This window comes from Pseudomonas sp. UBA4617, assembly GCF_002386445.1.
Lineage (GTDB): Bacteria > Pseudomonadota > Gammaproteobacteria > Pseudomonadales > Pseudomonadaceae > Aquipseudomonas.
The window spans coordinates 1-113,765 of record NZ_DGIR01000038.1; the positions used below are offsets into that span (position 1 = coordinate 1).

The 113,765-nt window shown below is 63.5% G+C and carries 105 protein-coding genes and 3 pseudogenes (1 of these 108 running past the window's edge); 45 read left to right on the top strand and 63 right to left on the bottom strand.

The genetic code is table 11. From position 1 onward, the window contains the following. Positions 1-79 (top strand): annotated as a pseudogene (locus tag B4L76_RS16755) (heme utilization protein); the annotation flags it as partial. Positions 80-198: 119 nt separating this feature from the next. Next, positions 199-804: a flavin reductase family protein gene (locus tag B4L76_RS16760; RefSeq protein WP_296234039.1), complete on the top strand. Its 606-nt coding sequence runs from the start codon at positions 199-201 to the stop codon at positions 802-804. On the opposite strand, the gene B4L76_RS16765 is transcribed toward B4L76_RS16760, so the two are convergent. Beyond that, a complete protein-coding gene (locus B4L76_RS16765) occupies positions 805-1,035 on the bottom strand; it encodes a hypothetical protein (RefSeq protein WP_296234041.1) in 231 nt (76 codons plus the stop codon). It lies immediately after the preceding gene. An 82-nt stretch (positions 1,036-1,117) separates the two neighbouring features. After that, positions 1,118-1,411, bottom strand: coding sequence for a putative quinol monooxygenase (locus B4L76_RS16770; RefSeq protein WP_225779084.1), 294 nt, complete (start codon positions 1,409-1,411; stop codon positions 1,118-1,120). Between the two features lie 201 nt (positions 1,412-1,612). Between B4L76_RS16770 and B4L76_RS16775 the strand changes: the two genes are divergently transcribed. Then, positions 1,613-2,533: an AraC family transcriptional regulator gene (locus B4L76_RS16775; RefSeq protein ID WP_296234043.1), complete on the top strand. Its 921-nt coding sequence runs from the start codon at positions 1,613-1,615 to the stop codon at positions 2,531-2,533. Between the two features lie 133 nt (positions 2,534-2,666). Here B4L76_RS16775 and B4L76_RS16780 read toward each other — a convergent pair whose 3' ends face one another. After that, positions 2,667-4,304 (bottom strand): 5-guanidino-2-oxopentanoate decarboxylase, encoded by a 1,638-nt coding sequence (locus B4L76_RS16780; RefSeq protein ID WP_296234044.1) that lies wholly within the window; start codon positions 4,302-4,304, stop codon positions 2,667-2,669. A gap of 114 nt (positions 4,305-4,418) precedes the next feature. Between B4L76_RS16780 and B4L76_RS16785 the strand changes: the two genes are divergently transcribed. Continuing rightward, on the top strand, positions 4,419-5,294 hold the full coding sequence (locus B4L76_RS16785) for a LysR substrate-binding domain-containing protein (RefSeq protein ID WP_296234046.1): 876 nt from the start codon (positions 4,419-4,421) through the stop codon (positions 5,292-5,294). A gap of 100 nt (positions 5,295-5,394) precedes the next feature. Here the strand turns inward: B4L76_RS16785 and B4L76_RS16790 are convergent, their stop codons facing one another. Together B4L76_RS16790 and B4L76_RS16795 are read right to left on the bottom strand one after the other, a co-directional pair. Then, complete coding sequence (locus B4L76_RS16790; protein ID WP_296234048.1) at positions 5,395-6,006, bottom strand: NAD(P)-dependent oxidoreductase; 612 nt, start codon at positions 6,004-6,006, stop codon at positions 5,395-5,397. Between the two features lie 25 nt (positions 6,007-6,031). Then, a complete protein-coding gene (locus tag B4L76_RS16795) occupies positions 6,032-6,907 on the bottom strand; it encodes an MBL fold metallo-hydrolase (RefSeq protein ID WP_296234050.1) in 876 nt (291 codons plus the stop codon). Positions 6,908-7,010: 103 nt separating this feature from the next. Here B4L76_RS16795 and B4L76_RS16800 point away from each other — a divergent pair, with 103 nt between their 5' ends. Continuing rightward, complete coding sequence (locus B4L76_RS16800; RefSeq protein WP_296234052.1) at positions 7,011-7,916, top strand: LysR family transcriptional regulator; 906 nt, start codon at positions 7,011-7,013, stop codon at positions 7,914-7,916. Positions 7,917-7,935: 19 nt separating this feature from the next. On the opposite strand, the gene B4L76_RS16805 is transcribed toward B4L76_RS16800, so the two are convergent. After that, positions 7,936-8,805, bottom strand: coding sequence for an isocitrate lyase/PEP mutase family protein (locus B4L76_RS16805; RefSeq protein ID WP_296234054.1), 870 nt, complete (start codon positions 8,803-8,805; stop codon positions 7,936-7,938). A 375-nt stretch (positions 8,806-9,180) separates the two neighbouring features. On the opposite strand from B4L76_RS16805, the gene B4L76_RS16810 reads away from it, so the two are divergent. Next, positions 9,181-10,632 (top strand): MDR family MFS transporter, encoded by a 1,452-nt coding sequence (locus B4L76_RS16810; RefSeq protein ID WP_296234056.1) that lies wholly within the window; start codon positions 9,181-9,183, stop codon positions 10,630-10,632. 68 nt (positions 10,633-10,700) lie between these two features. Here the strand turns inward: B4L76_RS16810 and ttgR are convergent, their stop codons facing one another. Continuing rightward, positions 10,701-11,333 (bottom strand): efflux transport transcriptional regulator TtgR, encoded by a 633-nt coding sequence (gene ttgR / locus B4L76_RS16815; protein WP_296234057.1) that lies wholly within the window; start codon positions 11,331-11,333, stop codon positions 10,701-10,703. A 257-nt stretch (positions 11,334-11,590) separates the two neighbouring features. Here ttgR and ttgA point away from each other — a divergent pair, with 257 nt between their 5' ends. From ttgA to B4L76_RS16840, 5 genes are all read left to right on the top strand, one after another. Continuing rightward, on the top strand, positions 11,591-12,745 hold the full coding sequence (ttgA, locus tag B4L76_RS16820; RefSeq protein WP_296234058.1) for a toluene efflux RND transporter periplasmic adaptor subunit TtgA: 1,155 nt from the start codon (positions 11,591-11,593) through the stop codon (positions 12,743-12,745). A 3-nt stretch (positions 12,746-12,748) separates the two neighbouring features. Then, positions 12,749-15,901, top strand: coding sequence for a multidrug efflux RND transporter permease subunit TtgB (gene ttgB, locus B4L76_RS16825; protein ID WP_296234059.1), 3,153 nt, complete (start codon positions 12,749-12,751; stop codon positions 15,899-15,901). After that, complete coding sequence (locus B4L76_RS16830) at positions 15,898-17,352, top strand: AdeC/AdeK/OprM family multidrug efflux complex outer membrane factor (protein WP_296234060.1); 1,455 nt, start codon at positions 15,898-15,900, stop codon at positions 17,350-17,352. Before ttgB ends, B4L76_RS16830 begins: the two co-directional genes overlap by 4 nt. Positions 17,353-17,650: 298 nt before the next feature. Next, the gene (locus tag B4L76_RS16835) at positions 17,651-18,904 is read left to right on the top strand and encodes an OprD family porin (protein ID WP_296234061.1); all 1,254 of its coding nucleotides are present in this window, start codon (positions 17,651-17,653) and stop codon (positions 18,902-18,904) included. A gap of 150 nt (positions 18,905-19,054) precedes the next feature. Continuing rightward, positions 19,055-19,567, top strand: a complete 513-nt coding sequence (locus B4L76_RS16840) for a DUF962 domain-containing protein (protein WP_296234062.1) — start codon at positions 19,055-19,057, stop codon at positions 19,565-19,567. Between the two features lie 56 nt (positions 19,568-19,623). Here B4L76_RS16840 and pcaC read toward each other — a convergent pair whose 3' ends face one another. From pcaC to pcaR, 9 genes are all read right to left on the bottom strand, one after another. Then, positions 19,624-20,016 (bottom strand): 4-carboxymuconolactone decarboxylase, encoded by a 393-nt coding sequence (gene pcaC, locus B4L76_RS16845; RefSeq protein WP_047583944.1) that lies wholly within the window; start codon positions 20,014-20,016, stop codon positions 19,624-19,626. A 10-nt stretch (positions 20,017-20,026) separates the two neighbouring features. Then, the gene (gene pcaD / locus B4L76_RS16850; protein ID WP_296234063.1) at positions 20,027-20,818 is read right to left on the bottom strand and encodes a 3-oxoadipate enol-lactonase; all 792 of its coding nucleotides are present in this window, start codon (positions 20,816-20,818) and stop codon (positions 20,027-20,029) included. 11 nt (positions 20,819-20,829) lie between these two features. Further along, a complete protein-coding gene (locus B4L76_RS16855; RefSeq protein ID WP_296234064.1) occupies positions 20,830-22,182 on the bottom strand; it encodes a 3-carboxy-cis,cis-muconate cycloisomerase in 1,353 nt (450 codons plus the stop codon). A gap of 9 nt (positions 22,183-22,191) precedes the next feature. After that, entirely contained in the window at positions 22,192-23,481 is a 1,290-nt protein-coding gene (locus B4L76_RS16860; RefSeq protein ID WP_296234065.1) for an MFS family transporter, read from the bottom strand. Positions 23,482-23,652: 171 nt separating this feature from the next. Further along, complete coding sequence (pcaF, locus tag B4L76_RS16865) at positions 23,653-24,858, bottom strand: 3-oxoadipyl-CoA thiolase (protein WP_296234194.1); 1,206 nt, start codon at positions 24,856-24,858, stop codon at positions 23,653-23,655. Next, positions 24,855-25,634, bottom strand: coding sequence for a CoA-transferase subunit beta (locus B4L76_RS16870; RefSeq protein WP_225779102.1), 780 nt, complete (start codon positions 25,632-25,634; stop codon positions 24,855-24,857). The genes pcaF and B4L76_RS16870 overlap by 4 nt, the downstream gene beginning before the upstream one ends. After that, the gene (locus B4L76_RS16875) at positions 25,631-26,491 is read right to left on the bottom strand and encodes a CoA transferase subunit A (RefSeq protein ID WP_296234066.1); all 861 of its coding nucleotides are present in this window, start codon (positions 26,489-26,491) and stop codon (positions 25,631-25,633) included. Before B4L76_RS16875 ends, B4L76_RS16870 begins: the two co-directional genes overlap by 4 nt. A gap of 158 nt (positions 26,492-26,649) precedes the next feature. Next, positions 26,650-27,996: an MFS transporter gene (locus tag B4L76_RS16880; protein ID WP_296234068.1), complete on the bottom strand. Its 1,347-nt coding sequence runs from the start codon at positions 27,994-27,996 to the stop codon at positions 26,650-26,652. A gap of 325 nt (positions 27,997-28,321) precedes the next feature. Further along, positions 28,322-29,212, bottom strand: a complete 891-nt coding sequence (pcaR, locus tag B4L76_RS16885; protein ID WP_296234071.1) for a pca regulon transcriptional regulator PcaR — start codon at positions 29,210-29,212, stop codon at positions 28,322-28,324. 462 nt (positions 29,213-29,674) lie between these two features. Here pcaR and B4L76_RS16890 point away from each other — a divergent pair, with 462 nt between their 5' ends. Both B4L76_RS16890 and B4L76_RS16895 read left to right on the top strand, forming a co-directional pair. Then, positions 29,675-29,875, top strand: a complete 201-nt coding sequence (locus B4L76_RS16890; RefSeq protein WP_296234072.1) for a hypothetical protein — start codon at positions 29,675-29,677, stop codon at positions 29,873-29,875. Positions 29,876-30,184: 309 nt separating this feature from the next. Further along, on the top strand, positions 30,185-31,657 hold the full coding sequence (locus B4L76_RS16895; RefSeq protein ID WP_296234075.1) for an inorganic phosphate transporter: 1,473 nt from the start codon (positions 30,185-30,187) through the stop codon (positions 31,655-31,657). Positions 31,658-31,748: 91 nt separating this feature from the next. Here the strand turns inward: B4L76_RS16895 and B4L76_RS16900 are convergent, their stop codons facing one another. Then, positions 31,749-33,224 (bottom strand): helicase HerA-like domain-containing protein, encoded by a 1,476-nt coding sequence (locus tag B4L76_RS16900; RefSeq protein WP_296234077.1) that lies wholly within the window; start codon positions 33,222-33,224, stop codon positions 31,749-31,751. Positions 33,225-33,390: 166 nt separating this feature from the next. Between B4L76_RS16900 and B4L76_RS24395 the strand changes: the two are divergent. The 5 genes and pseudogenes from B4L76_RS24395 to B4L76_RS16920 form a co-directional block, all read left to right on the top strand. After that, positions 33,391-34,407: pseudogene (locus B4L76_RS24395) on the top strand (cache domain-containing protein); the annotation flags it as partial. Between the two features lie 93 nt (positions 34,408-34,500). After that, the gene (locus B4L76_RS24400) at positions 34,501-35,265 is read left to right on the top strand and encodes a methyl-accepting chemotaxis protein (RefSeq protein ID WP_406822286.1); all 765 of its coding nucleotides are present in this window, start codon (positions 34,501-34,503) and stop codon (positions 35,263-35,265) included. Between the two features lie 179 nt (positions 35,266-35,444). Beyond that, positions 35,445-36,566 carry a glycosyltransferase family 4 protein gene (locus B4L76_RS16910; RefSeq protein WP_296234080.1) on the top strand — a complete coding sequence of 374 codons (1,122 nt, stop codon included), beginning with the start codon at positions 35,445-35,447 and terminating at the stop codon, positions 36,564-36,566. After that, the gene (locus B4L76_RS16915) at positions 36,559-37,323 is read left to right on the top strand and encodes a polysaccharide deacetylase family protein (protein WP_296234081.1); all 765 of its coding nucleotides are present in this window, start codon (positions 36,559-36,561) and stop codon (positions 37,321-37,323) included. The genes B4L76_RS16910 and B4L76_RS16915 overlap by 8 nt, the downstream gene beginning before the upstream one ends. Next, positions 37,320-38,312, top strand: a complete 993-nt coding sequence (locus tag B4L76_RS16920) for a lysylphosphatidylglycerol synthase transmembrane domain-containing protein (protein WP_296234083.1) — start codon at positions 37,320-37,322, stop codon at positions 38,310-38,312. The genes B4L76_RS16915 and B4L76_RS16920 overlap by 4 nt, the downstream gene beginning before the upstream one ends. Positions 38,313-38,567: 255 nt before the next feature. Here the strand turns inward: B4L76_RS16920 and purU are convergent, their stop codons facing one another. Then, on the bottom strand, positions 38,568-39,419 hold the full coding sequence (gene purU, locus B4L76_RS16930; protein ID WP_023662871.1) for a formyltetrahydrofolate deformylase: 852 nt from the start codon (positions 39,417-39,419) through the stop codon (positions 38,568-38,570). A 283-nt stretch (positions 39,420-39,702) separates the two neighbouring features. On the opposite strand from purU, the gene mvaT reads away from it, so the two are divergent. Continuing rightward, positions 39,703-40,080, top strand: a complete 378-nt coding sequence (gene mvaT / locus B4L76_RS16935) for a histone-like nucleoid-structuring protein MvaT (RefSeq protein WP_296234086.1) — start codon at positions 39,703-39,705, stop codon at positions 40,078-40,080. 84 nt (positions 40,081-40,164) lie between these two features. Here the strand turns inward: mvaT and sbcB are convergent, their stop codons facing one another. The 3 genes from sbcB to B4L76_RS16950 all read right to left on the bottom strand — a co-directional run bounded on the left by sbcB (position 40,165) and on the right by B4L76_RS16950 (position 42,507). Next, positions 40,165-41,598 carry an exodeoxyribonuclease I gene (gene sbcB / locus B4L76_RS16940; protein WP_296234087.1) on the bottom strand — a complete coding sequence of 478 codons (1,434 nt, stop codon included), beginning with the start codon at positions 41,596-41,598 and terminating at the stop codon, positions 40,165-40,167. 41 nt (positions 41,599-41,639) lie between these two features. Next, the gene (locus B4L76_RS16945) at positions 41,640-41,999 is read right to left on the bottom strand and encodes a PilZ domain-containing protein (protein ID WP_296234088.1); all 360 of its coding nucleotides are present in this window, start codon (positions 41,997-41,999) and stop codon (positions 41,640-41,642) included. Positions 42,000-42,123: 124 nt separating this feature from the next. Further along, on the bottom strand, positions 42,124-42,507 hold the full coding sequence (locus B4L76_RS16950; RefSeq protein WP_296234090.1) for a tetratricopeptide repeat protein: 384 nt from the start codon (positions 42,505-42,507) through the stop codon (positions 42,124-42,126). A 201-nt stretch (positions 42,508-42,708) separates the two neighbouring features. Here B4L76_RS16950 and pyk point away from each other — a divergent pair, with 201 nt between their 5' ends. Further along, positions 42,709-44,163 carry a pyruvate kinase gene (gene pyk, locus B4L76_RS16955; protein WP_296234092.1) on the top strand — a complete coding sequence of 485 codons (1,455 nt, stop codon included), beginning with the start codon at positions 42,709-42,711 and terminating at the stop codon, positions 44,161-44,163. A gap of 109 nt (positions 44,164-44,272) precedes the next feature. Here the strand turns inward: pyk and B4L76_RS16960 are convergent, their stop codons facing one another. Then, positions 44,273-45,193, bottom strand: coding sequence for an iron-sulfur-binding ferredoxin reductase (locus tag B4L76_RS16960; RefSeq protein ID WP_296234094.1), 921 nt, complete (start codon positions 45,191-45,193; stop codon positions 44,273-44,275). 173 nt (positions 45,194-45,366) lie between these two features. On the opposite strand from B4L76_RS16960, the gene B4L76_RS16965 reads away from it, so the two are divergent. Together B4L76_RS16965 and B4L76_RS16970 are read left to right on the top strand one after the other, a co-directional pair. Next, entirely contained in the window at positions 45,367-46,587 is a 1,221-nt protein-coding gene (locus tag B4L76_RS16965) for a hypothetical protein (RefSeq protein ID WP_296234096.1), read from the top strand. Positions 46,588-46,898: 311 nt separating this feature from the next. Then, positions 46,899-48,422, top strand: a complete 1,524-nt coding sequence (locus B4L76_RS16970; protein ID WP_225779118.1) for a fumarate hydratase — start codon at positions 46,899-46,901, stop codon at positions 48,420-48,422. A 60-nt stretch (positions 48,423-48,482) separates the two neighbouring features. On the opposite strand, the gene B4L76_RS16975 is transcribed toward B4L76_RS16970, so the two are convergent. After that, complete coding sequence (locus B4L76_RS16975) at positions 48,483-49,355, bottom strand: carbon-nitrogen hydrolase family protein (RefSeq protein WP_296234097.1); 873 nt, start codon at positions 49,353-49,355, stop codon at positions 48,483-48,485. Further along, positions 49,352-49,942, bottom strand: a complete 591-nt coding sequence (locus tag B4L76_RS16980) for a GNAT family N-acetyltransferase (protein WP_186675096.1) — start codon at positions 49,940-49,942, stop codon at positions 49,352-49,354. The genes B4L76_RS16975 and B4L76_RS16980 overlap by 4 nt, the downstream gene beginning before the upstream one ends. 115 nt (positions 49,943-50,057) lie before the next feature. Here B4L76_RS16980 and B4L76_RS16985 point away from each other — a divergent pair, with 115 nt between their 5' ends. Beyond that, positions 50,058-50,456 (top strand): nuclear transport factor 2 family protein, encoded by a 399-nt coding sequence (locus B4L76_RS16985; RefSeq protein ID WP_296234098.1) that lies wholly within the window; start codon positions 50,058-50,060, stop codon positions 50,454-50,456. Positions 50,457-50,498: 42 nt separating this feature from the next. Here B4L76_RS16985 and B4L76_RS16990 read toward each other — a convergent pair whose 3' ends face one another. The 6 genes from B4L76_RS16990 to B4L76_RS17015 form a co-directional block, all read right to left on the bottom strand. Next, positions 50,499-51,077, bottom strand: coding sequence for a DJ-1/PfpI family protein (locus B4L76_RS16990; protein WP_296234099.1), 579 nt, complete (start codon positions 51,075-51,077; stop codon positions 50,499-50,501). A 51-nt stretch (positions 51,078-51,128) separates the two neighbouring features. After that, on the bottom strand, positions 51,129-52,286 hold the full coding sequence (locus B4L76_RS16995) for a phospholipase D-like domain-containing protein (RefSeq protein ID WP_296234101.1): 1,158 nt from the start codon (positions 52,284-52,286) through the stop codon (positions 51,129-51,131). A gap of 1 nt (position 52,287) precedes the next feature. After that, complete coding sequence (locus B4L76_RS17000) at positions 52,288-52,869, bottom strand: YceI family protein (protein ID WP_296234102.1); 582 nt, start codon at positions 52,867-52,869, stop codon at positions 52,288-52,290. A gap of 44 nt (positions 52,870-52,913) precedes the next feature. Next, positions 52,914-53,210: an amidase gene (locus B4L76_RS17005; protein ID WP_296234103.1), complete on the bottom strand. Its 297-nt coding sequence runs from the start codon at positions 53,208-53,210 to the stop codon at positions 52,914-52,916. Further along, positions 53,207-54,286, bottom strand: coding sequence for a serine hydrolase domain-containing protein (locus tag B4L76_RS17010; RefSeq protein ID WP_296234104.1), 1,080 nt, complete (start codon positions 54,284-54,286; stop codon positions 53,207-53,209). The genes B4L76_RS17005 and B4L76_RS17010 overlap by 4 nt, the downstream gene beginning before the upstream one ends. 70 nt (positions 54,287-54,356) lie before the next feature. Then, positions 54,357-55,244, bottom strand: coding sequence for an acyl-CoA dehydrogenase (locus B4L76_RS17015; protein ID WP_296234106.1), 888 nt, complete (start codon positions 55,242-55,244; stop codon positions 54,357-54,359). A gap of 158 nt (positions 55,245-55,402) precedes the next feature. Here B4L76_RS17015 and olsB point away from each other — a divergent pair, with 158 nt between their 5' ends. Both olsB and B4L76_RS17025 read left to right on the top strand, forming a co-directional pair. Continuing rightward, positions 55,403-56,158 carry an L-ornithine N(alpha)-acyltransferase gene (gene olsB / locus B4L76_RS17020; protein ID WP_296234107.1) on the top strand — a complete coding sequence of 252 codons (756 nt, stop codon included), beginning with the start codon at positions 55,403-55,405 and terminating at the stop codon, positions 56,156-56,158. Beyond that, positions 56,158-56,946, top strand: coding sequence for a lysophospholipid acyltransferase family protein (locus B4L76_RS17025; RefSeq protein ID WP_296234196.1), 789 nt, complete (start codon positions 56,158-56,160; stop codon positions 56,944-56,946). The genes olsB and B4L76_RS17025 overlap by 1 nt, the downstream gene beginning before the upstream one ends. Positions 56,947-57,006: 60 nt before the next feature. On the opposite strand, the gene B4L76_RS17030 is transcribed toward B4L76_RS17025, so the two are convergent. Next, entirely contained in the window at positions 57,007-57,591 is a 585-nt protein-coding gene (locus B4L76_RS17030; protein WP_296234109.1) for an ACP phosphodiesterase, read from the bottom strand. 150 nt (positions 57,592-57,741) lie between these two features. On the opposite strand from B4L76_RS17030, the gene B4L76_RS17035 reads away from it, so the two are divergent. Next, entirely contained in the window at positions 57,742-58,044 is a 303-nt protein-coding gene (locus B4L76_RS17035) for an ArsR/SmtB family transcription factor (protein ID WP_296234111.1), read from the top strand. A gap of 17 nt (positions 58,045-58,061) precedes the next feature. Further along, positions 58,062-59,111 (top strand): alkene reductase, encoded by a 1,050-nt coding sequence (locus B4L76_RS17040; protein ID WP_296234113.1) that lies wholly within the window; start codon positions 58,062-58,064, stop codon positions 59,109-59,111. 67 nt (positions 59,112-59,178) lie between these two features. On the opposite strand, the gene B4L76_RS17045 is transcribed toward B4L76_RS17040, so the two are convergent. The 3 genes from B4L76_RS17045 to B4L76_RS17055 all read right to left on the bottom strand — a co-directional run bounded on the left by B4L76_RS17045 (position 59,179) and on the right by B4L76_RS17055 (position 62,068). Further along, positions 59,179-60,045: an ATPase gene (locus B4L76_RS17045; RefSeq protein WP_296234114.1), complete on the bottom strand. Its 867-nt coding sequence runs from the start codon at positions 60,043-60,045 to the stop codon at positions 59,179-59,181. A gap of 87 nt (positions 60,046-60,132) precedes the next feature. Further along, complete coding sequence (locus B4L76_RS17050; RefSeq protein ID WP_296234115.1) at positions 60,133-61,128, bottom strand: NAD-dependent epimerase/dehydratase family protein; 996 nt, start codon at positions 61,126-61,128, stop codon at positions 60,133-60,135. 49 nt (positions 61,129-61,177) lie between these two features. Beyond that, complete coding sequence (locus tag B4L76_RS17055) at positions 61,178-62,068, bottom strand: LysR family transcriptional regulator ArgP (protein WP_296234116.1); 891 nt, start codon at positions 62,066-62,068, stop codon at positions 61,178-61,180. A gap of 100 nt (positions 62,069-62,168) precedes the next feature. On the opposite strand from B4L76_RS17055, the gene B4L76_RS17060 reads away from it, so the two are divergent. After that, positions 62,169-62,768: a LysE/ArgO family amino acid transporter gene (locus tag B4L76_RS17060; RefSeq protein WP_296234117.1), complete on the top strand. Its 600-nt coding sequence runs from the start codon at positions 62,169-62,171 to the stop codon at positions 62,766-62,768. A 300-nt stretch (positions 62,769-63,068) separates the two neighbouring features. Further along, positions 63,069-63,665, top strand: a complete 597-nt coding sequence (locus B4L76_RS17065; RefSeq protein WP_003255187.1) for a superoxide dismutase — start codon at positions 63,069-63,071, stop codon at positions 63,663-63,665. 120 nt (positions 63,666-63,785) lie between these two features. On the opposite strand, the pseudogene B4L76_RS17070 reads toward B4L76_RS17065, so the two are convergent. Continuing rightward, positions 63,786-64,009 (bottom strand): annotated as a pseudogene (locus tag B4L76_RS17070) (TIM barrel protein); the annotation flags it as partial. A 443-nt stretch (positions 64,010-64,452) separates the two neighbouring features. On the opposite strand from B4L76_RS17070, the gene B4L76_RS17075 reads away from it, so the two are divergent. The 9 genes from B4L76_RS17075 (at position 64,453) to B4L76_RS17115 (ending at position 77,182) form a co-directional block, all read left to right on the top strand. Next, positions 64,453-66,507 (top strand): putative bifunctional diguanylate cyclase/phosphodiesterase, encoded by a 2,055-nt coding sequence (locus B4L76_RS17075; RefSeq protein WP_296234118.1) that lies wholly within the window; start codon positions 64,453-64,455, stop codon positions 66,505-66,507. A 156-nt stretch (positions 66,508-66,663) separates the two neighbouring features. After that, positions 66,664-68,001, top strand: coding sequence for an imelysin family protein (locus B4L76_RS17080; protein WP_296234120.1), 1,338 nt, complete (start codon positions 66,664-66,666; stop codon positions 67,999-68,001). A 143-nt stretch (positions 68,002-68,144) separates the two neighbouring features. After that, positions 68,145-68,645 (top strand): hypothetical protein, encoded by a 501-nt coding sequence (locus B4L76_RS17085; RefSeq protein WP_296234121.1) that lies wholly within the window; start codon positions 68,145-68,147, stop codon positions 68,643-68,645. After that, entirely contained in the window at positions 68,638-69,024 is a 387-nt protein-coding gene (locus B4L76_RS17090) for a hypothetical protein (RefSeq protein ID WP_296234122.1), read from the top strand. The genes B4L76_RS17085 and B4L76_RS17090 overlap by 8 nt, the downstream gene beginning before the upstream one ends. 111 nt (positions 69,025-69,135) lie before the next feature. Then, positions 69,136-70,563, top strand: coding sequence for a di-heme oxidoredictase family protein (locus tag B4L76_RS17095; protein WP_296234124.1), 1,428 nt, complete (start codon positions 69,136-69,138; stop codon positions 70,561-70,563). 19 nt (positions 70,564-70,582) lie between these two features. Beyond that, positions 70,583-71,647, top strand: a complete 1,065-nt coding sequence (locus tag B4L76_RS17100; RefSeq protein WP_296234126.1) for an imelysin family protein — start codon at positions 70,583-70,585, stop codon at positions 71,645-71,647. A 2-nt stretch (positions 71,648-71,649) separates the two neighbouring features. Beyond that, on the top strand, positions 71,650-72,747 hold the full coding sequence (locus B4L76_RS17105; RefSeq protein WP_296234128.1) for a DUF1513 domain-containing protein: 1,098 nt from the start codon (positions 71,650-71,652) through the stop codon (positions 72,745-72,747). Between the two features lie 232 nt (positions 72,748-72,979). Next, on the top strand, positions 72,980-74,125 hold the full coding sequence (locus B4L76_RS17110) for an efflux RND transporter periplasmic adaptor subunit (RefSeq protein ID WP_296234129.1): 1,146 nt from the start codon (positions 72,980-72,982) through the stop codon (positions 74,123-74,125). A 12-nt stretch (positions 74,126-74,137) separates the two neighbouring features. Continuing rightward, positions 74,138-77,182: a multidrug efflux RND transporter permease subunit gene (locus B4L76_RS17115; protein WP_296234130.1), complete on the top strand. Its 3,045-nt coding sequence runs from the start codon at positions 74,138-74,140 to the stop codon at positions 77,180-77,182. A 106-nt stretch (positions 77,183-77,288) separates the two neighbouring features. On the opposite strand, the gene B4L76_RS17120 is transcribed toward B4L76_RS17115, so the two are convergent. From B4L76_RS17120 to colR, 5 genes are all read right to left on the bottom strand, one after another. Continuing rightward, positions 77,289-77,522, bottom strand: coding sequence for a hypothetical protein (locus tag B4L76_RS17120; RefSeq protein WP_296234132.1), 234 nt, complete (start codon positions 77,520-77,522; stop codon positions 77,289-77,291). Continuing rightward, positions 77,519-78,220, bottom strand: a complete 702-nt coding sequence (locus tag B4L76_RS17125) for a lipopolysaccharide kinase InaA family protein (RefSeq protein WP_296234133.1) — start codon at positions 78,218-78,220, stop codon at positions 77,519-77,521. Before B4L76_RS17125 ends, B4L76_RS17120 begins: the two co-directional genes overlap by 4 nt. Before the next feature lie 6 nt (positions 78,221-78,226). Next, positions 78,227-78,910 (bottom strand): class I SAM-dependent methyltransferase, encoded by a 684-nt coding sequence (locus B4L76_RS17130; protein WP_296234134.1) that lies wholly within the window; start codon positions 78,908-78,910, stop codon positions 78,227-78,229. Positions 78,911-79,017: 107 nt separating this feature from the next. Further along, entirely contained in the window at positions 79,018-80,322 is a 1,305-nt protein-coding gene (locus B4L76_RS17135; protein WP_296234136.1) for a sensor histidine kinase, read from the bottom strand. Continuing rightward, positions 80,312-80,995 (bottom strand): two-component system response regulator ColR, encoded by a 684-nt coding sequence (colR, locus tag B4L76_RS17140; RefSeq protein ID WP_003255215.1) that lies wholly within the window; start codon positions 80,993-80,995, stop codon positions 80,312-80,314. Before colR ends, B4L76_RS17135 begins: the two co-directional genes overlap by 11 nt. 182 nt (positions 80,996-81,177) lie before the next feature. Here colR and B4L76_RS17145 point away from each other — a divergent pair, with 182 nt between their 5' ends. Beyond that, the gene (locus B4L76_RS17145) at positions 81,178-81,906 is read left to right on the top strand and encodes a phosphatase PAP2 family protein (RefSeq protein WP_296234137.1); all 729 of its coding nucleotides are present in this window, start codon (positions 81,178-81,180) and stop codon (positions 81,904-81,906) included. A gap of 203 nt (positions 81,907-82,109) precedes the next feature. Here the strand turns inward: B4L76_RS17145 and groL are convergent, their stop codons facing one another. The 5 genes from groL to B4L76_RS17170 all read right to left on the bottom strand — a co-directional run bounded on the left by groL (position 82,110) and on the right by B4L76_RS17170 (position 86,779). Continuing rightward, positions 82,110-83,750 carry a chaperonin GroEL gene (groL, locus tag B4L76_RS17150; protein WP_296234138.1) on the bottom strand — a complete coding sequence of 547 codons (1,641 nt, stop codon included), beginning with the start codon at positions 83,748-83,750 and terminating at the stop codon, positions 82,110-82,112. Positions 83,751-83,799: 49 nt separating this feature from the next. Continuing rightward, a complete protein-coding gene (locus tag B4L76_RS17155; RefSeq protein WP_003260750.1) occupies positions 83,800-84,093 on the bottom strand; it encodes a co-chaperone GroES in 294 nt (97 codons plus the stop codon). Between the two features lie 324 nt (positions 84,094-84,417). Then, a complete protein-coding gene (locus B4L76_RS17160) occupies positions 84,418-84,879 on the bottom strand; it encodes an FxsA family protein (protein ID WP_296234146.1) in 462 nt (153 codons plus the stop codon). 67 nt (positions 84,880-84,946) lie between these two features. Continuing rightward, positions 84,947-85,678: a HugZ family protein gene (locus B4L76_RS17165; protein ID WP_296234147.1), complete on the bottom strand. Its 732-nt coding sequence runs from the start codon at positions 85,676-85,678 to the stop codon at positions 84,947-84,949. A gap of 90 nt (positions 85,679-85,768) precedes the next feature. Continuing rightward, the gene (locus tag B4L76_RS17170; RefSeq protein WP_296234148.1) at positions 85,769-86,779 is read right to left on the bottom strand and encodes a DUF481 domain-containing protein; all 1,011 of its coding nucleotides are present in this window, start codon (positions 86,777-86,779) and stop codon (positions 85,769-85,771) included. 151 nt (positions 86,780-86,930) lie between these two features. Here B4L76_RS17170 and B4L76_RS17175 point away from each other — a divergent pair, with 151 nt between their 5' ends. Both B4L76_RS17175 and B4L76_RS17180 read left to right on the top strand, forming a co-directional pair. After that, a complete protein-coding gene (locus B4L76_RS17175; RefSeq protein WP_296234149.1) occupies positions 86,931-87,284 on the top strand; it encodes an MGMT family protein in 354 nt (117 codons plus the stop codon). A gap of 43 nt (positions 87,285-87,327) precedes the next feature. Then, on the top strand, positions 87,328-88,875 hold the full coding sequence (locus B4L76_RS17180) for an AmpG family muropeptide MFS transporter (RefSeq protein WP_296234151.1): 1,548 nt from the start codon (positions 87,328-87,330) through the stop codon (positions 88,873-88,875). A 70-nt stretch (positions 88,876-88,945) separates the two neighbouring features. Here B4L76_RS17180 and B4L76_RS17185 read toward each other — a convergent pair whose 3' ends face one another. From B4L76_RS17185 to B4L76_RS17195, 3 genes are all read right to left on the bottom strand, one after another. Further along, positions 88,946-90,190 carry an MFS transporter gene (locus B4L76_RS17185; protein WP_296234153.1) on the bottom strand — a complete coding sequence of 415 codons (1,245 nt, stop codon included), beginning with the start codon at positions 90,188-90,190 and terminating at the stop codon, positions 88,946-88,948. Positions 90,191-90,306: 116 nt separating this feature from the next. Then, positions 90,307-91,149, bottom strand: coding sequence for a mechanosensitive ion channel family protein (locus tag B4L76_RS17190; RefSeq protein WP_296234155.1), 843 nt, complete (start codon positions 91,147-91,149; stop codon positions 90,307-90,309). A 114-nt stretch (positions 91,150-91,263) separates the two neighbouring features. Further along, positions 91,264-91,749 carry a YajQ family cyclic di-GMP-binding protein gene (locus B4L76_RS17195; RefSeq protein ID WP_054884610.1) on the bottom strand — a complete coding sequence of 162 codons (486 nt, stop codon included), beginning with the start codon at positions 91,747-91,749 and terminating at the stop codon, positions 91,264-91,266. 100 nt (positions 91,750-91,849) lie between these two features. Here B4L76_RS17195 and B4L76_RS17200 point away from each other — a divergent pair, with 100 nt between their 5' ends. Genes B4L76_RS17200 through B4L76_RS17210 form a run of 3 tightly spaced genes read left to right on the top strand, consistent with a single transcriptional unit; the run spans position 91,850 to position 95,404 of the window. Further along, entirely contained in the window at positions 91,850-92,767 is a 918-nt protein-coding gene (locus tag B4L76_RS17200) for a putative 2-dehydropantoate 2-reductase (RefSeq protein ID WP_296234158.1), read from the top strand. A gap of 38 nt (positions 92,768-92,805) precedes the next feature. Beyond that, a complete protein-coding gene (locus tag B4L76_RS17205; protein ID WP_296234159.1) occupies positions 92,806-94,836 on the top strand; it encodes a sensor histidine kinase in 2,031 nt (676 codons plus the stop codon). A gap of 1 nt (position 94,837) precedes the next feature. Next, positions 94,838-95,404 (top strand): cob(I)yrinic acid a,c-diamide adenosyltransferase, encoded by a 567-nt coding sequence (locus B4L76_RS17210; protein ID WP_296234161.1) that lies wholly within the window; start codon positions 94,838-94,840, stop codon positions 95,402-95,404. A 38-nt stretch (positions 95,405-95,442) separates the two neighbouring features. On the opposite strand, the gene B4L76_RS17215 is transcribed toward B4L76_RS17210, so the two are convergent. From B4L76_RS17215 to secA, 4 genes are all read right to left on the bottom strand, one after another. Continuing rightward, positions 95,443-96,387 carry a Nudix family hydrolase gene (locus tag B4L76_RS17215; RefSeq protein WP_296234162.1) on the bottom strand — a complete coding sequence of 315 codons (945 nt, stop codon included), beginning with the start codon at positions 96,385-96,387 and terminating at the stop codon, positions 95,443-95,445. Further along, positions 96,384-97,016, bottom strand: coding sequence for a glutathione S-transferase family protein (locus B4L76_RS17220; RefSeq protein WP_296234164.1), 633 nt, complete (start codon positions 97,014-97,016; stop codon positions 96,384-96,386). Before B4L76_RS17220 ends, B4L76_RS17215 begins: the two co-directional genes overlap by 4 nt. Positions 97,017-97,150: 134 nt before the next feature. Then, on the bottom strand, positions 97,151-98,368 hold the full coding sequence (gene argJ / locus B4L76_RS17225; protein WP_296234166.1) for a bifunctional glutamate N-acetyltransferase/amino-acid acetyltransferase ArgJ: 1,218 nt from the start codon (positions 98,366-98,368) through the stop codon (positions 97,151-97,153). A 194-nt stretch (positions 98,369-98,562) separates the two neighbouring features. Further along, a complete protein-coding gene (gene secA / locus B4L76_RS17230; protein WP_296234168.1) occupies positions 98,563-101,298 on the bottom strand; it encodes a preprotein translocase subunit SecA in 2,736 nt (911 codons plus the stop codon). A gap of 329 nt (positions 101,299-101,627) precedes the next feature. Here secA and B4L76_RS17235 point away from each other — a divergent pair, with 329 nt between their 5' ends. After that, positions 101,628-102,083 (top strand): DUF721 domain-containing protein, encoded by a 456-nt coding sequence (locus tag B4L76_RS17235; RefSeq protein ID WP_225780738.1) that lies wholly within the window; start codon positions 101,628-101,630, stop codon positions 102,081-102,083. 45 nt (positions 102,084-102,128) lie between these two features. Here B4L76_RS17235 and lpxC read toward each other — a convergent pair whose 3' ends face one another. The 11 genes from lpxC to B4L76_RS17290 all read right to left on the bottom strand — a co-directional run. Next, positions 102,129-103,040: a UDP-3-O-acyl-N-acetylglucosamine deacetylase gene (lpxC, locus tag B4L76_RS17240; RefSeq protein WP_112250319.1), complete on the bottom strand. Its 912-nt coding sequence runs from the start codon at positions 103,038-103,040 to the stop codon at positions 102,129-102,131. Positions 103,041-103,152: 112 nt separating this feature from the next. Continuing rightward, the gene (gene ftsZ, locus B4L76_RS17245; RefSeq protein ID WP_003251871.1) at positions 103,153-104,349 is read right to left on the bottom strand and encodes a cell division protein FtsZ; all 1,197 of its coding nucleotides are present in this window, start codon (positions 104,347-104,349) and stop codon (positions 103,153-103,155) included. A 55-nt stretch (positions 104,350-104,404) separates the two neighbouring features. Further along, positions 104,405-105,661 carry a cell division protein FtsA gene (gene ftsA / locus B4L76_RS17250; RefSeq protein ID WP_296234170.1) on the bottom strand — a complete coding sequence of 419 codons (1,257 nt, stop codon included), beginning with the start codon at positions 105,659-105,661 and terminating at the stop codon, positions 104,405-104,407. A 14-nt stretch (positions 105,662-105,675) separates the two neighbouring features. Beyond that, entirely contained in the window at positions 105,676-106,545 is an 870-nt protein-coding gene (locus tag B4L76_RS17255; protein ID WP_186675142.1) for a cell division protein FtsQ/DivIB, read from the bottom strand. A gap of 5 nt (positions 106,546-106,550) precedes the next feature. Beyond that, positions 106,551-107,507, bottom strand: a complete 957-nt coding sequence (locus B4L76_RS17260) for a D-alanine--D-alanine ligase (RefSeq protein ID WP_296234173.1) — start codon at positions 107,505-107,507, stop codon at positions 106,551-106,553. Next, positions 107,504-108,952, bottom strand: coding sequence for a UDP-N-acetylmuramate--L-alanine ligase (gene murC, locus B4L76_RS17265; RefSeq protein WP_225779162.1), 1,449 nt, complete (start codon positions 108,950-108,952; stop codon positions 107,504-107,506). The genes B4L76_RS17260 and murC overlap by 4 nt, the downstream gene beginning before the upstream one ends. Then, the gene (gene murG / locus B4L76_RS17270) at positions 108,945-110,024 is read right to left on the bottom strand and encodes an undecaprenyldiphospho-muramoylpentapeptide beta-N-acetylglucosaminyltransferase (protein ID WP_296234175.1); all 1,080 of its coding nucleotides are present in this window, start codon (positions 110,022-110,024) and stop codon (positions 108,945-108,947) included. The genes murC and murG overlap by 8 nt, the downstream gene beginning before the upstream one ends. Beyond that, entirely contained in the window at positions 110,014-111,228 is a 1,215-nt protein-coding gene (gene ftsW / locus B4L76_RS17275) for a putative lipid II flippase FtsW (protein WP_414707213.1), read from the bottom strand. Before ftsW ends, murG begins: the two co-directional genes overlap by 11 nt. After that, positions 111,225-112,571, bottom strand: coding sequence for a UDP-N-acetylmuramoyl-L-alanine--D-glutamate ligase (murD, locus tag B4L76_RS17280; protein WP_296234178.1), 1,347 nt, complete (start codon positions 112,569-112,571; stop codon positions 111,225-111,227). Before murD ends, ftsW begins: the two co-directional genes overlap by 4 nt. A gap of 6 nt (positions 112,572-112,577) precedes the next feature. Then, complete coding sequence (gene mraY, locus B4L76_RS17285; RefSeq protein WP_015271711.1) at positions 112,578-113,660, bottom strand: phospho-N-acetylmuramoyl-pentapeptide-transferase; 1,083 nt, start codon at positions 113,658-113,660, stop codon at positions 112,578-112,580. Beyond that, a protein-coding gene (locus tag B4L76_RS17290) for a UDP-N-acetylmuramoyl-tripeptide--D-alanyl-D-alanine ligase (RefSeq protein ID WP_296234180.1) crosses the window boundary here: on the bottom strand, positions 113,660-113,765 show its 3' end. Its footprint extends 1,262 nt past the window's final position; the window shows 106 of its 1,368 coding nt (coding positions 1,263-1,368); its start codon lies off the right edge, out of view; it ends in the stop codon at positions 113,660-113,662. Before B4L76_RS17290 ends, mraY begins: the two co-directional genes overlap by 1 nt.

Genomic DNA, 113,765 nt, shown 5'->3' on the forward strand with positions numbered 1-113,765 from the left:
AGATGGTTTCGACCGCACTGGTGGCCAGCGCTTCGCCGAAGATGGTTTCGACCGCACCAACGCCCACCGCATCAGCTGATCCCCTGATACGCGCTACCAGCCCGGCTTCGGCCGGGCTTGATCATTTGCAGGCGAGCGCAGGCTTGGCACACTAGGCGTCTTTTCCACCAGGAGGTAGGGCCAGCAAGCCCAGCACAGATGTACTACTACGAACCCGCCAAAGGCCACGGCCTGCCCCACGACCCGTTCAACGCCATCGTCGGCCCGCGCCCTATCGGCTGGATTTCCTCACAGGACCGCGAAGGCCGCCTGAACCTGGCACCCTACAGCTTTTTCAACGCTTTCAATTACATTCCACCGATCATCGGCTTCTGCAGCGTGGGGCGCAAAGACAGCCTGAACAACATCGAGCAGACCGGCGAATTCGTCTGGAACCTGGCCACCCGTCCGTTGGCCGCACAGATGAACCAGAGCTGTGCGCCGGTGGCCGCCGAAATCAACGAATTCGAATTGAGTGGCCTCACCGCCACGCCGTCGCGCATCGTCAGCGTGCCGCGTGTCGGCGAAACGCCGGTGGCCTTCGAGTGCAAGGTCAGCCAGATCGTCCAGCTCAAGCGGGCCGACCAGGAACTGGTGCCCAGCTGGCTGATCCTCGGTGAAGTGGTGGCGGTGCACATTGCCGAGCACCTGTTGAACAACGGCATCTACGATACCGCTGCCGCCGAACCGATCCTGCGTGGCGGTGGCCCGGCGGACTATTTCGAGCTGGGCAACCTGTTCAAGATGGCCCGGCCACCGGCCTGATCACCAGATCAGTTCACCTTCGTCGCTGACGCCCTGCAGGCGTTGCAGCTCGGCGCTGGCCGCTTCGTCGGCGGCCACGGCGCCCTTGAATACCTGGCCGTCGAGGACCTTGTGAAAACGCGGCGCGCCGCCCATGCGCAGGGCCTTGACCGCAATCGCGGCGTGGTAACCGCCTTCCACCGGGACCATCGCCGAAACCGCTTCGAAATGCGGGAACTCCCTACGTGCCATGTTGCTATCCGCCTGGTTGATCGAGGGCCGGTATTTTACCTTATTCCTCTGTACCGGCCCTATCGCGGGCACAGGCGACACCTCAATCAAAGGTATGCAGGTCCAGGCTGCTGACTACCTGAGCCTGCACCAGCTCACCAAACACTTCCAGCGTCGGCGAAGCAAAGTACCCGCTCATCGCCTGTTGGTTCTGCCAACTACCGCTGAGCAGCCACAGGTCGGCATCGGCCTGCGACCGCTGCACGGTGAAACTCAGGCAACCCGGTGCCCGCAACGAGGGTTCGAGCAAGTCACGCAGGCGCGCGCCCAGCTCTGCCGAGCGCCCGCTGCTGGCACGGATGAAAGCAAGGTGGGTGACCGGTCGTGTCGGGGTCATTGCACAATCTCCTTGGAGCAAGCGGACGGAAAACCAGGCTGCCAAGGTTAGGGCCTGTGCCGCGCGACGCGTTAGGCCATTACTGCCTGCCGATTGCCTGATCCTGCAGCGCGGCAGGATCAGGCAATCGGCAGACAGCTTTCGACTAGCGTCCGCCATTGCCCAAACCTATGCTGCGTCGGTCAGCAGAGGAAAGCCATCATGACCATTGCCACGTCCATCGACCCCACCCTGGAACTGCAACGCCAGGAACTGGCCGAGCTGATCCAACGCCACGCCGGTGAGCCCTACGGCCCGCCCTCGGCCATCGATGACCTGTACCTGGTGCGCTACACCGAGAATGTCCGCTCGGTGCCGACCCTGGCACAACCCGCCCTGTGTATCCTTGCCCAAGGCAGCAAGAGCCTGTTCCTCGGAGACGAACAGTACGCCTACGACCCGCTGCACTACATGGTGGTGTCGGTGACCTTGCCGCTGAGCGGCGTGCGCCTCGACGCCAGCCCCGAGCACCCCAGCCTGGGGCTGCGCCTGGACCTGGACCCGGCCGAGATCAGCCAGTTGATCGCCGAAAGCGGGCCGATGCTGGTGCCCAACCGGCCCTCGGGCCGTGGCCTGTATGTGGAACGAACCGACGCCGCGTTGCTCGACGCCCTGTTGCGGCTGATCCGGCTGCTGGATACACCACGCGACATCGCGATGCTGGCGCCGCTGTTCCGCCGGGAAATTCTCTACCGCCTGTTGCGTGGCCCGCAGGGCTACCGGTTGTATGAAATCGCCCTGGCCAACAGCCAGACCCACCGGGTGTGCCAGGCCATTACCTGGCTCAACCAGAACTACCAGTTACCCCTGCGCATCGAGGATCTGGCGCGGGTAGTGAACCTCAGTACCTCGACCTTGCACCACCGGTTCAAGGCAGTAACCTCGATGAGCCCCTTGCAGTACCAGAAGCAACTGCGCTTGCAGGAAGCCCGACGGTTGATGTTGAACGACGGGCTCGAAGCGGCGGTGGCGGCCTATAGGGTGGGCTATGAAAGCCCGTCGCAGTTCAGCCGGGAATACAGCCGGCTGTATGGCGCGCCGCCGATCCGGGATGTGGCGCGGTTGCGGGCCACTGCCGGCTGAGTTCGCTTTTGTCTGCGCCGGCTTCTTCGTGTGCTTGCCACTCCCACAGGTGCCGCGCTGCCTTCAGCAATAGGGTAAAACCTGGGGGAATGGGTTCAACCGCGAAGAGACCGGGACAGGCAATAGCCCTGCTTCACTCCGCCACGGCTGCCTGCCACTGATTCTGGTCAACCTGGATCAGGGTTGGGCCCTTGCGCGCCACCGCCTGCATCAGCGCCGATTGCAACTGTGTGATATCTGCCACATGTTCCGCCGCGGCCCCAAGTGCCCGCGCCACGCCAAGGAAATCCGGGGTGTGGATATCCACCCCAACCGGCTCGATGGCGCGGTTGACCATGTACTTCCTGATCTCCTCGTACCCCTGGTTATTCCACAGCAGCACGACCAACGGCACCTGTGCTTCCACCGCACTGGCAAGCTCCGGCAAGGTGAACTGCAAACCGCCATCACCGATCAGGCACACCGCTGGTGCCCGCTCGCCCGCCTGCTCCGCGCTACCCAGCCAGGCGCCCATGGCTGCCGGCAAGGCGTAACCCAGGGTGCCGTAGCCGGTCGAGGCATTGAACCAGCGGCGTGGCTGGTCCATGTCCAGGGTCAGGTTGCCGGTGTACACCGGCTGGGTCGAATCACCCACCAGAACGGCATTCGGCAAACATTCGAGAATGGCCAGCAACAGGCGCGTCTGGCTCAAGGTTGGCTGGTCCCAACCGGCCGTCAGTGCCTGGCGCAGTTTGGCCACGCGGGCAGCCCCCCAGCTGCCTTCACGCACAGGCTGCGGCTGCGCCTGCACGGCAACGAGCAACGCCTCGGCTGCCAGTTCGGCATCTGCCACCAGCGCCAGCTCGGGTAGATAGTTGCGCACGGTCTGGTCCGGGTCGATGTCGATGCGCAACAGAGCGCCCGGGATCGCGAACCCGCCTTTGAAGGTCACGTCATAATCGGTTTCGCCCAGCTCGGTGCCGATTGCGAGCACTACATCAGCTTCGGCCACCAGGGCACGTGTGGCCGGCAGTGACTGGGTCGAACCGATCTGCAGCGGATGGCAGGACGGCAGCAAGCCCTTGGCATTGATGGTCAGCGCCACCGGGGCCTGCAAGTGTTCGGCCAGGCGTGCCAGCGCAGTCCCCGCTGCCAGCGCCCCGCCCCCGGCCAGGATCAGCGGCCGCCGTGCGCTGGCCAGGCGTTCGGCCATCAGCGCCACCGCCTGCGGCGCCGCCCCTGCCCGGCTAGCACGCACCGGGCGCCCAGGCAGCAGGTGATCAGCCGGTTCGACCAGCACATCGAGCGGGATCTCGATATGCACCGGGCGTGGCCGCGCGCCCTCGAACACGGCGTACGCCCGCGCCAACACCTGGGGCAGGTCATCGGCACTCATCAGGGTGTGGGAGAACGCCGCCACACCCGACACCAGCGCCGCCTGGTCAGGCAACTCGTGCAGCTTGCCGCGGCCTCCGCCGAGTTGATTGCGGCACTGCACGCTGGAGATGACCAGCATCGGGATCGAGTCGGCATAGGCCTGGCCCATGGCGGTGGTGATGTTGGTCATGCCGGGACCGGTGATGATGAAACACACCCCGGGCTTGCCACGCGTCCGCGCATAGCCGTCAGCCATGAACCCGGCACCCTGTTCATGGCGCGGGGTGATATGGCGGATGGACGATCCCGCCAAGCCGCGGTAGAGCTCCACGGTATGTACGCCAGGAATACCGAAGACATGGTCCACGCCATAGCCTTCAAGGAGTTTGACCAATACTTCGCCGCAAGTTGCCATCGGGTTTCACCGTGAATCTCGTTGGGTTATGGCCTTATTGAACCCAAGCCACGACTACTACGACAATGCAAAAGAACGCATACTAGCCATGTCCTGAGATCATGGCTAAACACAATGAAACGCCTTCCGCCGCTGCCGGCCCTGCACACCTTCCTGGTCACCGCCCAGCACTGCAATTTCACCCGTGCCGGGCAGCAGTTGCACATTACCCAAGGCGCCGTCAGCCGGCAGATCGCAGCCCTTGAGGAGCACCTGGGTTATGCCTTGTTCCAGCGTCAGGCTCGCGGGCTGAGCCTGACGCGTGAAGGCCAGGACTGGCTGCCACGGGTGCAGCAGGTCTTTGCGCTGGTCGAGCAAGGGGTGCGTGAAGTGGGTGAGCGTAGCGCCACCTTGCAACTCAAGGCGCCGACCTGCGTGATGCGCTGGCTGCTTCCGCGCCTGATGGAATGGCAGGCGCTGCGTCCTGATGTGCCGGTGGAACTGACCACCACGGTACAGCATGGTGTGGACTTCCGTCGCGAGGGCTTCGACGCGGCGGTGGTCTATGGTGAAGCGCCGAACCATGGGTTGCGCGTGCGCAAGCTGTTCGACGAGCAGCTGACCCCGGTGTGTGCGCCTTCATTGCGCGAGGGGCCGCTGCCGCTGCAGCAGGTTGAGGACCTGGCCCGGCACATGTTGCTGCACCCGTCGCGGGATGAACATGACTGGCGCCTGTGGTTGCAGGCGGCCGGAGTGGTGCTGGCCAGCCACGGGCCGAAACAGCATTTCGAAACGCTGGACATGGCAATGGCCATGGCTTCGCAGGGCACAGGGGTGGCCATCGGCGACTGGTCGCTGATCGGTGACGATTTGCGCGGGGGGCGATTGTGCATGCCGTTTGCGCTGAAGGTGATGACCGGCAAGGGGTATTACCTGGTGAGCCAGGCCAAGGGTTTGCCACCGGGGCTGGTGCAGTTGCTGAACTGGCTGGAGGGCCAGGCCGGTCTGTGATGCCCCTTTCGCGGATAAACCCGTTTCCACAAGGGTTGCGCAGGCTTCAAGAGCTGCGATGCCCCTGTTGGAGCGGGTTCAACCGCAAACGGGGGGCCGCTCAATAGCCGACTGTGAAGCGTTGCCGCGAATGCTGCGGCTTTTCCAGCTCGTCGAGCATGGCAATCGCGTAATCGGCAAAACTGATCCAGCTCCTGCCGTCCGCGCCGATCAGCAACTGGTCCTTGCCCAGCGTGTAATGCCCGCTGCGCTCACCTTCGACGAATTCGGCCGATGGCGAGAGGAAAGTCCAGTCCAGGTTCTGCTCCTGTTGTAGCGTTTGCAGGAAATGCACCCCGGCCGTGGCCTCGGCCTTGTACGCCTCCGGGAAGTCCGGGCTGTCGATCACCCGTTGCCCCGAAGGCAGCAGCAGGCTGCCGGCCCCGCCCACCACCAGCAGGCGCCCGCCCCCGGCCCGCTTGACTGGTTCGATGATGGCGTGCGGCTCGATGGTCGCAAAGTGGGCCGCGCTCAATACCGCATCGACACCGCCTAGCGCCGTTTGCAGGGCCGCGCTGTCCCTGACGTCAAGCGCCTTGACGGTCAACCCTTCACGCCCCTGCAAGCACGAAGGGTCACGGGCGATGGCCAGCACACTGTGGCCACGGCGCAGGGCTTCTTCCAGCAACTGGCTGCCAGCACGGCCAGTGGCACCAATTATCGCAATCTTCATGGGATACTCTCCATCCAGTACGGAATTACCACTTCATCTCACCCTTGGCGACCTTGGCCCCCAACTCCAGCGAGCTCTCATCGGCCAGGCCTGGGTAACGTCGCTTCATCGCCTCGATCAACGTACCGGCATCTTTCGCCTTGGCGGTCTCGGCATCGAAATCACGAATGTAGTTCGCCGTGAAACGCACGGCCTGCAGCGACCGACTGCTGTCCCCCAGGTAGTGCCCGGGGATGACCGTGCGCGGCGCCAGCGCTTCTATATGCGCCAGGGTGGCGAGCCAGTCAGCGTGCGACTTGGCCGATGCGGTATCGGCCATCCACACATGGATGTGCTCGGACACCACCACGCCACCGACCACCGCCTTGATCGACGGGATCCATACGAAACTGCGATCGGGCTGCGGGCTGTCCAGGCCAACCACCTCGAGGGCCTGCCCCTCCAGCATCAGCCGGTCGCCGTCGAGCACCTGCGGCAGCACCAGCCGCACCGGCTTGTCCGCGCCCATCTGCGGCCCCCAGTAGGCCAGCTTGGCCGCCATGGTCTGGCGGATATGGGCAACCGTGGCGGCCGAGGCCAGTACCTTGGCGTCGGGGAAGGCCCGGGTCAGGGTATCCAGGCCAAAGTAGTAGTCCGGGTCACCATGGCTGATATAGATGCTGGTCAGGTGCTTGCCGCCAGCCCGCAATCGCTGCACCAGCTGCTCGGCCTGGGTCTTGCCGAACTGGGCATCGACCAGCACGGCGTCGTGTTCGCCGCTGATGATCACCGAGCTGACCGGGAAAATCGCTGCATGGCCGGGGTTGTAGACCTCCAGCTGCAACGGCTGGGCAGCCAGCGCCGGGCCGGCCAGGGTAACGCAGGCCAGTAGCAGCCCACGCAAGGTGGTAACAAGAGGCATTGGAAACGCTCGTCAGATGAACAATGCCCAACAGCTTAATTGCCCGATCCATGCCAAAAAATGCGACCCTTGCACATAGTTTGTTTCTGAAATCGGGCAGATCATGGACCGCCTAAACGCCATGCGTGTTTTCGTCACCGTCGTCGACCTCGGCAGTCAGTCAGCAGCGGCGGATCATCTGCAGCTTTCCCGGCCAGTGGTGTCGCGCTACCTGGCAGAGTTGGAGGACTGGGTTGGCGCGCGGTTGATGCAGCGCACCACGCGCAGGCTCAGTCTCACTGCCGCCGGCCAGGAAACCCTGCCCCGTTGCCGGCAACTGCTGGAACTGGCTGACGACCTGCAAGCCGCGGTGCAGCAACCGAATGACGCCCCCAAAGGCGCGCTGCGCATCAGCGTAAGCACCTCATTCGGCCAGGCCCAGCTGGTGGATGCGATCGCTGCCTACGTTCGGCGCTACCCGGGAGTGAAGGTGGAGCTGCAAATGCTCGATCGTACGGTCAACCTGGTGGACGAACGCATCGACCTGGCGATCCGCACCAGCAACGACCTGGACCCCAACCTGATCGCCCGGCGCCTGAGCGTGTGCCGCTCGGCAGTCTGCGCGGCGCCGGCCTACCTGCGCGAACACGGCACGCCAAAACGGGTCGACGACCTGAGCCGGCATAATTGCCTCACTCATGCCTATTTCGGCCACAGCTTGTGGCATTTCGAGGTGGCTGGGCAGCAGGTCGCCGTGCCCGTGGCGGGGAATATCAGCGCCAACGAGGCAATGACCCTGCAGAAGGCCGCGCTGGCTGGCGCCGGCATCGCCATGCTGCCGACCTACCAGGCGGCCGAGGCCCTGCGCCGTGGCGAGCTGGTGCGCCTGCTGCCCGAGGCAAAGCCGCGCGAGCTGAACCTGAATGCGGTGTATACCTCGCGCAAGCACATGCCGGCGACCTTGCGCAGCATGCTGGACTTCCTGGTGCAGCGCTTCAGCGACGAACCGGAATGGGACAGGGACCTGTGACGCCGTTGCAGGAGCGCTGTCACTCCTCGACGCTCATGTACTCCTTGGCCCAGCGGATGTAGTCCTCAGGCTGGGTGTAGGTGTGCGACAGCTCGGTGGCGCTGAGGTTTTCCGACTTGTTCTGCTGGCCGCGCTGCAGGCGCAGGCAGTCGTAGGTGGCCTTGATCGCGGCGAAGTAGGCGGCGTGGCCATCGACCACGATGCGTACCCCGAGGCGCGCCAGGCGTTCGTCATCGCGCAGGTTCGGGTTGCCATAGGTGACCAGCATCAACGGTACCGTCAGGTGCTCGGCAATCTGCTCGAGCTGCTCGAAGTCCTTCACCCCGACCATGCAGATTCCGTCGGCACCGGCCTTCTGGTAGCTCTGGGTACGCACGATGATCTCTTCGGTGGAAAGCACGCCGGCATTGGTCCGGGCGATTATCGACAACGAGGAATCGACCCGTGCCTCCAGTGCCGCGCGGATCTTGCCGACGCCCTCCTCGACCGATATCAGGTCGGTGGACTTGCGCCCGAATTGCGCTGGCAGCAGGGTGTCCTCGATGGTCAACGCGGCCACGCCGGCACGCTCCAGCTCGATGACCGTGCGCATGACATTCAGCGCGTTGCCATAGCCGTGGTCCGCGTCAGCCAGCACCGGCAGTTGCGCCACGCGGCCGATACGGGTGGCCTGCTCGACGAACTCGCTGAGGGTGATCAGGGCGAAGTCCGGTGCGGCCAGCACCTGCAGGGAAGCGACGGAACCGCCGAGGATGCCGACCTCGAAACCCAGGTCTGCGGCAATGCGTGCCGACATCGGGTCGAACACCGATGCGGTGTGGTAACAGGCACCTGAAGCGAGCAGCTCGCGGAAGGCAAAACGCAGATCTTGATGGGAAGCCTTGGGCATGATCACTCCGCAAAATTAGTTGAAATTCGAACGGTAACTACCGACCCCTGTAATCGGGTCTACCTGACCTGTTCCAACCGTCGCCATCTGGGCGGTCATGCTCGACATGCAGGCAGAGGAATAAAAGGTGTGGGAGACAAAGGCGCAAAACAGCTGCGGCAAAATGTTGCACCAAGCTGGTGCAAGCCGCGGTTTTCAGCCTCTGTGGCATACCAACGATATCACGCAGCCATGCAGCACTGGATGAATGCGCCAATGCCGATCTTGCATAGGGGATGCAGATAGTACATAGGAAGCTACCTAACTCAGGTTACAATCCGCTGGCCTTTGCGGTGGAACCCACGCAGGGGCTGTAACAGACACATAGGTATTCCCGTGACCGCCGCCCTGCCCCCCACTACGTTGCGCAATGTGCTCACCGCCCTGATGCTGGCGATCTTCCTTGGTGCGCTGGACCAGACGATTGTCGCTGTCTCGCTGCCGGCGATCTCGGCACAATTCAACGACGTCGGCCTGCTGGCATGGGTCATCTCCGGCTATATGGTGGCGATGACTGTGGCGGTGCCGATCTACGGCAAGCTGGGCGACCTGTACGGACGGCGGCGAATGATCCTCACCGGCATCAGCCTGTTCACCCTGGCCTCGGTCGCCTGCGCCCTGGCCAAGGACATGCCGCAACTGGTACTGGCCCGAGTGCTGCAAGGCATCGGCGCGGGCGGCATGGTCTCGGTGAGCCAGGCGATCATCGGCGACTTCGTACCTCCGCGCGAGCGTGGTCGCTACCAAGGTTATTTCAGCAGCATGTACGCACTGGCGAGCGTCGCCGGGCCGGTGCTGGGCGGCTGGCTGACCACATACCTGTCGTGGCGCTGGGTGTTCTGGATCAACCTGCCACTGGGGCTGGTCGCGCTGTGGACGATCCGCCGCGCCCTCGTCGGCATGCCGACGCAGCGCCGCAAGGCGCAAGTGGATTACCTCGGTGCCGTGATGCTGGTTCTCGGCCTGGGCAGCCTTTTGCTAGGCATCACCCTGGTCGGCCAGGGTCGCGCCTGGCTCGACACCGCCGTGCTGGCCCTGTTCGCCTGCGCTGCGCTGGGCCTGTTGCTGTTCATTGCCCATGAACGCCGCAGCCCCGAGCCGCTGCTGCCGCTCAGCCTGTTCGGCAACCGCGTCGCGGTGCTTTGCTGGGGCGTGATCTTCTTCGCCAGCTTCCAGTCGATTTCCCTGACCATGCTCATGCCGTTGCGCTTTCAGGGCATCACAGGTGCCGCTGCCGACAGCGCCGCCCTGCATCTGCTACCGCTGGTGATGGGCTTGCCCATGGGAGCCTTTACCGGCGGCCGCCTGACCAACCGGACCGGGCGCTACAAGCCACAGATCCTGGCCGGTGCGCTACTGATGCCAGTGGCCATTTTCGCCATGGCGCTGACCCCGCCACAGTCGGGCTGGCTGAGCGCGCTGTTCATGCTGCTGGCCGGCATTGCCTGCGGGCTGCAGTTTCCGACCTCGCTGGTGGGCACGCAAAGCGCGGTGGACAGCAAGGACATCGGTGTCGCTACCAGCACCACCAACCTGTTTCGCTCGTTGGGCGGAGCCCTGGGCGTGGCGTGCATGTCCAGCCTGCTGCTGGCGCTGCTGCAACAAGGCGGGTTCGCCTCGCTGGGCAACCCCTTGCTGGGCAGCCTGAAGGCCGGTGAGGTGGATCTGGTGACGCAGGGGCGCTTGCTGGAAACGTTCCGGCAGCTGTTGATGGTGAGCGCAGGGGTGGCTGTGCTGGGACTGTTTGCCGCCGCGGCATTGCCAGACCGGCAATTACGAGCCCACTGAAAATTGCGCAGCATTAATCCTCTCTTAATACAAAGAGGAAACACTCCCTCACAATCCTTAACAAAGTGTCATTTGCGCAAAGCCGGGCTCAAGCGCAGCATATCCAGCCCGGTGTCAACCCACTTTTCGACATCTTGCGCCAGGTCGACACTGTCAGGCAGCAACAGCCAGCGCCCGATCAGGCCATCGACATAAGCAAACATGGCCACCGCCGCGCGCTCGACATCCAGCTCGCCTGGCAACTGGCCCCGGCGCGCGGCGTTGGCCAACGCCAGGGTGATGCCCTTGTGGCAATCCAGCACCGCGTTCTGGCGCTGCTGGCGAATTTCACACATGTCATCGGTGAACTCGCACTTGTGATGCAGGATTTCATTGATACGCCGGGTTCGGGCGTCGAGCACCAGCTCGTTGAATACTTGCAGCAACAGCTTGCGCATGCAGCCAAGCGGGTCGACCTCGTCCTCGCTTTCGCTGGCCCGCGCCAGGTGATCATGGGTTTCGTGCACGCTGTCAAGCAGCGCCTGCACCAGCTCGGCCTTGTTGTTGAAGTGCCAGTAGATGGCCCCGCGCGTCACACCCGCCTGCTCGGCGATGTCGGCCAGGGTGGTTCGCGCAACCCCGCGCTTGTAGAAGGCCCTTTCTGCCGCCTCGATGATCTGGGCGCGGGTTTCCTGGGCTTCCTCTTTGGTTCGACGGACCATGGCAGTACCAACCTCGTCTGGCCCGAACGCGTGGCGCGTACGGGAAATGCTCCGCAGCACCTCTGCTGGGTGCATCGCGGATGAGCTAATCAGGGGCTGTGGCAGTACCCGAGTACAACCCAGCGGTATTTACAAACAACCATGAATGTAAGTATATTCCTTAGCAAGCTATTTATCCACCGGATAGCAATTTTTCCAGATCAAGATTCTTCCATTACTCTTGAGCGTCTCCCTGCTCCAGCGACCCGAGGATCCTCATGCAATTCAAGCCAGCCGTTACCGCTCTGGTTTCCGCCGTCGCCCTGGCATCCCTGCTCAGTGGCTGCAAGAAAGAAGAAGCAGCGCCCGTGGCGCAGGCTCCTCTGGTCGGCGTCGTGACCATCCAGCCCCAAGCCTTCACCCTGACCTCGGAACTGCCAGGGCGCACCAGTGCGTACCGTGTCGCCGAGGTGCGTCCGCAGGTCAATGGCATCATCCTCAAGCGCCTGTTCAAGGAAGGCAGCGAGGTCAAGGAAGGCCAGCAGCTGTACCAGATCGACCCTGCCGTGTATGAGGCCAACCTGGCCAATGCCCAGGCCAACCTGCAGGCCACCCGTTCGCTGGCCGAACGCTACAAGCAACTGATCGACGAACAGGCGGTGTCCAAGCAGGAATACGACGACGCCAATGCCAAACGATTGCAGGCCGAGGCTTCGCTCAAGAGCGCACAGATCGACCTGCGCTACACCAAGGTGCTGGCACCGATCAGCGGCCGTATCGGCCGTTCGGCGTTCACCGAGGGTGCGCTGGTGAGCAATGGCCAGGCCAACGCCATGGCGACCATCCAGCAACTCGACCCGATCTACGTCGACGTCACCCAGTCCACGGCCGAGCTGCTCAAGCTGCGCCGCGACCTGGAAAGCGGCCAGTTGCAGAAGGCCGGCGACAACGCCGCCTCGGTGCAACTGGTGCTGGAAGACGGCAGCCTGTTCAAGCAGGAAGGTCGCCTGGAATTCTCCGAAGTCGCGGTCGACGAGACCACCGGTTCGGTCACCCTGCGCGCGCTGTTCCCCAACCCTGACCACACCCTGCTGCCGGGCATGTTCGTGCATGCACGGCTCAAGGCCGGGGTCAACGCCAATGCCATCCTGGCGCCGCAACAGGGCGTGACCCGCGATCTGAAAGGCGCGCCGACCGCGCTGGTGGTCAACCAGGAAAACAAGGTCGAGCTGCGCCAGCTCAAGGCCAGCCGTACCCTGGGCAGCGACTGGCTGATCGAAGAAGGCCTGAACCCGGGTGACCGTCTGATCACCGAAGGGCTGCAGTACGTGCGCCCGGGCGTCGAGGTCAAGGTCAGCGAAGCCACCAACGTCAAGAAGCCCGCCGGCCCTGATCAGGCCAACGCGGCGAAAGCAGACGCCAAAGCGGAGTAAACCATGTCGAAGTTCTTTATCGATCGCCCGATCTTCGCCTGGGTGATCGCCTTGGTGATCATGCTGGTCGGCGCCTTGTCGATCCTGAAGCTGCCGATCAACCAGTACCCCAGCATCGCGCCGCCGGCCATCGCCATCGCCGTGACCTACCCGGGCGCCTCGGCGCAAACCGTGCAGGACACCGTGGTGCAGGTGATCGAGCAGCAGCTCAACGGTATCGACCACCTGCGTTATGTGTCGTCGGAAAGCAACTCCGACGGCAGCATGACCATTACCGCCACCTTCGAGCAGGGCACCAACCCCGACACCGCGCAGGTGCAGGTACAGAACAAGCTGAACCTGGCCACCCCGCTGCTGCCGCAGGAAGTGCAACAGCAAGGTATCCGCGTCACCAAGGCAGTGAAGAACTTCCTGCTGGTGATCGGCCTGGTGTCCGAAGACGGCAGCATGTCCAAGGACGACCTGGCCAACTACATCGTCTCCAACATGCAGGACCCGATCTCGCGTACTGCAGGCGTGGGTGACTTCCAGGTGTTCGGTGCCCAGTACGCCATGCGTATCTGGCTCGATCCGGCCAAGCTGAACAAGTTCCAGCTGACCCCGGTCGACGTCAAGACCGCGGTAGCCGCGCAAAACGTACAGGTGTCCTCCGGCCAGCTCGGCGGCCTGCCTGCCATGCCGGGTACCCAGCTGAACGCCACCATCATCGGCAAGACCCGCCTGCAGACCGCCGAGCAGTTCGAGAAGATCCTGCTCAAGGTCAACAGCGATGGCTCGCAGGTGCGCCTGGGTGATGTCGCCCAGGTTGGCCTGGGCGGTGAAAACTACGCAGTCAGCGCCCAGTTCAACGGCAAGCCGGCCTCCGGCCTTGCGGTAAAACTGGCAACCGGCGCCAACGCCCTGGACACCGCCAAGGCTCTGCGCCAGACCATCGCCGACCTGGAACCGTTCTTCCCGCCCGGGGTGAAAGCGGTATTCCCGTACGACACCACCCCGGTGGTCACCGAGTCGATCAGCGGCGTGATCCACACCCTGATCGAAGCCGTGGTCCTGGTGTTCCTGGTGATGTACCTGTTCCTGCAGAACTTCCGCGCCACCATCATCACCACCATGACCGTACCGGTGGTGTTGCTGGGTACCTTCGGCATCCTCGCCGCAGCGGGCTTCAGCATCAACACCCTGACCATGTTCGCCATGGTCCTGGCCATCGGCTTGCTGGTGGACGACGCCATCGTCGTGGTGGAAAACGTCGAGCGGGTGATGTCCGAGGAAGGCTTGCCACCAAAGGAAGCTACCAAGCGCTCGATGGAGCAGATCCAGGGTGCCCTGGTGGGTATCGCCCTGGTGCTGTCGGCAGTGCTGCTGCCCATGGCATTCTTCGGCGGCTCCACCGGTGTGATCTACCGGCAGTTCTCCATCACCATCGTCTCGGCCATGGGTCTGTCGGTGCTGGTCGCGCTGGTCTTCACCCCGGCCCTGTGCGCCACCATGCTCAAGCCGCTGAAAAAAGGCGAGCACCACGTGGCCAAGCGCGGTTTCTTCGGCTGGTTCAACCGCAACTTCGACCGCAGTGTTAACGGCTATGAGCGCAGCGTGGGCACCATCCTGCGCAACAAGGCGCCGTTCCTGCTCGCCTACGCGCTGATCGTGGTCGGCATGATCTGGCTGTTCGCCCGCATCCCCACCGCGTTCCTGCCGGAAGAAGACCAGGGCGTACTGTTCGCCCAGGTGCAGACCCCGGCCGGCTCCAGTGCCGAGCGCACCCAGGTGGTGGTCGATCAGATGCGTGAGTACCTGCTGACGGAAGAGGCCGACACCGTTGCTTCGGTGTTCACCGTCAACGGTTTCAACTTCGCCGGCCGTGGCCAGAGCTCGGGTATGGCATTCATCATGCTCAAGCCATGGGGTGAACGTTCCAAGGAGAACAGCGTGTTCGCCCTGGCCCAACGCGCCCAGCAGCACTTCTTCACCTTCCGCGATGCGATGGTGTTCGCCTTCGCCCCGCCTGCGGTGCTGGAACTGGGTAACGCCACCGGCTTCGACGTGTTCCTGCAGGACCGCGGCGGTGTCGGCCATGCCAAGCTGATGGAAGCACGCAACCAGTTCCTGGCCAAGGCCGCGCAGAGCAAAGTCCTCAGCGCCGTACGCCCGAACGGCCTGAACGACGAGCCGCAATACCAGCTGACCATCGATGATGAACGTGCCAGCGCCCTGGGCGTGACCATCGCCGACATCAACAACACCCTGTCGATTGCCCTGGGTGCCAGCTACGTCAACGACTTCATCGACCGTGGCCGGGTCAAGAAGGTGTACATCCAGGGCCAACCGAACGCTCGTATGAGCCCGGAAGACCTGCAGAAGTGGTACGTGCGCAATGGCGCCGGTGAAATGGTGCCGTTCTCCTCCTTCGCCAAGGGTGAATGGAGCTACGGCTCGCCCAAGCTGTCGCGTTACAACGGTGTCGAAGCCATGGAAATCCTCGGTGCACCGGCACCGGGCTACAGTACCGGTGAAGCCATGGCCGAGGTCGAGCGCATCGCCGGCGAGCTGCCTAGCGGTATCGGCTACTCCTGGACCGGCATGTCCTACGAGGAAAAACTCTCCGGTTCGCAGATGCCGGCACTGTTCGCCCTCTCGGTACTGTTCGTGTTCCTGTGCCTGGCAGCCCTGTATGAAAGCTGGTCGATCCCGATCGCCGTGGTGCTGGTCGTGCCTCTGGGCATCATCGGTGCACTGATTGCCACCAGCCTGCGCGGGTTGTCCAATGACGTGTACTTCCTGGTCGGCCTGCTGACCACCATCGGCCTGGCGGCGAAAAACGCCATTCTGATCGTCGAATTCGCCAAGGAATTGCACGAACAAGGTCGCAGCCTGTACGACGCGGCGATCGAGGCGTGTCGCATGCGTCTGCGTCCGATCATCATGACCTCGCTGGCATTCATCCTCGGCGTGGTACCGTTGACCATCGCCAATGGCGCTGGCGCCGGCAGCCAGCACGCCATCGGTACTGGTGTGATCGGCGGCATGATCAGTGCGACCATTCTGGCAATCTTCTGGGTACCGCTGTTCTTCGTCGCAGTGTCGTCGCTGTTCGGCAGCAAGCAGCCGGAAAAGGACGTCACCCCTGAAACTCCACGTTATGAGGCTGGGCAATGACCAAGTCTTTGTTGTCCCTGGCGGTAACCGCTTTCATTCTTGGCGGCTGCTCGCTGATTCCTGACTACCAGGCCCCGGAGTCGCCGGTGGCTGCGCAGTGGCCGCAAGGCCCGGCATACTCGCCAACGCAGTCGGCAGACGTTGCTGCCGCCGAGCAGGGCTGGCGCCAGTTCTTCCACGACCCGGCGCTACAGCAACTGATCCAGACCGCGCTGGTGAACAACCGCGACCTGCGCGTAGCGGCGCTGAACATCGACGCCTACCGCGCGCAATACCGTATCCAGCGGGCCGACCTGTTCCCGGCGGTCTCGGCCAATGGCAGCGGCAGCCGCCAGCGGGTACCGGCGAACATGTCGCAAACCGGCGAGGCCGGCATCACCAGCCAGTATTCCGCCACCTTGGGGGTCAGTGCCTACGAGCTGGACCTGTTCGGCCGCGTACGCAGCCTGACCGAACAGGCCCTGGAAACCTACCTGTCCAGCGAGCAGGCACGCCGCTCCACGCAGATCAGCCTGGTTGCCAGCGTGGCCAACGCCTATTACACCTGGCAGGCCGACCAGGCGCTGTTCAAGCTGACCGAAGAAACGCTGAAGACCTACGAGGAAAGCTACAACCTCACCCGTCGCAGCAACGAAGTCGGTGTAGCCTCGGCACTCGACGTCAGCCAGGCGCGCACCGCCGTGGAAGGCGCCCGGGTCAAATACTCGCAGTACCAGCGCCTGGTCGCCCAGGACGTCAACAGCCTGACCGTGCTGCTGGGTACCGGCATTCCCGCCGACCTGCCCAAGCCGCTGGAGCTCAATGCCGACCAACTGGCCGAAGTACCAGCCGGCCTGCCGTCGGACATCCTCCAGCGTCGTCCGGACATCCAGGAAGCCGAGCACCTGCTCAAGGCCGCCAATGCCAACATCGGTGCAGCCCGGGCGGCGTTCTTCCCGAGCATCAGCCTGACCGCCAACGCCGGCAGCCTGAGCCCGGACATGGGCCACCTGTTCTCGGGCGGCCAAGGCACCTGGCTGTTCCAGCCGCAGATCAACCTGCCGATCTTCAACGCCGGCAGCCTGAAGGCCAGCCTGGACTACTCGAAGATCCAGAAGGACATCAACGTCGCCAAGTACGAAAAGACCATTCAGACGGCTTTCCAGGAAGTCTCCGATGGCCTGGCGGCGCGCAAGACCTTCGAGGAGCAGCTACAGGCGCAACGCGACCTGGTGCAAGCGAACCAGGACTACTACCGCTTGGCAGAACGCCGCTACCGTATCGGTATCGACAGCAACCTGACCTTCCTCGATGCCCAGCGCAACCTGTTCAGCGCCCAGCAGGCCCTGATCGGCGACCGCCTGTCGCAGCTGACCAGCGAGGTCAATCTGTACAAGGCGCTTGGCGGTGGCTGGTACGAGCAGACCGGGCAGGCCAATCAGCAGGCCTCGGTGGAAACGCCGAAAGGCTGATTGAGACAGCAACAGCAGCAAGCCCACCCTCGCGGTGGGCTTCTTGTTTCCGTTGCCTGCTCTGGGCTCTTCGCGGTAAACCCGCTGATACCGGTGCGGCGCAGAAAATAAATTAACCAACCGGAACATACCGTTCGATTATCGCCCGCTTCCGTTTGCGGCGAATTGCCTCACCCACGCCCCACCCCGCACCATCCTTTCCACGCAACGTTGCCCCGGTTCATCCCGAAGACCCGCACCTGCAGGCCGCATCCTGCAGCACACCGGCTCGCCCATAAAAACAAGAGATCCACGACAGATGAGCACTTTGCAACCCGCACGCCAGCTGCTGCCCGGCCTGTTGGCCATGTCCTGCGCCTTTCCGCTGTACGCCGCCGAGCGTGGCTTCATGGAGGACGCCAAGGCCACCCTCAACCTGCGCAATTTCTATATCAACCGCAACTTCGTCGACCCGGCCCACCCGCAGGCCAAGGCCGAGGAATGGACGCAGAGCTTCATCCTCGACGCCCGCTCCGGTTTCACCCAGGGTACCGTCGGTTTCGGCGTGGACGTACTGGGCCTGTACTCGGTCAAGCTCGACGGCGGCAAAGGCACCACCAACACCCACCTGTTGCCGCTGCACGACGATGGCCGCCCCGCCGATGACTTCGGCCGCCTGGGCGTGGCGCTGAAAGCCAGGCTGTCCGAAACCGAACTGAAAGTGGGTGAATGGATGCCGGTATTGCCTATCCTGCGTTCGGACGACGGCCGCTCGTTGCCCCAGACCTTCCGTGGCGGCCAGCTGACCTCGAAGGAAATCGCCGGCCTGACCTTGTACGCCGGCCAGTTCCGCGGCAACAGCCCGCGCAACGATGCCAGCATGGAAGACATGTCGTTGAACGGCAAGGCGGCGTTCACTTCCGACCGCTTCAACTTTGCCGGCGGCGAGTACACCTTCAACGACAAGCGCACCATGATCGGCCTGTGGGACGCGCAGCTCAAGGACATCTACCGTCAGCAGTACCTCAACCTGGTGCACAGCCAGCCGCTGGGCGACTGGACCCTCGGCGCCAACCTGGGCTACTTCACCGGCAAGGAAGACGGCGCCGAACGCGCCGGCGAACTGGACAACCGCACCGCCTCGGCGCTGCTTTCGGCACGCTACCAGGGCCACACCTTCTATGTCGGCCTGCAGAAGGTCAGCGGCGACGACGCCTGGATGCGAGTCAACGGCACCAGCGGTGGCACCTTGGCCAACGACAGCTACAACTCCAGCTTCGACAATGCCCAGGAACGCTCCTGGCAGGTGCGCTATGACTTCAACTTCGCCACCATCGGCATACCCGGCCTGACCCTGATGAACCGTTACATCAAGGGTGACAACGTTACCGCGGGCGCCGTGGACGACGGCAAGGAATGGGCGCGGGAGACCGAACTGGCCTACGTGGTGCAATCGGGCAGCTTCAAGGACCTGTCGCTGAAGTGGCGCAACTCCACCATGCGCCGGGACTTCAGTACCAACGCGTTCGATGAGAACCGGTTGATCGTGAGCTACCCGCTGAACCTGCTTTGAGCCGCTGGATATGGCAGTGCAGGCCGCTGCCATTCGCCTGGCTGATGATGGTAGTGGCGACGGTCTATCCTGAGCTATATCGATTGCAGCACCGGCTTCCTTGCCGGTGCCAGCAAAACACCTCGATCCGGCAAACCAGGGAGGCACAACATGAAGAACCTCGTCGACCACCTGAGCCAATACGCCAGTTACCATCGCGACCCACGCAACATCGCCACCCACTTCGTGGGCATTCCCTTGATCGTACTGGCGGTCACCATCCTGCTGTCACGCCCAGGCTGGGACGTGGCCGGCATGTGGTGCTCCCCGGCATTGCTGGCAGCCGCGGCCTCGGTATGGTTCTACTTGCGCCTGGACGTACGCTTCGGGCTGGTGATGGGCCTGTTGCTGGGGCTTTGCCTGTGGGTCGGCCAGGTGCTGGCAGTACAGTCAACGGCACTGTGGCTTGGCAGTGGTCTGGCGGCGTTCGTGGTGGGCTGGATCATCCAGTTCGTCGGTCACTACTATGAAGGCCGCAAACCGGCATTCGTCGACGACGTCAGCGGCTTGATCATCGGGCCGCTGTTCGTGGTGGCAGAAGCAGCGTTCATGCTGGGCCTGTGCCCGGCCCTGAAGCAGGCCGTCGAGCGCAACGCCGGCCCGGTTGTGGCGCGCTCGTTGTAGGAGCGGCCTTGCGCCCTATCGCGACGCAAGGCGGCTCCTGAACAGACCGTGCAGGGTCAGCTACGTGATTCCACACCCAGTTCATCCCACACCGATTCCGCCAGGTGGAAGGTGGCATTGGCCGCCGGAATGCCGCAATAGATCGCGCTCTGCATCAGCACTTCCTTGATTTCATCACGGGTCACGCCGTTGTTGGCAGCCGCGCGCAAGTGCAGCTTCAGTTCATCATTGCGGTTCATGCCGATCAGCATGGCGATGGTGATCAGGCTGCGTGTGTGCCGCGGTAGCCCCGGCCGGGTCCAGATGTCACCCCAGGCGTGGCGGGTGATCATTTCCTGGAACTCGCCGTTGAAATCGTTGAGTTTTTCCAGGCTGCGGTCCACATGGGCATCGCCAAGCACTGCGCGGCGTACTTGCATGCCGGCGTCGTAACGTTGTTTCTCGTCCATGGCAATAGCCTCAGTGAGCCAGCAGGAAGTCGAGCAAGCGGCGACTGAACGGCTCGCCGACCTCGACGTTGGACAGGTGCGCAGCCGGGAACTCGATGTACTCGGCTCCGTTGATCGCGGCTTGCATGAAGCGGCCATGTTCCGGCGTGGTCACCACGTCCTCGGTACCAGCCACTATCAGCGTCGGTACCTGGATCCGGCCCAGCTGCTCGCGGTAGTCGGCATCGCGCACCGCCGCGCAATTGCTGGCATAGCCTTGCGGGCTGGTCTGCGCCAGCATCTGGCAGATGCGCTGGGCCTGGGCTGGCTGGGCCTTGGCGAACGTCGGGGTAAACCAGCGGGCGATGGAGGCATCGCGCAGGTCGACCATGGCCTGCTGGCCGCCCTTGAGCACGGTGTCGATGCGGCTGTTCCATACTTCGTCGTTGGCTATCTTGGCAGCAGTGTTGCACAGCGTCAGGCTGTGCAGGCGCTGGCCGGCATTGATGCCCAGCCACTGGCCGATCAGGCCGCCCATCGACAGGCCGACGAAGTGCGCCTTGGCGATGTCCAGAGCGTCGAGCAGGGCCAAGACGTCACGACCCAGCTGCTCGATGGTGTATGGGCCTCCAGTGACCAGTGAGGCGCCGTGGCCACGGGTGTCGTAGCGCAGCACCCGCAGGTGCTGGCTCCACAAGGGGACCTGCGTGTCCCACATGCCCAGGTCGGTGCCCAACGAGTTGGACAGGACCAGCACCGGGGCGTTTTCCGGACCATCGATCTGGTAATTCAAAACGCCATCGGCCAGTTGCAAATGCGCCACAGCGGTCTCCTTCAGGCAGTAAAACGTTGATGTTCGGATACGGCGCGTGCCACCCAGACACGCGCCTGGCCCAGGTAATGGGCAGGGTCGAGCAAGCGGTCGAGCTCTTCGCCAGACAGTTCGGCACTGACCTGCGGTTCTTCTCCCAGCACCGCACGCAAGTGCCGCCGCTCGGCCACGGCGCGCTGGCAGCATTGCTCCAGCAGGTGGTGGGCGCGGTCGCGGCCCAACCGCTGGGCGAGAACGATGCTCACCGCCTCGGCCAGTACCAGCCCCTGGGTCAGGTCGAGGTTGGTGCGCATGCGCGCGGCATCCACCTCCATGCCCTCGGCAATCACCTGGGCCTGGCGCAACGCACCGGAAACCAGGCAGCAGATATCCGGCAGGGTTTCCCATTCGGCATGCCACAGGCCGAGGCTGCGTTCGTGCTCCTGGGGCATGGCGGCAAACAGCGTCGAGACCAGGCCCGGCACGCGGGTCGCCGCACCGATCAGCACAGCGGCTCCCACCGGGTTGCGTTTGTGCGGCATGGTCGAGGAGCCGCCCTTGCCTGGCGCGGAAGGCTCGAACAGCTCCCCGGCCTCGGTCTGCATCAGCAGGCTGACATCTCGGCCAAACTTGCCCAGGCTGCCAGCGATCAGGCCCAGCACTGCAGCGAACTCCACCAGGCGGTCACGCTGGGTGTGCCAGGGCTGCTCGGGCAGGCTCAACTGAAGCTGAGCGGCCAGGGCTTCGGCCACCGGCATTGCCTTGCTGCCGAGGGCGGCCAGGCTACCCGAGGCACCACCGAACTGCAGCACCAGCAGGCGTGGGCGCAGTTCCTGCAGGCGGTGCCGGTGACGGGTCACGGCCCCCAGCACACCGGCCAGTTTCATGCCCAGGGTCACCGGCGTGGCGTGTTGCAGCCAGGTGCGTCCCACCAGCGGCGTGTCGGCGTGCTGCAAGGCCTGGCGGGACAGGGTATCGGCCAGCCCGGCAAGGTCGGCCTCGATCAGGTCGAGGGCTGCGCGCAACTGCAGGACCAGGCCGGTATCCATCGCATCCTGGCTGGTGGCACCAAGGTGCACGTAGCGCTCGGCCTCGGGCACGCCACTGGCAATCACCTTGCCCAACGCCTTCACCAGGGGGATGGCCGAGTTGCCAGCGCTGGCAATCGCGTCGGCCAGCGCGCGCACGTCGTAGCGCTCGGCGTGGCAGGCCGCCTCGATGGCCGCGACGGCGCTGTGCGGAACCAGCCCGGCCGCAGCTTCGGCGCGTGCCAGCGCCGCTTCGAAATCGAGCATGCCTTGCAGCCGGCCGCGGTCGGAAAATATCTCGCGCATGGCCGGCGCGGTGAAGTAGGCGTCGAACAGTTGGTTGGTCATGCCACGTCCTTAATCATCGTGGTGCAGGTACGCCGCCTGCTTCGGCAGGCGCAGGCTGAACAGGAAAGCAATCGCCATCATCGCCGTCACGTACCAGTAGAAAGTGTTTTCCATGCCCAGGGACTTCAGGCCCAGGGCCACGTATTCGGCCGAACCGCCGAACGCCGCGTTGGCCACCGCATAGGCCAGGCCCACACCCAACGCGCGCACCTGCGGCGGGAACATCTCGGCCTTCACCAGGCCGCTGATCGAGGTGTAGAAACTGACGATACACAGCGCCAGGGTAATCAGCACGAAGGCCATGAACGGGCTGGTCACGGTTTTCAACGCCATCAGCAACGGCACCGTGAACAGCGTCCCCAGGGCGCCGAACAGCAGCATCGAATTGCGCCGGCCGATACGGTCGGAGAGCATGCCGAAGAACGGCTGCAGCACCATGAACAGGAACAGCGCACCGGTCATCACGTAGCTGGCGTTTTTCGCCGTCATGCCAGCCGTGTTGACCAGGTATTTCTGCATGTAGGTGGTGAAGGTGTAGAAGATCAGCGAGCCACCGGCGGTATAGCCGAGCACAGTGATGAAAGCTGCCGCGTGGTTACTGAACAGCCCCTTGATAGTGCCGGCCTCCTTGCTCTGGCGGACTTCGGCGCTACTGGTCTCGTGCAGCGAGCGGCGCAGCATCAGCGAAATCAGCGCGGCGATGGCGCCGACCACGAACGGAATGCGCCAGCCCCAGGCGCGCAGCTCGTCCTCGGTGAGCAACTGCTGCAGGATCACCACCACCAGCACCGCCAGCAACTGGCCACCGATCAGGGTGACGTACTGGAACGAAGCAAAGAAACCGCGCTGGCCACGCAGGGCCACTTCACTCATGTAGGTGGCGGTGGTGCCGTACTCGCCGCCAACCGACAGGCCCTGGATCAGGCGGGCCAGCAATAGCAGTGCCGGGGCCCAGGTGCCGATGCTGGCATAGGTGGGCAGGCAGGCGATCATCAGTGAGCCAAAGCACATCATCAGCACCGAGATCATCAGGGAGTTCTTGCGTCCATGGCGGTCCGCGAGGCGGCCGAAGATCCAGCCCCCGATGGGGCGCATCAGAAAGCCTGCGGCGAACACGCCCGCCGTGTTCAGCAACTGCACGGTCGGGTCGTCGGAGGGAAAGAAAGCCGGGGCAAAGTAAATGGCACAGAAGGCGTAGACATAGAAGTCGAACCATTCCACCAGGTTGCCCGAGGAGGCACCGACGATAGCGAAGATGCGTTTGCTGCGTTCTTCGCCGGTGTAATAGATTGAGGTCATGGTGAGTTCACTCCTGGAGGGTCGCAGGTAATTCTAGACACACCTGGTAACACGCTCGTTCCGCCTTGGCCTTGCGTCCAAGGTTCGGCCTCTTCGCCAACAGGCCCCCACAGCAGGAGGCGTGGTCCCTCCTGTGGTAAAGGACGTGCCCAGCGAGGAGGCCGGTACAGGTCAAACCCGCTCGATGGCCAATGCCAGACCTTGACCAACGCCTACGCACATGGTCGCCAGGCCTTTACGCCCACCGCTCTTCTCCAGCTGGTGCAGCGCAGTCAGTACCAGGCGCGCACCACTCATGCCCAGCGGGTGGCCCAGGGCGATCGCACCGCCGTTGGGGTTCACCTGCGGCGCATCGTCGGCTATGCCAAGCTCGCGCAGCACGGCCAAACCTTGGCTGGCAAAGGCTTCGTTGAGCTCGATCACATCGAAGTCGTTCACTGCGATACCCAGGCGCTCGGTCAGCTTGCGCACCGCCGGCACCGGGCCGATGCCCATCACCCGCGGCGCGACACCGGCGCTGGCCATGCCCAGCACCCGTGCGCGTGGGGTCAGGCCGTGCTTCTGCACCGCTTCGGCCGAGGCCAGGATCAGCGCCGCAGCGCCGTCATTCACGCCCGAAGCGTTGCCCGCGGTGACGGTCTTGTCGGGGCCGTTGACCGGCTTGAGCCGGGCCAGCGCCTCCAGGGTCGTCTCCGGGCGCAGGTGCTCATCATGCTCGACGACAGTTTCGCCTTTCTTGTGGGCGATACGCACCGGCACGATCTCTTCGGCAAAGAAACCGGCGGCCTGGGCCGCGGCGGCCTTCTGCTGGCTGCGCAGGGCGAAGGCGTCCTGGTCGGCGCGCGCAACCTGGTAATCATCAGCCACGTTGTCGGCGGTTTCCGGCATCGAATCCACACCGTACTGGCTCTTCATCAGCGGGTTGATGAAACGCCAGCCAATGGTGGTGTCTTCGAGTTTCATGTTGCGCGAGTAGCCGCTCTCGGCCTTGCCCATGACGAACGGGGCACGCGACATCGACTCGACGCCGCCGGCGACCGCCAGCTCCATTTCGCCGCTGGCGATGGCGCGGAACGCGGTGCCGATGGCATCCATGCCCGAAGCACACAGGCGGTTCAGGGTGACGCCGGGGATGCTCTGCGGCAGGCCGGCCAGCAACAGGGCCATGCGTGCCACGTTGCGGTTGTCTTCACCGGCCTGGTTGGCGCAGCCGAAGAACACTTCGTCCAGCTGCTCCCATTGCACGCTGGGGTTGCGCTCGATCAGCGCCTTCAGCGGAACGGCGGCCAGGTCGTCGGCACGCACGCCGGCCAGCGCGCCGCCGAAGCGGCCGATCGGGGTACGGATGGCGTCACAGATGAATACGTCGCGCATCAGGCTTCTCCTGCCACCTGGCCATGGGCCGCGGCGGTGCGGGCTTCGAGGTCGCGCAAGGCGGACAGCTCGACTGCGGTGGGTTCGGCAGTGGTCTGCACGTCGTCGGCAAAGCGGATCGCCCAGCCGGTGGCAGCGATGATCTGTTCACGGGTCACCCCCGGGTGGATGGCGGTGACGACGAACTCGTTGGTGCCGGCTTCCGGCTCCATGATGCACAGGTCGGTGATGATGCCGACCGGGCCGTCGCCTGGCAGGCCAAGGCGCTTGCGCGAATCGCCGCCTTCGCCGTGGCCGACCGAGGTGATGAAATCCAGCTTGTCGACGAAGGCACGCGGCGACTGCTTGAGGATGATCAACACCTGTTTGGCGGAACCGGCGATCTCCGGTGCGCCACCGGCGCCTGGCAGGCGGGTTTTCGGGGCGTGGTAGTCACCGACCACGGTGGTGTTGATGTTGCCGAAGCGGTCGACCTGCGCGGCGCCAAGGAAGCCGACATCAATCCGGCCACCCTGCAGCCAGTAGCGGAATATCTCGCCGGTCGGCACCACGGTGTCGGCGGTCTCGGCCAGCTCGCCGTCGCCGATCGACAGCGGCAGCACGCTTGGCTTGGCGCCAATCGGGCCGGACTCGTAGATCAGCACCACGTCAGGCGACGAGGTCAGGCGCGCCAGGTTGGCGGCCTTGGACGGTAGGCCGATGCCGACGAAGCATACAGCACCATTGCGCAGGCGACGGGCTGCGGCGACGGTCATCATTTCGGAAGTGGAGTAGCTCATTGTGCGGCCTCCGCAGTGCTGGCCAGCCTGGCCTTGAATTCGTTGAAATCGGCAGTGCCGCGGATGTAGGTGTCGATCCAGGCGGTGAACGTTTCGCGGTTACGCGCGATCGGGTCCCAGGCCTGGTAGAAGCGGTTGTCACGCTCGTAGTAGCCGTGGGCGTAGGACGGGTGCGCGCCACCCGGCACCAGGCATACTGCGCTCAGAGCCCAGGTCGGTAGCACGCAGGCGTTCATCGGTGCCTGCAAATCGTCGACGATTTCCTCGACGGTGACGATGCAACGCTTGGCGGCCAGGGCAGCCTCCTTCTGTACACCGAGAATGCCCCACAGCAGCACGTTTCCCTTGCGGTCAGCCTTCTGCGCATGGATCACGGTCACGTCCGGGCGCACCGACGGCACCGCAGCCAGCACTTCACCGGTGAACGGGCAGGTCACGCTCTTGATCAGTGGGTTGACTTTCGGCAGGTCGGAACCGGCATAGGCACGCAGCACGGCGAATGGCAGGCCCGAGGCACCCGCGACGTATGCGTTGGCCAGGTCGGCGTGGCTATGCTCTTCGATCTCGATAGCGTGCGGCCATTGCTTTTCGACGGCATCACGCAGGCGGTGCAGCGAGCCGACACCCGGGTTGCCGCCCCAGGAGAAGATCAGCTTGCTGGCGCAACCAGCGCCGATCAGCTGGTCATAGATCAGGTCCGGGGTCATGCGCACCAGGGTCAGGTCGCGCTTGCCCTGGCGGATGATTTCGTGGCCGGCGGCAGTCGGGATCAGGTGGGTGAAACCTTCCAGGGCGACGGTATCGCCATCCTGGATGAACTGCTTCACGGCTTCGTGAAGCGAGAGAATTGCGGCCATTTGGAGACTCCTGGTCAGGATGCTTCGGTAAGCTCAGATTAAGGAGACTGGAGGGGGCCTTACAATCCGATAATCGACTATTTGTGCGATTATCGAACCAATTATTGCATCCCTACCAATCTCTTTTCGTTACCTTTACCGGCGTCCTCGCCTGCACATCAGGTCGCGTCAGCGTGGCTCACCAGCCCTTTCACGATCACCCCCACGGTCGCCAGCCCTGCCGGTACCAGCAGCGCCGTCAGCACCTGCTCGAAACTCCAGCCCAGGCCCAGCAGTGTCGCGCCACTCCAGGCACCGAGAATCGCTCCGAAGCGGCCAATACCCAGCATCCACGATACCCCCGTGGCCCTGCCCTGGGTCGGGTAGAAGCGTGCCGCCAGCGACGGCATGGCCGACTGCGCCCCGTTCACGCACATGCCGGCAACCAGCACCAGCGTGGCCAACAGCGTGATGTTGCCCAGGCTCTGCCCCACGGCGTAGGCGAATACCCCGGCCAGCAGGTAGAAAAGGCCGATCACCTTGTGCGGGTTGAAGCGGTCCATGGCCCAGCCCACGCCAACGGCACTCAGGACGCCACCGAACTGGAACAGCGCGCCGATGAAAGCAGCCTGCTCCATGCTCGCGCCACTGTCGCGCATCAGCGTAGGCAGCCAGCTGGTCAGCAGATAGACGATGACCAGCCCCATGAAATAGGTCAGCCACAACAGCACGGTGCCCAGGCCATAAGTACCGGAGAAGATCACCGCGAACACGTTGCGTGCGGCCACGGCCTTCTGTTCCGGCACACTGAAGCTGCCGGCCTCGGCCACCAACCGCGGCGCGATGGGCGACAGGGCCTTGCGCACCTTGTCGCTGCCACGGTTGCGCACCACCAGGAACCGCGCCGACTCCGGCAGCCAGGCGATCAGTACCAGCGCCAGCAGCAACGGCAGCACGCCACCGATGACCAACAGACTATGCCAGCCGTAGGCCGGGATCATCTTTGCAGAAATGAAGCCGCCGCCAGCCATGCCAAGGTTGAAACCGCAGAACATGCTGGTCACCAGCAGCGACTTGAGCCGCTCGGGGGTGTATTCGGACAGCAGCGTAGTGGCGTTTGGCATGCCTGCACCAAGGCCCAGGCCGGTCAGGAAACGCAGCACCAGCAACTGGTCGACATTGGTGGCATAGGCCGATGCCAGGCTGAAGCCGCCGAACACCAGCACCGCCCCAACCAACACACCCTTGCGGCCAAACCGATCAGCCAGCGGGCCGGAGCCCAGGGCACCGAACACCATGCCGATCAGTGCGGCACTCATGACCGGGCCGAGGCTGGCGCGGTCGATCCCCCACTCCTGCGACAGGGCCGGGGCGATGAAGCCCATGGCGGCGGTGTCGAGGCCATCGAGGAAGACGATCAGGAAGCACAGCAGCACCACGCGCCATTGATAGCGGGACAGCGGCTGCTGATTGATGAACGACTGGACGTCGAGGCTTTTGCCGACGTTGGTTTGCGCTTGGTTCATTATTGTTATCCAGAATGAGGGCACAGCCAGGCCACTGCACGCGGTCAACCGGCACAGGGGGCATCAGTGGGGTGAGAACGGCTCGTGTCAGCCTGGATACAACGGGACTGCGCGCGAGTGCGGCCGCGCCAGCGCAGGGACAGTAGTCATGGTAAGTGCCTCTTGTATTTTTCTTGTTCGGTCAGCGCAGCCGACCGCTGCGAGAGACATTAATCAGCAGGCCGAAGTGAAGCAATTCGCCGCGAACGACACTGTGCGTTTATCGCACAGGAAACGGTTTTGCCTGTTCTCAATTTGAAAGGGGCGGCATGCGCCCCATGACTGCTCAGCCAAACAGCTGATGGCAAAGGTCCCGGCTGGCGGTCAGCAGAATCGGCAGGAAGCGCTGCTCCAACTCGCTGCGCGTCACCCGCCCGACATGCGTACTCACGTTCAACGCCGCCAGCACCTGACCCGAAGCGTCATACACCGGCACAGCAATCGAGCGCAGCCCCTGCTCCAGTTCCTGGTCCACCACGCACCAGCCCTGGGCACGCACCTGCTGGATACAGGCGAACAGCGACTCGGGGTCGTGCAAGGTACGGCTGGTGCGGGCCTTCAGGTCTGCACGCTCCAGGTACTCGCGCAGGCTGGTGTCGTCCATCGCCGCCAGCAGGATACGCCCCATCGACGTGCAATAGGCCGGCAGGCGCCCGCCCACCGACAGGTCGACCGAGATCAGCCGCTCCACCGTGGCTGAACGGGCTATATAAAGAATATCGTCACCCTCGAGGGTGGCCATGTTGGCGGCCTCGTGCAACTGGTCGCTGATACGGTCCAGGTAAGGCTGGGCGGATATCGCCAACGGCGTTGATGACAGGTACGCATGGCCCAGCGTCAAGACTTTGGGCAATAACGAATAGGTGCGCCCGTCGGTAGTGGCATAGCCCAGCTTGATCAGCGTGTGCAGGCAACGGCGCACAGCTGCCCGGGGAATTTCGGTGCGGTGGCTGATCTGGGCGATGGTCAGGTGACGCTTGCGTTCCTGGAAGGCCTGTATCACGGCCAGGCCACGCGCCAGGGAGGTCATGAAGTCCGGATCGCCGGTAAAGGCCTGGATACGCTTGGCCGGCGACGCCACGATCGGCGGTGCCAGCGCTGTCGAGGCAGATCGTTCCTGCTCTGGAATGGCCGGGTCTGGATTGTCGGAATCGTTGGCCAGCTTTTCGTCACTCATTGCATACCTCAAAAAAAACACCCGCTCGTGCGATTATCGAACAAACGGCCGATAATCGCAATTGACCGCTGACACTTTTACTTATACCTTTCTCTCGCCACTTGTGGCTTCTTTGGAGAGACTGGTCAGGTACCCACCGTAGAAGTCCCAGGCAACGGCCTCGCCTTTCAGGCGAGGCCGTTTTTCATTCCACAGCCAGTCGAAAACCTCTATCCGCTCCGGCGACGAACTTTTTCCCGCCTTGCTTTTCGAACTTGCAGGAAGGTACGCACCGTTGTCGGACGCATCGTTACTTGTGTCGGAATATCAGAGCCGGTAAATAACGATGTTCATCTAAATAACGATTGCTATAATCGACCAGGCAGGCCGCGGCGCTGCAGCAGCAACGAGCCTTCAGCCGTATGACGCAGGCTGTACTGCACATGAAACAAACAGTCTTCAAACTTAATTCAGGTAATGCATGTGACGAAAGATGAACTGCGCGCAGAGTTGGAGCGCCAGGCTGAACGTTACAAGGAAGTCTATGGTGGTGAGGTAACTACTTACGCCGCACAACCGGATCCAGAACGCAAACCTTGGCGCAAGCGTGCCAGCGTGCGTGACCAGGCCTTCAGCCAGGAACTGGAGCGTATGGAAAAGGAACTGCGTAGCGACAACGCCTGAAGCCGGAGCTCGCCAGGATCGCCGCCCCGCCTGCCCGGGCGGCCTCGATCTTTACCGCCAGGCCGAAGATGAAATGGAATCACACAAATTTCATACGGCCGTTTGAACGGTAGCGAGGCGACTTTTTAGCCGGATTTTTATCGATTTTCGTCGTGTTTTTCGCGTTTTGGCCGACATTTTCCTGACCGCTGGCACCGCCGTGCACTGCGCTCGGGACGTTGGAAGATTGCCATCGGTCTGTCGCAAATGCATCGATTGCCGCGGTTTTCTGGCATAATCCCGCCCCCCTATGACCGCCAGACAACCTTCATGATCGAATTATTCAGCGGACTGGATGCCTGGGTACTGGTGAGCCTGCTGCTCGCCCTGACCTTCGTACTCGCCTTCGAGTTCATCAATGGCTTTCATGACACCGCCAACGCGGTAGCCACCGTCATCTATACCAAAGCCATGCCGCCGCACCTCGCCGTGTTCTTCTCCGGCGTGTTCAACTTCCTTGGCGTTCTGCTCGGCGGTGTGGGGGTGGCCTATGCCATCGTGCACCTGCTGCCGGTAGAGCTGCTGATCAATGTGAACACCGGACACGGCCTGGCCATGGTCTTCTCGTTGCTGGCTGCGGCCATCACCTGGAACCTCGGCACCTGGTACTTCGGTATCCCGGCCTCCAGCTCGCACACGCTGATCGGCTCCATTCTTGGCGTCGGCCTGGCCAACGCGCTGATCAACGACATCCCGCTGGGCGACGGCGTCAACTGGCAGAAGGCGATCGACATCGCCATGTCGCTGGTGGTCTCGCCAATGGCCGGCTTCGCCGTCGCAGCCCTGGTGCTCATCGGCCTGAAGTGGTGGCGTCCGCTGTCGAAGATGCACAAGACCCCCGAGCAGCGTCGCAAGCTCGACGACAAGAAGCACCCGCCGTTCTGGAACCGCCTGGTACTGGTGGTTTCGGCCATGGGCGTGAGCTTCGTGCACGGTTCCAACGACGGCCAGAAAGGCATTGGCCTGATCATGCTGGTGCTGATCGGTATCGTCCCGGCCAAGTTCGTCCTCGACCTGAACAGCACCACCTACCAGATCGAACGGACCCGCGACGCTACCCTGCACATGAGCCAGTTCTACCAGCGCAACGCCGCTACCCTGGGCGAGTTCCTGGCGCTGGGCAAGGCCAATGCCAGCGACCTGCCGGAGCGGTTCAGCTGCAACCCGAAGCAGACCGAACCGACCATTGCCGCGCTGCAATCTTCGCTGCAAGGCGTAACGGATTACCACAGCCTGGATGCGGAAAAGCGCGTTGAAGTACGTCGCTACCTGCTGTGCCTGGACGACACGGCGAAAAAGGTCGGCAAGCTGCCAGGCCTGGAAGCCCGTGAAAAGGCCGACCTGGAAAAGCTGCGCAAGGACCTGACCGCCACCACCGAATACGCCCCGTTCTGGGTCATCGTTGCCGTCGCCCTGGCCTTGGGCCTGGGCACCATGGTTGGTTGGAAACGCGTGGTACTGACCGTTGGCGAGAAGATCGGCAAGCAGGGCATGACCTATGCCCAGGGCATGTCGGCACAGATCACCGCAGCCTGTGCCATCGGCATGGCCAACGTGTTCGCCCTGCCGGTATCGACCACCCACGTACTGTCGTCCGGCGTAGCCGGCACCATGGTCGCCAACAAGAGCGGCCTGCAAGGCGGCACCGTGAAGACCATCCTGCTGGCCTGGGTACTGACCCTGCCGGCGTCGATGGGCCTGGCGGCTGGCCTGTTCTGGCTGGCGTCGAAAGCCATTGGCTGAGTGACACCGCAATGAAAAAGGCGCCCTTGCAGGCGCCTTTTCAATATCCGCGTGGGTGCGGGTTATCCGCGAAGGCGCCGTTACAGGCAACCTACCTTTTCCTGCCTCCCAGCAACGACCCCATCAGCCCCCGCACCAATTGCCGACCTAACTGGTTGGCCGCCTGGCGCACCGCCGACTTGATCGCCTGCCCCGCCGCACTTTGCAGGAACTCACCGGCCTTGTCGGCAAAACTTTCCTCGTCCGCCTGGGGCTGTGGTGCCGGCTCTACCGGCTCGCCCTTGCGCTGGCTGAGCATTTCATAAGCCGATTCACGGTCCACCGGCTTGTCATACCGCCCTGCCAGCGGGGAGGCAGCAGTCAGCGCACTACGCTCGGCGGCACTCAGCGGCCCGATACGCGACTGCGGTGGTGCAATCAACACGCGCTGCACCATTGCCGGTGTGCCCTTTTCTTCCAGCGTCCCCACCAGCGCCTCGCCAATGCCCAGCTCGGTCAGCACTGCCAGGGTGTCGAACGCCGGATTTGGGCGGAAACCATCTGCCACCGCGCGCAGCGACTTCTGTTCCCTGGCGGTGAACGCCCGCAGGCCATGCTGGATACGCAAGCCCAGTTGCGCCAGCACCGCATCCGGCAAATCCCCTGGCGACTGGGTGACAAAGTACACCCCAACCCCCTTGGAGCGAATCAGCCGCACCACCTGCTCCAGGCGGTCCTGCAACGCCTTGGGCGTATCGTTGAACAGCAAATGCGCTTCATCGAAGAACAACGCCAGCACCGGTTTGTCGGCATCACCGCGCTCGGGCAACTGCTCGAACAGTTCGGCCAGCAACCACAACAGGAAGGTCGCATACACCTTGGGCGCCTCGTGCACCAGGCGGCTGGCGTCCAGCAGGTGGATACGCCCGCGGCCATCCGGGTCCGCTCGCAGCAGGTCCTCGAGCTGCAACGCCGGCTCACCGAACAGCGCCTCGGCGCCCTGCTGTTCCAGCGTAGCCAGCCTGCGCAGCAGTGCCTGGGTGGAAGCCGCAGTCATCAGCGCGCTGTCTTCACCCAGCAGTTGCGGGTTGTCTTTCAGGTGCGTGAGCAGGGCCTTGAGGTCCTTGAGGTCCAGCAGCAGCAAGCCTTCACGGTCAGCCACCTTGAACGCCGCATACAGCGCCGCCTGCTGGCTGTCGCTCAGCTCCAGCAAGTTGCCCAGCAGCAACGGCCCCATCTCGCTGAGGGTGGTGCGCAACGGGTGACCGGACTGCCCGGCGATGTCCCACAGGCTCACCGGGTAGGCTTGCGGCCTGTGGCTTAGCCAGGGCATGCCGGCTATGCGCTCGGCCACCTTGCCCTGCGGCGCACCGGCAGCGCCCAGGCCGCACAGGTCGCCTTTGACATCGGCGGCAAACACCGCCACGCCCGCGTCACTGAATGCCTCCGCCAGGTGCTGCAGGGTGACGGTCTTGCCCGTACCGGTGGCGCCAGCCACCAGGCCATGGCGGTTGGCCAGCCTCATCGCCTGTCCGACTGGCAAGCCATCCGGGCCTGCACCTACAACAATGGTCGAAAATTCCGACATCTCTTTAATCCTCTGCTCAAGCTTTACCTGAATTCGGCCGATACCTGTGGGTGATATTTGCCTTGATAGAGAGGGACAACCGAAAAGGGACTTTTCGGGATCTTGCACGGCTGCGATGCCTTGCGTGCAAACGCCTGATACAAACCTTAGCGGAACCGATTACGCCATGAACAAAAGCCTTCGTTTCAGCCACAAGATTCTCTTGGCCGCATCACTGATCGTGATACTCGCCTTCAGCCTTTTTACGCTCTACAACGATTACCTCCAGCGTAATGCGATCCGCGAAGACCTGGAAAACTATCTGGCAGAAATGGGCGATTCCACTTCGAACAATATTCGCAACCTGTTCGAAGGCCGCATCAAGCTGGTGGAAAACCTGGCACAGAACATAGCCCAGGAGCCGGCCAGCGCCGACACCCTGCTGGGCCAGAACGCGCTGATCTCCAGCTTCCTCACGGTCTACGTTGGCAAGGTCGATGGCGGCTTCAGCGTGCGCCCCGATACCAAGATGCCCGACGGCTACGACCCGCGCACTCGCCCATGGTACAAGGACGGCCTGAATGCCGCCGGCACCATCCTCACCGAGCCGTACATCGACATGGCCACCAACAAGATGGTCATCGGCATCATCAGCAAGGTCGCCGGCAATGTCGGGGTTGTCGGTGGCGACCTGGCCCTCGACGGCCTGGTACAGATCATCAACTCGCTGAACTTCGGCGGCATGGGCTACGCCTTCCTGGTCAACGACCAGGGCAAGATCCTGGTGCACCCGGACAAGGGCCTGGTGATGAAGTCGCTGTCGGACCTGTTCCCGCAGCACACGCCAAAACTGACCGGTGAGCTGACCGAAGTGCAGAGCGATGGCCAGACCCGCCTGCTGACCTTCACCCCGATCACCGGCTTGCCGTCGGCAAACTGGTACATCGGCCTGTCGGTAGACAAGGACAAGGCCTTCGCGATGCTCAGCACCTTCCGCACCTCGGCAGTGATCGCCACGCTGGTGGCGGTGGTGATCATCATCGGCCTGCTCGGCCTGCTGATCCGCGTGCTGATGCAACCGCTGCACACCATGACCCGCGCGATGGAGGACATCGCCGAAGGCGAAGGTGACCTGACCAAGCGCCTGCGTATCCACAACCACGACGAATTCGGCGTCCTGGGCAGCGCATTCAACCGCTTCGTCGAGCGTATCCACAGTTCGATCCGCGAAGTGTCCTCGGCTACCGAGCAGGTCAACGAAGTGGCCCTGCGGGTGATCAGCGCTTCCAACTCGTCCATGACCAACTCCGACGAGCAGGCCAACCGCACCAACAGCGTGGCCGCCGCCATCAACGAACTGGGTGCCGCTGCCCAGGAAATTGCCGGCAACGCGGCCCAGGCTTCGCAGCATGCCAGCTCGGCGCGCCTGCTGGCCGAAGAGGGGCAGCAGGTGGTAGAGCGCAACATTGCGGCAATGAATCGCCTGTCCGACCTGATTGTCACCTCCAGCGCGCACATCGAGACGCTGAACAGCAAGACCGTCAACATCGGCCAGATCCTCGAAGTGATTACCAGCATTTCCCAGCAGACCAACCTGCTGGCACTGAATGCGGCCATCGAAGCGGCCCGTGCCGGTGAGGCCGGACGTGGTTTTGCCGTGGTTGCCGATGAAGTGCGCAACCTGGCGCACCGCACCCAGGAATCGGCGCAGCAGGTGCAGACCATGATCGAAGAACTGCAAGTCGGCGCCCGCGAGTCGGTCGAGACCATGGACCAGAGCCAGCGCCACAGCCAGGACAGCATGCAGATCGCCAACCAGGCCGGCGAACGCCTGGACAGCGTGACCGTGCGCATCGGCGAGATCGACGGCATGAACCAGTCGGTGGCCACCGCCACCGAAGAGCAGACCGCGGTGGTGGAGGCGATCAACATGGACATCAACGAGATCAACATGCTCAACCAGGAGGGCGTGGAGAACCTGCAGGCCACCCTGCGCGCCTGCTCCGACCTGGAACAGCAGGCCAGCCGCCTGAAGCAACTGGTGGGCAGCTTCCGTATCTGATTCCAGACTGCATCTGGCTTCTTCGCGGACATGCCCGCGAAGAAGCCGACACCGCTATTCCGTGTTACCCCCCGCCCAACCCCGATCGAACAAACTATCCTTCTGAAAGGTCAACTTTAAGGCGCGTCATCGCCGGCTTTGTACCGCCGGATGACAGACCCGAAGACGATCCCGGAGGGATGCTGATCGTGCACATCGCCGACATCACCATGTTCTACGCCCCCGCCAGCGGCGGCGTACGTACCTATCTTGATGCCAAACACCACCGCCTCGACGCCATCCACGGCGTGCGCCACAGCCTGCTGATACCCGGCGCCAGCGCACAACATGCCGATGGTATCTACCAGGTGCCTGCACCGCCCCTGCCGTTCGGCAATGGCTACCGCTTCCCGGTGCGCCTGGCCCCTTGGTGCAACGTACTGCGCAAGCTCAAGCCTGACCTGATCGAAGTCGGCGATCCCTACCTGACTGCCTGGGCTGCGCTGGAAGCACGGCGCCAGCTGAATGTGCCGGTAATCGGCTTCTACCATTCCGACCTGCCATTGCTGGTCAGCAACCGCATGGGCAACTGGTTCACACCCAACGTCGAAGCCTATGTCAGCAAGCTGTACGGCAACTTCGACCGGGTCCTGGCCCCTAGCCAGGTCATGGCCGACAAGCTGCGCCGCCTGGGCGTGCGGGACGTGCACGTGCAGCGCCTGGGCGTCGACCTGGGCACCTTCCACCCCAGCCGACGCGACCCGCAGCTGCGTGCCGAACTGGGCATTGCCGATACCAGCCGCCTGCTGATCTATGCCGGCCGTGGCTCGCGGGAGAAGAACCTGCCGGTACTGCTCGACTGCATGCAGCACCTTGGTCGCCCCTACCACCTGTTGCTGGTGGGTTCGAACATGCCGGCCAACGTGCCGCACAATGTCAGCGTGATCAACCACTTCTGCCCTGCCCCGGAAGTCGCCAGGCTGATGGCCAGCGCTGACCTGCTGGTGCATGCCGGCGACCAGGAAACCTTCGGTCTGGTCATACTCGAAGCCATGGCCAGCGCCACGCCGGTGGTGGCCGTACGTGCCGGTGCATTCGGCGAGATCGTCAACGACCACTGCGGGCGCCTGTGCCGACCGAACGATGGCCAGGCCATGGCAAGCGCGGTGCGCGAGGTATTCGAGGCCGGTGTACGCAAACTGGGTGCGCAGGCCCGCCGCCATGTCGAACAGAACTACTCCTGGGACAACGTGGTTGCCGGCCTGCTACAGCACTACCAGGCCGTGCTCGGCCACCAGCCGCAGGCACGCGCCCATGGTTGAGCCATTGCCGGGTGCGCGCAGCCTGATGCTGGTGTTGCACGATGTGGCCCCCGAGACCTGGCCAGACTACCAGCCCTTTGTCCAGGCGGTCGACGCCATGGGCGGCGTGCCCATGACCTGGCTGGTGGTACCGGACTTTCATCAGCGCAACCCACTGCTGCGCTCGCCCGCTTTCTGCCGCCTGCTCGAACGGCGCCTGGCACAGGGCGACGAATTGGCCCTGCACGGCTATTACCATGCCGATGACAGCCCGCCACCGCGTACGCCCCGCGAATACTTCATGCGCCGTATCTATACCCATGAAGGCGAGTTCTACGCGCTCGACCAGCAACAGGCCCTGCAGCGCCTGCAACACGGCCTGGCCGTGTTCGGCCAGCAGGGCTGGCCCGTAGCCGGGTTTGTCGCCCCCGCCTGGCTGATGAGCGAAGGTACACGCCAGGCGTTGCGTCATCTGCCGCTGCGCTACACCAGCACGCCACAGCACCTGTATCGCTTGCCTGAATTCACCGCGGTCGAGGCCCCAGGCCTGGTGTGGAGTGCCCGCAGCGCCTGGCGGCGCGGGCTGTCACGGCTGGTCTGCGACTGGCAATGTCGGCGTTGGCGCAATGCTGAAACCCTGCGCCTTGGCCTGCACCCGGTGGACATGCGTCATCGCAGCTCCCGCGAATACTGGCTGAACACCTTGCGCAAGCTCCTCGCACAGGGCCGCGAACCTCTGACCAAGTCGGCCTGGCTGGACCGCAAGGTCGGCTCATGAACCGCCTGGCATGGCTGGGTCTGGCGCTGCTCGGCGCGGTGCTGGTGCCGGCCTTGCTCGGTGGCAGCGGGCTGCTGCCCCGACTGCAGCGCTTCGACCCCAGCCTGCTACTGACCCTGCTTGGCATGATCCTGCTGTGCTGGGTCATCAACACCGTACGCCTGCGCCTGCTGCTCGGCCAGCAAGGTGCAAGGCTCGGGCGCCTGCGCAGCCTGGGCGTGGTGATGGCTACCGAGTTTGCCATCTGCACCACGCCCGGCGGTAGTGGCGGGCCCTTGACCCTGATGGCGCTGCTGGCGCGCGATCGCATCGGCCCGGCGCGCAGCGGCGCGGTGTTCGCCATGGACCAGTTGAACGACCTGGTGTTCTTCTTCTGCGCCATGCTGGCGATTGCCGGTTACGCCCTGTTCCACAGCCTGGGGCGTAGCCAGCAAGGCATGTTGCTGGGCAGCGCGCTGCTATTGTGCACGGCATTGGCCGCAGTGCTCGGGCTGTTGCGCTACCGCCGCACGGTGATGCGCCTGAATGGCCGCCTGTTGCGCCGCCTGGGCATCAGCCAGCAGCGTAAACGCCGCTGGGCGCGCAAACTGCTGCACTTCATCGATGCACTGGCGCAAACCTGGCGCCTGCCAAAACGCACGCTGATCCTGGTTTTCACCCTGACCTGCGTGCATTGGGGGCTGCGCTACAGCGTGTTGTACCTGGTGTTGCAGGGGCTGGGCGTCAACCTGGCGTGGATACCTAGCTTCCTGGTGCAGATGCTGTCACTCAGTGCCGGCCAGTTCAGCCTGCTGCCGGGCGGTGCCGGTGCCGCCGAGCTGACCTCGGCGAGCCTGTTGACGCCACTGGTGGGCAGTTCGACCGCGGCGGCAGCGATCGTGATATGGCGGGCGGTTACCTACTATTTCTATCTGTTGGCGGGTGGGCCGGTATTTGTGTTTCTGCTGGCGCGGCCGATGCTTGAGCGCTGGCGGCGTCAGGCGGGTTGAGCTGCTGCCAGAGTTCGGCGGCGCCCGGGAACTCGGTACCGTCGGTGTCGGCCAGGGCGGCCGGGTCGTAGCGGGCCAGGCAGCCTTCGCCGAGGGTGGGCGGGGCGGGGGCGGTGGGTTGGTTGCGCTGCTTGGTCATTGCTGTTCCCTTCAGGATTGCCGGGGGCGCCCAGCGCCCCCTCGCGACACAAGGCCGCCCCTACAAGCTATCGCGTTCTGCCATGGCGTCGCGCAGCTCACAGCCAACCCGATCCGTCAGTCGAAGACCACGGTCTTGTTGCCATGCACCAGCACGCGGTCTTCCAGGTGATAGCGCAGGCCACGGGCCAGCACCATCTTCTCCACGTCACGGCCAAAGCGGACCATGTCATCGATGCTGTCGGCATGGCTGACCCGCACCACATCCTGCTCGATGATCGGGCCGGCATCGAGTTCCTCGGTGACGTAGTGGCAGGTCGCGCCGATCAGCTTCACGCCGCGCAGTGCAGCTTGGTGGTAAGGCTTGGCGCCGACGAACGACGGCAGGAAGCTGTGGTGGATGTTGATCACCTTTTCGGCATAGTCCTGGCACAGTTGCGGCGGCAGGATCTGCATGTAACGAGCCAGCACCACCACGTCGGCAGCGTGCTCCTGCACCAGGCGCGACACCTCGGCGAATGCCGGAGCCTTGTCCTTGGGGTCGACCGGTACATGGAAGAACGGAATGCCGTGCCACTCGACCATGCTGCGCAGGTCGTTGTGGTTGGAAATCACGCAAGGGATTTCACAATCCAGTTCATCGGTGTGCCAGCGGTGCAGCAGGTCGGCCAGGCAATGCGATTCGCGGCTGGCCATCAGCACCACGCGTTTTTTTTGCGCCGAGTCGGTAATGCGCCAGGTCATGGAAAACTCTTCGGCAATCGGTGCAAAGGCCTCGCGAAACGCCTCGATACCGAACGGCAGCGATTCGGCGCGAATTTCATGGCGCATGAAGAACCAGCCGCTCTGCTCATCGGAGTGATGGCTGGCTTCGTTGATCCAGCCATTGTACAAGGCCAGGAAATTACTGACTTTCGCCACGATGCCAACACGGTCGGGGCAGGCGATCACCAGACGATAGGTGCGCATGAATGAGACTCCAGAACTTCGCAAAGGCGCTCATTCTAGCGACCCGCCAGCAAAAACGCAGTATTGATCGCAACCGCCCGGGCTCGTGCAGCTCACCTTGTACGGCGCGCGCGGCATCTGGCAGACCGGACAAATGCACGGGTTAAATGTAAATTTTTGTTCACTTGGAGAAATGTTGTCACAGCTTAATTAACAGTTATTCGCCCAATAATATATTTACTTGAGCGTATCGCCTGTCTATTATTGGCCCACACATTTCTGAACACGCATTAAGGAACACTCCATGTCCCTGATCAACGAGTACCGCGCCACCGAAGAGGCCATCAAGGAACTTCAAGCTCGCCTGGCCAATCTGTCGCAGGATGACAAGCTGAAGAAAGAACTGGAGTTCGAAGGCAAATTGCGCAACCTGATGGGCGAATACTCCAAGTCGCTGCGCGACGTGATTGCCCTGCTCGACCCCGATTCGAAACTGAGCAAGGCGCCGCGTGGTGCAGTCAAGCCTACCGCGACCAAGCGTGCGCGCAAGGTCAAGCAATACAAGAACCCTCACAACAATGAAGTGATCGAAACCAAAGGCGGCAACCACAAGACTCTGAAAGAGTGGAAAGCCAAATGGGGTGGCGATGTGGTTGAAAGCTGGGCGACTCTGCTGGACTGATTGTCCGCCTGCACCTGTTGCTTATCGCATCAAGAACGCCGGCTCATTGCCGGCGTTTTTGTTTGCCTGCGTTTCCCTTGGCACTTAGCCAATTGCGAACCGTACCTGCAACTGCCGGGCATGTTCCCGCCAGGCCTCGAGCACGCGCCGCCCCGCCTCGTCAGCGCCCGTCCAGGCCTGCTGGCGCGCCTGTTCAAAGTCGCCAAGGGTATTCGGCGCCCCCCATTTCGGGTCGCTCAGGCGCTGCTGACAGAAGCTGAACCAGCGCTGCCGCTCTTCGCTGCTCAAGGTGTCGGGGAAGTTGCGCGCGCGGTAGCGGAATAACAGTTCCGGCAAGCGCGAGTCGTCGAACATCCAGTGCCCACGGCTCAACTGCGCCGGCTCCAGCGCACGAACTTGCTCGCATAAACGGCGGTCACGGTCCCCGAGAAAACCGTCATACAACTGTTGTTCCGGGTCGTCACTCGGGGCGAAGTCTTCCTTGCCGTAGATGTGTTCCAGCTTGTCTTGCCATTGCGCTTGTTGCCTGGCCAGTTCTTCGCCGCGCACTTGTAACAGCGTCAAGTCCAGGCCCAGTCGTTGTTGATCGACCGGGCGCAATACCGACAGCGGCGCCAATACCGGGCAGCGGTTGATCTGTACCAGTTTCAACGGCACGGGTAGTTCGCCCTCGGCCAGTTGTTCATGGCGGGTATACAAGCGCTGACGCAGAACTTCAGCACTTTCCCGTATTAAAGGTAGGGTTTCCTGGTGCAAGTCGCAAACCACCAGAGCATTGCGATTACGTGGGTGCCACGCCAGTGGCAATACGACACCCAGGTAGTTGCGGGCCGCCGAAAAGCGCCCGGATATATGTACCAGAGGCTGCAGCAAACGGACCTGTTCCATGACTTTATGCTTGCTGCGCAACTGGAACAGCCATTCATACAACTTCGGTTGTTTCTGCCGTATGAGCCGGGCCAGGGCGATGGTTGCCCGTACGTCGGAGAGCGCTTCGTGAGCATGACCGTGGTCGATGCCATTGGCCTTGCTCAGCAATTCCAGGCGCAGGCTGACACGCCCATCCTGTTGCGGCCATTCGATACCGTCAGGGCGCAAGGCGTAGGCCGTGCGCACGATGTCGATAAGGTCCCAGCGGCTATTGCCGCCCTGCCATTCACGGGCATAGGGGTCAAAAAAGTTACGGTACAAGCTGTAGCGGGTCACTTCGTCATCGAAGCGCAAGGTGTTGTATCCCGCACCACAGGTGCCTGGCTGGGCCAGTTGCTCATGCACCCGGGTCATGAACTCGGCTTCGCACAGCCCTTGTTCAGCCAGTTGCCGCGGCGTGATGCCGGTCACCAGGCAGGCAGCGGGATGCGGCAGGATGTCGTCGGAGGGTCGGCAGTAAAGGCTGATCGGCTCGTCGATCTCGTTAAGGTCGAAATCGGTGCGCACGCCGGCCACCTGCAACGGCCGGTCGCAGCGGGGGTTGATGCCAGTGGTTTCGTAGTCGTGCCAGAAAATGCTGGAGGTCACGGGGTCGTCCTGTATCGAGGTCGACCGATTCTAACGCAGCCTCAGACTGAAGCGTCGGCTGGAAGAAAACTGAAAAAGTCGCGCAGCGAACCGACAAATTCGTCGTACTCGCGGGGCACTTGCAACAACATGAAGCCCGAATCGTAGTGGCCGGGGGTCTGGTCTTCGCGACACCACAGGCAACTGGCGGTCAGGTTGACGAACTGATGCCCGCCACCGGTCAACGGCAGGCGCAACTGCAGTTCGTAGTCGGGCCCTACCAGCACAGGCAGTTGGCTGATCAGCATCAGCCCGTCTTCGGAGGCGTTGCCCAACTGGCCGATGGCCTGGCCGGTCAAGCGGTTGTACACCTTGAGGACACAAGGCAGTTGGTGGCGTTCTATGTGGCGCTTGTTGAACATGATCGCAGTGCAATCCGTATCCAGGTGCCAGGAATACGATGAACTGGCGGTTGTTGTAACAGCTGATTTACAGATTAGCGCAGCCCGCGCAGCAAATCGCGTGAAATGAATCACTACCTTGGTGTTAACGCCAAGGGGCGGCCTGCACAGGGCTGGTCACGGCCGCTTCGCCGCGCAGATGGCCCAGTTTTTCCAGGGTCTGCAGGCGCGCCCGGGCGCGATAGGCGTATTCGTTGCCCGGGTATTGCTGGATCAGGTACTGATAGGTCTGCGCAGCATCCACGTACAATGCCTGGCGCTCCAGACACTGGCCACGCAGCAGCGACACTTCGGGGTGGATGAACGGTCGCGCGCGGCTGGTGCGGTCGACCTGCGACAACTCGAGCATGACCCGCTGGCAGTCGCCGCGGTCGTAGGCACGGTAGGCATTGTTCAGGTGGTGGTCCATCGACCAGCGGGTACAGCCGACGACGCTGGCAGCCAGGGCAAAAACGATCAGGGCACGCATGGGGATCTCCTTTGATGGCAAGTATATCGGCCGGGATCGGGTTTTCTTCAGTTGCAGTGGAATCAGCGCCCGTGCCGCTCACGCCTCGATCTGCAGCTTGCAGCTGCCCTACCCCGGAAGTCACAGGTAGTGCAACGGAACAATGACTACAGCGAGATTCAGGAGTAGCCTTTCGCTGCGCTTCACTATAGGAGTCTGTGCATGACCATCCGCCGTACCAAAATCGTCGCCACCCTTGGCCCCGCCAGCAATTCGCCGGAAGTGATCGAACAGCTGATCCTCGCCGGCCTGGACGTGGCACGCCTGAACTTCTCCCACGGCACCCCGGACGAGCACAAGGCCCGCGCCCGCCTGATTCGTGAGATCGCCGCCAAGAACGGCCGCCACGTCGCGCTGCTGGGTGACCTGCAGGGTCCGAAGATCCGCATCGCCAAGTTCGCCAACAAGCGCATCGAATTGAAGATCGGTGACAAGTTCACCTTCTCCACCGCCCACCCGCTGACCGAAGGCAACCAGGACATCGTCGGTATCGACTACCCCGACCTGGTCAAGGACTGCGGCGTCGGTGACGAACTGCTGCTTGACGATGGCCGCGTGGTCATGCGCGTCGAAACCGCCACCGCCGACGCCCTGCACTGCGTGGTGATCATCGGCGGCCCACTGTCGGACCACAAGGGTATCAACCGCAAAGGTGGTGGCCTGACCGCACCGGCCCTGACCGAAAAGGACAAGGCCGACATCAAGCTGGCCGCGGAAATGGACCTCGACTACCTGGCGGTGTCCTTCCCGCGTGACGCCAGCGACATGGAGTATGCGCGCAAGCTGCGTGACGAAGCCGGCGGCAACGCCTGGCTGGTGGCCAAGATCGAACGTGCCGAAGCCGTTGCCGACGACGAGACCCTCGACAAGCTGATCGCCGCCTCCGACGCGGTGATGGTCGCCCGTGGTGACCTGGGCGTGGAAATCGGCGACGCCGAGCTGATCGCCATTCAGAAAAAGATCATCCAGCACGCCCGCCGCAACAACAAAGCGGTGATCGTGGCGACCCAGATGATGGAGTCGATGATCCAGAACCCGATGCCGACCCGTGCCGAAGTGTCCGATGTGGCCAACGCCGTGCTGGACAACACCGACGCAGTCATGCTGTCGGCGGAAAGTGCCGCCGGTGCCTACCCGATCGAAGCCGTCCAGGCCATGGCCCGCATCTGCCTGGGTGCCGAAAAGCACCCGACCAGCCAGAAGTCCAGCCACCGCCTGCACACCACCTTCGAGCGCTGCGACGAAAGCATCGCCCTGGCGGCCATGTACACCGCCAACCACTTTCCCGGCGTGAAGGCGATCATCGCCCTGACTGAAAGTGGCTACACCCCGCTGATCATGTCGCGCCTGCGTTCGCACGTGCCGATCTTCGCCCTGTCGCCGCACCGCGCCACCCAGGCTCGCGCCTCGATGTTCCGTGGTGTGTACCCGATCGCCTTCGACCCGGCCTCGCTGCCGGCCGACAAGGTCAGCCAGGCGGCGGTCGACGAACTGCTCAAGCGTGGCCTGGTGGAACAAGGTGACTGGGTGATCCTGACCAAGGGTGACAGCTACCACACCATCGGTGGCACCAACGGCATGAAGATCCTCCATGTAGGTGATCCGCTGGTCGGTTGATAGCCTTTGCGGCCTCATCGCGACCTGCGGTCGCTCCTACAGGAAATCGCAATCCCCCGTAGGAGCGACCGAAGGTCGCGATGAGGCCAGCACAAGCAGCACATACGCCTCAGGCATGTTCAACAAACACATCAGCAAACACCTGCCCCCGCGGCACCCCGGCAATGAACAGCCGCCGGGCAAAGCGCTCGACACTCGCCGGCGCCCCGCACAGCAGCGCCAGCGTCTGCCGTGATGACGGCCGCAAGCCGGCCAGTACCTCCTCCAGCTGCTCCGCCAGCACCAGCTCGACCTCAACCCCTGGCAACTTCCGCAGCGGCTCCGCCAGATAGTGCCCTGCCTGATCCCGCGCCACATGCAGCAACCGAATCTCGCCCCGATGCCCCTGCCGCAACGCTTCGCGCAGGATGCCCCACAACGGCGCCAGCCCGGTGCCCGCCGCCAGCAACCACAGCGGCCGGTCCTGCCAGTCCGGGTCGTAATGCAAGGCGCCGCCCCGGAATTCCCCCAGGCGCAACACGTCACCCAGCTGCAGGCCGCGGGCCTTGTCACAAAAGGCGCCAGGGCGCTGGCAGTCGATATGGAACTCGAGGAAATCGTCCTCCCCCGGCAGGCTGGCCAGCGAATAGGGCCGCGCGACCGCAGCATGCCACAGCACCACATGCTGCCCGGCCTGGTAACGCAACGCCCGCTCGGGCCGCAAGCGCAAACGCAACACATCGCCGTGCCAATCCAGCGCACAGACCTCGGCCGCTACGCCATCCTGCTGCGGGTCGAACAGCGCCACACGCAGGTCCTCGACCACCTGGCACTGGCACGCCAGGCGCCAACCCTGGGCCTGCTTGTCCAGCGCCAGGGCCTCGGGCCGGGCATCCAGCGGTTGCCCGGCCAGACAATGCACCAGGCACGCATGGCAACTGCCTGCGCGGCAGCTGAAGGGCACATTCGAGCCTGCATCGTTCAGGGCATCGAGCAGGTTACTGCCGGTGGGCACCGTCCAGCGGCGCTCGCCCACACAAAGTTCGGGCATGGTCACAGATCTCCGGGGTAGGCGCACACTTTAAGCCAAGCGCTCATGTGCTGCACGAATGGCAACGTCCCTGGCAGTTTGTTCAATGACTACAAGTCAACTGGCATTACTGACAGTTTACAAGCACTGTTCAAGAGCGATGATGAGGCTGCTGAACAGCGGAGCACTCACGCATGAAGCATTCAACACTACTGGACCCCTCTTATGGCCAGCAAGGAGTTTCCCGCCCCGACAAACGCCTTATTTCAATCAATGCTTCGATAAGAAGCGGTGGAGGTCGAATAGCTGTAGGCCAAGCCAGAATTGATGGTGGCTGGGGCTATGTGGTATTGCGCGTCGATAACGCGGGTAAACTGGATACCGGGTTTGGCGACGGAGGTATGACCATTGGGCGCTTCAAGGCGGGTTTCGATTCGACAGCCGGTAACGTCCATATTTATGACCAGCACATTATTATCACAGGAAGTTACTATGACGAGGCGACGTTGAGCTACATGCCCGCGCTGGCGCGCTTCGACCTGGATGGAAAACCTGACATCGGATTCGGCGATAATGGCAATAAAATCATTGAGTTACCGCAAAAACCGCTACCCTCTAAAGCGCTCCGGTCAGCCAACGACGTTGTCACCAGCAGTACGCTAGGTGAAGGAGGAATTTTCCTCAGCTATCAATACCCTTGGTCACATAGCGTCGTCATGAAACTCGACGTCAACGGCGAATATGACAAGCGTTTCAATGAGACGGGCTATAAGTTTCTGAAACCACTGGAGTCTACCAGTAGCTCAGGCCGTGTGAGATTGATCGTTGATGGCAGAATTTATGTTACCGGGGGCACCACTATCAATGGAAGCTCCGCCTCCTACATAGCCTGCTTGAAAGACACTGGCGAGGAGGAGGAAACGTTCGGCAAAAGGGGCTATCTGCTAACTGAACTGCCAAGCAACCTAATGTTTGCTGACCTGGCGAAATTGGACAACAACGGCAACTTCGTTTGCATCGGTTCCGTGGGCACGAGCGAAGGGTTCATCACAGCGTTCACCCCCGCCGGAGAAAAACTATCTGGTTTCAAAAAGAGTACCACCCGTTTTGGCGACGACGACGGACAGTGGACGGGGGGACATGTTTGTACTTTAACGGGGAAGATCATCGCCATCGGCACGACGTCAGGGGGTGACGAAGCAGATGTGGTGGTGGGGCGCTTTACGCTCGATGGGGCACCTGATACCACATTCGGCGAGCATCAAGGTTGGGGACGGATAGCATTGGGTAACAGTATCGATCTGGCCATGAGCTCCAGCCTCGAAGAGGACGGCAAAACGCTCATCGTGGGCAGCGACTTTGAAAATGACTCACCGCGTCAAGGCTTCTTGCTCCGTTGCATGACAGACAGTTGAGTTTGTGCCCCTTGTGGAAGGGACGACCACGCCATAAGCGTGGTCGCCCCTTTTTCAATCAGGTCATCACGCCTCGTTACATTGCCAATGGTCCAGGGTTGGTAGAAAAAACGCAGAAAGCACCTTGGATCCCCCTCTCTTACCAAGGTCTAGCGGCTGTCCAGGTGTTTCGCCGCCACAGCCGCGCTATACTGCCGCGCCTTTTTGCGTCGGCCATGCCGCCGGCGCGCCTTTGCAAGGCGTTTCGACATGCTGGTCGGCACCGTCGAGCGTCTCTATGAATGTTCCCGTCTTTAAGAGGAGCGCGCTGCATGACCGTGATCAAGCAAGACGACCTGATTCAGAGCGTCGCCGACGCCCTGCAATTCATTTCGTACTACCACCCCGTCGATTTCATCCAGGCCATGCACGAGGCCTATCTGCGTGAAGAATCGCCTGCCGCGCGCGACTCCATCGCCCAGATCCTGATCAACTCGCGCATGTGCGCCACTGGCCACCGCCCGATCTGCCAGGACACCGGTATCGTCACCGTGTTCATCCGCGTGGGCATGGACGTGCGCTGGGACGGCGCCACCATGAGCGTCGACGACATGATCAACGAAGGTGTGCGTCGCGCCTACAACCTGCCTGAAAACGTGCTGCGCGCGTCGATCCTGGCCGACCCGGCCGGTGCCCGCAAGAACACCAAGGACAACACTCCGGCAGTGATCCACTACTCCATCGTCCCCGGCGACAAGGTCGAGGTCGATGTCGCAGCCAAGGGCGGCGGTTCGGAGAACAAGTCGAAGATGGCCATGCTCAACCCGTCCGACTCGATCGTCGACTGGGTGCTGAAGACCGTGCCGACCATGGGCGCTGGCTGGTGCCCGCCGGGCATGCTCGGCATCGGCATCGGCGGTACCGCCGAGAAGGCTGCGGTGATGGCCAAGGAAGTGTTGATGGAGTCCATCGACATCCACGAACTGAAAGCCCGTGGCCCGCAGAACCGTCTGGAAGAAATCCGCCTGGAGCTGTTCGAGAAGGTCAACCAGCTGGGCATCGGTGCCCAGGGCCTGGGTGGCCTGACCACCGTGCTCGACGTCAAGATCATGGATTACCCGACCCACGCCGCTTCGCTGCCGGTGTGCATGATCCCCAACTGCGCCGCCACCCGCCACGCTCATTTCGTGCTCGATGGTTCCGGCCCGGCCGAGCTGGAAGCGCCGTCGCTGGACGCCTACCCGGAAATTGTCTGGGAAGCCGGCCCGAGCGCCCGTCGCGTCAACCTCGACGCCATCACCCCGGAAGAAGTTGCCAGCTGGAAGCCGGGCGAGACCATCCTGCTCAACGGCAAGATGCTCACCGGCCGCGATGCCGCGCACAAGCGCATGGTCGAGATGCTCAACCGTGGCGAAGAGCTGCCGGTAGACCTGAAAGGCCGCTTCATCTACTACGTCGGCCCGGTCGACCCGGTGGGTGACGAAGTGGTAGGCCCAGCCGGCCCGACCACCGCGACCCGCATGGACAAGTTCACCCGCCAGATCCTCGAGCAGACCGGCCTGCTGGGCATGATCGGCAAGTCCGAGCGCGGCCCGGCCGCCATCGAGGCGATCAAGGACAACAAGGCCGTGTACCTGATGGCCGTCGGCGGCGCCGCCTACCTGGTGGCCCAGGCCATCCGCAAGTCGAAGGTCCTGGCCTTCGCCGAGCTGGGCATGGAAGCGATCTACGAGTTCGAGGTCAAGGACATGCCGGTGACCGTCGCCGTGGACAGCAACGGTGAGTCGGTGCATATCACTGGCCCTGCCCTGTGGCAGAGCAAGATTGCCGAGAGCCTGGCAGTCGAAGTGAAGTAAGCCTGATGTAAACGTATCGGCATCCTCGCGGGCTCGCCCGCGAAGATGCCGATACCGTTTTCATAGAATTCTGTCAAATTGCTCCGGCCAGTCCCTGCGGGTAAACACCTGCCCTTCCCGCCTCACCCGCCGCACTTCTTCCAGGTCCACCTCACACAGCAGCCACTGGCTAAGCGCCGGATTCAGTTGCTCACTCAACGCAATCACGCCGTCGCCCGGCAGGCCATGATCCGGTGGCACGAACAACCCGGCCCGGCCGATATTCTCGTCCAGCGCCGGCGACCAGGCCGCCAGCCCGACCGTGGGGCTCTGCAATACTGCAATCTGATTCTCCAGTGCCCGCGCCTGCGCACCAATGCGCACCCGGTGATAGCCCGCCTCGGTGTCGGTACAGCTCGGTGCCAGGATCAGGTCGACCCCTTCCTCGGCCAGGCGCCGGGCCAGCATCGGGAATTCATTGTCATAGCAGATCAGGATACCCAGGCGCCCCAGTTCGGTGTCGAACACCTGTAGCCCCTGGCCTGGGGCGATGTCCCACTGCTCGCGCTCGAAACGGGTCATCATCAGCTTGTCCTGGTAACCGAGCACGCCCTCGGGGCCGAACAGCCAGGCACGGTTGCGGTACTGACCGTCGCCATCCTGCACCGGCAGGCTGCCGGGCTGCAGGTAGATTCCCCAGCGTCGAGCAATGCCCTCACACAGCACCAGCCACGGCTCGACCAGCGGCTGGATACCGGCAATCGAGGCCTTCAGGTCGCCGCGCTGCCCGGCCGGCAACTGCCCGCTGAGCACCAGCCCAGCGTACTCCGGCAACAGCAGCAGGCGCGCGCCAGCCGCCGCGGCCTCGGCGCACAGGCCTTGCAGGTGCGCGGCGTAGGTATCCCAGGTTTCATGTAGCTCAATCGCATACTGGCAGGCCGCCAGGCGGATCATATCGGCAGTTCCTTGAGCCAGAACGACATCAGTTTGTCGGAGCTTTCCGCCTCGTCGAGGTCACGCCAGGCGTAGCGGGTGCGCAGCGACGGGTCGTGCAGGAAGCCACGATTACGCCAGAAGCCATGCAGGGGTTTGTAGTCTGCAGGGCGCCGTGGATGCACGCCGGGCCGCTCCACCGCGCAGAACGCGCAGTAATCGAACTCGGCCAGTTTGTGCGCGTAGGATTCGCGCTCGATGAAAAAGCGCACGCCCAGGCCTTGGCCACGGTACTCCGGCAATACCACCGATTCACCGAAGTAGTAGACGCTGGCCGGGTCGCGCCCCTGGGCCAGGAATGGCTGCTGGAATTCGGCGCCGACGTCCACCAGCGGCAGGCCGGTAGAGGCGCCGACCACCTTGCCGTCGTCCAGCGCCAGCACTACCAGGCTGCGCCCGGACCGGGCATAGGTGGCCAGGTAGTCGGCCTCGTACTCCGGGGTGCCGTCGTAAAGGTAGGGAAACTCGCGAAACACGGTCAGGCGCAGGCGAGCGAGGTCATCGATGTAAGGCGCGATAGCGGCGCCGTGCAACAGGCGTATTTCCATGCTTGGCGGTCGTTTTGTCGTTGTGGATGACGCGCTCGGCTAAGCCGGGCTTGAGGGGAAACCCTATCATCCGTACCCACGACCCGCCTTTTCCCTCAACGACAGGTATTGTTCCATGACCGCTACCGAACTGGTAAATGCGTACTACGCGGCTTTCAACGCCGGCGACATGCCGGCCTTTCTTGCCCTGCTCAGCGAGGACGTGATTCACGACGTCAACCAGGGCGAGCGGCAGATGGGCAAGGCCCGGTTTGCCGCATTCATGGACAAGATGAACCGCTGCTACCGCGAACGCCTGGCCGACATCGTGGTGATGCAGAATGCCGATGGCAGCCGGGCGGCGGCGGAATTCACCGTGCATGGCGAGTACCTGGCCGATGACGAAGGCCTGCCGCCGGCCAACGGCCAGACCTACGTGCTGCCAGCGGGGGCGTTCTTCTACATTCATTGTGGCAAGATTGCCCGGGTGACCAACTACTACAACCTCAATGACTGGATCGAGCAGGTCGGCTGAGGGTCACGGCTCCAGCAGCGGCTATCAGGAAGCCGGGCCCGATCAGGCGATGCGGGTGCCGAGTACCTTGAGAAATGCCGCCAGCCACGCCGGGTGCGCCGGCCAGGCGGGTGCGGTAACCAGGTTACCGTCGACATGCGCCTGGTCTATGGCGATATCGATGAAGGTGCCGCCGGCCAACCGCACCTCCGGTGCACACGCCGGATAAGCGCTGCATTCACGCCCTTCCAGCACACCGGCCGCGGCCAGCAGCTGGGCGCCGTGGCACACCGCGGCGATCGGCTTGCCAGCCTGGTCGAATGCCCGCACCAGCTCAAGCACCCGCTCGTCCAGGCGCAGGTACTCCGGCGCACGGCCACCGGGAATCAGCAACGCGTCATAACCCTCGGGCCGCACCCGCACGAAATCGTGGTTCAGGGCAAAGTTGTGCCCGGGCTTTTCGCTGTAGGTCTGGTCACCCTCGAAATCATGGATGGCCGTGCGCACGGTCTGCCCCGCGACCTTTTCCGGACAAACTGCATGCACCGTATGCCCAAGCATGCCCAAGGCCTGGAATGGCACCATGACCTCGTAATCTTCAACGAAGTCGCCGACCAACATGAGAATCTTCTTAGCCGTCATCGCACCCACTCCTTCAATTGCCTAGAGACAGTCACTGCACGATAGCCGGTCTCAGTCGCGACGGTCGAGCAAGTTGACCACCAGGCGGTCCAACCAGCCCCACAGCCGTTGCTTCACCCGGCGCCAGAGCGGGCGCGCATGCCAATGACTGAGGTCGACCACTTCGCTCAAGGCGAAGTCACGCTCGAAGCTGGCTTGTACGGCAGCCGTCAACGGCGGGTCGAGCGCCTCGATATTGGCCTCGAGGTTGAAGCGCAGGTTCCAATGGTCGAAGTTGCACGAGCCGATACTGACCCAGTCGTCGATCAGGACCATCTTGAGGTGCAGGAAACACGGTTGGTATTCGTAGATGCGCACCCCGGCGCGCAGCAGCCGGGGATAATAACGGTGCCCTGCGTAACGCACCGATGGATGGTCGGTGCGCGGGCCGGTCAGCAGCAGGCGCACATCGACACCCTTGCCAGCGGCTCGGCGCAGCGAGCGGCGCACGCTCCAGGTCGGCAGGAAGTAGGGGGTGGCCAACCACACCCGGCGCTTGCCGCTGTTGATCGCGCGCACCAGCGAATGCAGGATGTCCTGGTGCTGGCGGGCGTCAGCATAGGCCACCCGGCCCATGCCTTGCCCCTGCGCCGGGACCTTGGGCAGGCGTGGCAGGCCAAAGTCCTCGGCGGGACGCCAGGCGGTACGGCGGTTGTTGGCGTGCCACTGGCGGTCGAACAGCAATTGCCAGTCGTTCACCACCGGCCCCTGCATCTGGACCATCACCTCGTGCCATTCACTGGTCGCCTCGCCCGGCGTCCAGAACTCATCGGTGACACCGGTGCCGCCCACCACTGCCCAGCGCTGGTCAACCAGCAGCAGCTTGCGGTGATCGCGGTACAGGTTGCGCAGGCCACGCTTCCAGCGCAGTCGGTTGTACCAGCGCAGGTACACGCCGGCATCCAGCAGGCGCTGGCGCAATGCGCTGTTGAAGGCCAGCGAACCATAGTCGTCGAACAGGCAACGCACCCGCACACCACGAAGCGCCGCCCGTTCAAGCGCCTCGACTACCGTATCCGCGCAGTTGCCGGCCTCGACCAGATACAGTTCCAGGTCGACCTGAAACTCGGCGCGCATGATCGCCAGGAGCATGCGCGGAAAGAACTCGGGCCCGTCAATCAGCAGTTCGAAGTGGTTGCCATCCCGCCAGGGGAAGACTGGCCCGGCCATGTCAGCGGGCGGTAAAGATCAGCACCGCACTCACCGGTACCGATGGGTTGATGGACTTGAGCCCAGCGAACTTGCGCAGGCGCTGCAGCCCGGGCAGCAGGCCGAAGTCCGCGGCGCGCAGCACCAGCGGCTCGAGGGTCACCACCTGGAAGCGCCGCTCGTCGAGGCGGGTGGCGAGCAGCAAGGCGTTGTAGCTGTGGGACTGGCCATGCAAGGTTACGGTCAGTGGCAGGCGCAGCTCGACCTGGGCACCATTGGCCAGGTCGTTTATCGGCCGCAGGTCCAGTTGTGCCTGCACCTTGGCTTCAGCAAAACGCTCGACGTCGAACAGATCCTCGCGCATGCGTTCGTCACGCTGGGGAATGCCGCTGCTCACTGAATCCATCTCGATGCGCAACCCGGCCGCGCCCTTGCGGTCGACCGTACCATGCAACACCAGAAAACGATGCACGTCGGCGGTGTCACCGTTCTTGCCAGTGATGAACGACAGGCGCGACGACTCGCCATCGAGGTGCCAGTTGGCGTGGGCAGGCAGGCACAAAGCCAGCAGCAAGGCGGGTAGCAGGCGGGGCAACTTGAACATGACGGATCTCGTGAAACCAGGCCGCCAACCTTACCCGCCCGCCTTCATGGCAGCAAGCGGCAGCCCTCGCGCGGGCCTTGCCAGGCAGCCTGGTGGCGCCGCCCCAGGCCTTCGGCGGTTACCAGCCGCTGCTGGCGGTCTTCCGCCAGCAGGCTCAGCGCCAGCCATTGTTTCACGTAGCCCTGGCAATACTCCGGCTCGAACCCCATGACGAAGCGGCACGAGCAATACTCCTTGGCCGAGTAGGCCGAAAGGATGCCGGGAAAATCAGCCAGGGCCTGACGCTCTTGCCACGCCCAGTACGACAGCCCCAGCAAGAGCAGCAGCATGACCCGCTTCATGCCCCCTCCCCGGCCAGCACCGCGAGTACCCGCCTGAGCAGTTCGTCGTGCTGGTAGCTGCCGTCGCGGTCATCGGCATAACGCACGATCACCAGCTTCTGCGTGGGCAGCACGTACAGCGCCTGCCCCCAATGGCCGAGGGCCGCATAGGTGTCTGCGGGAGCACTCGGCCAGGGCCGTGGCGCCCCGGCCAACGGCTGGTTGAGCCACCAGTGGCCACCGGGGTTGGCCTCGCCGGGCATGGCGTCGGCTTGGGCAAACGGCCTGCGACTGAAGGCCACCCAGGCTTCGGGCAGCAGTTGCCGGTCGTGCCAGCGCCCGTCGCGCTGCATCAGCAGACCGATGCGTGCCAGGTCGCGCGCCGTAAGGTACAGGTAGGAAGAACCGACATAGATGCCGGCCTGGTCACGTTCCCACACCGCGCTGGTGATGCCCAGCGGGGTGAACAACGCGAGCCAGGGGTATTGCGGGTATTGTTCGGCGCCGAGCATGCCGCGCAGGGCGGCGGCCAGCAGGTTGCTGTCGCCACTGGAATAGAGAAAGCGCTGGCCAGGGTTGGCGGCCGAGCCTCGCGCCGCGGTATAGGCCGCCATGTCGGCGCGGCCGCGGGTGTAGAGCATGGCCACCACTGTGGATTTCAGCGGAGCGTATTCGTAGTCTTCCTGCCAGTCCAGACCGCTGGCCCAGTGCAGCAGGTCGGCCATGCGCACGCCGGGGTGAGCGCGCATGGGCGGGTAGAAGCGGCTGACCGGGTCTTGCAGCTGGAAGCGCCCCTGGCCCTGCGCGACGCCCAGCACCGTGGCGAGCACGCTTTTGCTGATCGACCAGGTGAGGTGGGCAGTGGCTGCGGTGGTGGGCGCCGTATAGCGTTCGTACAGGATACGACCGTCACGGATGATCAGCAGGGCGTCGGTACGAATACCGGTGCGCTCCGGGGTGGGGCGGACGGGGAAGGCGTAGGCGTCGACAGCCTGCCAGTCGTGAGTGGCGTCATCGATCGGCCAGTCGGGTTGGGGCCAGCCCTCGGCCCAGGCACACCCTGTAGCCAGTGCCAGAATGACGAACAATGCCTTCATCGGGATTGCCTTTTTTCGGGGCCACTGTGCGGCCCCAGGTTTCATGCAATCACACAAACCTAACAGGCATTCATGACAATCCCACAGCCGCCCATGCCTTGTTCAACCGCTTCTCCCGCGCTGCAGCCGCCAGCGCCATCACGCCCTGGTCGCGCTGCCAGAGCTGCGCCCAATGCGCCGGCCCGGCTGCCAATGCCGCCTCGATTTCCCCCCGTAGCGCCTGGAACTGCGCAAACAAGCCACCCAGCAACAAATGACAAGCGACGGTATCGGCACACTGCCGGCTACCTTCGGCACACCCGGCCAGCAGCCCGAGCAACTGCAGGCGCAAGGCCTGCGGCCAGGCACACGCCTGGCCGACGCCATACAGCCAGGCCGTCAGTGCGGCGAGCACATACAAGTCCTCCAGCGAGCGGAACGGTTTCACATAGGCATCCCAGCCATCCCCCGCCAGCAGTTCGCAGGCTGCATGCTGCAGTACCAGTCGTCCATGGCCCACCTCCGGCATCAGCGGCAGGGTCGGCAGCGCTTCCAGCGTCACCCCCGGCTCGCCGGGGTAGACCACCGCCAGGTTCAATTGCGCTGCCGCACCCATCGCCTCGCTGCGCGCCGCGACCAGCAACCACTCCGCCTCCAGGCCGGCGGTGACGAAGTCCTTGCTGCCGGTCAAGCGCAGGCCGTCCAGGCGCGTACGCATGTCCGCCGGCCGCACGCTGTGCCGTTCGCTGGCGCACAGGGCGCCGAGGCTCGGCGGAGCACTGGGCCAAAGCACGCGCAAGGCGGCCTGGTAACCGACCAGGAACGCCAGGCCCGGCGTGGCCATCGCCCGCCCGCCCAGAACCGCCAGTTCGAACGGGGCAACCGGGCCAAGGCGCTCGAGCAGCGCGGCATAGGTTTCGCCAAGGGTGCCCGCCAGTGCTTGGCGAAGCGGGTCGTTGAGTCGTTGCAACCAGGCCATGGAGCGGCTCCTTGCAGGGGGCTTTCGGCTAAGGCCGTGGGATGTCACGCAAGCATCACCAAAGCTTCACAGGGGTGACACCGCGTCTACCTAGGCTGACTTTGCACAACAAAGCCGACCGGCCGCAACCCTTCATGGCTGGCTTATGGAGACTCGTAATGACTCGGATCGCTCACGCTGGCGACAACAGCACCGAACGCCGTCTGCAAGCCGAACGCCTGGTTGGCGCCACGGCCCTGCACGAGGCCCAGGCCCTGCGCTACAAGGTGTTCAGCGCCGAATTCAAGGCCCGCCTCAAAGGTGCCGAGCACGGCCTGGACATGGATGACTACGACGTGCACTGCCGACACATCGGTGTGCGCGACCTGAGTACCGGCGAGCTGGTTGCCACCACGCGCCTGCTCGACCACCAGGCTGCCAGCAGCCTCGGCCGCTTCTACAGCGAAGAAGAATTCAACCTGCATGGCTTGTTACAGTTACAGGGTCCGATCCTCGAGCTGGGCCGCACCTGCGTGGCCCCCGACTACCGCAACGGCGGCACCATTGCCGTACTGTGGAGCGAACTGGCGGAAATCCTCAATGAAGGCTGCTACAGCTATCTGATGGGCTGCGCCAGCATCCCCATGCAGGATGGCGGAATACAGGCCCATGCGGTGATGCAGCGCCTGCGCGACCGTTACCTGTGCACCGAGCACCTGCGCGCCGAACCGAAAAAACCGCTGCCCAAGCTGGCCCTGCCGAACAACGTGATTGCCGAAATGCCTCCCCTGCTCAAGGCCTATATGCGCCTGGGCGCGAAAATTTGCGGCGAGCCATGCTGGGACGAAGACTTCCAGGTCGCCGACGTGTTCATCCTGCTCAAGCGCGACGAGTTGTGCCCGCGCTATGCCCGCCACTTCAAGGCAGCGGTGTGATGCCGAAGCTGCGGGTATCGGCCCGCCTGACGCGACTGCTGCTGGTCCTGCTGCTGGGCATGCTGCTGGCCAGCGTGGTCTCCCTCGGCGAGCGCCTGGGCTTCAAGCCCTCGCTGGAACGCCGCCAGCGCTGGACCTGCCTGTTCATGAAACGCCTGGTCGCGGCGCTGCCGTTCGACGTCCGGGTGCTCGGCGAGCTGCCGCAGCGGCCAATGCTGTGGGTCAGCAACCACGTGTGCTGGACCGACATCCCTTTGCTCGGCATGCTGCTGCCACTGTCCTTCCTGTCCAAGGCCGAAGTGCGCCACTGGCCGGTGGCCGGCTGGCTGGCGGAGAAGGCCGGCACGCTGTTCATCCGCCGGGGCGGCGGTGACAGCCAGCGCCTGCGTGAACAGATTGCCGGGCAATTAGGCCTGGCCCGTCCGCTTTTGATCTTCCCCGAAGGTACCACCACCAGCGGGCGGACCCTGCGCACCTTCCATGGCCGCCTGCTGGCGGGCGCCATCGACCGTGGGGTGGCGGTACAACCGGTGGCCATCCAGTACCTGCGCAATGGCCAGATCGACCCGATTGCGCCATTCATTGGTGAGGATGACCTGGTGTCGCACTTGCTGCGCCTGTTCGCCCAGCCGCGGAGTGAAGTGTGCATCCACTTGCTGCAGCCGATCGGCAGCGTCGGCAAGGAACGGGCGATGCTCGCATTGCAGGCGCAGCAGGCGATTCAGCGGGCGTTGTTCGGGGCTGTAGAAGTTGAAGTTGTGGCTCGGCGGCAGGCGCGGGCCGCCTGAGCTTGTGCTTTTCAGGACCGGCGTCTTCGCGGGTGTGCCTGCGAAGACGCCGGCACAGGCCTAACTGCCTGACATCCGCCCCGCCGCCGCGTACGCCTGCAATTGCGGATAGAATTCACGAAAATCCGCCAGCAACGGCTCGTATAGCCGTTCCAGCTCTCCCATTACCCCCAGCATCCCCTCCGGCCGCGACAGCCGTCGGGCAATGCCGTTGAACACCTGATCCAGCGTGGCGAAATCACCATACGCGCCCAGCCAGTCATCCGCCGCCATCAACGGTGCAATCCGCGCCAGCCGCCCGGGCAGCTCGGGTTCCGCCAACAGCACTCGATAAAACGCCTCAGTGAACTGCTCCAGCGGTTGCTCGGCATAATCCTGCCAATGCCGGGCCAGGCAGTGATCGAAGAACACATCCACAACGATGCCGGCAAAGCGCCGCCGCTCAGGTGGAAAACGTGCCAGTGCCGCGAGTACCAACGGATGCTGGTCGGTATAGCTGTCGATTCGACGGTGCAGCCGGATGGCCGCCTCCAGCGCAGGCGGGAAGCGCCCTTCCAGCGGGCCTTTGACAAAATCGCCATACAGGCTGCCAAGCAGTTGTTGCGGCGCCGGGCCGCCCAGATGAAGGTGTGCGAGGTAGTTCATGGGCGCAGTCTAGCACCGTCTGCGCCTATATCGTTATAACGCGATATATCGATTCGTACGTCACTCAGAACGTCTTCGTATTTGTATATCGGTAGTTCACGATTTACATTTCGCCCTATCGCGATATACCGCTACAACGAGCCTCAACCCATGCCTCTCGATCTCGACGAAATCATAAAAGCGCTGGCCCACCCAGTCAGACGAGAAATCCTCGGCTGGCTGAAAGACCCGGCAGGGCACTTCCCGGACCAATACCACAGCACCGAGAACGGCGTCTGTGCCGGGCAGATCGATCAACGCTGCGGCCTGTCGCAATCAACCGTCTCTGCCCACCTGGCCACCCTGCAGCGCGCCGGGTTGGTCAGCAGCCAGAAGATCGGCCAGTGGCATTTCTTCAAACGCAACGAAACCACCATCCAGGCGTTTCTCGAACAATTGCGCCAAGCACTCTGAACAGGCAGGTAACCTTCATGACCACGCTTTTCGATCCGATTACCCTGGGCGACCTGCAATTGCCCAACCGCATCATCATGGCCCCGCTCACCCGCTGCCGCGCCGATGAAGGCCGCGTGCCCAATGCGCTGATGGCCGAGTACTACGTGCAGCGCGCCAGTGCCGGGCTGATCCTCAGCGAGGCGACCTCGGTCAGCCCCATGGGTGTCGGCTACCCGGATACCCCCGGCATCTGGAACGACGAGCAGGTACGTGGCTGGAACAATGTGACCAAGGCCGTGCATGCAGCGGGCGGGCGCATTTTCCTGCAGCTGTGGCACGTCGGTCGCATCTCCCACCCTAGCTACCTGAACGGCGAACTGCCCGTAGCCCCCAGTGCAATCCAGCCCAAGGGCCATGTGAGCCTGGTACGCCCGCTCAGTGACTACCCCACCCCGCGCGCGTTGGAAACAGAGGAAATCGCCGACATCGTCGAGGCCTACCGCAGCGGTGCCGAGAATGCCAAGGCCGCAGGCTTCGATGGCGTAGAAATTCATGGTGCCAACGGCTACCTGCTCGACCAGTTCCTGCAAAGCAGCACCAACCAGCGCACCGACCGCTACGGCGGCTCGCTGGAAAACCGTGCGCGCCTGCTGCTGGAGGTCACCGACGCGGCCATCGAGGTATGGGGGGCGAACCGTGTCGGCGTGCACCTGGCACCACGCGCCGATGCCCATGACATGGGCGATGCCGACCGCGCCGAAACCTTCACCTATGTCGCCCGCGAGCTGGGCAAACGGGGCATTGCCTTCATCTGCTCACGCGAGCGGGAGGCCGATGACAGCATCGGACCGTTGATCAAGCAAGCGTTCAGCGGCCCGTACATCGTCAACGAGCGCTTCGACAAGGCCAGCGCCAATGCGGCCCTGGCCAGTGGCAAGGCGGATGCGGTGGCGTTCGGCGTGCCGTTCATCGCCAACCCGGACCTGCCGGCACGGCTGGCGGCGGATGCGCCGTTGAATGAAGCGCGGCCGGAGACCTTCTATGGCAAGGGGCCGGTGGGTTACATCGACTATCCACGGTTGTAACCGGGATTGCCGGGGCCGCTTTGCGGCCCTGTGTCGCGAAAGGAGGGCAACGCCCTCCCCGGCCCTGTCACGGCCGGGCGTTGATCTGCTGCTGCAGGTTCTGGATCTGGCTCTGCAAGGTATTCAGGTTGCGGGTCGTCTGCGCACGGAAGGCATCGAACTCCTGCACCGAAGCACCACTGGCAGCCGCCGCCGGACGATTGTCGATCTGGCTCTTGAGCACCAACATGTCCTGCTCCAGGTCCTGGATAGCCGCGCTCGGGTTACCCTGCTTCTTCAGCGCCGCCACCTCGCCGCTCAGGCTCTTGAGCTGACCATCCAGCTTGCCATTGTCGGCCTGTGCGGCCTTCAGTGCGGCAACCTGTTCACCAAGGCCCTTGAGCTGGGCATCCAGTTTGCCCCCATCGACCTGGCCCGAGCGCAACGCGGCCAGTTCGCCGTTCACTTGCTTCAGTTGCGCCTGCAACTGGCTCTGCAGCTCGGTCACGGCCTTCTGCTGTTCACGGGTATCGGCCAGCACCTGCTCCAGGCGCTTGCCCAGGTCACCGGTCTGCCCGGCCACCCCCTTCTGCAACTGACGAAGCTGCAGTTTCAAGGCCTCGCTATTGGTAGTGGCCCCCGACTCGCTGGCCGCGACCTTGCCGCTGATGGCCTGCAGGCGCCCGGCCGCTTCCTCGCTGATGCGGGCAAAGCTTTCCTGGGTCGCCACCAGTTGCTGTTCCATCAGGGAAATCTGCTGGAAGCTCCACCAGCCGAGGCCCGCCAAGGCGATGAACGAGGCCCCGAGCAAGGCCCAAAGAGGCGCCGTACTGGCCCCGCGGGCGGCTTTCTGGCGGCTGCGCACCACGTGCGCGGGCATCAGTTCGTCATCGTCATGCGTGCCGGCCCGCAGGGTAGGCACGTCATCGTAGTCATCATGAGCATGGTTACGCATGGATACATTCAACCGCGGTAGTCGCAAAGAGGCACGAGTATAAACCGCCAGCGCGGCGCGTTGATGACCATCGTCGGCCCGTCGGCCTCATGGTCCTGGCGGCTGGTGCTGCCACCAGGCGCAGAATTCATCCAGCGCCGTCCACAGGCTGACCTTGGGATGGTAGTCCAGATACTGCCGGGCGCGGCTGATATCCAGGGTGAAATCGCGGCTCATTACCTGCATGCCCAGGCGTGACAGGGTCGGTTGCGGGCGTCCCGGCCATAGCAGGCAGGCCGCCTCGTTCAGCGCAGCCAGGCTGTAGGCCAGGCCGTAGGAACGGTAGCGGGTGACTTGCGGCAACTGCATCTTGCGCATCACGTAATTGACCACATCCCATAGCGGCAATGGCTGGCCGTTGCTGATGTTGTAGGCCTGGCCCAGCGCCCGGTCGGCGGCGAACAAGGCACTGAACAGCGCCTCGTTGAGGTTGTGCACACTGGTGAAATCCACCTTGTTCAGGCCGTTGCCGACGATTGCCATGCGGCCCTTGCGCTGCATTTGCATCAGCCGCGGAAAAATACTGGCGTCGCCGGCCCCGGTGACGAAACGTGGGCGCAGCGCCAGCACCTCGAGGCCGAACTCCTGGGCACCGAACACCTTCTGCTCGGCCAGGTACTTGGTCTGCCCATAGTGGTCGTGGAAGCGACGCGGCACCTGGTCTTCGCGGATATCCAGGCGCGAGCGGCCGTTGAAGTAGATGGACGGCGACGACAGGTGCACCAGGCGGCGCACGTGCTCCTTGAGGCAGCCCTCGACCACGTTCTCGGTGACCACCACGTTGCCTTGGTAGAAGTCCTGGTAGCGCCCCCAGTTGCCCACCGCGCCGGCGCAGTGCACCACGGCCTCGACGCCCTGGCAGAGGCGACGGGCCAGCTCGGCATCGCCGAGGTCGCCGGGGATGAACTGGGCGCCGCGCTTGACCAGGTGCTCGACCCCTTCCGCGCGGCGGCCGCTGACCCGCACGTCCAGGCCCTGCTCAAGGGCAAAGCGCGCAAAGCGCCCGCCAATGAAGCCGCTCGCGCCGGTGACCAGAATTCGCATGTAAGACTCCGTCTTGCCAGATTTCAGATGCAACTGACGCCAGCCGTGGCTACAAGGGCACCAGCCATTGCCGTGCGCAGTGGCGCAGATGCTCGGTCAGTTGCGCGAGCAGTTGCCCGCCGTTGCGCCAATGATGCCAGTACAACGGCACATCGATGGGGGTATCGCTGCAGATTTCCACCAATTGCCCGCCAGCCAGTTGATCACGGGCTTGCAGTTCGGGCACCAGGCCCCAACCCAGGCCGGCTTCGGTCATGCGCAGGAAACCTTCCGAGGACGGGCACAGGTGGTGCAGGAAACCACCGTCGATGCCCAGCGATGCCAGGTAACGGTGCTGCAGGAAGTCGTCCGGGCCATAGACGATCGCCGGCGTACGGGCCAGGCGGCCCGCAGCGAAACCCTGGGGAAAATGCCGCGCCATGAACCCGGGGCTGGCCAGTGCCCGGTAACGCATGGCGCCCAGTGGCAGGCTACGCGCTCCGGCCACCGGGCGCTCGCTGGCGCACAGACAGGCTGCCACTTCGCCGGCACGCATGCGCTTCAGGCCTACTTCCTGGTCTTCCACCACCAGGTCGGTCAGCACCTTGTGCTGCGCGCAGAAATTGCCCACCGCAGCGGCCCACCAGGTGGCCAGGCTGTCGGCGTTGAGGGCGATGCGCAGGCGCTCCGGCATGCCGCCCTCGTCCAGCGCCGGCACCTGGCGTTGCAGGTCGCGTTCGAGCAGGCGCACCTGTTGCACATGGTTGAGCAACTGACGACCGACTTCGGTCGTGCCTGGCGGTGTGGCTCGTACCAGCACCGGCTGGCCTACCCGCGCCTCGAGCAACTTGATGCGCTGGGATATGGCTGACTGCGACAGGCCCAGCACCTGCGCCGCGCGCTCGAAACCACCTTGTTCGATCACCGCCGCGAGGGCGGCCAGCAGTTTGTAGTCGAACATCGATTTTCCTAATGCCTGATCAGCGCTATTTGTTTTTCTTATATAACCCGTTTGCGCACAATGGCCAGCATCTTTTCTCGACACTCCTGGAGATTTGGCCATGTGGCAGAGCTATCTCAACGGCATGCTGGTGGCCTTCGGCCTGATCATGGCCATCGGCGCCCAGAACGCCTTCGTCCTCGCCCAGAGCCTGCGCCGCGAGCATCACCTGCCGGTGGCAGCGCTATGTATTCTCTGTGACGCGGTCCTGGTGGCAGCCGGGGTGTTCGGCCTGGCCACCGTGCTGGCGCACAACCCGACCTTGCTGGCGGTCGCCCGTTGGGGCGGCGCGGTATTCCTGATCTGGTACGGCACCAAGGCGTTGCGCAGCGCCTGCTCCCGGCAGAGCCTGCAGCATCAGCAGGGCCAAGGCGCACGCTCACGCCGCGCGGTGCTGCTCAGCGCCCTGGCGGTGACCCTGCTGAACCCGCACGTGTATCTCGACACGGTGTTGCTGATCGGCTCGCTGGGGGCCCAGCAGAGCGCGCCTGGGGCCTATGTGGCCGGGGCTGCCAGCGCCTCGCTGGTGTGGTTTTCGACCCTGGCGATTGGCGCAGCCTGGCTGGCGCCTTGGCTGGCACGGCCAGCGACCTGGCGCATGCTGGACCTGATGGTCGCGGTCATGATGTTCGCGGTGGCGGCGCAGTTGGTCTTCAGCTGAACACCGGTTTTCCGCTTCGCAGCCCAGCGTGCCGGGGCCGCGCGGCTCCCTTGGTGTGAGGCAGGCCGCGGGTACAGGGGTTTCCGTACACGCACCTGCCTGCAAACGACCACCACTGATCGCCAGCCGCCAACCGCTCTGGAACCTCTATTCCCTATCTTTGTTGCGTGGTTATGCGCCGGGCCCGGTGCTATGATCCAGCCCTTGCGTCGCAAAGAGTTCAATCTCGCTGACGCTGATCGGGCCGCCCGTGATCGGCCTTGCGCAAACCGCAAACAGACCTGAATCAGGAGATCCACCATGGCTTTTGAATTGCCGCCGCTGCCGTACGCCCACGATGCCCTGCAGCCGCACATCTCCAAGGAAACCCTGGAGTATCACCACGACAAGCACCACAACACCTATGTCGTGAACCTGAACAACCTGGTCCCAGGCACCGAATTCGAAGGCAAGACCCTGGAAGAGATCGTCAAGAGCTCTTCGGGCGGTATCTTCAACAACGCCGCTCAAGTCTGGAACCACACCTTCTACTGGAACTGCCTGTCGCCAAACGGCGGCGGCCAGCCGACCGGTGCCCTGGCTGACGCCATCAACGCCGCTTTCGGCTCCTTCGACAAGTTCAAGGAAGAGTTCACCAAGACGTCGGTTGGCACCTTCGGTTCCGGCTGGGGCTGGCTGGTGAAGAAGGCTGACGGTTCCCTGGCCCTGGCCAGCACCATCGGCGCCGGCTGCCCGCTGACCAGCGGCGACACCCCGCTGCTGACCTGCGACGTCTGGGAACACGCCTACTACATCGACTACCGCAACCTGCGTCCGAAGTACGTCGAGGCGTTCTGGAACCTGGTCAACTGGGCCTTCGTTGCCGAACAGTTCGAAGGCAAGACCTTCAAGGCCTGAGTCATTCAGCCTCGAGCAGGAAGCCCGGCCACCCCGGGCCTCTTGCCAAAAATCCGATGCCAGCCCCCTGGCATCGGATTTTTTTTCAGGGCATTTGCCCAGGGTCGGCGCGCAAGGCGTTCATGAGACGTATCGTTCAAGCCAGCCGAGGCTATCGGCAGTAGACCCCGCAGGCCGGTATTCACACCCGATCCACCCCGTATAGCCGCGCTGCTCCAGCGCCGTGAACAGTCCTGCAATGTCCATCTGCCCTGTCCCAGGCTGATGCCGCCCCGGGCAATCGGCCACCTGCACATGCACCGTGCGCTCTCGAAGAACTGCGCCAGCACATCGTCCGCATTTCCGCAGTGCCAACTGTAAATAAGCTTTCCCCCGCCCTGCCCCGCAACAATTTGATAACGCTTTCATCCGCAGTGCCTGCCTGATGGCGGATGCTGTGCTCGTCTGCATGCGTAGCCGGGTATCACTTTGTATTGCGGGGGAGCCGCCGTTTCTCCAACGGCGTGGCAAACCTGGCCCGCTCCACAGGCCTTCTGCACGAAGAGTGTGCCACGCCTGTGGCAGCGGCCCTCGCCAGCAAAGCAACCCGCCCGCTTGTCACCTGCGCCCGCCCCGCAAAACGCTTGCTCAGCCCGCATACCGCGCTAACATCAAACCTTTGGAAGATTGCTACAGCGCATTCAAGTTGCGGGGTAAGGCAACCGATACACTGCTCATGGTCGGCCGGTAGTGTATCGTCATCGTTGATGGCAAAATGATGCCATGCGCATGGATTAAGGAAACCCCATTGAAGCTGGAATTGCGGAACAGCTTGTCGGTCAAGTTGCTCAGGGTCGTGCTGCTGTCGGCGCTGGTGGTCGGCGTCGTGCTCAGCTGTGCGCAAATCATCTACGACACCTACAAGACCCGCCAGGCCGTGAACAACGATGCCCAGCGCATCCTCGACATGTTCCGCGACCCTTCGACCCAGGCGGTGTACAGCCTCGACCGGGAAATGGGCATGCAAGTGATGGAAGGCCTGTTCCAGGATGAGTCGGTGCGCATGGCCTCCATCGGCCACCCCAACGAAACCATGCTGGCAGAAAAATCCCGTCCGCTGCGGGACACGACCATGCGCTGGCTGACCGACCTTATCCTCGGCCAGGAACGCACCTACACCACGCAACTGGTCGGCCGCGGCCCCTACAGCGAATACTACGGCGACCTGAACATCACCCTCGATACCTCGGCCTACGGCGAGGACTTCCTGATCAACGCCGTGATCATCTTCATTTCCGGCGTACTACGGGCCCTGGCCATGGGCATGGTGCTGTATCTGGTCTACCACTGGTTATTGACCAAGCCACTGTCGAAGATCATCGAGCACCTCACCCAGATCAACCCCGACCGCCCCAGCCAGCACCAGTTGCCACTGCTCAAGGGCCACGAAAAGAACGAACTGGGCCTGTGGGTGAATACCGCCAACCAGTTGCTGGCCTCGATCGAGCGCAACACCCACTTGCGCCACGAGGCAGAAAACAGCCTGCAACGCATGGCCCAGTACGACTTTCTCACTGGCCTGCCCAACCGCCAGCAGCTGCAACAGCAGCTGGACAAGATCCTCATCGACGGCGGCCGCCTGCAACACCGGGTGGCGGTACTGTGCCTGGGGCTCGACGATTTCAAGGGCATCAACGAGCAATTCAGCTACCAGGTCGGTGACCAGCTGCTGCTGGCCCTGGCCGACCGCCTGCGCGCCCACAGTAGCCGCCTGGGTGCCCTGGCCCGGCTGGGCGGCGACCAGTTCGCCCTGGTGCAGGCCAATATCGAGCAACCCTACGAGGCGGCCGAACTGGCGCAAAGCATCCTCGATGACCTGGAAGTGCCGTTCGACCTCGACCACCACCGACAGATCCGACTGCGCGCCACCATCGGCATCACCCTGTTCCCGGAGGACGGCGACAGCACCGAGAAACTGCTACAGAAAGCCGAACAGACCATGACCCTGGCCAAGGCCCGGTCGCGTAACCGCTACCAGTTTTATATCGCCAGCGTCGACAGCGAGATGCGTCGCCGCCGCGAGTTGGAAAAAGACCTGCGCGAAGCCCTGCCGCGCAACCAGTTGTACCTGGTGTACCAGCCGCAGGTCAGCTACCGCGACCACCGAGTGGTCGGTGTCGAGGCGTTGCTGCGCTGGCAGCACCCGGAACTGGGCATGGTACCGCCGGACCAGTTCATCCCCCTCGCCGAACAGAACGGCAGCATCATCGCCATTGGCGAGTGGGTACTCGACCAGGCCTGCCGGCAACTGCGCGAATGGCATGACATGGGCTTCAGCGACCTGCGCATGGCAGTCAACCTGTCCACCGTGCAGTTGCACCACAACGAACTGCCGCGGGTGGTCAACAATCTGCTGCAGGCCTACCGCCTGCCCCCGCGCAGCCTGGAGCTGGAGGTGACCGAAACCGGCCTGATGGAAGACATCAGCACCGCCGCCCAGCACCTGCTGAGCCTACGCCGCTCCGGGGCGCTGATTGCCATCGACGACTTTGGCACCGGCTACTCTTCGCTCAGTTACCTGAAATCGCTGCCGCTGGACAAGATCAAGATCGACAAGAGCTTCGTCCAGGACCTGCTGGACGACGATGACGACGCCACCATCGTTCGCGCGATCATCCAGCTGGGCAAGAGCCTGGGCATGCAGGTGATCGCCGAAGGCGTGGAAACCGTCGAACAGGAAACGTATATAATTGCCCAGGGTTGCCACGAGGGCCAGGGCTACCACTACAGCAAGCCGTTGCCAGCCCGCGAGCTGACCAACTTCCTCAAACAGGCGCAGCGCAACCAGGTGTCGATGACCTGAAGCACCCCAGCAGCCGCTGGGCGTAGCCGCCGCCAGCATAATTTGCATAGCGCCCCTTTACAGCAAATGCAAATCTTTCGCATGATGTTGTCGTTTCGCGTGCCACGGCGCACGGTCTCCCCCTTGGTCCAACCACACGACGCAGGAAAACCAATAATGATTCGAATGCCTCTGGCCTCCGCCAGTCTGCTGGCCATTGCCATCGCTCTCGCCGGTTGCGGTGAAGGCAAGGACGACAAGGCCGCCGCGCCGCAAGCCCAGGCACCGGCTGCCGCCAGCACCACCACTGCAGCGCCCGGGGCTGTCGACGAGGCTGCCGGCAAAGCCGTAGTCAAGCATTACGCCGAGCTGGTGCATGCCGTGTACAGCGACTCCCTGAGCACTGCCAAGACCCTGCAGAGCGCAGTCGACGCGTTCCTGGCCAAGCCCAACGACGAAACCCTGAAGGCCGCCCGGGGCGCCTGGGTCGCCTCGCGCGTACCGTACCTGCAGAGCGAAGTGTTCCGCTTCGGCAACACCATCATCGACGACTGGGAAGGCCAGGTGAACGCCTGGCCGCTGGATGAAGGCCTGATCGACTACGTCGACAAGAGCTACGAGCATGCCCTGGGCAACCCGGCAGCCAGCGCCAACATCATCGCCAACAGCGAGATCCAGGTCGGCGAAGAGAAGATCGACGTCAAGCAGATCACCCCCGAGAAACTCGCCAGCCTGAACGAGCTGGGCGGTTCCGAGGCCAACGTCGCTACCGGCTACCACGCCATCGAGTTCCTGCTCTGGGGCCAGGACCTGAATGGTACCGGCCCGGGCGCAGGCAACCGCCCGGCCTCGGACTACCTGGAAGGCAAGGGCGCCACCGGCGGCCACAACGACCGCCGTCGCGCCTACCTGAAAGCGGTCACCGACCTGCTGGTCAAGGATCTCGAGGAAATGGTCGGCAACTGGGCTCCGAACGTTGCTGACAACTACCGCGCCAAGCTGGAAGCCGAGCCGGTAAACGACGGCCTGCGCAAGATGCTGTTCGGCATGGGCAGCCTGTCGCTGGGCGAACTGGCGGGCGAGCGCATGAAGGTTTCGCTGGAAGCCAACTCGCCGGAAGACGAGCACGATTGCTTCAGCGACAACACCCACTATTCGCACTTCTATGACGCCAAGGGCATCCGCAACGTCTACCTGGGCGAGTACACCCGCCCGGACGGCAGCAAGGTGACCGGCCCAAGCCTGTCGTCGCTGGTGGCCAAGGTCGACCCGGCTGCCGACGCCACCCTCAAGGCCGATCTGGAAGCCACCGAAGCCAAGATCCAGGTGATCGTCGACCACGCCCTCAAGGGTGAGCACTACGACCAGCTGATCGCCGCCGACAACGCTGCCGGCAACCAGATCGTGCGTGACGCCATCGCCGCCCTGGTCAAACAGACTGGTGCGATCGAACAGGCTGCGGGCAAGCTGGGTATTGCCAACCTGAACCCGGATACTGCGGATCACGAGTTCTGATCTGCTAACGGCGCTTCAACCAGACGCCCGGCCTTGTGCCGGGCGTTTTCGTTTGCCCGGCAGGGGCAACGCTTCCCGCTGGCCCCTGGTTGGCTTGACGCCCATGCTGGCGACCTTCATTGGAATCCCATACAGGAGGTACCGTGCTGCAGATTCTGGATGTGTGGGGGGAGGGCCGCATCGTGCAACGCATGAATGGGTACGACCTGGTTACCGGCTTCAACAACGCCTACAACCTGAACAAGGCTGGCCAACTCGTTTCCAACGGCCCCGACACTGGCAAGCGTATCCCCAACCTGATCATCGTCTACGAATACGACGCACCCGATTTCCCGCTCGACTCCTACCAGATTCCGCATGTCACCCTGATGGGTGCCCCGATCACGCAGCATGTCGCCGAGGAGATGTGCCGGGTGGTTGCACGCCCCGGCAAGATCTACCTGTACGACCCCAACGAAGCCGACCGACGCAGGTTCGAGTCAGTCGCCTTCGCGCAGGGCCTGCAACTGCTGGGACGCTTTGCCCCCGCCAGACTCGAGCCCCCCTTCAACGAAATCACCTTGCTCGCGGCCTACGTCTATCGCGCCCCGAGCGGCCCGTTGCCACGACCGGACATCCACCAAGAGGAAATGCCCCATGGCTAGCGTGACCTACCTGCGTTCCATCGCCAACAACACCCCCTACACCCTGACCCTGATCGACGGTGAAAACCGCAGCCATAGCCTGGCAATCGGCGCCCAGCACGTCTGGAATGGCTCGCTGGCCATCCCCTGGATCGGTAAATCGGAAGAAAACAACAAAGCCATGCGGCTGATCCTTGGCCCGGCTGCCAAGACCAGTATCTGGATCTTCCAGGATTACTGGGAACCCGCCCACAAGGATGCGATCAAGTTCCTCAGCGCCTCGGCGATGGATTACACCAGCCTGGAAATCGAAGAGGTGGCAGGTGACAATCGCCATGGCGGCAACAAGAACCTGATCGTCAGCCTGGTCAACCGGCAATTCGAGCTGTACATGGCCTGAGCTGTTCCTGGTAGCGACGATTTCATCAGGCAAACGCAAATTGCTCTTATTCAAAGATCCTGGGCCTGCTAAGCTTGCACGCCGGTTTTTCGCTCACGCCCAGGATCCTCGATGTCCTCGTCGCTGTTTCGACTCTCCCCCCTGCTGCTGGCCTTTGCCCTCGCCGCTTGTGACGACGCGCCGCGTTTCACCCAGGCCGAGCCCGGCGAAGCGTTGTCGGCTGGCACGGCGACCGTGCAACGCAATGACCGCAACGCCTATTCCCTGCCCTCGGCCAACCTCTCGCCAGAGCGGCGCCTGGATTTCGCCGTGGGCAACAGTTTCTTTCGCAACCCTTGGGTGATCGCCCCGTCCACCACCACGGCACGTGACGGCCTGGGCCCATTGTTCAACACCAATGCCTGCCAGAACTGCCACGTGCGCGACGGCCGCGGCCACCCGCCAGAGCCGGGCGACAGCAACGCAGTGTCGATGCTGGTGCGCCTGTCGATCCCCGACCAGCCCTACCTGGCCAAGGTGGTCGAGCGCCTCGGCGTGGTGCCGGAGCCGGTCTATGGCACCCAGTTGCAGGACATGGCCATCCCCGGCGTGGCACCGGAAGGCAAGGTACGGGTCAGCTATACCCAGGAAACGCTGACGTTCAAGGATGGTTACCAGGTCGAGCTGCGCAAGCCGGCCCTGCAGATCACCCAGCTCGGCTATGGCGCGATGCACCCCGACACGCGTTTTTCGGCGCGGGTGGCGCCGCCGATGATCGGCCTGGGCCTGCTCGAAGCCATCCCCGAAGCCGACCTGCTGGCCAACGAAGACCCGGACGACCGCAACCACGACGGTATCCGCGGGCGCGCCAACCGGGTATGGGACGACGCCCTGGGCAAGACCGTGGTCGGCCGCTTCGGCTGGAAGGCCGGGCAGCCCAACGTCAACCAGCAGAACGTGCACGCCTTTGCCGGCGACATGGGCCTGACCACCACCCTGCAACCCAATGACGATTGCACGCCGGCCCAGGCCGCCTGCCTGGCCGCCCCCAACGGTGACGGTGCCGATGGCGAGAAGGAAGTCAGCGACAACATCCTGCGCCTGGTCACCTTCTACACCCGCAACCTGGCCGTGCCGGCGCGCCGTGACGTGGGCGCGCCAGAGGTACTGGCCGGCAAGAACCTGTTCTACCAGGCCGGCTGCCAGGGCTGCCACACACCGCAGTTCACCACGGCCGCCAATGCCACCGAGCCGGAGCTGGCCAACCAGCTGATTCGCCCCTACAGCGACCTGCTGCTGCATGACATGGGCCCGGGCCTGGCTGACGAACGCACCGAATTCGCCGCCAACGGCCAGGACTGGCGTACCCCGCCATTGTGGGGTATCGGCCTGAGCGAAACGGTCAGCGGCCACAGCCAGTTCCTGCACGATGGCCGCGCCCGCAACCTGCTCGAAGCCGTGCTCTGGCACGGCGGCGAAGCAGAGGCAGCGCGCAATGTCGTGCTTACTTTCGATGCCGGGCAGCGCGCCGCGTTGCTGGCTTTCCTGAACTCACTTTGAAACGCGCATAGGAGCCGGCATGTTCCGACCCAAACTGTTGTTCACCAGCCTCGCCGCACTCGCCCTCGGTGCCTGCTCGCCGCAGGACCCGCAAGCCGTGACCTCCGCTGCAATTGCCAAGCAGGTGATCCTGCCCACCTACAGCCGCTGGGTCGAAGCCGACCGCATGCTGGCCGCCAGCGCCCTGGCCTATTGCGAAGGCAAGGAAACCCTGGACAAGGCCCGTGCCGACTTCCTCAACGCGCAAAAGGCCTGGGCCGAACTGCAACCGCTGCTGGTCGGCCCGCTGGCTGAAGGCAACCGCGCCTGGCAGGTACAGTTCTGGCCCGACAAGAAAAACCTGGTCGGTCGCCAGGTCGAGCAACTGGTCAGCGCCGACACACCGGTCGATGCCGAGGCCTTGGGCAAGGCCAGTGTCGTGGTGCGTGGCCTTTCGGCCTACGAATACATCCTGTTCGACAGCAAGCCGGACATCGCCACGGCCGAGCAGAAGGCCCGCTACTGCCCGCTGTTGGTCGCTATCGGTGAACACCAGAAGGCGCTGGCCGAAGATATCCTCAAGCGCTGGAACAGCACCGACGGCATGCTGTCGCAGATGACCAAGTTCCCCAACCAGCGCTACGCCGACTCTCATGAGGCGATCGCCGACCTGCTGCGTGCCCAGGTCACTGCGCTGGACAGCCTGAAGAAGAAGCTCGGCGCGCCGATGGGGCGCCAGAGCAAGGGCATCCCGCAGCCGCTGCAGGCCGAAGCCTGGCGCAGCCACAACTCGCTGAACAGCCTGCAGGCCAGCCTCAAGGCCGCCGAAGCGGTGTGGGTCGGGGTCGACAACCAGGGCCTGCGCGGCCTGCTACCCAGCGACCAGAAAGCCCTGGCGGACAAGATCGACGATGCCTACGCGAGCGCGCTCAAACTGCTGGCCGACAACCACAAGACCCTGGGTGAACTGCTGGCCGACGAGGCCGGCCAGCAAACCCTCAACCAGATCTACGACAGCCTCAACGTCGTCCATCGCCTGCATGAAGGCGAGTTGGCCAAGGCGTTGAACATCCAGCTGGGCTTCAATGCCAACGACGGTGACTGATCATGCTGCGACGCCAGGCCCTCAAACTCGGTAGCGTATTGCTCAGCGCCCTCACCCTGGGCGGCTGGAGCCTGTTCCGCAACAAAGGCAGCGAACCGCTGCTGCTGTCGGCGCGTGACGACGGCGACGGCAAGCACTACGCGGTCGGGTTCCGCCTGGACGGTACCCAGGTATTCAGCACCCAGGTCGCCCAGCGTTGCCATGCCATCATCCATCACCCGCAACTGCCGATCGCCCTGTTCGTCGCCCGCCGCCCCGGCACCGAAAGCTACCTGGTCGACCTGCGCGACGGGCGCCTGTTGCAAACCGTACACTCGCAACCGAACCGGCATTTCTACGGCCATGCGGTGGTGCACAAGAGTGGCGAATGGCTATACGCCACCGAGAACGACACCACCGACCCCGGGCGTGGCGTGCTCGGCGTGTACCGCTTCGCGGGTGAACGCCTGGTGCACAGCGGCGAACTGCCGACCCACGGCATCGGCCCGCACGAGCTGGCCTGGTTGCCAGACGGCGAGACACTGGTGGTGGCCAACGGCGGTATCCGCACCGAAGCCGAAAGCCGGGTGGAGATGAACCTCGACGCCATGCAGCCGAGCCTGGTGCTGATGCAGCGCGACGGTACCCTGCTGAGCAAGGAAACCCTGGCCCAGCAGATGAACAGCGTACGCCACCTGGCGGTGGGCAGCGACGGCACCATCGCCGCCTGCCAGCAATTCATGGGGGCTGCCGACGAGACCGCCGAGCTGCTGGCGATCAAGCGTCCGGGCGAGCCATTCAAGGCCTTCCCGGTGCCGCAGCAGCAGTTGCAGGCCATGGCGCAGTACACCGCCAGTGTCGCCATCCACAGCGAGTTGCGGCTGGTCGCGCTGACCGCGCCACGGGCCAACCGCCTGTTCATCTGGCACCTGGACACCGGCGCGGTGCGGCTGGACGCACCGATGCCTGATTGCGCCGGGGTTGGCGCGGTACAGGATGGTTTCGTGGTTACCTCCGGGCAAGGCCGTTGCCGCTTCTATGACTGCCGCAAGACCGAACTGGTCGGGCAGCCGCTGAACCTGCCGTCCGGTTTCTGGGATAATCACCTGCACCTGGTCTGATCTTCGGGTTGGCCGTACTGACCATATCGCGGCTGAAGCCGCTCCTACAGGGACCGCACAAGCCGCCGACCACGCGCCCCCTGGAGGAGCGGCTTCAGCCGCGAAGGGGCGGCACAGGCAAGCCACTCCCCTTCCCGCAAAAAACAGTCGATAATTCCCTCATCCACACGTGGGCAGGATCGCCCGTTGTCGTGTCCAAACAAAAAACAATTGCATCCAAGGAAACGGACCTATGCTGCGCCGCCGCATGCTCATCATGTTGGCCGTGGTTCTGCTGATCGTGCTGGCCTTGGGGGGCTACAAAGCCTTCTCGATCTACCAGCAGATCCAGCTATTCACTGCCCCACGGCCGCCCATCACCGTGGCGGCCACCCTGGCCGAGCAGCGCCCGTGGCAAGAGCGCCTGCCCGCCGTTGGCAGCCTCAAGGCGCTCCAGGGGGTGGAACTGAGCCTGGAGGTGGAAGGCATCGTCAAGGCCCTGCACTTCGACTCCGGCCAGCAGGTCAAGGCCGGGCAACTGCTGTTGCAACTCAATGACGACCAGGAAACCGCCTTGCTCGGCACCGCCCTGGCCGACCTCGGCCTGGCCAAGGTCGATTTCGGCCGCGGCAGCCAACTAGTGGGTGACGCGGCCATCTCCCGCGGCGAGTTCGATCGCCTCACCGCCCAGTACCGGCGCAACCAGGCACTGGTCGAGCAACTCAAGGCATCGAAGACCAAGAAGAGCATCAGCGCCCCGTTCAGCGGCACTATCGGCATACGCCAGGTGGATGTCGGCGACTATTTGGCCGCCGGTACGGTGATCGCCACCCTGCAGGACCTGTCCAGCCTCTATGTCGACTTCAACGTGCCGGAACAGGCCCTGCCGCGCCTGAGCGTGGGCCAGCAGGTGCTGGTGCAGGTGCCGGCCTACCCCGGCCAGACCTTTCCCGCCAGCCTGAGCGCGATCAACCCCAAGGTCGATGAAGCCACGCGCAACCTGCTGGTGCGCGCGACCATGGCCAACCCGGACGGCAAGCTGCTGCCGGGCATGTTCGCCAGCCTGCTGATCCTGCTGCCCAACCCGCAGCCACAAGTGGTGGTGCCGGAGAGCGCCATCACCTACACCCTGTATGGCAACTCGGTGTACATCGCCACGCCGAAAAAGGACAAGAACGGCAAGCCGCTGAACGACGACAAGGGCCAGCCGCAGCTCACCGCCGAGCAGCGCACGGTGCAGACCGGCGAGCGCCGTGACGGTGTGGTGGTGGTCAGCAAGGGCCTGCAGGCCGGGGACCAGGTGGTCACCGCCGGTCAACTGAAACTGACCCCGGGGGCCGCAATCCGCATCGGCGAGGACCAAGCCCTCAAGCCCGAAGCGGGCGCGCCGGGCAATTGACAGGAGGCTGGCATGGCATTCACCGACCCGTTCATCCGCCGCCCGGTGCTGGCCAGCGTGGTCAGCCTGCTGATCCTGTTGCTGGGTTTCCAGGCTTGGAGCAAGCTGCAGATCCGCCAGTATCCGCAAATGGAAAACGCCCTGATCACGGTCACTACCGCCTACCCCGGCGCCAACGCCGAAACCATCCAGGGCTACATCACCCAGCCCTTGCAGCAAAGCCTGGCCAGCGCCGAAGGCATCGACTACATGACCTCGGTGAGCCGCCAGAACTTCTCGATCATTTCCATCTACGCGCGCATCGGTGCCGACAGCGACCGGTTGTTCACAGAACTGCTGGCCAAGGCCAACGAAGTGCGCAACAAGTTGCCCCAGGATGCCGAGGACCCGGTCCTGAGCAAGGAAGCCGCCGATGCGTCGGCACTGATGTACATCAGCTTCTACAGCAAGGAGATGAGCAACCCGCAGATTACCGACTACCTGTCGCGGGTCATCCAGCCCAAGCTGGCCACCCTGCCGGGCATGGCCGAGGCGGAGATTCTCGGCAACCAGGTGTTCGCCATGCGCATCTGGCTCGACCCGGTAAAACTGGCCGGCCATGGCCTGTCGGCCAGCGACGTGACCACTGCCGTGCGCCGCTACAACTTCCTCTCCGCCGCCGGCGAGGTGAAGGGCGAATACGTGGTCACCAGCATCAACGCCAGCACCGAGCTGAAGTCGGCCGAGGCCTTCGCTGCCCTGCCGGTCAAGACCAGCGGTGACAGCCGCGTGCTGCTCGGCGATGTGGCCCGGGTCGAGATGGGGGCGGAAAACTACGACACGGTCAGCTCGTTCGACGGTACCCCGTCGGTGTACATCGGCATCAAGGCCACCCCGGCGGCCAACCCGCTGGACGTGATCAAGGAAGTGCGGCGCATTATGCCCGAGCTGGAAAGCCAGCTGCCCTCGGCGTTGAAGGTGTCGATCGCCTACGACGCCACGCTGTTCATCCAGGCCTCCATCGACGAAGTGATCAAGACCCTCGGCGAAGCGGTGCTGATCGTCATTGTCGTGGTGTTCCTGTTCCTCGGTGCCCTGCGTTCGGTGCTGATCCCGGTGGTGACCATTCCGCTATCGATGATCGGCGTGCTGTTTTTCATGCAGATGATGGGCTACTCGCTCAACCTGCTGACGCTGCTGGCCATGGTGCTGGCCATCGGCCTGGTGGTGGATGATGCGATTGTCGTGGTGGAGAACATCCACCGGCACATGGAAGAGGGCAAGTCGCCGTTCGATGCCGCCCTCGAAGGTGCTCGCGAAATCGCCATGCCCGTGGTGTCGATGACCATCACCCTGGCAGCGGTGTATGCACCGATCGGTTTCCTTACCGGGCTCACCGGCGCGCTGTTCAAGGAATTTGCCCTGACCCTGGCCGGTGCAGTGATCATCTCCGGCGTCGTGGCACTCACCCTGTCACCGATGATGTGTGCCCTGCTGTTGCGCCAGGAGCAGAACCCCAGCGGCCTGGCACACCGCCTGGACATGCTGTTCGAACGCCTGAAAGTGCGCTACCAACGCCTGCTGCACGCCACCCTCGACAGCCGTCCGGTGGTACTGGTATTCGCCGTGATCATCCTCTGCCTGATCCCGGTGTTGCTGAAATTCACCCAGAACGAACTGGCGCCCAACGAGGACCAGGGGGTGATCTTCATGATGAGCAGCTCGCCGCAAACGGCGAACCTGGATTACCTCAACGCCTATACCGACACGTTCACCCCGCTGTTCAAGACCTTCCCCGAGTACTACTCCTCGTTCCAGATCAATGGCTTCAACGGCGTGCAGACCGGCATCGGTGGCTTCCTGCTCAAACCCTGGAACGAGCGCGAACGCACGCAAATGGAATTGCTGCCGCTGGTGCAAGCCAAGCTCGAGGAAATCGGCGGCCTGCAGATCTTCGGCTTCAACCTGCCATCGCTGCCCGGTACTGGCGAAGGCCTGCCGTTCCAGTTCGTGATCAACAGTGCCGGTGACTACCCTGCCCTGCTGGAGGTCGCCCAGCGCATCAAGGCCCGCGCCCAGGAGTCCGGCAAGTTCGCCTTCCTCGATATCGACCTGGCGTTCGACAAACCCGAGGTGGTGGTGGATATCGACCGTGCCAAGGCAGCGCAGATGGGGGTATCGATGGATACCCTGGGCGGCACCCTGGCTACCTTGCTGGGCGAAGGGGAAATCAACCGCTTCACCCTCGAAGGCCGCAGCTACAAGGTGATTGCCCAGGTTGAAAGGCCCTACCGCGACAACCCAGGCTGGCTGAACAACTACTACGTGAAGAACGACCAGGGCCAGCTGCTGCCCTTGTCGACGCTGATTACCCTCAGCGACCGCGCTCGCCCCCGCCAGCTCAACCAGTTCCAGCAACTGAACTCGGCGATCATCCAGGGGGTGCCGATGGTCAGCCTCGGCGAGGCGCTGCAGACCGTGCAGGGCATCGCCCGCGAGGAAGCCCCGGAGGGCTTCGCCTTCGACTATGCCGGGGCGGCTCGCCAATACGTGCAGGAAGGTAGCGCACTCTGGGTAACCTTCGGCCTGGCGTTGGCGATCATCTTCCTGGTGCTGGCGGCGCAGTTCGAAAGTTTCCGCGACCCGCTGGTGATCCTGGTGACGGTACCGTTGTCGATCTGCGGCGCGTTGCTGCCGTTGTTCCTCGGTGTATCAAGCATGAACATCTACACCCAGGTCGGGCTGGTGACGCTGATCGGCCTGATCAGCAAGCATGGCATCCTGATCGTCGAGTTCGCCAACCAGTTGCGCGAGGAACAGGGCCTGAGCGTGCGTGAGGCGATCGAGGAAGCGGCGGCGATTCGCTTGCGGCCAGTGCTGATGACCACCGCAGCGATGGTGTTTGGCATGGTCCCGCTGATTCTGGCGACCGGGGCGGGGGCGGTCAGCCGTTTTGACATTGGTACGGTGATCGCTACCGGCATGTCGATCGGCACGCTGTTCACTCTGTTCGTATTGCCCTGCATCTATACCTTGCTGGCGCACAAGGAGGTGGCCAGGCAGACAGCGGTGGCTTGAACCGGCGTCTTCGCGGGTAAACCCAGGAAGGGGCCGGCAAGGCAGACGCAAAAATGCAGAGGCCCCGCAATCGCGAGGCCTCTGGCATTTCCATCTGGTGCCGGGTTCAACCAAACGGCCGCAACCCCTGGCGCATGCCGAACAGGAACAACAGCAGGTCCTGATCAGGCGCAACCTTGGCCTGTTGCTGCGGTTTCACTTCCCGCGGCAACGCGCACTGGTCGGCCATATCGGCTCTGCTGAACACTGTCGGCTTCGGCTCTTCCCACGCAGCCACCGCCACGGTGGTCACCGCCAGGCCAACTACCAGGAACAAAGCTCGAGCTATTTCTAGTTTCATTGCCCTAACCCTTTGACAGCGCTGCCAAACGCCATCTGGTAAAAATAGAGCAATGTTTGCCATTCCGCGTCGTTCAACGACGAATGGCGGCGCAACTGGCGCAGGTCATTGCCCGCCGCACGCTGGCAACTGATACGTCGCCGGCACTTTTCCAGGTCCAGCAGCGCGACCTCGACCTGGGCCTGCTCACCTTCGCCAATCACCTTGATGAAGACATGCTTGCCATACAGGCAGCCGTGCTGCCAGTGGCCCAGGTGCATGCGCGCCAGGTTGTCGGCCAGGTCCTTGAGCATGCGCTCGTGCACCACCTGCGGATAACGTTCGCGGGCACCTTCGGCATGCCAGGTATCGAGTTCGACGAAACCGTCGAGCGCTTCGCTAACCAGCAGCGCACGCCATTGACGATCGGCATCACGCTCGGCACCACAGAAGACGATGCGCGGCACGCGCACGCCCAACTGCTCGAAACTGTTCAAAGCATCGAGTTCTCGCAATACGGTCGGCCGACCGAAAGGGTGCAGCAGGCTACGGTAGATGTGCCCGACCTGGCGCTTGGCATACAGCAGCTTGCCATTGGCATCGTTCAGGCGTTGCACGCCACTCTCGCCACCGCGACGCTGGTTTGGCTCCTCGACCCACTCGCCCTGCTGGCGCCAGTAAAAATCGAACCGCGACTCCCCTTTCCGGGCTACAGCCATCAAACACTACCCCTTACGCAATACATAGACCCGCCACATGGCATAGAACGGCAGGAAGTCGAGGCGTTCCTGGATTCTGAAGCCGGCGGCCCTGAATTCTTCTTCCACCGTTTCAGCCGGTAACACGAAACGGTTCTGGTAATTGTCCTGCGCGGCTTTGCGAGCGTTGCGGCGTTGCTCCAGCTTCTTCCGCCGCCAAGCCTTGAAATTGCCATCCACCCACAATGACAGGATCACACTATCACGGCTAACTCGCTGAAATTCCGAAAGAATGGTCTTTCGGTGGGCAGCTTCGCCAATGTGATGGAAAAGCCGCATGCAGAAGATGCTGTCCACCGAATTGTCCGGCAGGTCGATGGCAAAAGCCGAAGTCTGCAAGGGACGTACCCGCGCTACCACCTCTGGCGGTTGTGCTGCACAGGCTGTCTCGATCATCGCCTCGGAGTTGTCGGCGCCAATGATCACCCGGTTGGGTTTCTCTGCGAGCAACGGCCAGAAGCGGCCAGCGCCGCATGGCAGGTCGAGGACCAGGCCAGGCTCTCCTGCCAATGCCAGGGCGCGACGCGCCAGTTGCTCATCTCGCTTGTGGGAAAGACGTCGCGCCAGGCCATCCTGGTGCTTGAGAAAGTACTCACGGGCATGTTCTTTGTCGTACTTCTCGGAAAATTCAAGCTTGATGGGACTACGCATTGGGCATCTCCTGATTCCATTCCACCCACAATAGGCAAGCAGGCGTTGGAATCAGGTCATGCTGGTGTGAAAAAAACGTCATCGCCGCAGCGACCTGTAACAGCAGTTTACTCTGCCTCAGGATCGCCCTTGGTCGCGGAATTGCTCAGGTCGACGTGGAAACGGCAGCCGTGCGGCTGGGTTGAGGTCAGGGTCACATGCCAACCCTGGTCGTCGCAGATTCGCTGCACCAACGACAGGCCCAAGCCCAGGCCTTCGCCACGCCGTTCATCACCGCGCACGAATGGCCGAAACATGGCCTCGCGCTGCTCTTCGGGAATACCCACGCCACTGTCTTCGACACTGAAACCGTTAGCCTCGAGGCTCAGGCGGATGTAGCCGCTGTCGGTATAGTGCGCGGCATTGCGCAACAGGTTGCCCATCACCGATTGCAGGAAGGTAGCGTTGTACAGCACTGTACTGGCACTGACGCGGCCGTCGAAATACAAGGCCAGGCCTTTCTGCTCGATGGTGTCACGCCACACGCCGACCAGTTCGTCTGCCACTTCCCGCAGGGTGGCGCGCGAGGCCACCGCGCCCTCGTCGCGTTGTGCCCGGGCCAGCATCAGGAAGGTCTTGACCAGCTCGCGCATCTCCTCCGTAGCCCTTGCCACACGCTCCACCTGGCTGCGCGAGCGGGCATCGAGGTTGGGGTTCTCCATCAGCAGTTCACATGAAGTGGCCAGCACCATCAATGGCGTGCGAAGTTCGTGGCTGACGTCGCTGGTGAACAGCCTTTCCCGGGTCAATGCGTCACGCAGGCGGCCCAAGGTATCGTCGAATGCTACCGCCAGCTGGCCGACTTCGTCCGCCGCATAGTCCGGCGCGAGCGGCGGCGCCAGGCCCAGCAACTGGTCACGATGGCGCACCTGTCGCGCCAGGCGGATAACCGGTGCCATCACCCGGCGCGCCACCAGCCAACCGAGGATCACTGCCAGCACCAGGCTGAGCACGAAGCCCACCACCACTACCGCAAACAGCAGGCGCTCGCGTTCTTCGAAGTCGCTCTGGTCCTGCAGCAGGACGTAGCGGCGGCCATCGACGATCTCGACCATGGCGTGGTACGACAGCTGGTCGCGGAACACCTCGTGGAAGCCCCGGTCGAGGTGGCGCAGGTCCTTGGGCAGTTCGAAGTCGTCGCGCCCGCCGCTGAAGTAGAACAACTGGTCAGGGCGCGGCCGGTGGCTCCAGTCGCTGACACTGTCCATGCGCAGCAGGCGCTGCAGGTCACCGCCCAGTACGGAGGAAATCAGCCGTTCCTCGACCAGGTGCACAGTACCGACGATGCCAAAGGCGAAGGCCCCGGCCACCAGCGCGCTCATCAGAGCAAAGGCGATGATGATGCGCTGGGCAAGGCTTTGCTTAAACTCCATCGCGGCCCTCGGCGAGGCGGTAGCCGACGCCATGGACGGTGTGCAGCAGCGGTTTTTCGAACGGTTTGTCGATCACCTGGCGCAACTGATGCACGTGGCTGCGCAGGCTGTCGCTGTCAGGGCAATCATCGCCCCACAGGGCTTCTTCGAGTACTTCGCGGCGCAACACGTGCGGGCTCTTCTGCATCAATACCGCAAGCAGCTTGAGGCCGACCGGGTTGAGCTTGAGCAGGCGGCCCTGGCGGGTAACCTCGAGGGTATCCAGGTCGTAGCTGAGATCAGCTACTTGCAGGGTGCGGCGCCCGCCCCCCTGGGCACGGCGCAGCACCGCTTCGATGCGCGCGGCCAGCTCCGACAAGGCGAAGGGTTTCAGCAGGTAATCGTCGGCCCCGGAGCGGAAGCCCTGCAGGCGGTCATCGAGCTGGTCGCGGGCAGTGAGCATGATCACCGGCGTGTCGCGGCGGGCGTCTTCGCGCAAGCGCTTGCACAGGGTGTAGCCATCTATGCCAGGCAGCATGATGTCGAGCACGATCAGGTCGTAGTGCTCGGTAGCGGCCAGGTGCAGGCCGGACAGGCCATCCTGGGCGCAGTCTACGGTGTAGCCCTTCATGCCCAGGTAATCGGCCAGGTTGGCCAGAATATCGCGGTTGTCTTCAACCAAAAGAATGCGCATCGGTTTCTCCTGTGCGGCGCTTCTCGCTGTAGCGCGGCAGGCGCAGCTTAAGGCCTATGCCTGCAGGGTGCCAGCCCCGGGCAAAATTCATCGGACCTGACGGTTTTTTCACTGATCCTTCACGGACACAGGATAGCGGGCAGCCGACAATGCCCGATCTTTTCCGCGTCCTTGGAGCCGTCATGCAGCTAGCAACCCGACCCCGCCCGATCAATTTCTGGCTGTACCTGGGGATTCCCCTGGCGACCGCTTTGGGCTTGATCCTGCTGGAACTGACCTCGGTCGACATGGACATCGCCAAACTGTTTTTCGACCCCGCGGCGGGCCAGTTCATCGGCCGTCACAGCTATTTGCTGGAGAACATCCTGCATGACCGGGTCAAGCAGGGGGTGATCCTGCTTGGGGTATTGTCGCTGCTGACCTTTGCCGCAAGCTTCTTCTGCAAGCGCCTGTTCGGCTGGCGCCGCGAGCTGGGTTGCCTGGTGCTGGCACTGGGCCTGTCCACGGCGTTCGTCACGCCGCTAAAGAAGGTGACCCAGGTGCAATGCCCGTGGAGCCTCACCCAGTTCGGCGGCAGCGAAACCTACAGCAAGCTGCTGGAACCACGCCCGGCTACCGACAAACCCGGGCTGTGCTGGCCGGGCGGGCATGCGGCGACCGGTTTCTGCCTGTTCGGACTGTTCTTCATGCTGCGAGACCGCAAACCGCGCCTGGCACGGGCAGCATTGGCGCTGGCTTTCGTTGCCGGGTCGGTACTGTCGCTGGGGCGGATGATGCAAGGGGCGCATTTCCTGTCACACAACGTCTGGACGGCGGTGTTCTGCTGGTTGATCGGCTTGGGCTCGTATTACCTGGTTCTGTATCGGCGGGGAATGGCTGAGGTACCTGCCGCTGAGCGTAGCGTCGCCTGAACGGGGGGCGCTTCGCGGTCGTTCCGCCGGAAGATGGAGTCAAGGCTGCCAGGTGCCTGCCTTGGGTTTCGAGGTGGTGCGTAGATCGAGCGCCGCCCGCGCGGCGCTCGATCTCACAGGCGCCCTGCAACCCACGCCAGGCACAAAAAAGCCCCGGTTCTAGCGAACCGGGGCTTTCTGTTGGTGCAGGGGGTAAGGCTGGCTTACATCATGCCGCCCATGCCACCCATGCCGCCCATGTCAGGCATGCCAGCAGCTGGCTTGTCTTCCGGCAGGTCGGCAACCATGGCTTCGGTGGTGATCATCAGACCGCCAATCGAAGCAGCAGCTTGCAGCGCCGAGCGGGTGACCTTGGCTGGGTCCAGGATACCCATCTCGATCATGTCGCCGTATTCGCCGGTAGCAGCGTTGTAACCGAAGTTACCCGAACCTTGCTTGACCTTGTCAGCGACAACGCTTGGCTCGTCGCCGGCGTTGGCAGTGATCTGGCGCAGCGGCGCTTCGACAGCGCGACGCAGCAGGGCAATACCGACGTTCTGGTCTTCGTTGTCGCCTTTGAGGTTGGCAATGGCCGCCAGCGAGCGCACCAGGGCCACACCACCGCCAGGCACCACGCCTTCTTCAACGGCTGCACGGGTAGCGTGCAGGGCGTCTTCAACGCGGGCTTTCTTCTCTTTCATTTCAACTTCGGTGCCGGCACCCACCTTGATCACGGCAACACCACCGGCCAGTTTGGCCAGGCGCTCTTGCAGCTTCTCACGGTCGTAGTCCGAGGAAGTTTCTTCGATCTGGGCACGGATCTGCTTGACGCGTGCTTCGATCTCGCCGTCGGCACCAGCGCCGTCGATGATGGTGGTGTTTTCCTTGGACAGGATGACGCGCTTGGCGTTACCCAGGTGCTCCAGGGTGGCGGTTTCCAGGGACAGGCCGATTTCTTCGGAGATGACCTGGCCGCCGGTCAGGACGGCGATGTCCTGCAGCATGGCCTTGCGGCGGTCGCCGAAGCCCGGTGCCTTGACCGCAGCAACCTTGACGATGCCGCGCATGTTGTTGACCACCAGGGTAGCCAGCGCTTCGCCTTCGACGTCCTCGGCAACGATCAGCAGCGGGCGGCCGGCCTTGGCAACGGCTTCCAGCACTGGCAGCAGCTCACGGATGTTGGAGATCTTCTTGTCGACCAGCAGCAGCAGCGGGCTTTCCAGCTCGGCAACCATGGTGTCCGGCTTGTTCACGAAGTACGGCGACAGGTAGCCACGGTCGAACTGCATGCCTTCCACGACAGACAGTTCGTTTTCCAGGCCCGAGCCTTCTTCAACGGTGATCACGCCTTCTTTACCGACTTTTTCCATGGCTTCGGCGATGATTTCACCGATGGAGCTGTCGGAGTTGGCGGAGATGGTACCGACCTGAGCGATGGCCTTGGAGTCGGCGCATGGCTTGGACAGGTTCTTCAGTTCGGCAACGACGGCAGCAGTGGCCTTGTCGATACCGCGCTTCAGGTCCATCGGGTTCATGCCGGCAGCGACGGCCTTCAGCCCTTCGTTGACGATGGCCTGGGCCAGGACGGTAGCGGTGGTGGTACCGTCACCGGCTGCGTCGTTGGCCTTGGAAGCGACTTCCTTGACCAACTGGGCGCCCATGTTCTCGAAGGCGTCCTTCAGCTCGATTTCCTTGGCGACGGAAACGCCGTCCTTGGTGATGGTCGGCGCGCCGAAGCTCTTGGCCAGGACCACGTTGCGGCCTTTCGGGCCCAGGGTCGCTTTTACGGCATCAGCCAGAACGTTGACACCAACGAGCATTTTCTTACGGGCGGAATCACCAAATTTTACGTCTTTAGCAGCCATGATCGTTTAATCCTTTGGAATTCTTTGGAGTAACGGGAAGTCGGGGAAATCAGCCTTCGATGACGGCGAGGATTTCGTTCTCGGCCATGACCAGCAGGTCTTCGCCATCGACTTTCACGGTGTTGCTGCCCGAGTAAGGGCCGAAAACCACTTTGTCACCCACTTTCACTGCCAACGCGCGCACTTCGCCGTTGTCCAGGATGCGACCGGTGCCGACGGCGACTACTTCGCCGCGGTTTGGCTTTTCAGCGGCCGAACCCGGCAGGACGATACCGCCAGCGGTTTTCGATTCTTCTTCGCTGCGACGGATAACGACGCGGTCATGCAGAGGACGAAGCTTCATTGTCGATCTCTCCCAAATTGTGGTTTTCATCGGCCGGTGTCGACACCGGCGGGTTGATGCTGTCCGGCGTAGCCGGAAGGCCGCTCGCGCTGGGCGAACCGCCTGAGTCATGTCTGGTGTCGCCACCAGAAACCTTGCGGTGACCACATACATGAGGCCTTCATATTCAATTACAAGGCTTGCTTCAGAATTTTTTTCATCAGCCGGTTGGTCCCGGCAAAACACAGGGGCCGCTGCGCGCCCCTTTCGCCACAAAAGGCCGCTTGCCTCCCGTGTGGGAGCGGCCTTGTATCGCGAAAAGGGCCGCAAAGCGGCCCCCGATCTTTACTTGTCGCGACGCTCGTACTCGCCTTCGATCACATTCGGGCGGTGGCCGCCATCACGCGGCTGCGGCTGGAACGGGTCGTCGCGGAATGCCCGCTGGCGCACGGCCTGTGCCTCGGCACGCTCACGCATCTTGCGGGCGGCCAGGTGACGGGTGAATGGCAGCAGGCACAGCAGGCCCAACACGTCGCTGATGAAACCTGGCAGCAACAGCAGGCCACCACCGACGGCGAGCATCAGGCCCTGGAACATGTCCTCGGCGGGCAGTTCGCCACGCTGCAGGCTTTCCCGGGCACGCAGCGCGGTGGCCAGCCCGGCCACCCGCATCACCAGCACACCCAGCGCGGAGCCGGCGATGATCAACAGCAGCGCCGGGAAGAAACCGATGGCGGCGCTGACCTTCACGAAGACGAACAGCTCCAGCACGGGAAACAGGAGAAACAACAGTAGAAAAGCACGCATCAAAGCATTCCTCGTCGGAAGAAAACCTTCCTGTAAGACCCACAGATGGATGCGTGCGCTCGGCTTTTCAAGCCTCGACCTTGGCCACGGCCGGCCATTGGTCGGCGCGCGCCAGCAAAACCAGGGCTTCACGGACTTGTGTCGGCGTATTGCAAGTATGTGGGAAAGGCAACCAGTGCACCGCCTGACCGATACGCAGGTGCATGCCCTCGCTGTCCACCCCGACCAGTTGCGCGGGCGCATGGCGTGGCAAATCGGCCAGTTCGACGTAGTGGGCGATGGCGTTGGCATGGTCACTGTTCATGTGCTCGACCATGCTCGCCTCGGCCTTGCCGGCGAACGGGTTGGCCAGGGTCACCTGGTCAAGCCAGTGGATCGCACCAAAGCCGCCGATGTAACGGTGGCGTACAGGTTGCAGCACCCAGAAGTCGAAGTCGTGAGCCTTGTGGTAGTTGGCGGCGTCCGGGAAATAGCGGTAGTAGCGTTCGGCGGCGGCGTCGATGGCAGCCCCGTCCACCAGCTTGTGCGCTTCGGCCATTACCGTCAGGCGTCCTACGGCTTGCACGTCCTCGGCCTCACGCTCACCGACCAGCAGCGAGCACTTGGGGTCTTTCTGCAGGTTGTGGGTGTGCTGGGCGATGCGGCTGATCAGGATCAGCGGGTTGCCTTGGGCGTCCAGACAATAGGGCACGACCGAGCCGAACGGGTAGCCGGGCATCGACCGCGAATGGGTCGAGAGTACGCCGCGGTATTCCTTGAGCAACAGTTCCCGGGCGGGGCGGATGGCGGTGGTACTCACTGGGCGGGCTCCTGGCGGCAGACTGGGTGGCCACACGATAGCATTTTCGGGTCCAGTGCCAATGGGGCCGCTGCGCGCCCCCCCGGCGGTTTACCAGGTAACGCCAAACCCAGCGGTATAGCGGGTCTTGTCCAGGTCACTCTCACGCGTACCGGTGATGATGTCCTTCTCTGCCTTGAGGTTGAGCGAGGCCCACTCGGTCACCTTGTAGCGCAGGCCAACCTCGGCATCCAGCGCGTAGTCGGCCACCCCACCCAGCGGCTTGGCGAACTCGCCGTTGGTGAACAGTTGCACGTTCTTGCCGATCAGGTAACGGGTGTAGTCCCACTTCAGTGCCGCGGAATAGAAGTTATCCTTGGCCCCGTCCTGGTATTCGAAGTCGGTGCGGTTGATCAACGAACCCAGCGAGAACGCACCCAGTTCATCATCCCAGAACTGGTAACCCGGGCCGGTACCCACGGTGCGCTGGCGGGCCAGATCTTCGACGTGGTCGCGCTTGTATTCCATGCGCCCCTGCCAGAACCACTTCTCGGTGAGGAAGCGGTCCAGGGCGTACTCGGCGCTCCAGTTGTTGGTGGTGGTGACGTCGTCCTTGGTCTCGCGGTTGTAGTCGCCTTCGGCGTTGTGCCGCCAGCGCCCGTGGCGGGCGCTGGTCTTGAAGCCGACGTCATAGTCGTCGGTATCGTTCTCGGCACGCTTGTAGTCCAGCGCCACGTCGACGTTGCCCTTCCACACGAAGTCCTCGACCAGCGGCTTGGGCTTCATGATCTGCTCGATGCTGGCCAATTCCACGGTCTTCGGCGTCTCACCGTTGGCCAGGGTCACCTTGCCAGGCTCGGCAGCCTTCAGCGACTTGGCTCGCTCACCGCTGTAGGCGTCCTGCTTGACCAGCAGCTCCTGGTCACTCTCCAGGGTCTGGACTTCTTTCCAATCCAGGGCGATGGAACCGCCATACGGGGTTTCCAGCAGCAGCTTGCCGCCGTCGAAGACTTTGATCTTGCCGCTGAGCCGGTCACCGTTCTTCATCCACACGGTGTCGGCGAACACCGGCGAGGCGCACAGGGAAACAGCCAGCAGACACAACAAGGATCTAGAATACATAAACGCACTACGGGTTCGATTTGACGAAAAAGCCGGGCATTATCCAGATACCGACGACCAGAGCAAGGACAGACCGGAAGCATGCCGTTGAGTTCAACTCTCATTCGCCGAACCGTTGGTCCGGTTTCATCTGCAGCCCAGAGGGGGCCTGATGTCCGTTGCCCATGAGCACGTCCTCGACAACGCCGAGGGCCGACGAACGGCGCTATATTCGGTACTGGGCCAGGTGCCTTCCGGCAAGGTTGTGAGCTATGGCCAGCTGGCCGAGCTGGCGGGTCTTGGCCGGGCGGCCCGCTGGGTCGGACGCACCCTCGGGCAACTGCCTGCAGACACCCGCCTGCCTTGGCACCGGGTGCTCGGCGCAGGCGGCAGGCTGAGCCTGGCGTCAGGTACCCCGTCGGGGGATGAACAACGGGCGCGGCTGCGCGCGGAGGGCGTGAATGTAACCAATAATCGTGTGGATATGACGCGCCATGGCTGGCGCCCGATGGAGCACAGCGGTTAGAGTGCGCGCTTTGTTTTCGCAAACTTGAGGCAGATGTTGGCCCATGCCCCGTAAAACCTGGCGCGCTGCGCTTGCTGCCTATGCCAGCCCGTCAACCTTGGTACTTTTGCTGCTCGGTTTCGCCGCCGGCCTGCCCTACATGCTGGTGTTCTCCACCCTCTCGGTGTGGTTGCGCGAAGCGGGCGTAGCCCGCGAAACCATTGGTTACGCCAGCCTGATCGGCCTGGCCTACGCCTTCAAGTGGGTGTGGTCGCCGCTGCTCGACCAATGGCGCCTGCCCCTGCTCGGTAGCCTGGGGCGCCGTCGGTCCTGGCTGTTGCTGTCACAATCGCTGGTGGTGATCGGGCTGGTCGGCATGAGCCTGTGCGATCCACAACAGCACCTGTCCTGGCTGATTGCCCTGGCAGTACTGGTGGCCTTCGCTTCGGCGACCCAGGACATCGCCGTCGACGCCTACCGCCTGGAAATCGCCGATGACCAGCGCCAGGCCGCGCTGGCCGCCAGCTACATGGCCGGCTACCGGGTAGCGGCCCTGCTGGCGACAGCAGGTGCCCTGTTCTTCGCCGAGTGGTTCGGCTCCACCGGCTTCAGCTACCTGCACAAGGCCTGGGCCGGCACCTACGTGATGTTCGCGGTGATGATGCTGCCCGCAGTGTTCACCACCCTGATCATGCGCGAGCCGCCCGTCCCCATGCGGACCCAGCTGTCGGCGGCGCGCTATGGGCTGGCGCACCAGCTGGCCTCGGTGTTCGTGCTGATCATTCTGCTGGTGTCGGTACCGGCCAGCTTCACCCAGATGTTCAATACCGGCTGGTCCAGCGTCATCTCCGGTGATGCCACGCCCCTGGACCTGCTGCTGGAAGACCGCGCCTTCCTGCGCCTGATCCTCTATGTGCTGCTGACCTGGGCCTGCCTGTCGAGCCTGGGCCGTCGCGGCCTGGCCCCGGTACTGACGCCGGTGAACGACTTCATTGCCCGCTACCGCTGGCAGGCCCTGCTGCTGCTCGGCCTGATCGCTACCTATCGCATGTCGGACACGGTGATGGGCGTGATGGCCAACGTGTTCTATATCGACATGGGTTTCACCAAGGACCAGATCGCCAGTGTCAGCAAGATCTTCGGCCTGATCATGACCCTGGTCGGCGCCGGGGCTGGCGGCCTGCTGATCGTGCGCTTCGGCATCATGCCGATCCTGTTCATCGGCGGCGCGGCCTCGGCGGGTACCAACATCCTGTTCCTGATGCTGGCCGACATGGGCCCGAACCTGCAGATGCTGGTGGTGACCATTTCGCTGGACAACTTCAGCTCCGGGCTGGCCACCTCGGCCTTCGTCGCCTACCTGTCGAGCCTGACCAACCTGAAGTTCTCCGCGACCCAGTATGCGTTGCTCAGCTCGATCATGCTGCTGTTGCCGCGCCTTATCGGCGGCTATTCAGGGGTCATGGTGGAGAAGTTCGGTTATCACGACTTCTTCCTGATCACCGCCTTGCTGGGCGTGCCGACCCTGATCCTGATTGCCCTGCAGTGGCGCCAGGAGGCCGGGCCGGGCAAACCGGTGGCAGCGGAACACTCGGCAGGCGAGCGCCCCTGAGAGATCCCTGCTGCCTGAACCGGCCTGTTCGCGGGCTTGCCCGCGAACAGGCCGGTTCAGGCAAGAAAGATCATTCGGCAACAGCACCTTCCCCAGGTCGCTGTCCCACCACGAACCACAACGGCCACAGCGCCAGCGCCCCCGCCACACCTGCCGCCAGGGCAAAATGCAGTAAGCTGGCACCGGCACCAATCATCGCCAGCAGTGCGCCGCCCAGCCCCAGCAGGGCGATGGTGATCATCCCCAGCATGGCCGAGACCAGGCCTTTGCTCTGTTCACTGGCGAACAGCGTCATGCGGTACAGCACCGCATTGGCCACGCCAAGCCCCAGCGCATACAGCGACATGCCCGCCACCACACTGGTCACGCTCGGCCGATACCAGGTCGCGAGCACCATCAGGCCCAGGCCGGCCAGGTACGGCCACAGCGCGCCACGTACCAGGGATGGCAGCGGGTAGCGCTCGGCGATACGATTGATGATCAGGTTGCCCAGGATCAGCCCGCCAAATACCGGCAGTTGCCACAAGGCGTATTCCAGGGTGCTCAGCCCCTCATCGTGGATCAGCAGCACTGGCGACAGGCCAATCCAGGCAATCAACGGCAGGCCGACCAGGCCCAGCGCCGCGCTGCCAGCGACAAAGCGCCGGTTGACCAGCAACTGGCCATAGCCGGCCAGCAACGGCAACAGGTGAATCGGCGTGAATGCCAGGCGCGAACCGTCCCGGCGTTCCACCCCCAGGGTTTCCGGCATCAGCCGGTACAGCAACAGCCAGGCCAGGACCGCGCCCACGGCAAAGGCCACGAACAACCAGCGCCAATCCAGCCACTGCAGCATCAAGGTACCTACCAGCGGCCCGAGCAGGGGCGACAGCAACGCGATATTGGCCAGCAGCGCCATCATGCGCACGGCGTCTGCCTCGCTGAAGGCTTCGTTCAAGGCCGGGTAGCTGACCGTGACCACAAAGCCCAGGCCGATGCCCTGCAGCAGGCGCAACAGGTTGAACAGGCCGATGTTATCGACCCAGAAGGTTGCCAGGCAGGCAAGCCCGAAACAGGCACAACCGGTCAGCAGTAGCGGGCGCCGGCCATAGCGGTCGGCCAGCGGACCGATCAGCCACTGCAGTAACACGCCACCCAGCAGGTACAGGTTGAGCGCGTGGGGAATGTACTCGGGGCTGGCGTTCAGGTCGCCGACCACCACCGGCATGGCCGGCATGACCGCGTCGCTGGCCAGATAGGTGAGCAGCTCGAACAGGGCCAGGGTAAGGCCGAACAACAAGGCACGCAGGGGTGTGATGTACAACAGTGGTTTCATGATGGCGTATCGGGCATGGCAGGTGGGGTCAGGCTATATGCCAGAATTGCCGGGATATTGCTGTGAACAAGTGTAAAAAAAGCCGGGGCTGCAGCTTGCCCCGGCTTTATGCGGTATTACTGCGTTGCAGTCTCCTGCACCACACGAATCACCCGCTGCGGGAACGGGATATCGATCCCTTCGGCCTTCAACCGGTCGCGCGCATGCTCGTTGAGCATGAACATCACGTCCCAGTAATCGGCGGTCTTGGTCCACAGGCGCAACGACACGGTAATGGCGCTGTCGCCCAGGGTGGCTACCACCGCCTGCGGCGCAGGGTCTTGCAGCACGCGTGGGTCCTGCGCCAGCTCCAGTAACACGTTGCGCGCCTTCTGCAGGTCGGCCTCGTAATCCACGCCCACATCGAACACCACCTTGCGCGTCGGCTGGCGGTTGGTGTTGGTGATGATGCCGTTGGACAGGCTGCCGTTAGGCATGATCACGGTCTTGTTGTCACCGGTGCGCAGCACGGTGTGGAAGATCTGGATGCTGTCGACGGTGCCGGCCACGCCCTGCGCCTCGATCCAGTCACCGATGCGGAACGGACGGAACATCAGAATCAGCACGCCCCCGGCGAAGTTCGCCAGGCTGCCTTGCAAGGCCAGGCCAATGGCCAGGCCGGCGGCACCGATGGCGGCAACGAACGAGGTGGTCTCGATACCGATCATCGACGCCACGCTGACCAGCAGCAGCACCTTCAGCACGATGTTCGACAGGGTGCTGATGAAGCCCTGCAGCGCCAGGTCGGCGTTGCGCAGGCCGACCAGCTTGCCCAGGCGGGCGCTGACCTTGTTGATGATCCACCAGCCGACCGCCAGGGTCAGCAATGCCAGCAGCACGCGACTGCCGTATTCCATGATCAAGGGAATCCAGGTCTGCGATTGGCGGACCAGCTGATCGACTTCAGCGTTCAAATCCATATTCATCTCCTGATGCCGAGCGGCAAGTACACGGTAGAACAGGCCGCGCATGTTTGCGCAGCCCGGGGCCCATGGACATCATTTTGCCAATGCGGGTTCCGGTTGGCTCCTGCATCAGTCGCGGAAGTTGTTGAACTGCAGCGGCATGTCGAATTCCTTGGTGCGCAGCAGGGCAATGGCTTCCTGCAGGTCGTCACGCTTCTTGCCGGTAACACGTACCTGCTCACCCTGGATCGCGGCCTGGACCTTGAGCTTGCCGTCCTTGATGGTGGCGACGATCTTCTTGGCCAGGTCCTTGTCGATGCCTTCGCGGAACTTGGCTTCCTGTTTCTTTTCCTTGCCCGAGGCGTACGGGTCCTTGGTTTCCAGGCACTTCACGTCGATCTTGCGCTTGACCAGCGCCAGGCGCAGGATTTCCAGCATCGCTTCGAGCTGGAACTCTTCCTCGGCGGTGAGCACCACGGTCTGCTCCTTGTCCTTGAACTCGAAGCTGCCCTTGCCCTTGAGGTCGTAGCGGCGGTCCAGGTCCTTGATGGCGTTGTCGACCGCGTTCTGCACTTCGTGCTTGTCCAGTTCCGATACCACGTCGAACGAAGGCATGGTTGTTCTCCCAAAATAAAAGCGCGCTCAGGCTGAAGATGGAGCGCGCTGGGTTTGACGGTTAAAATGCGGGCTCATTATAACGGGTTGCGAAACGCATATGAGCAGCACCTGGCATATTCTCGGCGCCGGTAGCCTGGGCAGCCTGTGGGCCTGCCGCCTGGCGCGCGCAGGCAAGGCAGTGCGCCTGATCCTGCGCGACGGGCAACGCTTGCAGGCCTACCAGCAGGCCGGCGGCCTGACCTTGGTGGAACAGGACCAGCAACGCCACTACGCCATCCCTGCCGAAACCGCGCAGGCTCACGGCCCGATCCACCGCCTGCTGGTGGCCTGCAAGGCCTACGACGCCGCCCCGGCGATAGCCGGCGTGGCAGCGCGGCTGGCCGATGACGCCGAGGTAGTGCTGTTGCAGAATGGCCTGGGCAGCCAGGACGAGGTGGCCGACCTGGTCCCCCACGTGCGTTGCATCTTCGCCTCCAGTACCGAAGGTGCGTTCCGCGAGGGCGACTGGCAGGTACGGTTTGCCGGCCACGGTTTCAACTGGCTGGGCGACCCGCGCAACCCCGCGGTCCCGGCCTGGTTCGATGACCTGCACGAAGCCGCCATCCCTGGCAAATGGACGGTGGACATTGTCACCCGCCTGTGGCGCAAACTGGCACTCAATTGCGCCATCAACCCGCTGACCGTACTGCACGACTGCCAGAACGGCGGCCTGCTGGGGCACCTGGGCGAAGTGGACGCAGTGTGCGCCGAGCTGGCCCGGCTGCTGCGCCACTGCGGCCAGCCGGAGGCGGCGGTTGAACTGAACGAGGAAGTCCAGCGGGTGATCGTCGCCACCGCAGCCAACTACTCTTCCATGTACCAGGACGTTCGCGCCGGCCGCCGCACCGAGGTGCATTACCTGCTCGGCCACGCCTGCCGCGCCGCCGGCCGTCATCGCCTGCAATTGCCAGCGCTGGAACACCTGCAGCAGCGCCTGGTCGATAACCTGCGCATGCGTGGCTTGCCCTGCGACTGACGCGGCCCTTTCAACCGGATAAGGACATTGCCTCGCCCATGACCATGCGCCAACGCCTGGAAAACCTCCCGGTCGGGCAGAAGCTGCTGGCGGCCCTGCTGGTACTACTGGTGACCATCCTGCTGGTGGCCAACCTCACTTTCATCAGCGCCGCCTACTGGATCACCCAGGAGAGCATGGCGCCCCAGGCGCTGCACACCATCGGCCGGCTGGTGGCCAACCCGCAGCTGGCAGCCCGCGCCGGCGACAACCCGGACGCCGCCAGCGCCCTGCTCAAGGAGTTGGACAGCTACACGCCGCTGCGCGCCGCCGCCGTCTACGGTGGCGACGGCCGCATGCTGGCGCAGTTGCAGCATGGCGAGCCGCTGCCCCTGCCCAAGCGTTTTCGCAACATCGATGGCTGGCGCCTGATGGAATTTCGCAGTACCCAGCTGATCCGCATGCCGCGCGAGGCCAACCCGCCGGCCCACCTGCTGCTGGTGGCCAGCAGCGAGCTGCCTACTGCCTTCTACACCGGCACTCTCAGCGCCAGCCTGGCCATTCTGGTGTTCAGCATCCTGCTGTGGATCTTCATTGCCCGGCAGATAAAACGCCTGATCACCCAGCCGATCAACCAGCTCGAGGAACTCAGCCGCCAGGTCACCCGCGAAGAAAGCTACTCCCTGCGCGCCCAGCGTGGCAACGACGACGAAATCGGCAGCCTCGCCGAAGCGTTCAACACCATGCTTTCACGCATCGAAGCCCGCGAACAGCAGCTCAAGCGCACCCGCGACGAGTTTCAGGAAGCCTATGACCAGGCCCAGGGCCTGGCTGAGGAAACCCGCCACACCAACCGCAAGCTGGAGCTGGAAGTCCAGGTGCGCAGCAAGATCGAGAAAAAGCTCACCGGTTTCCAGAACTACCTCAACAGCATCATCGACTCGATGCCCTCGGCGCTGATCGCCCTTGACGAGCAGCTCTACGTGACCCAGTGGAACCATGAAGCCACGGTGCTTTCCGGCACGCCACTGGACGAGGCGCTGAACCAGCCGATCTTCATTGCCTTCGAACCGCTCAAGCCGTTCCTGCCGCAACTGAAGGAAACCGTGGAAAAGCACCGGGTGGCGAAGATCGAGCGGGTCACCTGGCCCAAGGGCGACGACCTGCGCCACTATGCCCTGACCTTCTACCCATTGACCGGCGGCGGTGGCCGTGGCGTGGTCATCCGCATCGACGACATCACCCAGCGCCTGTCGCTGGAAGAAATGATGGTGCAATCGGAGAAAATGCTTTCGGTCGGCGGCCTGGCCGCCGGCATGGCCCACGAGATCAACAACCCGCTGGGCGCGATCCTGCATAATGTGCAGAACATCCGCCGGCGCCTGTCGCCAGAGCTGCCGCGCAACCTCGAGCAGGCCGAAGAGCTGGGCATAGACCTGGTTACGGTAAACCGCTACCTGGACAGCCGCGATGTACCGCAATTGCTTGACGGCATCCAGCAGGCCGGCGCCCGGGCGGCGAAAATCGTCACCCACATGCTCAGCTTCAGCCGCCGCAGCAACCGCCAGCTGGCGCCGTGCGACCTGCCGGCACTGATCGACCAGGCGGTAGAGATTGCCGGCAACGACTTCGACCTGGCCATCGGCTTCGACTTCAAGGGCACGGCCATCGTACGCCAGTTCGACCCGGAACTGGGCCCGGTGCCATGCACCGCCAACGAACTGGAGCAGGTGCTGCTCAACCTGTTGAAGAACGCCGCCCAGGCCATCCACCAGCGGTCGAAGCCGAGCGAGCCCGGGCGTATCATCCTGCGCACCCGGCTTAACCCGCCGTGGGCGGAAATCCAGGTCGAGGACAACGGCGTCGGCATGCCCGAAGGGGTGCGCAAGCGTACCTTCGAGCCTTTCTTCACCACCAAGGACATCGGCCAGGGCACCGGGCTGGGCCTGTCGGTTTCGTACTTCATCATCACCAATAACCACAAGGGGCAGATGGAAGTGCAGTCCACGCCCGGCCAGGGCACCTGCTTCACCCTGCGTCTGCCCCTTGCCCAGCCGGCCGCGATTGCGCCGGCCACAACGGAGGCATGACATGGGCTATCGCCTGTCGAAGATCTATACGCGCACTGGCGACAAGGGCGAGACCGGGCTGGGCGATGGCCGCCGCGTACCTAAGGACCACCCGCGGATCGAGGCGATCGGCGAGGTGGACAGCCTGAACAGCCAATTGGGGTTGCTGCTGGCAGGGCTGGCCGAACAAGGGTTGGACGAAGTGAGCCAGGTGCTAGCGCCCTGCCAGCATCGCTTGTTCGACCTGGGGGGTGAGCTGGCCATGCCCAGTTACCAGGCACTGGACACGGCGGAGGTGGAACGTCTGGAAGCCGCGATCGATGTGTGGAACGAAGAACTGGGGCCGCTGAAGGACTTCATCCTGCCCAGTGGCTCGGCCCTGGTGGCACAGGCGCATGTGTGCCGGAGCCTGGCGCGCAGCGCGGAGCGGCGGTGTCAGCATTTGAATGCCGAGGAGCCATTGCCGGGGGTTGGGTTGGCGTATATCAACCGGCTATCCGACCTGCTGTTCGTGGCGGCACGGATCATCGGGCGGCGGCAGGGGGTTGCCGAAGTGTTGTGGCAGCCTGCGGCCAAATCTGAAGGCTGAGATGGTGGGGCTGCTTTGCAGCCCCAGTTACCGGCGGCTCAAATTTCCGGCCAGAACGCTCGAATCCCGGCCACACCCTGCGCCCCGGCAGCCCAGGCCTGCTCCCGCTCACCTGGCCCAACCCCACCCAGCAGGTAGACCGGCCTGTTGAACCCGGCAACCATCCGCTGCGCTTCGTCCCACCCCAGCGGCACGGCGTCAGGGTGAGTCTGGGTCGCCTGCACTGGCGACAAGGTCACGAAGTCGACACCCATCTGTTCCGCCAGCGCCAGCTCTTCAGCGCTATGGCAGGAAGCAGCCAGCCAACGCTCACGGGGGAACGGCCGGCCATTGGGCGCATACTTGCGCAATTGTGCGGCGGTCAGGTGCCAGCCCGCCGAAGGAAAGTCGCCCAGCCATTCCAGTGGCCCCTTGAGCATCAGCTGTGCCTTGCCGGCGCACAGCCCGACCGCGTCCACCGCCACGTCGCGGTACTTGGGGTCGTACATGTCCGGCGCACGCAACTGGATCAGGCGCATGCCACCGGCCACGGCCTTCTGGATACCCTTGAGCAACTGCGGCACTTCCAGGCCATCCGGGGTGATCAGGTACTGGTCCGGCAGGCGTGCGGCGGCAACGATCGGCTTGTTGGCCTCGGGGAATTCGTATTGCGCCAGATCGCGCGGGGCAACCCAAGCCAGCGGCTGACCCTCGGCGCCATGCGGTTCACCGGTAAACGCCTCGACTTCACGAACGTCCAGCAGCACCTGTTTGTCCGGGTAATCGTGGCTGACCTTGATCAGCGCGCGCGAACGGCTCACCTCGATGCCCAGCTCTTCGCGCAACTCACGGGACAGCGCCGCCTCGACGCCTTCGCCCTCCTCCACCTTGCCACCGGGAAACTCCCACAATCCGCCCTGATGCTGGGTATCGGCGCGGCGCGCGATCAGGATGCGGCCATCGCTACCGCGAATGACGGCTGCTACAACATGAATCCGTTTCACCCTTCACGCTCCGCCAGGCCAGCCCGTTGCCAGGCCTGGAAGGCCGGCCATTGATAAATGGTCTCGATATAGGCCGCCGCCTCGGCGGGCACTTCCACGCGGTAGGTGCGCAGGCGCACGGCCACCGGGGCGAAGAAAGCATCGGCCAGGCTCGGCTTGCCGAACAGGAACGGGCCGCTTTCCTTGGCTACCAAGCGGCATTCGGACCACAGCGCAACGACACGGTCGATATCGATTTGTACCTCCAGCGGCACGCTGTCCAGCGCCTGGTCGCGCGAAAGGTCGAACGGCATGGCACTGCGCAGGGCGAGGAAGCCGCTATGCATCTGCGCGCAGGCCGAGCGGGCCTGCGCCCGGGCAGCCATGTCGGCAGGCCACAGCTGGGCCTCGGGGTGGCGTTCGTTGAGGTATTCGGCGATGGCCAGCGAGTCGGCGATCACCCCGTGCTCGGTCTTCAGCAGCGGCACCTTGCCGGTGGCGGAGAATGCCAGGATGCGCTGACGGGTGTCAGGCTGCTTGAGCCTGATCAGGGTTTCTTCGTAGGGCACGCCAGCCAGTTCGAGGGCGAGTGCGCCGCGCAGCGACCAGGAGGAATACAGCTTGTCGCCGATAATCAATTGATAGCTCATGGTTCGGCTCCATGTATCTGGGGATTCTGGGGCTGTTTTGCCGCCTTTTCGCGGGTAAATCCGATACAAGGACCGTAAAGCCCCTGTACGAGCGGATTTGCCCGCGAAAGGGCCGCAAAGCGGCCCCATTTACATCAGGTACGGTATTCGGCGTTGATTTTCACGTACTCGTGGGACAGGTCGGTGGTCCAGATGGTTTCGCTGCACTGCCCGCGCCCCAGCTCGATGCGGATGGTGATTTCTTCCTGGGCCATGACCTTGGCGCCCTGGTCTTCGGTATAGCTCGGGCTGCGCCCGCCTTTGCTGGCGATGCAGACGTTGTCCAGGTACACATCGATCAGGTTCACATCCAGCTCCGGCACGCCGGCACGGCCGACGGCGGCAAGGATGCGGCCCCAGTTCGGGTCGGAGGCAAACAGCGCAGTCTTGATCAGCGGCGAGTGGGCCACGGCGTAACCGACATCCAGGCATTCCTGGTGGTTGCCGCCGCCGTTGACCTGCACGGTCACGAACTTGGTGGCACCTTCGCCGTCACGGACGATGGCCTGGGCCACTTCCATGCACACTTCGAACACCGCCTTCTTCAGCGCTTCGAACAGCGCGCCGCTGGCTTCGGTGACTTCCGGCAGGTTGGCCTTGCCGGTGGCAATCAGCATGCAGCAGTCGTTGGTCGAGGTGTCGCCATCGATGGTGATGCGGTTGAACGACTTGTTGGCGCCGTCGAGGATCAGGTCCTTGAGCACCGCCGGGGCAACCTTGGCATCCGTGGCGATGTAGCCGAGCATGGTGGCCATGTTCGGGCGGATCATGCCGGCACCCTTGCTGATGCCGGTCACGGTAACGGTCACGCCATCGTGCTGGAACTGGCGGCTGGCGCCCTTGGGCAGGGTGTCGGTGGTCATGATGCCGGTGGCGGCTTCGGCCCAGTGGTTTTCCGACAGGTCGTCGAGGGCGGCCTGCAGCGCGCCTTCGATCTTCTCCACCGGCAACGGTTCGCCGATCACGCCCGTGGAGAACGGCAGTACCGACTCGGCCGGTACGCCGGCCAGTTCGGCCAGCTTGGCGCAGGTGCGCTCGGCGGCAGCCAGGCCTGGCGCGCCGGTACCGGCGTTGGCGTTGCCGGTGTTGGTCAGCAGGTAGCGCACGGTGCCCTGTACACGCTGCTTGGACAGGATCACCGGTGCTGCGCAGAAGGCATTGAGGGTGAATACGCCCGCCACGCTGGAACCTTCGGCACAGCGCATCACCACCACGTCCTTGCGCCCCGGGCGCTTGATACCGGCAGAAGCGATACCGAGTTCAAAACCCGGTACCGGGTGCAGGGTGGGCAAAGGACCAAGACCAACAGCCATTAGAGCGCTCCTAGAAAATACGGTGGACAGGTGATGGAAGAGCTGGGCCGCTTCGCGCCCCATTCGCGGCACGAGGCCGCTCCTACAAGGACACCGCAACCATTGGCGCGCGCGATCCCGGTAGGAGCGGCCTCGTGCCGCGAACGGGGCGCAAAGCGGCCCCGGATGTTTCAGGTTACAACAGCCTGGTCAGATCACTCGATCTGCCCGTGGCAATGCTTGAACTTCTTGCCCGAACCGCACCAGCAAGGCTCGTTGCGGCCCAGCTTCTGGTCGTTGCGTACCGGCGTCGGGGCGACCGCCACTTCGGCGCCCTCTTCGCTCAGTTGCTCGCTTTCCAGGCCCGGGGCAGCGGCGTGCTGGAACTGCATGCGGCTGGCCAGTTCCTCTGCCTCGCGACGCAGGCGGGCTTCCTCTTCGGCCGGGTCTTCGCGGCGCACCTGAACGTGCGACAGCACGCGGATGGTGTCGCGCTTGATCGACTCGAGCAGCTCCTGGAACAGGCTGAAGGACTCGCGCTTGTACTCCTGCTTCGGGTTCTTCTGCGCATAACCACGCAGGTGGATACCGTGACGCAGGTGGTCCATGGTCGACAGGTGGTCTTTCCACAGGTCGTCCAGCACACGCAGCAGAATCTGCTTCTCGAAGGTACGCAGGGCCTCGATACCGGCCTGGTCTTCCTTCTCGGTGTACGCAGTGGTGATCTCGTTCAGCAGCTTCTCGCGCAGGGTCTCCTCGTAGAGGTGATCGTCCTCGTCGAGCCACTGCTGGATCGGCAGCTTGATGGCGAAATCGCTGGCCAGCGAAGCTTCCAGGCCGGCCACGTCCCACTGCTCGGGCAGCGACTGCGGCGGAATGTGCTGGCTGATGGTAGCGTCCAGTACTTCCTTGCGGAACTCGACGATGGTGTCGCCGATGTTCTCGGCGGCCAGCAGGCTGTTGCGCATGTGGTAGATCACCTTGCGCTGCTCGTTGGCCACGTCGTCGTATTCGAGCAATTGCTTGCGGATGTCGAAGTTGCGGCCTTCGACCTTGCGCTGGGCCTTTTCGATGGCGTTGGTGACCATGCGGTGTTCGATCGCCTCGCCCGACTGCATGCCCAGCGCCTTCATGAAGTTCTTCACCCGGTCAGAGGCGAAGATACGCATCAGGCTGTCTTCCAGCGACAGGTAGAAGCGGCTGGAACCCGGGTCGCCCTGACGACCGGAACGGCCACGCAACTGGTTGTCGATGCGGCGCGATTCGTGACGCTCGGAGGCGATCACGTGCAGGCCACCCGACTCGATCACCTGCTGATGACGCTTCTGCCAGTCGGCCTTGATCTGGGCGATCTGCTCGGCGGTGGGGTTTTCCAGGGCGGCTACTTCGGCCTCCCAGTTACCGCCCAACAGGATGTCGGTACCACGGCCGGCCATGTTGGTGGCGATGGTCAGGGCGCCTGGCGCACCCGCCTGGGCGATGATCTCGGCTTCCTTCTCGTGGTACTTGGCGTTGAGCACCTTGTGCTCGATACCTTCCTTTTTCAGGAGGTTGGACATGTGCTCCGACGTTTCGATGGTCGCCGTACCGACCAGTACCGGGCGGCCCTGCTTCATGCTTTCCTTGATGTCGGCGATGATCGCCGCGTATTTCTCGTCGGCGGTCAGGTACACCAGGTCGTTGAAGTCTTTACGCGCCAACGGCTTGTTCGGCGGAATGACCATCACGTTGAGGCCGTAGATCGACTGGAACTCGAACGCTTCGGTGTCGGCGGTACCGGTCATGCCGGACAACTTGGTGTACAGGCGGAAGTAGTTCTGGAAGGTGGTCGAAGCCAGGGTCTGGCTCTCGGCCTGGATGTTCAGGTTCTCTTTCGCTTCGATGGCCTGGTGCAGGCCTTCGGACAGACGACGCCCCGGCATGGTACGGCCGGTATGCTCGTCGATCAGCAGAACCTGGCCATCCTGGACGATGTATTCGATGTTGCGGTGGAACAGCTTGTGCGCGCGCAGGCCGGCATAGACGTGGGTCAGCAGGCTCAGGTTGTGCGCCGAGTACAGGCTCTCGCCCTCGGCCAGCAGGCCGGCCTGGGTGAGCATCTCTTCGATGAACTGGTGACCGGCTTCGTTCAGCTCGACCTGGCGGCTCTTCTCGTCGATGGTGAAGTGGCCTTCCTGGGTGACCTGGCCTTCCACTTCCTCGATATGCTGCTTCAGGCGCGGAATCAGGCGGTTGATCTCGATGTACAGCTTGGAGCTGTCCTCGGCCTGGCCGGAAATGATCAGCGGGGTGCGCGCTTCGTCGATGAGGATGGAGTCGACTTCGTCGATCACGGCAAAGTTCAGTTCACGCTGGAACTTCTCTTCCTGGCTGAACGCCATGTTGTCGCGCAGGTAGTCGAAACCGAATTCGTTGTTGGTACCGTAGGTGATGTCGGCCGCGTAGGCCGCGCGCTTTTCTTCCGGCGGCTGGAAGGCCGAAACAATACCCACGGACAGGCCGAGGAATTCGTACAGCGGGCGCATCCAGTTGGCGTCACGGCGGGCCAGGTAGTCGTTGACGGTAACCACGTGCACGCCCTTGCCGGACAATGCGTTGAGGTACACGGCCAGGGTACCGACCAAGGTCTTGCCTTCACCGGTACGCATTTCTGCGATCATGCCCTCGTGCAGGGTCATGCCGCCGATCAGCTGCACGTCGAAGTGGCGCATGCCCATCACGCGCTTGCCGGCCTCACGGGCCACGGCGAAGGCTTCCGGCAGCAACTGGTCCAGTGTCTCGCCTTTGGCCAGGCGCTCCTTGAACTCTGCGGTCTTGCCCCGCAGTTGCTCGTCGGAGAGGGCCACCATCTTCTCTTCGAGAGCATTGACGATGTTCACCGTCTTGAGCATGCGTTTCACTTCACGCTCGTTCTTGCTTCCAAAAAGTTTCTTTAACAAAGGCGCAAACATATCGGCAGGATCTTCCACACGTAGGGATGGAGGGCGGCCCCATGAGTCGCCCGTGCAGCCCTGAGGCCGCATGCGAACGAGCATTCTACCCGGAAACGATGGTGAGGAAAGTGGTGGATTTCCACGATGCTGGCACAGCGCTTTGGCGGGGGCCTGTTTTAGATAGGGGTATTTTCCCTGAGTTCAAGGTTCGGGAAGATGAAACGTATCGAGAATGAGTCTTGTCTTGTGATATCCGTGCCGGCCTCTTCGCGGATACACCCGCGAAGAGGCCAGTGCAGGCTATAGAGATGTTAGACTGCGGACCATGTAACCTCATGCGTACCCCCATGGCCTACAAACCCTCCCCCGCCCAGCCGCCCTCGGCCCTGCTGCGCCAGGTCCGCCCGTTGCGCCTGCTGCTGAACCAGGCCGAGCGCCTGGAACACCTGCAACGCCTGCTGGAAAGCCAGCTGCAACCAGCCGCACGCGAGCACTGCCATGTCGCGTCATGGCGCGATGGCACCTTGTTGCTGGTCGTCACCGACGGCCATTGGGCGACCCGCCTGCGCTACCAGCAGAAGCGCCTGCAGCGCCAGCTGCAAGCCATGGAGGCGTTCGGCAACCTCACCCGGATCCTGTTCAAGGTGCAACCGCCCCTGGTGCCTGCCAAACGCGGAACACACGCCGCCGAGCTGTCGCCCCGTGCCGCCGAGAGCCTGCGCGACACCGCCGAGGGCATCACCGACCCCAGGCTGCGCGCAGCACTGGAACGTTTGGCTGCCCACGCGGAAGACAAGCAATAAAAAAGGCCACCCGAAGGTGGCCTTAGAACTAGAGAGTGTTCGAACTTACACGGCCGCAACAGGGCGCATGTAGGAGATCGGTGCCGTGCTGGCATCTTCGAAGGTGACCACTTCCCAGGCATCGGTTTCGGCAATCAGCTTGCGCAACAGCTGGTTGTTCAGCGCGTGGCCGGACTTGAAGCCCTTGAACTCGCCGATCAGGCTGTTGCCCAGCAGGTAGAGGTCGCCGATGGCGTCGAGGATCTTGTGCTTGACGAATTCGTCTTCGTAACGAAGGCCGTCTTCGTTGAGCACGCCGTCCTCATCGACCACGATGGCGTTCTCGACACTGCCACCCAGCGCAAGGTTGTGCTTGCGCAGGTATTCGATGTCACGCATGAAACCGAAAGTACGCGCGCGGCTGACTTCCTTCACGAAGGAGGTGCTGGAAAAGTCGACACTGGCGCTCTGGGTCCGGTTGCGAAGCACCGGGTGATCGAAGTCGATCTCGAAGCTCACCTTGAACCCGTCGAAAGGCAGGAAAGTGGCGCGCTTGTCGCCCTCTTCCACGGTAACTTCCCGCAGGATACGGATGAACTTCTTGGCTGCGTCCTGTTCTTCCAGGCCGGCAGACTGAATCAGGAATACAAAGGGTCCGGCGCTGCCATCCATGATCGGCACTTCCGAGGCGGAGAGCTCGACGTAGGCGTTATCGATGCCCAGGCCCGCCATGGCGGAGAGCAGGTGCTCGACCGTATCGACCTTGACGTCACCGTTGACCAGCGTCGTCGACATGGTTGTCTCGCCGACGTTGGCCGCGCGCGCCGGGATTTCGACCACAGGGTCGAGGTCGGCGCGGCGGAAGACGATGCCGGTGTCAACAGGTGCAGGCTTGAGGGTCAGGTAAACCTTCTCCCCGGAGTGCAGACCGACACCTGTGGCACGGATGGTATTCTTCAGGGTGCGTTGTTTAATCATGGCATTGGCCGCTTCAGCGCAAATTGCGAACAGGTATCAACAAAGGCTGGGGATGATAACAGACCCAACCTTTGATGAATACCAATCACCCTTATACCCCTGATAAATTCCATTAATCAGCCTGACGACGCAGAAATGCCGGGATATCGAGGTAGTCCAGGTCATCCTGCGGGTTGAGTTTAGCCGCTGCAGCAGCACCTGCATGGGCCTGGTTGCGCATCACGGTCGGGCGCTCCAGGTCGCGGTAGTTGACCGCAGGCTGCTCCTGGCGAACCGGCGCCGGGTTGGATGCTTCATACGCCTGCTGGGCAGTCTGCAGGGTGTTGTCGACCACCTTCACAGGCTTCTCGATGCGCGCGCCCAGGCCAGTGGCCACCACGGTCACGTGCAGTTCGTCACGCATGTCCGGGTCGATCACGGTGCCGACCTTGACCATGGCGTGGTCGGAGGCGAAGGCTTCGATGATGCTACCCACGTCGGAGTACTCACCCAGCGACAGGTCCGGGCCGGCGGTGATGTTCACCAGGATGCCGCGGGCGCCCTGCAGGTTGACGTCTTCCAGCAGCGGGTTACGAATGGCCGCTTCGGTTGCTTCTCGCGCACGGTTCGGGCCGCTGGCGCAACCGGTACCCATCATGGCCATGCCCATTTCGCCCATCACGGTGCGTACGTCGGCAAAGTCGACGTTGATCATGCCCGGGCGCTTGATGATGTCGGAAATACCGCGCACCGCACCGGCGAGTACGTCGTCAGCCTTGGCGAACGCGGACAGCAGGCTGGCATCCTTGCCCAGGATGGTCAGCAGCTTCTCGTTGGGGATGGTGATCAGCGAGTCGACGCTCTCGGCCAGCATGCGAATGCCTTCATCGGCGATCTGCATGCGCTTGCGGCCTTCGAACGGGAACGGACGGGTCACCACGGCAACGGTGAGAATGCCCATTTCCTTGGCCACTTCGGCAATGATCGGCGCAGCACCGGTACCGGTACCGCCGCCCATGCCAGTGGTGATGAACACCATGTTGGTGCCCTGCAGCACTTCAGCGATGCGCTCACGGTCTTCCAGCGCGGCCTGGCGGCCGACTTCCGGGTTGGCACCGGCACCCAGGCCCTTGGTCACGCCAGTGCCCAATTGCAGGATGGTGCGCGCGCCGATATTTTTCAGCGCCTGGGCATCGGTGTTGGCGCAGATGAACTCCACGCCTTCGATGCTGCTCTTGACCATGTGGTTGACGGCGTTGCCGCCACCACCGCCAACGCCGATCACCTTGATGACCGGGCTTTGCGGGACGTTGTCTACGAGCTCGAACATTTTCCCTCTCCTTACAGTTCTCTAGTTGTCGCGCCTACCACTACTGCTTTGAAACTTAGAAGTTGCCCTGAACCCAGCGCTTGAAGCGTTCAAGCACCGGGGCCTTCGGTTCCTCGCCATAGCTGTTGTTGCTGCTGTTACCGGTCAGGGGCAGGTCTTCGGTCTGCTTCTGCAGGCCGTAGGTGAGCAAGCCCACGCCAGTGGAATAGATCGGGTTGCGAACCACGTCGCTCAGCCCCCGGACGCTGTGCGGCACGCCCAGGCGTACCGGCATGTGGAAGATTTCCTCGGCCAGTTCCACGGCGCCTTCCATCTTCGCGGTGCCGCCGGTAAGGACGATGCCGGCCGGCACCAGGTCCTCATAGCCGCTGCGGCGCAGCTCGGCCTGGATCAGGGTGAAGAGCTCGTCGTAACGCGGCTCCACCACCTCGGCCAGGGCCTGGCGCGACAGCTCGCGCGGTGGGCGGTCACCCACGCTCGGCACCTTGATGGTCTCGCCGGCACCGGCCAGCTTGGCCAGGGCGCAGGCGTAGCGGATCTTGATTTCTTCGGCGTACTGGGTCGGCGTGCGCAGGGCCATGGCGATGTCGTTGGTCACCTGGTCGCCAGCGATCGGGATCACTGCGGTGTGACGAATCGCGCCCTCGGTGAAGATGGCGATATCGGTGGTGCCACCGCCGATGTCCACCAGGCACACGCCCAGTTCTTTTTCATCGTCGGTCAGCACCGAGTAGGCCGAGGCCAGCTGCTCGAGGATGATATCGTCGATCTCCAGGCCGCAGCGGCGTACGCATTTCTCGATGTTCTGCGCCGCGTTGACCGCGCAGGTGACTACATGGACCTTGGCTTCCAGACGTACGCCAGACATGCCCAGCGGCTCGCGCACGCCTTCCTGGTTGTCGATCACGTAGTCCTGCGGCAGGGTGTGCAGCACCCGCTGGTCAGCCGGGATGGCGACGGCCTGGGCGGCATCGAGCACGCGCTCCAGGTCAGCCAGGCTGACTTCGCGGTCGCGGATGGCGACGATGCCGTGGGAGTTCAGGCTGCGGATGTGGTTGCCGGCCACGCCGACGAACGCCGAGTGGATGCGGCAGCCGGCCATCAGCTGCGCTTCTTCGACAGCGCGCTGGATCGACTGGACGGTGGACTCGATGTTCACCACCACGCCTTTTTTCAGACCGCGGGACGGATGGGTGCCGATCCCGACGATTTCCAGGGTGCCGTCCTCGCCCACTTCGCCCACCAGCGCCACCACCTTGGAGGTGCCGATGTCCAGCCCGACGATCATTTTGCCGCTATGCGCGTTTGCCATGGTCCTGCCTCTCTCTAATTCTTCGCAACGGCGGGTTGGGCCGTCGTCGGTGCAATCGGTTCCCGCCATCCAACGGCAAGTCCGTTGGCGTATCGCAGATCGATGCGGGCGATGTTGGTGATCTGCTCTTTAAGCGTCTTGTCGTAAATGGCAATGAAACGGCGCATCTTCTCCACCAGATGGTCGCGCCCCAGCAGCAGCTCGATACCCGGCCCGGCGCTGCTCGCACCGGTGGTCAGGAACCAGCTGCCTCGCTCGCGCAGCTCCAGGCGAGCGATGGAAAAGCCCAAGGGGCGCAGCATCTGGCTCAATACCTGATACTGCTGCATGACTTGTTGCTGCGCACGCTGCGGCCCGGCCAGCTGCGGCAGGTGCTCGTAGTTGGCCAGTTCGCGCGGGGTGAAGGCCTGGCCCTGGTTGTTGAGCAAGGCCTCGTCACCCCAGCGTGCTACCGGCAACTGTTCTTCCAGGTGGATCACCACCTCGTCGGGCCACACCCGGCGCACTTCGGCATGGGCGATCCACGGCATCTGCTCGAGCTCGGCACGCATCGCCGGCAGGTCGACACTGAAGAAGCTTGCCGCGACGTACGGCGCAATGCGTTGTTGCACCGACTGCTGGCTGATGTAGCTGAGGTCGCCCTGCACATCGATCTTGGTGATCGGTCGATCGGCGTACGGCATCAGGCGAATGGCGCCTTCATAGGCACCAAAGCCGGCCGCCACCAGCACCACCGGCCACAGCAGGCGCTTGAGGCCGCCCAGGCTGGGCCGCGGCAGGCGCGCCGATACGGGCTCGTCGGCCACCAGCCGGCTGGCACCACGCGGCACCGGCTTGCTACGGCCGGTAACGGGTTGCTGCTGACGTATCATCGCGCCTTGCATGGTTGTTAACCTCGCGTCGCCACGCTTTCGGCCAGGATCGCCAGCACCAGTTGCTGGAAGTCCAGGCCGGCCGCGCGAGCCGCCATGGGCACCAGGCTATGGTCGGTCATGCCGGGTGCGGTGTTGACTTCGAGCAGCCAGAACCGGCCCTGCTCGTCCTGCATCACGTCCAGCCGCCCCCAGCCTTCGATGCCGATGGCATCGCAGGCGCGCGCGGTCAGGTCGATCAGTTCCTGCTCCTTGACACTGTCCAGGCCGCACGGAATGCGATACTGGGTATCGTTGGCGATGTACTTGGCGTCGTAGTCGTAGAACACGTGCGGCGTACCCAGGGCGATCGGCGGCAGCACCTGGCCGCGCAATACCGCGACGGTGAACTCCGGGCCGTGGATCCACTGCTCCACCAGTACCTGCGAATCGTAATTGGCGGCATCCTGCCAGGCGGCGACCAGCTCCTCGGCGCTGTTCACCTTGGCCATGCCGATGCTGGAACCTTCATGGGCAGGTTTGACGATCAGCGGGAAGCCCAGTTCCGTGGCGGCCACGCGGCAATCCTCTTCGCTAGCCAGCACGGCATGGCGTGGGGTCGGAATGCCCAGGCTCTGCCACACCTGCTTGGTGCGCAGCTTGTCCATGGCCAACGCCGAGGCAAGGATGCCGCTGCCGGTGTAAGGGATGCCCAGGCACTCGAGCAGGCCCTGCATGCTACCGTCTTCACCGCCACGGCCGTGGAGGATGATGAAGGCGCGGTCGATCTTCTCGCTTTGCAGGCGCTCGAGCAGGTCGTCACCCACGTCGATGGCGACCACGTCGACTCCGGCGGTGGTCAGCGCGTCGATCACCGCGGCGCCGGACTTCAGCGACACTTCACGCTCGGCACTCTTGCCGCCGTACAGCACCGCGACGCGGCCGAACGCCTTGACGTCCAGGGTCGAGTGCAGTTTTGCGTAGGCGCTGGTCATTTCGACTTCTCCTGCTTGGCGCCTGCGAACAGCGGGCTTTTCATCAATTGCGGGGCCAGCCCGCCGACATCACCGGCACCCTGGCAGATCAGGATGTCGCCAGCGCGCAGCAGTGGCTTGACCAGCGGCGCCAGCTCGACGCCACGTTCGATGTAGATCGGGTCCAGCTTGCCGCGCTGGCGGATGCTGTGGCACAGCTGGCGGCTGTCGGCACCGGGAATCGGCTCTTCGCCCGCCGGGTAGACTTCCATCAGCAGCAGCACGTTGGCATCGCCCAGCACCTGGACGAAATCGTCGTACAGGTCGCGGGTGCGGCTGTAGCGGTGCGGCTGGTAGACGATCACCAGGCGGCGGCTTGGCCAGCCACCGCGCACGGCCTTGATCACCGCCGCCACTTCGGTCGGGTGGTGGCCGTAGTCGTCGACCAGCATCACGCTGCCGCCTTCGACCGGCAGTTCGCCGTACACCTGGAAGCGTCGACCGACCCCCTGGAAGCCTGACAGGCCCTGGACGATGGCCTCGTCGGTGATGCCCTCGTCAGTGGCGATGGCGATGGTGGCCAAGGCATTGAGCACGTTGTGGTTGCCGGGCATGTTCACCGACACTTCCAGCGGCTCGCGGTCCCGCCGCAGCACGGTGAAATGGGTCTGCATGCCCTGCTGGCGCACGTTGATGGCGCGTACGTCGGCTTCTTCGCTGAAACCGTAGGTCACGGTCGGGCGCTTGACCTGCGGCAGGATCTCGCGCACCACCGGGTCGTCCAGGCACATCACGGCCAGGCCGTAGAACGGCAGGTTGTGGAGGAACTCGACGAAGGTTTTCTTCAGCTTGTTGAAGTCGCCTTCGTAGGTCGCCATGTGGTCGGCGTCAATGTTGGTGACCACCGCCACCATCGGCTGCAGGTGCAGGAAGCTGGCGTCGCTTTCGTCTGCTTCGGCGATCAGGTAGCGGCTGGTGCCCAGCTGGGCATTGGTCCCGGCAGCCGTCAGGCGGCCACCGATGACGAAGGTCGGGTCCAGGCCGCCGGCGGCGAATACCGAGGCCAGCAGGCTGGTGGTAGTGGTCTTGCCGTGGGTACCGGCAACGGCGACGCCATGGCGGTAACGCATCAGCTCGGCGAGCATTTCGGCACGCGGCACCACCGGAATGCGCCGTTCCAGCGCGGTGGCGACCTCCGGGTTGGCCGGGTTGATCGCGCTGGACACCACCAGCACGTCGGCGGTGGCGGCGTTCTCGGCGCGATGCCCGACGAAGATCTCGGCGCCGAACGATTCCAGACGCTCGGTAACCGGCGAGGCTTTCAGGTCGGAACCGGACACTTCATAGCCCAGGTTCAGCAACACTTCGGCGATGCCGCACATGCCCACACCGCCTATACCGACGAAGTGAATACGGCGGATGCGGCCCATTTTCGGCTGGGGCATGGCTTTCTGGCTCTCAACCATGGGCCACCTCCAGGCAGATATCGACCACGGTGCTGGTTGCAGCAGGTTTGGCCAGGCGCCGCGCGGTGCCTGCCATGACGTTGAGTTTCTCGGGTTGCATCAGCACCTCGTTCAGGCGTTCAGCGAGCTGCGCTGCGCCAGTTGTTGCTTGTGGCATCAGGAAGGCAGCACCTTCCCGGGCCAGATATTGGGCGTTGTGGGTCTGGTGGTCGTCGATGGCGTGGGGCAACGGCACCAGCAGCGAAGGCAGGCCTGCTGCCGCCAGCTCGCTGACGGTCAGGGCACCGGCCCGGCACACCACCATGTCGGCCCAGCCATAGGCCTGGGCCATGTCCTTGATGAAGGGCTCTACCTGAGCCTCGACACCGGCCTCGCGATAACGCTCGGCGGTAATCGGTGCATGTTGCTTGCCGGCCTGGTGGAACACCTCTGGCCGCAGCGCAGCGGGCACTTCGGACAGGGCCTTAGGCAACAATTTGTTCAATGGTTCCGCACCCAGGCTGCCACCGAGCACCAACAGGCGGGCGCGGCGCTCGGCCAGGGGCGCGCGTTGCGCGTCCATGAACAGCTCCGGGCGTACCGGGTTGCCGGTGGTGCGACGTTTGTCGCTGGCCTCGAAGGTGTCCGGGAAAGCTTCGCAGACCCGCGCCGAGAGTGGCACCAGCAACCGATTGGCGGTACCGGCACGGGCATTCTGCTCGTGGATCACCAGCGGCACACCGCACAGCCGCGCGGCCACGCCGCCGGGGCCGGTGACGTAGCCGCCAAAGCCCAGCACGCACACCGGTTCGAGCTGGCGGATGATGCGCCGGGCCTGCAGCACGGCCTTGACCAGGGTGAACGGTGCCTTGAGCAATGACAGCTTGCCCTTGCCGCGCAGGCCGCTGACCTGGATCAGGTGCAACGGCAGGCCAGCCTGGGGCACCAGCTCGTTCTCGATGCCACGCGGGGTGCCCAGCCAGTGCACGCGGTAACCGCGGGCCTGGAACTCACGGGCGCAGGCCAGCGCGGGGAACACGTGGCCCCCGGTGCCGCCAGCCATGATCAGTACGTTCTTGCCGTCAGCGGCCATGACTGGTCTCCTCGGCAAAATCGCTTTCGCTGAATTCGTGCTCCTCGCTACCCAGGTGCGTGCGGCTTTCCCATTCGATGCGCAGCAACAGGCCGACGCAGGCACAGCAGATCACCAGCGAGCTGCCCCCGTAACTGAGGAACGGCAGGGTCAAGCCCTTGGTCGGCAGCAGGCCGACGTTCACGCCGATGTTGATCAGGAACTGGCCAATCCACAGGAAGGCCAGCCCGAACGCGACATAGGCGGCAAAGAACTGTTTGGCCTTTTCGGCCCAAAGGCCGATGTACAGGGCCCGTACGGTGACGAACACGAACAGTGCGACGGTCAGCAACGAACCGACCACACCGAGCTCCTCGGCGAGGACCGAAAACACGAAGTCGGTGTGCGCTTCCGGCAGGTAGAACTGCTTCTGCACGCTGTTGCCCAGGCCAACACCCAGCCACTCACCACGGCCGAAGGCAATCAGCGCCTGGGTCAGCTGGTAACCCGAGCCGAACTGATCCGACCACGGGTCGGTGAAGGTGATCAGGCGCGCCATGCGGTAAGGCTGCGCCTGTACCAGGACGAACACCGCGACCACCGCCAGCACCACCATCAGGCTGAAGCGGAACAGCCCGACACCGCCGAGGAACAGCATGGCAGCCGCCGCGCCCATCATTACCACGGTGGCGCCGAAATCCGGCTCCATCAGCAGCAGGGCAGCCATGGGTAGCAGCACGATGAACGGTTTGAAGAAGCCCATCCAGGTTTCACGCACCTCGGTCTGCCGGCGTACCAGGTAGCCCGCCAGGTACACGACCACGAACACCTTGGCAATTTCCGAAGGCTGCACGTTGAAGAAGCTGAAACCGATCCAGCGCATGGAACCGTTCACTTCACGGCCGATACCCGGCACCAGCACCAGTACCAGCAAGCCGAAGGCGCCCAGCAGCATGGTGAAGCCCATGCGCTGCCAGGTGGCGATCGGCACCATCATGGTCGCGCCACAGGCCACCAGGCCGAGGAACACGTACACCAGGTGGCGGAACATGTGATAAAGCGGATTGCCCGACTGCACCGCAGCCACTTCCGAAGAGGCCGAGGTGATCATGACCAGGCCCAGGCCCAGCAATGCCAGGCAGCCGGCAAGCATCGGGAAGTCCAGGTCGATGCCCCGGCCACTGATCAGCGGCGATGGGTACGGCTTGAGGATGCCGAAGATCATGCGAGGCCTCCTGCTGCCTGGGCGAACAGGCGCCCGCGTTCTTCGAAGTTGCGGAACATGTCGAGGCTGGCGCAGGCCGGCGACAGCAGCACGGCATCGCCAGCCTGGGCCAGTTCGGCGCATTGCTGCACGGCCTCGTCGAGAGTCCCGACCCGCACCAGCGGCACGCCATCGCCCAGGGCCTGGGCCAGGCGCTCGGCGTCACGGCCAAGCAGGACCACGGCGCGGCAGAAGCGCTGGACCGGCTCGCGCAGTGCGGTGAAATCGGCACCCTTGCCATCACCACCGGCAATCAGCACCAGCCTGCCCTCGATATCGGCGCCCAGGCCTTCGATGGCAGCCAGGGCAGCACCGACGTTGGTGGCCTTGGAATCGTCGTACCAGTTCACCCCGTTACGCTCGCGTACCCACTGGCAACGGTGGGCCAGGCCGGTGAACTCGCGCAGGGCTTCGAGCATGGGTTCGAACGACAGGCCGGCAGCATGCCCCAGGGCCAGCGCCGCCAGCGCGTTGCTCTGGTTGTGGGCGCCACGAATCTTCAGCTCACGCACCGGCATCAGCAGCTGAAACTCGAATGCCAGGTATTTCTCGCCGTCGACTTCGCGCAGGCCAAAGGCCTTGAAGTCCGGCTGGTTGAGACCAAAGGTCCAGCATGGTCGGCCTTCCACCGGCAGCGGCCGGCTCAGCGCGTCCTGGCGGTTGACCACGACCTGGCGCGCCCCACGGAAGATCCGGTGCTTGGCCAGGTGGTAGGCCGGCAGGCCGCTGTAGCGGTCCATGTGGTCTTCGCTGATGTTCAGCACGGTCGCCACTTCAGCGTTGAGCTGGTCGGTGGTTTCCAGCTGGAAGCTGGACAGTTCAAGTACGTACAGCTCGACGTCGTCGGCCAGCAGGTCCAGCGCCGGGGTACCGAGGTTGCCGCCGACCGCGACGCGCTTGCCGGCCTTGGCGGCCATGTCGCCGACCAGGGTGGTCACGGTGCTCTTGGCATTGGAACCACTGATGGCAACGATCGGCGCCTTGGCATGGCGGGCGAACAGTTCGATGTCACCCGACAGCTTCACGCCACGCGCCGCCGCCTGCTGCAGCGCCGGGGTAGCCAGGGCCAGGCCGGGGCTCACGTACAGCTCGTTGGCGCGGCACAGGAAGTCCACGTCCAACTCACCACAGCGCACTTCCACCTGCGGGTAATCACGGCGCAGGGTGTCCAGTTCCGGCGGTTGCTCGCGGGTATCGGCGACCGCAAAGGCAATGCCCCGGCTCGCCAGGAAGCGAACCAGGGACATGCCGCTCTTGCCGAGGCCGACAACGATGCGGAATTGGTCGGAAGCGATCAGAGACACGCTCATCTACCTCAGTTTCAGGGTTGCAAGGCCGATCAGCACCAGGATCACGGTGATGATCCAGAAGCGGACGATCACCCGTGGTTCCGGCCAGCCCTTGAGTTCAAAATGGTGGTGGATCGGCGCCATGCGGAACACGCGTTTGCCGGTCAGCTTGAAGGAGGCGACCTGGATCACCACCGACAGGGTTTCCATGACGAACACGCCGCCCATGATGAACAGCACGATTTCCTGGCGGACGATCACGGCGATGGTGCCCAGCGCGGCGCCCAGCGCCAGTGCGCCGACGTCCCCCATGAACACCTGGGCCGGGTAGGTGTTGAACCACAGGAAGCCCAGGCCGGCACCGATCAGTGCGCCGCAGAACACGATCAGCTCGCCGGAGCCCGGCACGTAGGGGATCAGCAGGTATTCGGCGAACTTCACGTTACCCGACAGGTAGCAGAAGATGCCCAGGGCGCCGCCGACCATGACCGTCGGCATGATCGCCAGACCGTCGAGGCCATCGGTGAGGTTGACCGCGTTGCTCGAGCCGACGATGACGAAGTAGGTCAGCACGACAAAGCCGATGCCCAGTGGAATGGTGACGTCCTTGATGAACGGCAGAATCAGCGTGGTCTCGACGCTGGTCGGCGCAGTCTTGTACAGGAACACGGCTGCAGCCAGGCCAAACACCGACTGCCAGAAATACTTCCAGCGGCTTGGCAGGCCCCGCGAGTTCTTCTCGATCACCTTGCGGTAGTCGTCGACCCAGCCGATGGCACCGAAGGCCAGGGTCACGATCAGCACCACCCACACATAACGGTTGGTCAGGTCGGCCCACAGCAGGGTGCTGACGGCAATGGCGGACAGGATCAGCGCGCCACCCATGGTCGGGGTACCGGATTTGGACAGGTGCGATTGCGGGCCGTCGTTACGTACGGCCTGGCCGATCTGGCGAATTTGCAGGGTACGGATCATCCACGGCCCCAGCCACAGCGCCAGCGACAACGCGGTCAGTACACCAAGGATCCCGCGCAGGGACAGGTACTGGAAGACCGCGAAGCCTTTGTGGAACTGTTGCAGATACTCGGCCAACAGCAGCAGCATTAATGTTTCTCCCCGCTGGCACCGCACAATGCCGCCACGACGTTTTCCATCGCAGCGCTGCGCGAGCCCTTGATCAAGATAGTGGTGTCGCTGGCATTCTCGGCC

Bases quoted from the DNA above. Each gene is read 5' to 3' on its own strand.
- B4L76_RS16760 (WP_296234039.1), top strand. From the start codon at position 199: ATGTACTACTACGAACCCGCCAAAGGCCACGGCCTGCCCCACGACCCG.
- B4L76_RS16765 (WP_296234041.1), bottom strand. From the start codon at position 1,035: ATGGCACGTAGGGAGTTCCCGCATTTCGAAGCGGTTTCGGCGATGGTC.
- B4L76_RS16770 (WP_225779084.1), bottom strand. From the start codon at position 1,411: ATGACCCCGACACGACCGGTCACCCACCTTGCTTTCATCCGTGCCAGC.
- B4L76_RS16775 (WP_296234043.1), top strand. From the start codon at position 1,613: ATGACCATTGCCACGTCCATCGACCCCACCCTGGAACTGCAACGCCAG.
- B4L76_RS16780 (WP_296234044.1), bottom strand. From the start codon at position 4,304: ATGGCAACTTGCGGCGAAGTATTGGTCAAACTCCTTGAAGGCTATGGC.
- B4L76_RS16785 (WP_296234046.1), top strand. From the start codon at position 4,419: ATGAAACGCCTTCCGCCGCTGCCGGCCCTGCACACCTTCCTGGTCACC.
- B4L76_RS16790 (WP_296234048.1), bottom strand. From the start codon at position 6,006: ATGAAGATTGCGATAATTGGTGCCACTGGCCGTGCTGGCAGCCAGTTG.
- B4L76_RS16795 (WP_296234050.1), bottom strand. From the start codon at position 6,907: ATGCCTCTTGTTACCACCTTGCGTGGGCTGCTACTGGCCTGCGTTACC.
- B4L76_RS16800 (WP_296234052.1), top strand. From the start codon at position 7,011: ATGGACCGCCTAAACGCCATGCGTGTTTTCGTCACCGTCGTCGACCTC.
- B4L76_RS16805 (WP_296234054.1), bottom strand. From the start codon at position 8,805: ATGCCCAAGGCTTCCCATCAAGATCTGCGTTTTGCCTTCCGCGAGCTG.
- ttgR (WP_296234057.1), bottom strand. From the start codon at position 11,333: ATGGTCCGTCGAACCAAAGAGGAAGCCCAGGAAACCCGCGCCCAGATC.
- ttgA (WP_296234058.1), top strand. From the start codon at position 11,591: ATGCAATTCAAGCCAGCCGTTACCGCTCTGGTTTCCGCCGTCGCCCTG.
- ttgB (WP_296234059.1), top strand. From the start codon at position 12,749: ATGTCGAAGTTCTTTATCGATCGCCCGATCTTCGCCTGGGTGATCGCC.
- B4L76_RS16830 (WP_296234060.1), top strand. From the start codon at position 15,898: ATGACCAAGTCTTTGTTGTCCCTGGCGGTAACCGCTTTCATTCTTGGC.
- B4L76_RS16835 (WP_296234061.1), top strand. From the start codon at position 17,651: ATGAGCACTTTGCAACCCGCACGCCAGCTGCTGCCCGGCCTGTTGGCC.
- B4L76_RS16840 (WP_296234062.1), top strand. From the start codon at position 19,055: ATGAAGAACCTCGTCGACCACCTGAGCCAATACGCCAGTTACCATCGC.
- pcaC (WP_047583944.1), bottom strand. From the start codon at position 20,016: ATGGACGAGAAACAACGTTACGACGCCGGCATGCAAGTACGCCGCGCA.
- B4L76_RS16855 (WP_296234064.1), bottom strand. From the start codon at position 22,182: ATGACCAACCAACTGTTCGACGCCTACTTCACCGCGCCGGCCATGCGC.
- B4L76_RS16860 (WP_296234065.1), bottom strand. From the start codon at position 23,481: ATGACCTCAATCTATTACACCGGCGAAGAACGCAGCAAACGCATCTTC.
- B4L76_RS16870 (WP_225779102.1), bottom strand. From the start codon at position 25,634: ATGAGCTACTCCACTTCCGAAATGATGACCGTCGCCGCAGCCCGTCGC.
- B4L76_RS16875 (WP_296234066.1), bottom strand. From the start codon at position 26,491: ATGGCCGCAATTCTCTCGCTTCACGAAGCCGTGAAGCAGTTCATCCAG.
- B4L76_RS16880 (WP_296234068.1), bottom strand. From the start codon at position 27,996: ATGAACCAAGCGCAAACCAACGTCGGCAAAAGCCTCGACGTCCAGTCG.
- pcaR (WP_296234071.1), bottom strand. From the start codon at position 29,212: ATGAGTGACGAAAAGCTGGCCAACGATTCCGACAATCCAGACCCGGCC.
- B4L76_RS16895 (WP_296234075.1), top strand. From the start codon at position 30,185: ATGATCGAATTATTCAGCGGACTGGATGCCTGGGTACTGGTGAGCCTG.
- B4L76_RS16900 (WP_296234077.1), bottom strand. From the start codon at position 33,224: ATGTCGGAATTTTCGACCATTGTTGTAGGTGCAGGCCCGGATGGCTTG.
- B4L76_RS24400 (WP_406822286.1), top strand. From the start codon at position 34,501: ATGACCAACTCCGACGAGCAGGCCAACCGCACCAACAGCGTGGCCGCC.
- B4L76_RS16910 (WP_296234080.1), top strand. From the start codon at position 35,445: ATGCTGATCGTGCACATCGCCGACATCACCATGTTCTACGCCCCCGCC.
- B4L76_RS16915 (WP_296234081.1), top strand. From the start codon at position 36,559: ATGGTTGAGCCATTGCCGGGTGCGCGCAGCCTGATGCTGGTGTTGCAC.
- B4L76_RS16920 (WP_296234083.1), top strand. From the start codon at position 37,320: ATGAACCGCCTGGCATGGCTGGGTCTGGCGCTGCTCGGCGCGGTGCTG.
- purU (WP_023662871.1), bottom strand. From the start codon at position 39,419: ATGCGCACCTATCGTCTGGTGATCGCCTGCCCCGACCGTGTTGGCATC.
- mvaT (WP_296234086.1), top strand. From the start codon at position 39,703: ATGTCCCTGATCAACGAGTACCGCGCCACCGAAGAGGCCATCAAGGAA.
- B4L76_RS16945 (WP_296234088.1), bottom strand. From the start codon at position 41,999: ATGTTCAACAAGCGCCACATAGAACGCCACCAACTGCCTTGTGTCCTC.
- B4L76_RS16950 (WP_296234090.1), bottom strand. From the start codon at position 42,507: ATGCGTGCCCTGATCGTTTTTGCCCTGGCTGCCAGCGTCGTCGGCTGT.
- pyk (WP_296234092.1), top strand. From the start codon at position 42,709: ATGACCATCCGCCGTACCAAAATCGTCGCCACCCTTGGCCCCGCCAGC.
- B4L76_RS16960 (WP_296234094.1), bottom strand. From the start codon at position 45,193: ATGCCCGAACTTTGTGTGGGCGAGCGCCGCTGGACGGTGCCCACCGGC.
- B4L76_RS16965 (WP_296234096.1), top strand. From the start codon at position 45,367: ATGAAGCATTCAACACTACTGGACCCCTCTTATGGCCAGCAAGGAGTT.
- B4L76_RS16970 (WP_225779118.1), top strand. From the start codon at position 46,899: ATGACCGTGATCAAGCAAGACGACCTGATTCAGAGCGTCGCCGACGCC.
- B4L76_RS16975 (WP_296234097.1), bottom strand. From the start codon at position 49,355: ATGATCCGCCTGGCGGCCTGCCAGTATGCGATTGAGCTACATGAAACC.
- B4L76_RS16980 (WP_186675096.1), bottom strand. From the start codon at position 49,942: ATGGAAATACGCCTGTTGCACGGCGCCGCTATCGCGCCTTACATCGAT.
- B4L76_RS16985 (WP_296234098.1), top strand. From the start codon at position 50,058: ATGACCGCTACCGAACTGGTAAATGCGTACTACGCGGCTTTCAACGCC.
- B4L76_RS16990 (WP_296234099.1), bottom strand. From the start codon at position 51,077: ATGACGGCTAAGAAGATTCTCATGTTGGTCGGCGACTTCGTTGAAGAT.
- B4L76_RS16995 (WP_296234101.1), bottom strand. From the start codon at position 52,286: ATGGCCGGGCCAGTCTTCCCCTGGCGGGATGGCAACCACTTCGAACTG.
- B4L76_RS17000 (WP_296234102.1), bottom strand. From the start codon at position 52,869: ATGTTCAAGTTGCCCCGCCTGCTACCCGCCTTGCTGCTGGCTTTGTGC.
- B4L76_RS17005 (WP_296234103.1), bottom strand. From the start codon at position 53,210: ATGAAGCGGGTCATGCTGCTGCTCTTGCTGGGGCTGTCGTACTGGGCG.
- B4L76_RS17010 (WP_296234104.1), bottom strand. From the start codon at position 54,286: ATGAAGGCATTGTTCGTCATTCTGGCACTGGCTACAGGGTGTGCCTGG.
- B4L76_RS17015 (WP_296234106.1), bottom strand. From the start codon at position 55,244: ATGGCCTGGTTGCAACGACTCAACGACCCGCTTCGCCAAGCACTGGCG.
- olsB (WP_296234107.1), top strand. From the start codon at position 55,403: ATGACTCGGATCGCTCACGCTGGCGACAACAGCACCGAACGCCGTCTG.
- B4L76_RS17025 (WP_296234196.1), top strand. From the start codon at position 56,158: ATGCCGAAGCTGCGGGTATCGGCCCGCCTGACGCGACTGCTGCTGGTC.
- B4L76_RS17030 (WP_296234109.1), bottom strand. From the start codon at position 57,591: ATGAACTACCTCGCACACCTTCATCTGGGCGGCCCGGCGCCGCAACAA.
- B4L76_RS17035 (WP_296234111.1), top strand. From the start codon at position 57,742: ATGCCTCTCGATCTCGACGAAATCATAAAAGCGCTGGCCCACCCAGTC.
- B4L76_RS17040 (WP_296234113.1), top strand. From the start codon at position 58,062: ATGACCACGCTTTTCGATCCGATTACCCTGGGCGACCTGCAATTGCCC.
- B4L76_RS17045 (WP_296234114.1), bottom strand. From the start codon at position 60,045: ATGCGTAACCATGCTCATGATGACTACGATGACGTGCCTACCCTGCGG.
- B4L76_RS17050 (WP_296234115.1), bottom strand. From the start codon at position 61,128: ATGCGAATTCTGGTCACCGGCGCGAGCGGCTTCATTGGCGGGCGCTTT.
- B4L76_RS17055 (WP_296234116.1), bottom strand. From the start codon at position 62,068: ATGTTCGACTACAAACTGCTGGCCGCCCTCGCGGCGGTGATCGAACAA.
- B4L76_RS17060 (WP_296234117.1), top strand. From the start codon at position 62,169: ATGTGGCAGAGCTATCTCAACGGCATGCTGGTGGCCTTCGGCCTGATC.
- B4L76_RS17065 (WP_003255187.1), top strand. From the start codon at position 63,069: ATGGCTTTTGAATTGCCGCCGCTGCCGTACGCCCACGATGCCCTGCAG.
- B4L76_RS17080 (WP_296234120.1), top strand. From the start codon at position 66,664: ATGATTCGAATGCCTCTGGCCTCCGCCAGTCTGCTGGCCATTGCCATC.
- B4L76_RS17090 (WP_296234122.1), top strand. From the start codon at position 68,638: ATGGCTAGCGTGACCTACCTGCGTTCCATCGCCAACAACACCCCCTAC.
- B4L76_RS17095 (WP_296234124.1), top strand. From the start codon at position 69,136: ATGTCCTCGTCGCTGTTTCGACTCTCCCCCCTGCTGCTGGCCTTTGCC.
- B4L76_RS17100 (WP_296234126.1), top strand. From the start codon at position 70,583: ATGTTCCGACCCAAACTGTTGTTCACCAGCCTCGCCGCACTCGCCCTC.
- B4L76_RS17105 (WP_296234128.1), top strand. From the start codon at position 71,650: ATGCTGCGACGCCAGGCCCTCAAACTCGGTAGCGTATTGCTCAGCGCC.
- B4L76_RS17110 (WP_296234129.1), top strand. From the start codon at position 72,980: ATGCTGCGCCGCCGCATGCTCATCATGTTGGCCGTGGTTCTGCTGATC.
- B4L76_RS17115 (WP_296234130.1), top strand. From the start codon at position 74,138: ATGGCATTCACCGACCCGTTCATCCGCCGCCCGGTGCTGGCCAGCGTG.
- B4L76_RS17120 (WP_296234132.1), bottom strand. From the start codon at position 77,522: ATGAAACTAGAAATAGCTCGAGCTTTGTTCCTGGTAGTTGGCCTGGCG.
- B4L76_RS17125 (WP_296234133.1), bottom strand. From the start codon at position 78,220: ATGGCTGTAGCCCGGAAAGGGGAGTCGCGGTTCGATTTTTACTGGCGC.
- B4L76_RS17130 (WP_296234134.1), bottom strand. From the start codon at position 78,910: ATGCGTAGTCCCATCAAGCTTGAATTTTCCGAGAAGTACGACAAAGAA.
- B4L76_RS17135 (WP_296234136.1), bottom strand. From the start codon at position 80,322: ATGGAGTTTAAGCAAAGCCTTGCCCAGCGCATCATCATCGCCTTTGCT.
- colR (WP_003255215.1), bottom strand. From the start codon at position 80,995: ATGCGCATTCTTTTGGTTGAAGACAACCGCGATATTCTGGCCAACCTG.
- B4L76_RS17145 (WP_296234137.1), top strand. From the start codon at position 81,178: ATGCAGCTAGCAACCCGACCCCGCCCGATCAATTTCTGGCTGTACCTG.
- groL (WP_296234138.1), bottom strand. From the start codon at position 83,750: ATGGCTGCTAAAGACGTAAAATTTGGTGATTCCGCCCGTAAGAAAATG.
- B4L76_RS17155 (WP_003260750.1), bottom strand. From the start codon at position 84,093: ATGAAGCTTCGTCCTCTGCATGACCGCGTCGTTATCCGTCGCAGCGAA.
- B4L76_RS17160 (WP_296234146.1), bottom strand. From the start codon at position 84,879: ATGCGTGCTTTTCTACTGTTGTTTCTCCTGTTTCCCGTGCTGGAGCTG.
- B4L76_RS17170 (WP_296234148.1), bottom strand. From the start codon at position 86,779: ATGTATTCTAGATCCTTGTTGTGTCTGCTGGCTGTTTCCCTGTGCGCC.
- B4L76_RS17175 (WP_296234149.1), top strand. From the start codon at position 86,931: ATGTCCGTTGCCCATGAGCACGTCCTCGACAACGCCGAGGGCCGACGA.
- B4L76_RS17180 (WP_296234151.1), top strand. From the start codon at position 87,328: ATGCCCCGTAAAACCTGGCGCGCTGCGCTTGCTGCCTATGCCAGCCCG.
- B4L76_RS17185 (WP_296234153.1), bottom strand. From the start codon at position 90,190: ATGAAACCACTGTTGTACATCACACCCCTGCGTGCCTTGTTGTTCGGC.
- B4L76_RS17190 (WP_296234155.1), bottom strand. From the start codon at position 91,149: ATGGATTTGAACGCTGAAGTCGATCAGCTGGTCCGCCAATCGCAGACC.
- B4L76_RS17195 (WP_054884610.1), bottom strand. From the start codon at position 91,749: ATGCCTTCGTTCGACGTGGTATCGGAACTGGACAAGCACGAAGTGCAG.
- B4L76_RS17200 (WP_296234158.1), top strand. From the start codon at position 91,850: ATGAGCAGCACCTGGCATATTCTCGGCGCCGGTAGCCTGGGCAGCCTG.
- B4L76_RS17205 (WP_296234159.1), top strand. From the start codon at position 92,806: ATGACCATGCGCCAACGCCTGGAAAACCTCCCGGTCGGGCAGAAGCTG.
- B4L76_RS17210 (WP_296234161.1), top strand. From the start codon at position 94,838: ATGGGCTATCGCCTGTCGAAGATCTATACGCGCACTGGCGACAAGGGC.
- B4L76_RS17220 (WP_296234164.1), bottom strand. From the start codon at position 97,016: ATGAGCTATCAATTGATTATCGGCGACAAGCTGTATTCCTCCTGGTCG.
- argJ (WP_296234166.1), bottom strand. From the start codon at position 98,368: ATGGCTGTTGGTCTTGGTCCTTTGCCCACCCTGCACCCGGTACCGGGT.
- secA (WP_296234168.1), bottom strand. From the start codon at position 101,298: ATGTTTGCGCCTTTGTTAAAGAAACTTTTTGGAAGCAAGAACGAGCGT.
- B4L76_RS17235 (WP_225780738.1), top strand. From the start codon at position 101,628: ATGGCCTACAAACCCTCCCCCGCCCAGCCGCCCTCGGCCCTGCTGCGC.
- lpxC (WP_112250319.1), bottom strand. From the start codon at position 103,040: ATGATTAAACAACGCACCCTGAAGAATACCATCCGTGCCACAGGTGTC.
- ftsZ (WP_003251871.1), bottom strand. From the start codon at position 104,349: ATGTTCGAGCTCGTAGACAACGTCCCGCAAAGCCCGGTCATCAAGGTG.
- ftsA (WP_296234170.1), bottom strand. From the start codon at position 105,661: ATGGCAAACGCGCATAGCGGCAAAATGATCGTCGGGCTGGACATCGGC.
- B4L76_RS17255 (WP_186675142.1), bottom strand. From the start codon at position 106,545: ATGCAAGGCGCGATGATACGTCAGCAGCAACCCGTTACCGGCCGTAGC.
- B4L76_RS17260 (WP_296234173.1), bottom strand. From the start codon at position 107,507: ATGACCAGCGCCTACGCAAAACTGCACTCGACCCTGGACGTCAAGGCG.
- murC (WP_225779162.1), bottom strand. From the start codon at position 108,952: ATGGTTGAGAGCCAGAAAGCCATGCCCCAGCCGAAAATGGGCCGCATC.
- murG (WP_296234175.1), bottom strand. From the start codon at position 110,024: ATGGCCGCTGACGGCAAGAACGTACTGATCATGGCTGGCGGCACCGGG.
- ftsW (WP_414707213.1), bottom strand. From the start codon at position 111,228: ATGATCTTCGGCATCCTCAAGCCGTACCCATCGCCGCTGATCAGTGGC.
- mraY (WP_015271711.1), bottom strand. From the start codon at position 113,660: ATGCTGCTGCTGTTGGCCGAGTATCTGCAACAGTTCCACAAAGGCTTC.